103 protein-coding genes, 1 tRNA gene and 1 other RNA gene (2 of these 105 running past the window's edge) are annotated in these 113,357 nt (G+C 71.9%); 27 read left to right on the top strand and 78 right to left on the bottom strand.

The window, feature by feature from the left end:
* A protein-coding gene (locus ABZU53_RS01320) for a DUF3427 domain-containing protein (protein ID WP_355063136.1) crosses the window boundary here: on the top strand, positions 1-2,411 show its 3' portion. The gene continues 673 nt to the left of window position 1, outside the view; only the last 2,411 of its 3,084 coding nucleotides appear in the window; its start codon lies off the left edge, out of view; the stop codon is at positions 2,409-2,411.
* 218 nt (positions 2,412-2,629) lie between these two features.
* On the opposite strand, the gene ABZU53_RS01315 is transcribed toward ABZU53_RS01320, so the two are convergent.
* Positions 2,630-3,898, bottom strand: a complete 1,269-nt coding sequence (locus ABZU53_RS01315) for a cellulose binding domain-containing protein (RefSeq protein WP_355063134.1) — start codon at positions 3,896-3,898, stop codon at positions 2,630-2,632.
* A complete protein-coding gene (locus tag ABZU53_RS01310; protein WP_355063132.1) occupies positions 3,895-5,007 on the bottom strand; it encodes a ricin-type beta-trefoil lectin domain protein in 1,113 nt (370 codons plus the stop codon). The genes ABZU53_RS01315 and ABZU53_RS01310 overlap by 4 nt, the downstream gene beginning before the upstream one ends.
* Positions 5,008-5,294: 287 nt before the next feature.
* Here ABZU53_RS01310 and ABZU53_RS01305 point away from each other — a divergent pair, with 287 nt between their 5' ends.
* Positions 5,295-5,732 (top strand): VOC family protein, encoded by a 438-nt coding sequence (locus ABZU53_RS01305; RefSeq protein ID WP_355063130.1) that lies wholly within the window; start codon positions 5,295-5,297, stop codon positions 5,730-5,732.
* Between the two features lie 243 nt (positions 5,733-5,975).
* On the opposite strand, the gene ABZU53_RS01300 is transcribed toward ABZU53_RS01305, so the two are convergent.
* The 4 genes from ABZU53_RS01300 to ABZU53_RS01285 all read right to left on the bottom strand — a co-directional run bounded on the left by ABZU53_RS01300 (position 5,976) and on the right by ABZU53_RS01285 (position 10,385).
* Complete coding sequence (locus ABZU53_RS01300) at positions 5,976-7,217, bottom strand: hypothetical protein (RefSeq protein ID WP_355063128.1); 1,242 nt, start codon at positions 7,215-7,217, stop codon at positions 5,976-5,978.
* Between the two features lie 153 nt (positions 7,218-7,370).
* Entirely contained in the window at positions 7,371-8,501 is a 1,131-nt protein-coding gene (locus ABZU53_RS01295) for an epoxide hydrolase family protein (RefSeq protein ID WP_355063126.1), read from the bottom strand.
* Between the two features lie 143 nt (positions 8,502-8,644).
* Positions 8,645-9,190 carry a hypothetical protein gene (locus ABZU53_RS01290; RefSeq protein WP_355063125.1) on the bottom strand — a complete coding sequence of 182 codons (546 nt, stop codon included), beginning with the start codon at positions 9,188-9,190 and terminating at the stop codon, positions 8,645-8,647.
* Between the two features lie 46 nt (positions 9,191-9,236).
* Positions 9,237-10,385 (bottom strand): hypothetical protein, encoded by a 1,149-nt coding sequence (locus tag ABZU53_RS01285; protein WP_354855891.1) that lies wholly within the window; start codon positions 10,383-10,385, stop codon positions 9,237-9,239.
* A 244-nt stretch (positions 10,386-10,629) separates the two neighbouring features.
* On the opposite strand from ABZU53_RS01285, the gene ABZU53_RS01280 reads away from it, so the two are divergent.
* Together ABZU53_RS01280 and ABZU53_RS01275 are read left to right on the top strand one after the other, a co-directional pair.
* Positions 10,630-12,183, top strand: a complete 1,554-nt coding sequence (locus ABZU53_RS01280; RefSeq protein ID WP_355063123.1) for a gluconokinase — start codon at positions 10,630-10,632, stop codon at positions 12,181-12,183.
* Between the two features lie 85 nt (positions 12,184-12,268).
* Positions 12,269-13,846, top strand: coding sequence for an SLC13 family permease (locus ABZU53_RS01275; RefSeq protein ID WP_355063229.1), 1,578 nt, complete (start codon positions 12,269-12,271; stop codon positions 13,844-13,846).
* A gap of 14 nt (positions 13,847-13,860) precedes the next feature.
* On the opposite strand, the gene ABZU53_RS01270 is transcribed toward ABZU53_RS01275, so the two are convergent.
* Positions 13,861-14,145, bottom strand: coding sequence for an antibiotic biosynthesis monooxygenase (locus ABZU53_RS01270; protein ID WP_354855893.1), 285 nt, complete (start codon positions 14,143-14,145; stop codon positions 13,861-13,863).
* A gap of 156 nt (positions 14,146-14,301) precedes the next feature.
* Between ABZU53_RS01270 and ABZU53_RS01265 the strand changes: the two genes are divergently transcribed.
* Entirely contained in the window at positions 14,302-15,723 is a 1,422-nt protein-coding gene (locus tag ABZU53_RS01265) for a serine hydrolase (RefSeq protein ID WP_355063121.1), read from the top strand.
* Between the two features lie 7 nt (positions 15,724-15,730).
* Here the strand turns inward: ABZU53_RS01265 and ABZU53_RS01260 are convergent, their stop codons facing one another.
* From ABZU53_RS01260 to ABZU53_RS01240, 5 genes are all read right to left on the bottom strand, one after another.
* Positions 15,731-16,531 (bottom strand): hypothetical protein, encoded by an 801-nt coding sequence (locus tag ABZU53_RS01260; protein WP_355063120.1) that lies wholly within the window; start codon positions 16,529-16,531, stop codon positions 15,731-15,733.
* Between the two features lie 122 nt (positions 16,532-16,653).
* Positions 16,654-17,412, bottom strand: a complete 759-nt coding sequence (locus tag ABZU53_RS01255) for a MerR family transcriptional regulator (protein WP_354863253.1) — start codon at positions 17,410-17,412, stop codon at positions 16,654-16,656.
* 50 nt (positions 17,413-17,462) lie between these two features.
* Positions 17,463-19,718 carry an EAL domain-containing protein gene (locus ABZU53_RS01250; protein WP_355063118.1) on the bottom strand — a complete coding sequence of 752 codons (2,256 nt, stop codon included), beginning with the start codon at positions 19,716-19,718 and terminating at the stop codon, positions 17,463-17,465.
* Between the two features lie 169 nt (positions 19,719-19,887).
* A complete protein-coding gene (locus ABZU53_RS01245) occupies positions 19,888-20,061 on the bottom strand; it encodes a hypothetical protein (RefSeq protein ID WP_354863255.1) in 174 nt (57 codons plus the stop codon).
* A gap of 7 nt (positions 20,062-20,068) precedes the next feature.
* Positions 20,069-20,302, bottom strand: coding sequence for a zinc-ribbon domain-containing protein (locus ABZU53_RS01240; RefSeq protein ID WP_007455911.1), 234 nt, complete (start codon positions 20,300-20,302; stop codon positions 20,069-20,071).
* Positions 20,303-20,404: 102 nt separating this feature from the next.
* Here ABZU53_RS01240 and ABZU53_RS01235 point away from each other — a divergent pair, with 102 nt between their 5' ends.
* Together ABZU53_RS01235 and ABZU53_RS01230 are read left to right on the top strand one after the other, a co-directional pair.
* Positions 20,405-20,770: a type II toxin-antitoxin system RelE/ParE family toxin gene (locus tag ABZU53_RS01235; protein WP_354863256.1), complete on the top strand. Its 366-nt coding sequence runs from the start codon at positions 20,405-20,407 to the stop codon at positions 20,768-20,770.
* Positions 20,767-21,084 (top strand): helix-turn-helix transcriptional regulator, encoded by a 318-nt coding sequence (locus tag ABZU53_RS01230; protein ID WP_354863257.1) that lies wholly within the window; start codon positions 20,767-20,769, stop codon positions 21,082-21,084. The genes ABZU53_RS01235 and ABZU53_RS01230 overlap by 4 nt, the downstream gene beginning before the upstream one ends.
* Before the next feature lie 119 nt (positions 21,085-21,203).
* Here ABZU53_RS01230 and ABZU53_RS01225 read toward each other — a convergent pair whose 3' ends face one another.
* The 4 genes from ABZU53_RS01225 to ABZU53_RS01210 form a co-directional block, all read right to left on the bottom strand.
* Positions 21,204-22,073 carry an SRPBCC family protein gene (locus ABZU53_RS01225; protein ID WP_355063116.1) on the bottom strand — a complete coding sequence of 290 codons (870 nt, stop codon included), beginning with the start codon at positions 22,071-22,073 and terminating at the stop codon, positions 21,204-21,206.
* Positions 22,066-22,623, bottom strand: a complete 558-nt coding sequence (locus ABZU53_RS01220) for a helix-turn-helix domain-containing protein (protein ID WP_354860773.1) — start codon at positions 22,621-22,623, stop codon at positions 22,066-22,068. Before ABZU53_RS01220 ends, ABZU53_RS01225 begins: the two co-directional genes overlap by 8 nt.
* 99 nt (positions 22,624-22,722) lie before the next feature.
* Positions 22,723-24,066 (bottom strand): class I SAM-dependent methyltransferase, encoded by a 1,344-nt coding sequence (locus ABZU53_RS01215; RefSeq protein ID WP_355063114.1) that lies wholly within the window; start codon positions 24,064-24,066, stop codon positions 22,723-22,725.
* Positions 24,063-25,460 (bottom strand): FAD-binding oxidoreductase, encoded by a 1,398-nt coding sequence (locus ABZU53_RS01210; protein ID WP_354860777.1) that lies wholly within the window; start codon positions 25,458-25,460, stop codon positions 24,063-24,065. The genes ABZU53_RS01215 and ABZU53_RS01210 overlap by 4 nt, the downstream gene beginning before the upstream one ends.
* A gap of 93 nt (positions 25,461-25,553) precedes the next feature.
* Here ABZU53_RS01210 and ABZU53_RS01205 point away from each other — a divergent pair, with 93 nt between their 5' ends.
* Together ABZU53_RS01205 and ABZU53_RS01200 are read left to right on the top strand one after the other, a co-directional pair.
* Positions 25,554-26,024: a YbaK/EbsC family protein gene (locus tag ABZU53_RS01205; RefSeq protein ID WP_355063112.1), complete on the top strand. Its 471-nt coding sequence runs from the start codon at positions 25,554-25,556 to the stop codon at positions 26,022-26,024.
* A gap of 76 nt (positions 26,025-26,100) precedes the next feature.
* The gene (locus ABZU53_RS01200) at positions 26,101-26,811 is read left to right on the top strand and encodes an RICIN domain-containing protein (RefSeq protein ID WP_355063110.1); all 711 of its coding nucleotides are present in this window, start codon (positions 26,101-26,103) and stop codon (positions 26,809-26,811) included.
* Position 26,812: 1 nt separating this feature from the next.
* On the opposite strand, the gene ABZU53_RS01195 is transcribed toward ABZU53_RS01200, so the two are convergent.
* The gene (locus tag ABZU53_RS01195) at positions 26,813-28,117 is read right to left on the bottom strand and encodes an MFS transporter (protein WP_355063109.1); all 1,305 of its coding nucleotides are present in this window, start codon (positions 28,115-28,117) and stop codon (positions 26,813-26,815) included.
* A 71-nt stretch (positions 28,118-28,188) separates the two neighbouring features.
* On the opposite strand from ABZU53_RS01195, the gene ABZU53_RS01190 reads away from it, so the two are divergent.
* Positions 28,189-29,202, top strand: coding sequence for a helix-turn-helix domain-containing protein (locus ABZU53_RS01190; protein WP_355063107.1), 1,014 nt, complete (start codon positions 28,189-28,191; stop codon positions 29,200-29,202).
* Between the two features lie 233 nt (positions 29,203-29,435).
* On the opposite strand, the gene ABZU53_RS01185 is transcribed toward ABZU53_RS01190, so the two are convergent.
* The 8 genes from ABZU53_RS01185 to ABZU53_RS01150 form a co-directional block, all read right to left on the bottom strand.
* Positions 29,436-29,900, bottom strand: a complete 465-nt coding sequence (locus ABZU53_RS01185; protein ID WP_354860783.1) for a hypothetical protein — start codon at positions 29,898-29,900, stop codon at positions 29,436-29,438.
* 28 nt (positions 29,901-29,928) lie between these two features.
* Positions 29,929-31,881: a VWA domain-containing protein gene (locus ABZU53_RS01180; protein ID WP_355063105.1), complete on the bottom strand. Its 1,953-nt coding sequence runs from the start codon at positions 31,879-31,881 to the stop codon at positions 29,929-29,931.
* Positions 31,882-31,883: 2 nt separating this feature from the next.
* Positions 31,884-33,335 carry a sigma 54-interacting transcriptional regulator gene (locus ABZU53_RS01175; protein ID WP_355063103.1) on the bottom strand — a complete coding sequence of 484 codons (1,452 nt, stop codon included), beginning with the start codon at positions 33,333-33,335 and terminating at the stop codon, positions 31,884-31,886.
* Positions 33,336-33,401: 66 nt separating this feature from the next.
* Positions 33,402-34,481 (bottom strand): hypothetical protein, encoded by a 1,080-nt coding sequence (locus ABZU53_RS01170; protein ID WP_355063101.1) that lies wholly within the window; start codon positions 34,479-34,481, stop codon positions 33,402-33,404.
* Between the two features lie 76 nt (positions 34,482-34,557).
* Complete coding sequence (locus tag ABZU53_RS01165; RefSeq protein ID WP_266249167.1) at positions 34,558-35,208, bottom strand: response regulator transcription factor; 651 nt, start codon at positions 35,206-35,208, stop codon at positions 34,558-34,560.
* A complete protein-coding gene (locus ABZU53_RS01160; RefSeq protein ID WP_355063099.1) occupies positions 35,205-36,449 on the bottom strand; it encodes a histidine kinase in 1,245 nt (414 codons plus the stop codon). Before ABZU53_RS01160 ends, ABZU53_RS01165 begins: the two co-directional genes overlap by 4 nt.
* A 55-nt stretch (positions 36,450-36,504) precedes the next feature.
* A complete protein-coding gene (locus ABZU53_RS01155) occupies positions 36,505-37,011 on the bottom strand; it encodes a hemerythrin domain-containing protein (protein ID WP_354860788.1) in 507 nt (168 codons plus the stop codon).
* Positions 37,008-37,988 carry an aldo/keto reductase gene (locus tag ABZU53_RS01150; protein WP_355063098.1) on the bottom strand — a complete coding sequence of 327 codons (981 nt, stop codon included), beginning with the start codon at positions 37,986-37,988 and terminating at the stop codon, positions 37,008-37,010. The genes ABZU53_RS01155 and ABZU53_RS01150 overlap by 4 nt, the downstream gene beginning before the upstream one ends.
* 70 nt (positions 37,989-38,058) lie before the next feature.
* On the opposite strand from ABZU53_RS01150, the gene mgrA reads away from it, so the two are divergent.
* The gene (gene mgrA / locus ABZU53_RS01145; protein ID WP_354860792.1) at positions 38,059-39,054 is read left to right on the top strand and encodes an L-glyceraldehyde 3-phosphate reductase; all 996 of its coding nucleotides are present in this window, start codon (positions 38,059-38,061) and stop codon (positions 39,052-39,054) included.
* A gap of 28 nt (positions 39,055-39,082) precedes the next feature.
* On the opposite strand, the gene ABZU53_RS01140 is transcribed toward mgrA, so the two are convergent.
* Entirely contained in the window at positions 39,083-39,994 is a 912-nt protein-coding gene (locus ABZU53_RS01140) for a lytic polysaccharide monooxygenase (RefSeq protein WP_355063096.1), read from the bottom strand.
* Positions 39,995-40,134: 140 nt separating this feature from the next.
* Between ABZU53_RS01140 and ABZU53_RS01135 the strand changes: the two genes are divergently transcribed.
* Positions 40,135-40,257 (top strand): 50S ribosomal protein L36, encoded by a 123-nt coding sequence (locus ABZU53_RS01135; RefSeq protein ID WP_030490864.1) that lies wholly within the window; start codon positions 40,135-40,137, stop codon positions 40,255-40,257.
* Positions 40,258-40,325: 68 nt separating this feature from the next.
* Here the strand turns inward: ABZU53_RS01135 and ABZU53_RS01130 are convergent, their stop codons facing one another.
* From ABZU53_RS01130 to ABZU53_RS01110, 5 genes are all read right to left on the bottom strand, one after another.
* Positions 40,326-43,601 carry a S8 family serine peptidase gene (locus ABZU53_RS01130; RefSeq protein WP_355063094.1) on the bottom strand — a complete coding sequence of 1,092 codons (3,276 nt, stop codon included), beginning with the start codon at positions 43,599-43,601 and terminating at the stop codon, positions 40,326-40,328.
* Positions 43,602-43,716: 115 nt separating this feature from the next.
* Complete coding sequence (locus ABZU53_RS01125; protein ID WP_355063092.1) at positions 43,717-44,370, bottom strand: hypothetical protein; 654 nt, start codon at positions 44,368-44,370, stop codon at positions 43,717-43,719.
* A gap of 8 nt (positions 44,371-44,378) precedes the next feature.
* Entirely contained in the window at positions 44,379-44,861 is a 483-nt protein-coding gene (locus ABZU53_RS01120; RefSeq protein ID WP_354860799.1) for a sigma-70 family RNA polymerase sigma factor, read from the bottom strand.
* 437 nt (positions 44,862-45,298) lie between these two features.
* Positions 45,299-45,371, bottom strand: a tRNA-Ala gene (locus ABZU53_RS01115).
* A gap of 88 nt (positions 45,372-45,459) precedes the next feature.
* Positions 45,460-46,050: a YqgE/AlgH family protein gene (locus ABZU53_RS01110; protein WP_234583082.1), complete on the bottom strand. Its 591-nt coding sequence runs from the start codon at positions 46,048-46,050 to the stop codon at positions 45,460-45,462.
* 172 nt (positions 46,051-46,222) lie between these two features.
* Between ABZU53_RS01110 and ABZU53_RS01105 the strand changes: the two genes are divergently transcribed.
* Together ABZU53_RS01105 and mdlC are read left to right on the top strand one after the other, a co-directional pair.
* The gene (locus ABZU53_RS01105; RefSeq protein ID WP_355063090.1) at positions 46,223-47,023 is read left to right on the top strand and encodes an S-methyl-5'-thioadenosine phosphorylase; all 801 of its coding nucleotides are present in this window, start codon (positions 46,223-46,225) and stop codon (positions 47,021-47,023) included.
* A gap of 142 nt (positions 47,024-47,165) precedes the next feature.
* A complete protein-coding gene (gene mdlC, locus ABZU53_RS01100) occupies positions 47,166-48,761 on the top strand; it encodes a benzoylformate decarboxylase (protein ID WP_355063088.1) in 1,596 nt (531 codons plus the stop codon).
* Positions 48,762-48,803: 42 nt separating this feature from the next.
* On the opposite strand, the gene ABZU53_RS01095 is transcribed toward mdlC, so the two are convergent.
* From ABZU53_RS01095 to pruA, 10 genes are all read right to left on the bottom strand, one after another.
* Positions 48,804-49,751: a hypothetical protein gene (locus tag ABZU53_RS01095; protein WP_355063086.1), complete on the bottom strand. Its 948-nt coding sequence runs from the start codon at positions 49,749-49,751 to the stop codon at positions 48,804-48,806.
* A gap of 44 nt (positions 49,752-49,795) precedes the next feature.
* Positions 49,796-50,284, bottom strand: a complete 489-nt coding sequence (locus ABZU53_RS01090) for a hypothetical protein (protein ID WP_355063085.1) — start codon at positions 50,282-50,284, stop codon at positions 49,796-49,798.
* A gap of 142 nt (positions 50,285-50,426) precedes the next feature.
* Positions 50,427-51,083, bottom strand: coding sequence for a hypothetical protein (locus ABZU53_RS01085; protein ID WP_355063083.1), 657 nt, complete (start codon positions 51,081-51,083; stop codon positions 50,427-50,429).
* 260 nt (positions 51,084-51,343) lie between these two features.
* Positions 51,344-51,719: a transfer-messenger RNA gene (ssrA, locus tag ABZU53_RS01080) on the bottom strand.
* 104 nt (positions 51,720-51,823) lie between these two features.
* Complete coding sequence (smpB, locus tag ABZU53_RS01075; RefSeq protein ID WP_354859076.1) at positions 51,824-52,303, bottom strand: SsrA-binding protein SmpB; 480 nt, start codon at positions 52,301-52,303, stop codon at positions 51,824-51,826.
* Between the two features lie 151 nt (positions 52,304-52,454).
* Entirely contained in the window at positions 52,455-53,330 is an 876-nt protein-coding gene (ftsX, locus tag ABZU53_RS01070) for a permease-like cell division protein FtsX (protein ID WP_354859074.1), read from the bottom strand.
* Between the two features lie 67 nt (positions 53,331-53,397).
* Entirely contained in the window at positions 53,398-54,078 is a 681-nt protein-coding gene (gene ftsE / locus ABZU53_RS01065; RefSeq protein ID WP_354859071.1) for a cell division ATP-binding protein FtsE, read from the bottom strand.
* Positions 54,079-54,196: 118 nt separating this feature from the next.
* Positions 54,197-55,318: a peptide chain release factor 2 gene (gene prfB, locus ABZU53_RS01060; protein WP_354859069.1), complete on the bottom strand. Its 1,122-nt coding sequence runs from the start codon at positions 55,316-55,318 to the stop codon at positions 54,197-54,199.
* Between the two features lie 64 nt (positions 55,319-55,382).
* A complete protein-coding gene (locus tag ABZU53_RS01055) occupies positions 55,383-55,898 on the bottom strand; it encodes a PadR family transcriptional regulator (protein ID WP_007455856.1) in 516 nt (171 codons plus the stop codon).
* Between the two features lie 176 nt (positions 55,899-56,074).
* Entirely contained in the window at positions 56,075-57,703 is a 1,629-nt protein-coding gene (gene pruA, locus ABZU53_RS01050; protein ID WP_354859066.1) for an L-glutamate gamma-semialdehyde dehydrogenase, read from the bottom strand.
* A gap of 513 nt (positions 57,704-58,216) precedes the next feature.
* Here pruA and ABZU53_RS01045 point away from each other — a divergent pair.
* The gene (locus ABZU53_RS01045) at positions 58,217-59,314 is read left to right on the top strand and encodes a hypothetical protein (protein WP_355063081.1); all 1,098 of its coding nucleotides are present in this window, start codon (positions 58,217-58,219) and stop codon (positions 59,312-59,314) included.
* A gap of 104 nt (positions 59,315-59,418) precedes the next feature.
* Here ABZU53_RS01045 and ABZU53_RS01040 read toward each other — a convergent pair whose 3' ends face one another.
* Entirely contained in the window at positions 59,419-59,928 is a 510-nt protein-coding gene (locus ABZU53_RS01040) for a hypothetical protein (RefSeq protein ID WP_355063079.1), read from the bottom strand.
* A 214-nt stretch (positions 59,929-60,142) separates the two neighbouring features.
* On the opposite strand from ABZU53_RS01040, the gene ABZU53_RS01035 reads away from it, so the two are divergent.
* Positions 60,143-60,370, top strand: a complete 228-nt coding sequence (locus tag ABZU53_RS01035) for a helix-turn-helix domain-containing protein (RefSeq protein WP_053657286.1) — start codon at positions 60,143-60,145, stop codon at positions 60,368-60,370.
* Between the two features lie 240 nt (positions 60,371-60,610).
* Complete coding sequence (locus ABZU53_RS01030; RefSeq protein ID WP_355063077.1) at positions 60,611-61,192, top strand: Rv3235 family protein; 582 nt, start codon at positions 60,611-60,613, stop codon at positions 61,190-61,192.
* A gap of 265 nt (positions 61,193-61,457) precedes the next feature.
* Here ABZU53_RS01030 and secA read toward each other — a convergent pair whose 3' ends face one another.
* Positions 61,458-64,385: a preprotein translocase subunit SecA gene (gene secA, locus ABZU53_RS01025; RefSeq protein WP_354859054.1), complete on the bottom strand. Its 2,928-nt coding sequence runs from the start codon at positions 64,383-64,385 to the stop codon at positions 61,458-61,460.
* Positions 64,386-64,553: 168 nt separating this feature from the next.
* Here secA and ABZU53_RS01020 point away from each other — a divergent pair, with 168 nt between their 5' ends.
* Together ABZU53_RS01020 and ABZU53_RS01015 are read left to right on the top strand one after the other, a co-directional pair.
* Positions 64,554-65,705, top strand: a complete 1,152-nt coding sequence (locus ABZU53_RS01020) for a GNAT family N-acetyltransferase (protein ID WP_354859052.1) — start codon at positions 64,554-64,556, stop codon at positions 65,703-65,705.
* Entirely contained in the window at positions 65,702-66,817 is a 1,116-nt protein-coding gene (locus tag ABZU53_RS01015) for a GNAT family N-acetyltransferase (protein WP_355063075.1), read from the top strand. Before ABZU53_RS01020 ends, ABZU53_RS01015 begins: the two co-directional genes overlap by 4 nt.
* A gap of 63 nt (positions 66,818-66,880) precedes the next feature.
* Here ABZU53_RS01015 and raiA read toward each other — a convergent pair whose 3' ends face one another.
* The 8 genes from raiA to efeU all read right to left on the bottom strand — a co-directional run bounded on the left by raiA (position 66,881) and on the right by efeU (position 76,546).
* A complete protein-coding gene (gene raiA / locus ABZU53_RS01010) occupies positions 66,881-67,513 on the bottom strand; it encodes a ribosome-associated translation inhibitor RaiA (protein ID WP_354859047.1) in 633 nt (210 codons plus the stop codon).
* Positions 67,514-67,758: 245 nt separating this feature from the next.
* On the bottom strand, positions 67,759-68,466 hold the full coding sequence (locus ABZU53_RS01005) for a ComF family protein (protein WP_355063073.1): 708 nt from the start codon (positions 68,464-68,466) through the stop codon (positions 67,759-67,761).
* Positions 68,467-68,470: 4 nt separating this feature from the next.
* Positions 68,471-70,288, bottom strand: a complete 1,818-nt coding sequence (locus ABZU53_RS01000) for an LpqB family beta-propeller domain-containing protein (RefSeq protein WP_354859043.1) — start codon at positions 70,286-70,288, stop codon at positions 68,471-68,473.
* Positions 70,285-72,042 (bottom strand): MtrAB system histidine kinase MtrB, encoded by a 1,758-nt coding sequence (mtrB, locus tag ABZU53_RS00995; RefSeq protein ID WP_355063071.1) that lies wholly within the window; start codon positions 72,040-72,042, stop codon positions 70,285-70,287. Before mtrB ends, ABZU53_RS01000 begins: the two co-directional genes overlap by 4 nt.
* Before the next feature lie 12 nt (positions 72,043-72,054).
* Positions 72,055-72,744 (bottom strand): MtrAB system response regulator MtrA, encoded by a 690-nt coding sequence (gene mtrA / locus ABZU53_RS00990; RefSeq protein ID WP_007455837.1) that lies wholly within the window; start codon positions 72,742-72,744, stop codon positions 72,055-72,057.
* A 334-nt stretch (positions 72,745-73,078) separates the two neighbouring features.
* Positions 73,079-74,356, bottom strand: coding sequence for an iron uptake transporter deferrochelatase/peroxidase subunit (efeB, locus tag ABZU53_RS00985; protein ID WP_355063069.1), 1,278 nt, complete (start codon positions 74,354-74,356; stop codon positions 73,079-73,081).
* Positions 74,357-74,381: 25 nt separating this feature from the next.
* On the bottom strand, positions 74,382-75,515 hold the full coding sequence (efeO, locus tag ABZU53_RS00980) for an iron uptake system protein EfeO (protein ID WP_355063067.1): 1,134 nt from the start codon (positions 75,513-75,515) through the stop codon (positions 74,382-74,384).
* A 23-nt stretch (positions 75,516-75,538) separates the two neighbouring features.
* Positions 75,539-76,546 (bottom strand): iron uptake transporter permease EfeU, encoded by a 1,008-nt coding sequence (gene efeU, locus ABZU53_RS00975; RefSeq protein WP_355063066.1) that lies wholly within the window; start codon positions 76,544-76,546, stop codon positions 75,539-75,541.
* A 168-nt stretch (positions 76,547-76,714) separates the two neighbouring features.
* Here efeU and ABZU53_RS00970 point away from each other — a divergent pair, with 168 nt between their 5' ends.
* Complete coding sequence (locus ABZU53_RS00970; RefSeq protein ID WP_354859030.1) at positions 76,715-76,873, top strand: hypothetical protein; 159 nt, start codon at positions 76,715-76,717, stop codon at positions 76,871-76,873.
* Between the two features lie 75 nt (positions 76,874-76,948).
* On the opposite strand, the gene ahcY is transcribed toward ABZU53_RS00970, so the two are convergent.
* The 14 genes from ahcY to ABZU53_RS00900 form a co-directional block, all read right to left on the bottom strand.
* Complete coding sequence (gene ahcY, locus ABZU53_RS00965) at positions 76,949-78,448, bottom strand: adenosylhomocysteinase (RefSeq protein ID WP_355063064.1); 1,500 nt, start codon at positions 78,446-78,448, stop codon at positions 76,949-76,951.
* A 264-nt stretch (positions 78,449-78,712) separates the two neighbouring features.
* Positions 78,713-79,876 carry a mannose-6-phosphate isomerase, class I gene (gene manA, locus ABZU53_RS00960; RefSeq protein ID WP_355063062.1) on the bottom strand — a complete coding sequence of 388 codons (1,164 nt, stop codon included), beginning with the start codon at positions 79,874-79,876 and terminating at the stop codon, positions 78,713-78,715.
* 4 nt (positions 79,877-79,880) lie between these two features.
* Positions 79,881-80,888, bottom strand: a complete 1,008-nt coding sequence (locus tag ABZU53_RS00955) for a cation diffusion facilitator family transporter (protein WP_354859023.1) — start codon at positions 80,886-80,888, stop codon at positions 79,881-79,883.
* Between the two features lie 58 nt (positions 80,889-80,946).
* Complete coding sequence (locus tag ABZU53_RS00950) at positions 80,947-82,143, bottom strand: SIS domain-containing protein (protein ID WP_234587712.1); 1,197 nt, start codon at positions 82,141-82,143, stop codon at positions 80,947-80,949.
* Complete coding sequence (locus ABZU53_RS00945; RefSeq protein WP_354859020.1) at positions 82,140-82,325, bottom strand: Trm112 family protein; 186 nt, start codon at positions 82,323-82,325, stop codon at positions 82,140-82,142. The genes ABZU53_RS00950 and ABZU53_RS00945 overlap by 4 nt, the downstream gene beginning before the upstream one ends.
* A gap of 61 nt (positions 82,326-82,386) precedes the next feature.
* Positions 82,387-83,772, bottom strand: a complete 1,386-nt coding sequence (locus ABZU53_RS00940) for a phosphomannomutase/phosphoglucomutase (RefSeq protein WP_355063061.1) — start codon at positions 83,770-83,772, stop codon at positions 82,387-82,389.
* Between the two features lie 69 nt (positions 83,773-83,841).
* Positions 83,842-84,900 (bottom strand): hypothetical protein, encoded by a 1,059-nt coding sequence (locus ABZU53_RS00935; RefSeq protein ID WP_355063059.1) that lies wholly within the window; start codon positions 84,898-84,900, stop codon positions 83,842-83,844.
* Between the two features lie 206 nt (positions 84,901-85,106).
* Positions 85,107-85,862 carry a deoxyribonuclease V gene (nfi, locus tag ABZU53_RS00930; protein WP_355063057.1) on the bottom strand — a complete coding sequence of 252 codons (756 nt, stop codon included), beginning with the start codon at positions 85,860-85,862 and terminating at the stop codon, positions 85,107-85,109.
* 176 nt (positions 85,863-86,038) lie between these two features.
* Positions 86,039-86,695 carry a tetratricopeptide repeat protein gene (locus ABZU53_RS00925; RefSeq protein WP_355063056.1) on the bottom strand — a complete coding sequence of 219 codons (657 nt, stop codon included), beginning with the start codon at positions 86,693-86,695 and terminating at the stop codon, positions 86,039-86,041.
* Positions 86,695-87,288, bottom strand: coding sequence for a DinB family protein (locus ABZU53_RS00920; protein WP_354854294.1), 594 nt, complete (start codon positions 87,286-87,288; stop codon positions 86,695-86,697). Before ABZU53_RS00920 ends, ABZU53_RS00925 begins: the two co-directional genes overlap by 1 nt.
* A gap of 131 nt (positions 87,289-87,419) precedes the next feature.
* Positions 87,420-87,701 carry a hypothetical protein gene (locus ABZU53_RS00915; RefSeq protein ID WP_355063054.1) on the bottom strand — a complete coding sequence of 94 codons (282 nt, stop codon included), beginning with the start codon at positions 87,699-87,701 and terminating at the stop codon, positions 87,420-87,422.
* Positions 87,673-91,731 carry a toxin glutamine deamidase domain-containing protein gene (locus ABZU53_RS00910; protein WP_355063053.1) on the bottom strand — a complete coding sequence of 1,353 codons (4,059 nt, stop codon included), beginning with the start codon at positions 91,729-91,731 and terminating at the stop codon, positions 87,673-87,675. Before ABZU53_RS00910 ends, ABZU53_RS00915 begins: the two co-directional genes overlap by 29 nt.
* Before the next feature lie 16 nt (positions 91,732-91,747).
* On the bottom strand, positions 91,748-92,080 hold the full coding sequence (locus ABZU53_RS00905; RefSeq protein WP_355063051.1) for a hypothetical protein: 333 nt from the start codon (positions 92,078-92,080) through the stop codon (positions 91,748-91,750).
* Positions 92,077-92,499 carry a YbaB/EbfC family nucleoid-associated protein gene (locus ABZU53_RS00900; protein ID WP_355063050.1) on the bottom strand — a complete coding sequence of 141 codons (423 nt, stop codon included), beginning with the start codon at positions 92,497-92,499 and terminating at the stop codon, positions 92,077-92,079. The genes ABZU53_RS00905 and ABZU53_RS00900 overlap by 4 nt, the downstream gene beginning before the upstream one ends.
* Positions 92,500-92,577: 78 nt before the next feature.
* Here ABZU53_RS00900 and ABZU53_RS00895 point away from each other — a divergent pair, with 78 nt between their 5' ends.
* Positions 92,578-93,825, top strand: a complete 1,248-nt coding sequence (locus ABZU53_RS00895; protein WP_354854284.1) for an SUKH-3 domain-containing protein — start codon at positions 92,578-92,580, stop codon at positions 93,823-93,825.
* Here ABZU53_RS00895 and ABZU53_RS00890 read toward each other — a convergent pair.
* Positions 93,822-95,261, bottom strand: coding sequence for an aldehyde dehydrogenase family protein (locus ABZU53_RS00890; RefSeq protein ID WP_355063048.1), 1,440 nt, complete (start codon positions 95,259-95,261; stop codon positions 93,822-93,824). The genes ABZU53_RS00895 and ABZU53_RS00890 overlap by 4 nt on opposite strands.
* Positions 95,262-95,404: 143 nt before the next feature.
* On the opposite strand from ABZU53_RS00890, the gene ABZU53_RS00885 reads away from it, so the two are divergent.
* Together ABZU53_RS00885 and gabT are read left to right on the top strand one after the other, a co-directional pair.
* Entirely contained in the window at positions 95,405-96,841 is a 1,437-nt protein-coding gene (locus tag ABZU53_RS00885) for a gamma-aminobutyraldehyde dehydrogenase (protein ID WP_355063047.1), read from the top strand.
* A gap of 4 nt (positions 96,842-96,845) precedes the next feature.
* A complete protein-coding gene (gene gabT / locus ABZU53_RS00880; RefSeq protein ID WP_354854278.1) occupies positions 96,846-98,117 on the top strand; it encodes a 4-aminobutyrate--2-oxoglutarate transaminase in 1,272 nt (423 codons plus the stop codon).
* A 48-nt stretch (positions 98,118-98,165) separates the two neighbouring features.
* Here the strand turns inward: gabT and ABZU53_RS00875 are convergent, their stop codons facing one another.
* Positions 98,166-98,843 (bottom strand): hypothetical protein, encoded by a 678-nt coding sequence (locus ABZU53_RS00875; protein ID WP_354854277.1) that lies wholly within the window; start codon positions 98,841-98,843, stop codon positions 98,166-98,168.
* Between the two features lie 175 nt (positions 98,844-99,018).
* On the opposite strand from ABZU53_RS00875, the gene ABZU53_RS00870 reads away from it, so the two are divergent.
* Genes ABZU53_RS00870 through ABZU53_RS00860 form a run of 3 tightly spaced genes read left to right on the top strand, consistent with a single transcriptional unit; the run spans position 99,019 to position 102,191 of the window.
* Positions 99,019-100,302 carry a GAF domain-containing protein gene (locus ABZU53_RS00870; protein WP_355063046.1) on the top strand — a complete coding sequence of 428 codons (1,284 nt, stop codon included), beginning with the start codon at positions 99,019-99,021 and terminating at the stop codon, positions 100,300-100,302.
* A gap of 39 nt (positions 100,303-100,341) precedes the next feature.
* Positions 100,342-101,847 (top strand): aldehyde dehydrogenase, encoded by a 1,506-nt coding sequence (gene adh / locus ABZU53_RS00865; RefSeq protein ID WP_355063044.1) that lies wholly within the window; start codon positions 100,342-100,344, stop codon positions 101,845-101,847.
* Entirely contained in the window at positions 101,844-102,191 is a 348-nt protein-coding gene (locus ABZU53_RS00860; protein WP_354854319.1) for a DUF779 domain-containing protein, read from the top strand. The genes adh and ABZU53_RS00860 overlap by 4 nt, the downstream gene beginning before the upstream one ends.
* A gap of 140 nt (positions 102,192-102,331) precedes the next feature.
* Here the strand turns inward: ABZU53_RS00860 and ABZU53_RS00855 are convergent, their stop codons facing one another.
* The 9 genes from ABZU53_RS00855 to ABZU53_RS00815 all read right to left on the bottom strand — a co-directional run bounded on the left by ABZU53_RS00855 (position 102,332) and on the right by ABZU53_RS00815 (position 112,177).
* Positions 102,332-103,183, bottom strand: a complete 852-nt coding sequence (locus ABZU53_RS00855; protein ID WP_355063042.1) for a DUF559 domain-containing protein — start codon at positions 103,181-103,183, stop codon at positions 102,332-102,334.
* Between the two features lie 244 nt (positions 103,184-103,427).
* Entirely contained in the window at positions 103,428-104,192 is a 765-nt protein-coding gene (locus ABZU53_RS00850; RefSeq protein WP_355063227.1) for a G5 domain-containing protein, read from the bottom strand.
* A gap of 234 nt (positions 104,193-104,426) precedes the next feature.
* Positions 104,427-105,440, bottom strand: coding sequence for an agmatinase (gene speB, locus ABZU53_RS00845; protein ID WP_355063040.1), 1,014 nt, complete (start codon positions 105,438-105,440; stop codon positions 104,427-104,429).
* Positions 105,437-106,639 carry a saccharopine dehydrogenase C-terminal domain-containing protein gene (locus ABZU53_RS00840; RefSeq protein WP_355063038.1) on the bottom strand — a complete coding sequence of 401 codons (1,203 nt, stop codon included), beginning with the start codon at positions 106,637-106,639 and terminating at the stop codon, positions 105,437-105,439. The genes speB and ABZU53_RS00840 overlap by 4 nt, the downstream gene beginning before the upstream one ends.
* Positions 106,639-108,060, bottom strand: coding sequence for an FAD-dependent oxidoreductase (locus ABZU53_RS00835; RefSeq protein ID WP_355063036.1), 1,422 nt, complete (start codon positions 108,058-108,060; stop codon positions 106,639-106,641). The genes ABZU53_RS00840 and ABZU53_RS00835 overlap by 1 nt, the downstream gene beginning before the upstream one ends.
* A 37-nt stretch (positions 108,061-108,097) precedes the next feature.
* Complete coding sequence (locus tag ABZU53_RS00830) at positions 108,098-108,934, bottom strand: ABC transporter permease (protein ID WP_355063034.1); 837 nt, start codon at positions 108,932-108,934, stop codon at positions 108,098-108,100.
* Complete coding sequence (locus ABZU53_RS00825) at positions 108,934-109,839, bottom strand: ABC transporter permease (RefSeq protein WP_354854261.1); 906 nt, start codon at positions 109,837-109,839, stop codon at positions 108,934-108,936. Before ABZU53_RS00825 ends, ABZU53_RS00830 begins: the two co-directional genes overlap by 1 nt.
* Positions 109,836-110,987, bottom strand: a complete 1,152-nt coding sequence (locus ABZU53_RS00820) for an ABC transporter ATP-binding protein (protein WP_355063032.1) — start codon at positions 110,985-110,987, stop codon at positions 109,836-109,838. Before ABZU53_RS00820 ends, ABZU53_RS00825 begins: the two co-directional genes overlap by 4 nt.
* 5 nt (positions 110,988-110,992) lie before the next feature.
* Complete coding sequence (locus ABZU53_RS00815; RefSeq protein WP_354854257.1) at positions 110,993-112,177, bottom strand: spermidine/putrescine ABC transporter substrate-binding protein; 1,185 nt, start codon at positions 112,175-112,177, stop codon at positions 110,993-110,995.
* A 216-nt stretch (positions 112,178-112,393) separates the two neighbouring features.
* On the opposite strand from ABZU53_RS00815, the gene ABZU53_RS00810 reads away from it, so the two are divergent.
* Positions 112,394-112,906, top strand: a complete 513-nt coding sequence (locus ABZU53_RS00810; protein WP_354854255.1) for an Lrp/AsnC family transcriptional regulator — start codon at positions 112,394-112,396, stop codon at positions 112,904-112,906.
* A 102-nt stretch (positions 112,907-113,008) separates the two neighbouring features.
* Here the strand turns inward: ABZU53_RS00810 and ABZU53_RS00805 are convergent, their stop codons facing one another.
* The gene (locus tag ABZU53_RS00805) at positions 113,009-113,203 is read right to left on the bottom strand and encodes a DUF397 domain-containing protein (RefSeq protein ID WP_355063030.1); all 195 of its coding nucleotides are present in this window, start codon (positions 113,201-113,203) and stop codon (positions 113,009-113,011) included.
* A protein-coding gene (locus tag ABZU53_RS00800; protein WP_355063225.1) for a Scr1 family TA system antitoxin-like transcriptional regulator crosses the window boundary here: on the bottom strand, positions 113,194-113,357 show its final stretch. It continues 580 nt past the right edge of the window; 164 of the gene's 744 nt are visible here — the last part of the coding sequence; its start codon lies off the right edge, out of view; it ends in the stop codon at positions 113,194-113,196. Before ABZU53_RS00800 ends, ABZU53_RS00805 begins: the two co-directional genes overlap by 10 nt.

Genomic DNA, 113,357 nt, shown 5'->3' with positions numbered 1-113,357 from the left:
TCCGCCGCAACAACGGCACCACCACGGCTTACGTCGGCTCGTCGAACCTGTCGAAGACCGCGCTGGTGGACGGCGTCGAGTGGAACGTCCGCATCTCGAACATCGAGCAGCCGCACGTCATCGACACGTTCACAGCGACGTTCGAGGACTACTGGAACGATCCGGCGTTCGAGGCGTACGACCCGGAACGGGACGCCGAGCGGCTGCGGCACGCACTCACCGGGGAGCGTCGCGAAGGCGCGCCGACCGAGATCTCGAACCTGGACGTGCGCCCGTACCCGTATCAGGCGGAGATCCTGGCCGACCTGGACGCCGAGCGGTTGGTGCACGGGCGCTGGCGCAACCTCGTGGTGATGGCGACGGGCACCGGCAAGACCGTCGTCGCGGCCCTCGACTACCGCCGGCTGCACCGCAGCAAGAAGGCTGACTCGCTGCTCTTCGTCGCGCACCAGGAGCAGATCCTGCGGCAGAGCCTGTCGACGTTCCGGCAGGTCATGGGGGACGGCAGTTTCGGCGAGATCCTGGTCGCGGGCGAGAGGCCGAACGGCTGGAAGCACGTCTTTGCCTCCATCCAGTCGCTGCACCGCCGCGAGGTCGACCCCGAGGCGTACGACATGGTGATCGTCGACGAGTTCCACCACGCGGAGGCGCCGACGTACGCGCGGCTGTTGGAGCGGCTGCGTCCCCGCGTACTCCTGGGTCTCACCGCGACCCCCGACCGGGCCGACGGCGCCGACGTGCGCCGGTGGTTCGACGGTCATGCGGCCGTTGAGCTGCACCTGTGGGACGCGTTGGAGCGGCAGTTGCTGGCGCCGTTCCAGTATTTCGGGCTGCACGACGACGTGGATCTGTCGCAGGTCGCGTGGAAGCGCGGGCAGGGCTACGACCCGACGGAGCTGGACGGCCTCTACACCGGCAACCACGCTCGGGCGCGGTCGGTGCTGCGCGCGGTCAGCGACAAAGTGGACGTCGGACGGATGCGGGCGCTCGGGTTCTGCGTGAGCATCGGGCACGCGGAGTTCATGGCCGCCTGGTTCACAGACCACGGCGTGCCGTCGGCGGCCGTGACCTCGCGGGCCGGCACCGACCGGGCAGGGCTGTTGCGGGACTTCAAGGCGGGCAAGCTGCGGGTGCTCTTCACCGTGGACCTGTTCAACGAGGGCGTCGACCTGCCGATGGTCGACACGATCCTGATGCTGCGGCCCACCGAGAGCGCCACGATCTTCCTACAGCAACTCGGCCGCGGCCTGCGCCTGGACGACGACAAGCCCTGCCTCACGGTGCTCGACTTCATCGGCGGGCAGCACGCCAACTTCCGCTTCGACCTGCGGTGGCGTGCCCTGACCGGGGTGAGTCGGCGGGCCATCACCGAGGCGGTCCGCGACGACTTCCCGAGCCTGCCCAGCGGCTGCCACGTCGAGCTGGACCGCGTGGCGAAGGAGGTGGTGCTCGCCAACCTGAAAAGTGCGCTGCCCACCTCGAAGGCCGGCCTGGTGGCCGAGCTGCGGCAGCTCGGGGACGTCAGCCTGGCGACGTACCTGCGCGAGACTGGCCTGGAGATCGAGGACGTGTACCGGTCGGCCAGCATCGGCGGCTGGACCGGTCTGCGCCGACTCGCCGGCATCGAGACGTCCGCGCCCGGCCCGGATGACCGGGAGTTGGGCCGGGCCATCGGCCGCATGCTGCACACCGACGACACCGACCGGCTGGAGCTGCTGACCCGGGTCGCAGCCGGTCCGCCCGCGCCAGGTCAGCAGGTGTACGCGGGAAACAGCCGACTGTTGGACATGCTGCACTTCAGCCTCTGGGGACCGAACGCACCCCTCGCCACTCGCGACGAACGGCTGGCGCGGCTGTGGAAGGAGCCGGCGCGCTGCACCGAGCTGCGGCAGGTCGCCGAGGTGCTGCGGGATCGCATCCACCGGGTCACGCCCACTGCTGCCCCGGGTGCTATGCCGCTGCGGGTGCACGCCCGGTACAGCCGCAACGAGGCGTGTGCCGCCTTCGGGATGGCCAACCCGGGCTCACTGCGCGAGGGGGTGAAGTGGCTGCCCGACGCCCAGGCCGACCTGTTCTTCGTCACCCTGGTCAAGTCGGAGGCGCACTACTCCCCCACCACCATGTACGCCGACCGGGCCATCACCGACACGCTGTTCCAGTGGGAGTCGCAGAGCACCACCTCTGCGGCCTCGGCGACAGGGCAGCGCTACACGTCGGGCGGTTCGACGGTGCACCTCTTCGTCCGGGAGACCCGGATCGCCGACCGCGACCTGGGCGCGCCGCCGTATCTCTACGCCGGCACCATGACGTACGAGTCGCACACCGGCGACCGGCCGATGCGAATTCTCTGGCGGCTCCACCACGCCCTACCCGCCGACGTCTACGCCACCGCCCGCACGATCGCCGCCTAACCCTGCCCCACAGGAGGCGTCCGTCACGTGACGCTGACCGAGGCGCGGCAATCAACCGCTGGCTCTGCTTCCAGCCGCACGACGCGGCTCAACTGTCGTCAGGCCGCCGTCGCCTCAATAGGCGATATACCTGTGAGTCATAGAGATGACTCACAGGTATATCGCTCACAACGACAGGACCGGTCGGGCGCGGCACGACACCCGCGCCGGACGGCTGTTCACGGGCTCGCGCAGGTCGGTGACACGGCGGCTGGCGTACCCGAGCCCAGGAAGCCGAAGCTCGTCGTGCCGCCCGGGGCGAGCGAGCCGTTGTAGGAGACGTTGCGGACCGTCGCGGTAGAGCCGCTGGTGCTCAGGGTGCCGTTCCAGACCTGGCTGATGCTCTGACCGCTGCTCAGGTTCCACCGGACGGTCCAGCCGTTGATGGCGGCGGTGCCCGCGGTCACGGTCACCTCGCCCTGGAAGCCGCCGGACCACGAGTTGATGGTGCGGTAGGTCGCGGCGCAGGGGGCGCCAGAGGGCGGTGGCGTGGTCGGCGCACTCGTGGTCGGAGGGGCGGACGTGGGTGGGGCGGACGTGGGCGGGCCGGACGTGGGTGGTGACGTCGGCCCGTCCGGCGGCACCAGGGGGCAGGTGGCGCTGTACCGGGAGACGCCTGTGCTGTCGGCCAGTGGGCAGAGGAACTGGGTGTAGCGGGTGTCGTTGTCCAGGAACGTCTTGAGCCAGGGGATCAGGAGTCGCATCTCGGTGGGGTTCGACCTGGTGAACGAGAGGTGGTCGTTGCCGGCCAGCTCGGCCCAGGCATGTTCCACACCGGCTGGGAGGGTGTTGTAGATGCCCTGCACGTACGAGGGCGTGACCGTGCCGTCGTTCTGTCCCGACAGGAGCATGGTGGGGACCTGGGTGGTGGACATGTTCAGGTTGTTGCCGGGGGTGCCGGGTGCGAGGCCGACCGCCGTTTTCAGGGTCGGCCGCCGGAGGGCGGCGAGGAGGGTTCCGGCCCCGCCCGCCGAGTGGCCCATGACGCCCAGCCGGTTGGGATCGACCCGGTTGCGGATCGGGCTGGTCCGGGTGAGGTAGTCCAGTGCCGCGAGCAGCTGGGTGGCGCGGGCGTCGGCGCCGTCGGTGCGGCTGTTGGTTTCGATGCCGATCACCACGAAGCCGAAGGACGCCAGCCAGGGGCCCATCCAGGCTTCCTCGTTGGCAAACAGGGCGGAGTAGCCGGGAACGATCGCTACCGCACCCCAGGTGCCCAGGCTGGTGTCGGTCGGGTAGTAGACGTACCCACCGTTGAAGCCATTGCCGGCGGGCACGGTCGCCTGTGTCGTGGCGAACGGGCCGCGGGTGGCGGCGACGCTGGCCGGGGTCGGATCCGGACCCCGCTGGTACGGGCTGTCCGCGGCGGCCGCGTCCCGTGTCGCTGTCGCCATCGCCAGGCCGAGGACCAGCGCGAGCGCGGCCGTCAGCCATCGTGTTGGCTGCTTCATCTGCGGCTCCACTGCTGGTTGGCCTGGCCGGTGCAGGTCCAGAGGACGAGCTTCGTGCCGTTGGCGGTGCCCTGGTTGTACGGGTCCAGGCAGAGGCCGGACTGCACTCCGGTGATGGTGCCGTTGGCGTTGACGTTCCACTGCTGGTTCGTCCCGCCGTGGCAGTCGTAGATGGTGACCTGGGTGCCCGGGGAGGTGCCGTAGCCGGCGGCGTCGAGGCACTTGTTGCCGTAGACGGTCAGCGCCTTGCTGGACGTGTAGGTCCACTGCTGGTTGGTGCCGCCGTGGCAGTCCCACAACTGCACCTGGGTGCCGTTGGTGGTGGAGGAGCCGGGGACGTCGACGCACCTGCCGGACCGGGTGCCCACGATCGTGGTGGTCTGTCCGCCGCCGCTGCTCGGGTTGCCGATGCTTCCGGGGACCGACTGCAACGCGCTGTACCAGCGGGCGGCCATCTTGTCGTAGCCGCCGGCCGTGGGGTGGACGCCGTCGATCAGGTCGGCGGTGGTCAGAGCGCTGTGCATGTCGACCAGGTGCACCCGCTTGCCGGCGTTCACCTTGCTCTGCACGATGCCGGGGATCGCCGCGTTGAAGGTGCGGGCGGCCGCATCCTGGCCGCTGTTGGAGAGCGGAATGAGCTGCGCCACGAAGACCTCGGCGGTGGGCACGGTGCTGGTGATGTGGTCGATCAGCGTGGAGAGCCGGTTCGGCGCGGTGCTCACGTTGTAGTTCTGCAGGATGTCGTTGGTGCCGATGTGCAGCAGGACGGTCTGCGGTCGCTGGGTGTTCAGCCAGCCGACGATGTTGGCGTCGATCTGGTCGATGCGCCAGCCGGGATGCCCCTGGTGGTCGTGGTCGCCCAGGCTGGCCGGCCCGTTGAACTGCGACCCGACGAAGTCCACGGTGTACCGACCGGCGGCGAGACGCTGCCAGAGCCCGATGCGGTACCCGCCGGGCACCTGGGTGCCCTCGGTGATGGAGTCGCCGAGCGGCATTACCCGCACCCCGCCGTTGGATTCAGCGTTGGCCGGCCCGGTGGGTGTCACCACTGAAGCGACCACGACACCGAGCGCGGCGAGCGTTACGAGCCATCGTGCCCTCGTTCGCATAGCTTTCTCCCCTGGGTTGGTCGAGCTGGCCGAGGGCATGGGCCGACCGGTGGGGCCGCCACGGGCAGCCGGCAACCGTCTGGGAGCGGGGCCGGCCGGACCGAGCAGCCGCCGGCTGCCGGGCGTTCACCCGGCGCGCGCCGATCGTCACATCGGCACGGCGTCACTGCCTCAGCACTGGGACGAGTGTGAGCGTTAACAGCGATGATTGTAGATACATTGGATTGCTCTGGTCTACCGGCAACGTCGGGGCCGGCTGCCGAAGGATCCCGCGTTAGGTTACGAAGATGGAGCAGCGGATCAGCCTGATCACCCTCGGTGTCTCGGACCTGCCACGCGCCAAGGCGTTCTACGAGCGCCTCGGCTGGCGCGGCCAGGAGGTCGAGGGGACGGTCTTCTTTCAGGCCGGCGGCCTGGCCCTCGTCCTGTGGAGCCGCGACAAGCTGGCCGCCGACGCGGACGTCCCCAACCCGGACACGGGTGGCTTCGGCGGAATCACCCTGGCCCAGAACGTCCGCTCACGCGCGGAGGTCGACGAGGTGATGGCCACCGCGAGCGAGGCCGGGGCCGAGGTGACCCAGCCGGCGCGGGAGACGTTCTACGGCGGCTACGCCGGCTACTTCGCCGACCCGGACGGTCACGTCTGGGAGATCGCCTGGAACCCCGGCTTCGCGTTGGGCCCGGACGGCACCCTCGCCCTCCCCGACTTCGGCACCGCGACCTGACCCCTGCGATCGGAGATCTTGGACAGTTTCCGTTAGCTGCTAACGGAAACTGTCCAAGATCTCGGTGCGGCGTCACCGGGCCGGGCGCCCGCGACCTCATCTGACCAGCGCCGGCCGAGACGGCGGGCGCGGACCGGCATGGGGCGGCGGTCACGGGCAGAATCGCAGGGCGGTCGCGCGAAGAACGGCACGGCGATCACGCGGAGACCGGCGCGACGGTCACGGGCGGAACGGCTTCGGGGATCACGGCTCGGGCGGCGGGCAGAGCAGCCGTTCCACCAGCGGCAACAGCGGATCCAGGCAAACGGTCAGCAGTGCGGGATCGGGCGTCGCGGTGGGTGCGGACGACGGCGACACGGTGGGTAGGTCCGTCGGCGTCGTGCCGGGCGACGGAGTGGGAGGGCCTGAAGGCGCCGGCGTCGCCTCGACAGTCGGCGACGCCGACGGGGTGACAGCGACGGCTGGCGACGCGGACGGTACGGCGGCGACAGCGGGCGACGCCGAACGGACGGCAACGGCGGCCGGCGACGTCGAAGGCACCGCGACCACGGAGGAGGCGGCAGCGGGGAGCGGTGGACCGGCCGCCGGAGGACCCACCAACTCGACCACGAACGCCGGCTTGACCACGAGGGCCGGCGGCGCTGTCAGGGCAACGGGTGTCCGCAGCGGAGCCCTCGATCCGGCATCCCGTATCGTGGCCGCCTCGGCTCGCCGCATCGGACCGGTCGGCGACGGCCCGACCGCACCGGGGCCCAGCGCCGCGAACACCACCGCCGCGACGGCGGCGACGGCGAGCGCCCGGCGGTCGGGGCGTACCGCCGTCAGCGGCGCGTCGGCCGGCCCGACCGCCGGCAGCGGCACGGGCGGGGATGCCTGGTGCGCGGCCAGCAGGGCGTCGAGCTGCGCGGTGACGGCGGCACGATCCCCGGCGGCCGAAGCAGCCGCGAGGGTGAGATAGAAGCGGACGTTCACGGCGGTGCTGGCCGGGACCAGCAGCCCGGAGAGTCGGCCGTCGTCGTGCAGCAGGGTGACGGGCACGCCGGGGTGGTGGGCGGCGCCGCGCAGGTCCGCGTACCGCCACTCGCGCCGGTGCTCGCGGCCGGCGAAGGCCACGCGGTGGCTGGTCACGACGGCCATGCCACTGTCGACGCTCCGCAGGCCCGCCGGCAGGGCCGCGTCGGGTGTCTCGGTGAAGGCGCAGCCGCCGGGCGTGGGCAGGCCGGCGACGTGCCGGGCCTCCGCCTCGACCAGCTCTGCGACGGGTACGACCCGGAAGACGAGTTCGTCGACGTCGAGGTCGACGGGGAGGCCGGTGCGTGGCTGCGTACACCCGAGGAACCCGGCGGCTTCGATCCGTAGCCGGACCAGGTGGTCCCCGCGTCGACGCCAGGCGGCGGTGGCGTCGCGGTACGCGCGCTGACGCCGCTTGTTCTCGCGCTCGGCCCAGGCGAGCCGCCAGGAGGGAGGTGCCAGCAGTGCGGTCACGGTCACACGCGGTACAACCGCTCACGTACGTGACAGGCAACGCTCGTCGAATCGATGTCTCCCGTTGCGCCCGAAAGGAGAGAATTGACGGGCGGCGACGGCTGCTCCGGCAGAGAACCGGAGCAGCCGCCGATCAGGACGGCAGCGGCAGCCCTACGAGCGCAGCGAGGTGAAGAAGTCCCTCAGCTCAGCGGCGAGCAGGTCCGGTTCCTCCAGCGGCATGAAGTGCCCGCCTCGGCCGGGTTCGCTCCAGTGCCGGATGTCGGTGCAGGCCCGCTCGGCGATCTCCCGCGGGAAGTTGGCCTGCGAGGGTTCGGTGCTCACCGTGAACGCGGCGGGCACGGTGATGTCGGGCCGTGGGGTGTTGTGGCCGAAGTCGACGTACTGCCGGAACGACGAGCCGATCGTGCCGGTCACCCAGTAGAGCGTGATGATCGTGAGCAGCGTGTCGGTGTCGAAGCTGTTCGACAGGTCGCCGCGGTTGTCGCTCCAGTCCCGGTACTTGTCGACGAGCCAGGCGGCCAGCCCGGCCGGGGAGTCGGCGAGCGCCGCCGCGAGGGTGTCCGGCCGGGTGCCCATGATGGCGCTGTAGCCGCCGTCGGTCTCGTCGTACGTGGACTCGGCGTCCAGAAACGCCCGCTCGGCCGCCGAGGGCGGTCGGTCGTCGAAGCTGGCCGGGAACGGTGGATGGATCATGTGGATGCCGGCCACCTGCTCCGGATACCGGGCACCGAGCCAGCCGGTGACCACACCGCCGATGTCGCCGCCGAAGGCGCCGTACCGCTCGTAGCCGAGCACGTCGGTCATCAACTCGTGCAGCGTCCGGGCGAGGACCGCCCGGGTCAGCGGCACGTCGGGCAGCTCCGAGTAGCCGAAGCCGGGCAGTGACGGCACCACCACGTCGAACGCGCCACCGAGAGGGCTGGTCAGCCGGTCGACCAGGGGCAGCATCTCGACGAAGCTGCTGGGCCAACCGTGGCTGAGGAGCAACGGCGGCGGCGCGGGCGTACCGGCCGGGCGGGCCGCGCGGACATGCAGGAAGTGCAGCTTCCGGCCGCCGACGAGCGCCAGATACTGGGGGTACGCGTTGAGCGCCGCCTGACGGGCACGCCAGTCGAACCCGTCGTGCCAGTAGGACACCAGGTCCCGCAGGTAGTCGGGATCGGTGCCGCCCTGCCACGGTCGGTCGCCGCTGCGGTCGGTGAAGCGGGTACGGGCCAGTCGGGCCCGCAGGTCGTCGAGGACCGCATCGGAGACGTCGATGCGGAACGGTGAAACAGACATGTGTCCTCCGATGAAGGAGGGCGCACTCCCCGACGCGAAGACGTCAGCTGAGGGGGACGGACGAGAAGGGCGCCCAGACGTGACAACTGGTGTTCACGGGGCTCACCTCCTTCTCGTCGCTGACGCGGATCACCGTACTCCAGTCAGCCCGCGCGCCGCCGATGGGGCAGGGGGCCGAGCAGTGGGCCGTCGGCCGGAAACCGCGACCGGGTACGCGGCGGGTACGCCTCGCAGTGCCCGGCCCACTGGTCGGCGGCGACGGCGAGGGCGTCCGCGGAGACGGTGAGGACCAGCGGATAGACGGCATTGGTCGGCCGGCGCATCCACGGGGGCAGCGACTCGGCGGAGAACTCGACGGTCAACTCCAGCCGACGGCGGCGGATCGCCCGGGTGCGCAGGGCCAGGTTGGGCTCGGTGAAGCGGACCATCGCCGGCGGCGGGGTCGGCCCGCCGGCCGCCGTCGCCTGACCGTGCAGCCAACTGCCCAGCGCGCGGGCCTCCTCGACCATCAGGCTCGGGTAGTGGTGCGACCAGGTCTGGCCGTCGGCGGTGCGGGCGTCCACCTCGATGAGCAGCCAGTCCTGCCATCCCGGCGCGGCCCGCTCGGGATCGTCGGGCGGGTCGATGCCAGGCTGGTAGCCGACCGGGCGGATCCGCACCCGGGCACCATCATCGGACCGGATCTCCACCCGATCATTCTGGCCGACCGAAGCGGACAATAACCCCCAAATCACGTTACTGAGTGATGGTCCGCCGGACGCCTCGATGCTCGGCGCACGCGCCCGCCCGGCCACCGGCAAGGCTGACCGAGCCGTCCCGGCACTGCACCAGATAGCCCCGGCCCGCCCAGAACTGCGGCACGCAGTCGAACCAGTCGCAGACCTCGGCGGCCGGCCGGCGGATCCGGGTTCCGGCACAGAAGTCGTACCCCAGGGGATTTTCCGGCGCGCCGCAGCGCGGCCCGGCGGTCGCGGTGGACGACGGGCGCGGCGACGACGGCCGCTTCGGCGCGGTGGTGCGCGCGGGCGGCGGGGACACCGGGCGCAGCAGCGCGGGGAGCGCGCTGGGGGTCGACGCCGGAGTGGCCGCCGCCGCGACCTCCGCGCCGCGGGTCGGGCCCGACGGGTTCGAGTCGAGAAGCGCCGCCGGCACCAGTAGGGCGATGCCCGCGGCGACCGCGATGGTCCGACGGCCACCGGGAACGAGCGAGGAGAGCCGGGCCTGCGCCGGCGTGGTCACCGCTGGCCGGAACGGTTTGAGCTGGTCGTGCTCCGCGATCAGCTCGTCGAGCTGGGCGAGCACCGCGGCGCGCTGCTCGATCGCGTCGGCGAAGGCCAGCGTCAGCTTGAACCGGAAGTCCGCCGCCGCGTCGGTGGGCAGCAACAATCCGGAGGTACGCCGCCGGTCCAGCACCTGGATCAGGGTCACCGGCGCCGCCGGGTCGTGGGCCAGGCCGGTCATCCGGCCGTACGCCCAGTCGCGCCGGCCGCGTCCGCCGAGCAGGACCAGCCGACGGCTGGTGATGACGGCCATGCCGGCATCGGTGACGCGAACGCCGTCGGGCCGGCGTGGGCGCAGCGGCGCGGCCGGCGCGGCGACCGTCAGGTCCGGCGCGGGCAGCACCGTCGTGTGTCGCACCTCGACCAGTTGCGCGGCGGGCAGGGCCCACAGCACGACCTCGTCGTCGACCAGCTCAAGGGGGAGGCCCGCGCCGGCCGCCGCGGAGCCCTGGAAGTCGGCGGCCAGGGCGCGCAGCCGCCGTAACTCGTCGTCGCGTCGCCGCCAGGCCGTCTCCGCGCCGCGGTACGTGCTGACCCGCCGCACGTTCTGCCGCTGCGCCCAGCGGTACCGCCATGTGGAACCCGTCGATTCAGTCTTTGCCACGCCGACTCCTTCGCCGCGCAGGCCACCAATCCGGGGTGCACTCGGATTAACAGTGTTGACGGTCGGCCGGGACACGCCAGGACGGGCGAACTATCCGAATGGCGGAGCAACCCGGACGATAGGGCGATACTGCTGCGTCGATTCACCTTCCGTCGTGTCGTGCGGGGCGGTCGCTGTCTCGGTAACGTCAGCCGCAGCCGGGTGGCGACGCCGCCGCACCGCCCGCACGGAGGGGGTGAGGGTCATGCCGCCAGACACCCTGCCCGGTGTGGTGGTCGGGGTCGACATCGGCACCACGAGCACCAAGACCATGGCGTACGACACCGACGGGCGGCTGCTCGCCAGCCACTCCGCCGCCTACCCCCTCGACGACCCGCACCCCGGGTACGCCGAGCAGGACCCGGAGGTGATCCTCGCCGCCGTCGTCGAGTCGATCCGGGCCGTGGTGACCGAGCTGACCGTTCCGGTCTCCGGCCTGGCCTTCTGCTCCGCCATGCACAGCCTCATCGGGCTCGACGCGGCCGGCAACCCGCTCACGCCGTCGGTGACCTGGGCCGACTCCCGGGCCACCCGCCAGGCCGAGCGGCTGCGGGCCGTGCCGTCCGGGCTGGCCCTGCACCGACGCACCGGTACGCCCATGCACCCGATGTCGCCGCTGCCCAAGCTGCTCTGGTTCGCCGAGCAGGAACCCAAGCTCTTCGAGCGCGTCGCGCACTGGGTCGGCATCAAGGAATGGGTGCTGCTGCGACTCTGCGACGCACTGGTCACCGACCACTCGATCGCCTCGGCCACCGGCCTGATGAACATCCACACCCTCGAGTGGGACACCGAGGCGCTGACCATCGCCGGCATCACCGAGGAGCAGTTGCCCCAACTGGTCGCCACCACCGCCGTCCTGCCCGGCCTCGCCCCGCGGGCCGCCACCGACCTCGGCCTGCCGCCGCGCACCCCGGTGGTGGTCGGCGCCGGTGACGGACCGCTGGCCAACCTGGGCCTGGGCGCGGTGCACCCCGGCATGGTGGCCTGCTCGATCGGCACCAGCGGCGCCATGCGGGTCATGGTCGAACGCCCCGGCGTGGACCCGCTGGGCGGGGTGTTCTGCTACGCGCTGACCGAGGATCGCTGGGCGGTCGGCGGCGCGATCAACAACGGCGGCATCGTCCTCAAGTGGGCGGGCGCGGCGCTCGCGCCGGAGTTGGGCGAGCACCCCGAGGAGGAACTGGTAGCCCTCGCGGCCCGCGCCCCGGTCGGCTCGGGCGGGCTCATCATGCTGCCGTACCTGCACAGCGAACGCGCTCCACACTGGAGCGCGCTGCCCCGCGGCGCGTACGTCGGGTTGACCCACGGGCACCGCCGCGAACACCTCGTCCGGGCCGCGATGGAGGGGGTCTGCCAACAGCTCGCTCTGGTGCTCAGCTCCGTGCGCGCCGCCGGCAACGAGGTCCGCGAGATCCGGGCCGGTGGCGGTTTCGCCCGCAGTGGCCTGTGGCGGCAGATGCTCGCCGACGTGCTCGGCATGCCGGTGAGCTTCCCGGCCGGCCGCGAGGGGTCGAGCTTCGGCGCCGCGCTGCTCGGCATGCAGGCGCTGGGCCTGATCCCCAGCATCGACGTGGCGGCCGACCTGGTCCGCATCGAGGAGGTCATCCGCCCCGACCCGGCCGCCGCCGCCACGTACGCGGCGCTGCTGCCGCTCTTCGCCGAGCTGTACGACGCGCTGGTGCCCACCTTCACGTCGATGCGTCGGCTGGCGCCCGGCCTGCCCGCCGAGCCGGCCACCCCCGCAGGACCACCGATGTAGGCCCTTCGGCCGGCCCCGCCCAGGGCCGACCCCCGTCCCGAAGGTCGTGATCGCCGTGCTTCCACCCCTCGCCCTCGCCGAACCGCTGACCTCCCTCGCCACGCCGGCCTGGCTCACCGCGCCGGCCTCGTTCGCTGCGCCGGCCGAGCCGGTCACCACCGCCGGCGACGGCCAACTCGTCGTCGCCGCGCTGCTCGGCATCGTCGCCGTGGTGCTGCTGATCGCCTGGGCCAAGGTCCACCCGTTCCTGTCGCTGATCCTCGGCGCGGCGGTGCTCGGCGTGGTCGCCAGCGTCGCGCCCGACAAGATGATCACTTCGTTCACCGGTGGCGTCGGCACCACTGTCGGCGGCGTCGGGCTGCTGATCGCGCTGGGGGCCATGATCGGCGGTCTGCTCGCCGAGTCCGGTGGCGCGGACGGCATCGTCAACCGGGTCGTCGGCCGGGTGTCCGGCCGCGCGCTGCCCTGGGCGATGGCCGGGGTGGCGGCGCTCATCGGGTTGCCGCTCTTCTTCGAGGTCGGCGTGGTGCTGCTGGTGCCGATCGTGCTGCTCGTCTCGATGCGGACCGACGTACCGCTGATGAAACTCGGCATCCCGGCGCTGGCCGGCCTCTCGGTGCTGCACGGCCTCGTGCCACCGCACCCCGGCCCGCTGGTGGCGATCTCGTCGCTCAACGCCGACCTGGGCCTGACGCTCGGGCTGGGCCTGCTGGTGGCGATCCCCACGGTGATCATCTCGGGGCCGGTCTTCGGCAACTTCATCGCCCGGTACGTGCCGGCGACCGCGCCGGCCGCACTGCTGCCCACCCGCCGCCAGCCCGCCACCCCCGCGGGCACAGCCGAAGCGACAGGCACCGCCGGAACGACGGGCACGGCCGGGGCGCCGGACCGGCGCGATGTGGACGGTGACCTGCTCACCGACGACGATCTCGTCAACCCGGGCGGCGGTCAACCGGGCGAGCCGGTGGACGACAGCGGCACGGAGACCGCCCGGCGTACCCCGGCGTTCTGGCCCGCGGTGATCACCGTGCTGCTGCCGGTGGTGCTGATGCTGCTCCGCGCGGTCGGCGAGCTGACGCTGGACGAGGGCACGGCGGGCCGCAAGACGCTCGACATCGTCGGCACGCCGATCGTGGCGCTGCTCGCCGGGGTGATCCTGGCGATGTTCACCCTCGGCTACCAGGCCGGATTCAGCCGGTCCCAGGTCTCCTCGGTGCTCGGCGGTTCGCTGCCCCCGATCGCCGGCATCCTGCTGATCGTGGCGGCCGGCGGCGGGTTCAAGCAGGTGCTGGTGGACGCCGGGGTGGGCAACCTGGTCGCCGACGCCGCCAAGGACGCGAACCTCTCGCCGCTGCTGCTGGGCTGGCTGGTCGCGGTCGGCATCCGGGTGGCCACCGGCTCGGCGACGGTCGCCACCATCACGGCGGCGGGCATCGTGGCACCGCTCGCCGCGACCCTGGACCGGCCGGGGGTGGCGCTGCTGGCACTGGCTATCGGCTGTGGGTCGCTGTTCTTCTCGCACGTCAACGACGCCGGGTTCTGGCTGGTCAAGGAGTACTTCGGCCTGACCGTCGGCCAGACCATCAAGAGCTGGTCGGTGATGGAGACGCTCATCTCGGTGGTCGGCTTCGCTGGCGTACTCCTGCTCGATCTGCTGGTGTAGCGCCCGGGGCGGGGTCAGGCCGCCTCGACGCCGGAGATCAGGTAACGGTGCACGTCGGCGTCGAGGATGGCCGCCGTCTGGGCGTCGCTCGGCCCGGCGCCGCGGAACGCCGCCAACTGCTCCGGGGACTCCCAGCGCTCGAAGACGTGGATGCGGCCCGGGTCGAGTGGATCCGCCGCGAGCAGGAAGTCGAGGCAGCCGGCCGCCGCGCGGGCCTGTTCGATGACCTGCCGGCAACCAGCGAGGTAGTCGTCGCGGGCGTCCGGCTCGACGAGCAGACTGCCGGCAATGATCAACATAGGTGCCTCCCCGGGCCGGGTATCGCTGATGCCCCTGATACCGCAGAGTCATCTTTATACCTCTGAGGTATGTCGCTCCCGGGGACATCGGCGCCCGGACGGGTGACGGCGGTCCCGTCCGCCCCATCCGCCTCCCACGCTTCTTATCGTGCAAACGTGAGAAAAAGCGACAAGAAGCACTCATCTTCCCTGTTCGCGCCGCACCCCCACGTATCCCTCGGGTGGCTGGCGGCGGCGGTCGCGCTGGTCGTCGTCGCGACGACCGGGCCGGCCACCGCCGACGGCCCCGGCCCGGACCGCCAGAGCACGCCGGGGTACGGAACCGAGCCAGCCAACGACGGACCGGCGGGGAACGACGGACCGGCCGACGGCGGACCAGCCGACGGGAACGGGCCGGTGGACGGGGGCGGGCGCAGCGACGAGCCGGGCGTGGAGCCCGCGCCGGAGCGGGCGCCGACCAGTGAGGTGTCCTGGCTGTCGTTTCCCGGCGGTGCGTTCGCGGTGGACTCGCTCGGGCACACCGTGCGATACCGGGCCTGCGACGGCGACACCGGCCGGGTCGCCGATCCGGACATGCGGGTCGCCGCCGGGGTGGCCAGCGGCGAGGTCACCGTCGAGGGCAGGAGCTTCCGCTACCGGGTGCCGCTGATCGGGCGCAGCGCGGGCACGCTCGTGGTGTCCGGGCCGCAGGCTCAGCCGGTGGAGCTGACCGGCGTGGTGGTCACCAGCCCGCAGCCACCCACCGACCCGGTCGAGGGCGCCCGGCTGTTCCCGCTCAGCGGGCAGCTCGCCCGGGTGGTCGCCGACGCCAGCCTCAACCCGTCCGGAGCCACCGTCCGGGACCTGTCCGGCCGGTACGGCGACCAGCAGGTCTCGGTCAACGGCGCGCTGCGCCCCAAGGCCGCCAGCGTCATCAAGCTGTGGATCCTGGTGGAGCTGCTGCGCCGGGTCGACTGTGGACAGGTCTCGCTCGACGACGGCGTGCTGGTCACCCCGGCGGACGTGGTCGGCGGCACCGGCCAGCTCCAGTTCGAGACGTTCCCGCAGGTGGTCACGCTGTACCGGCTCGCCCGGTACCTGATCAAGTACAGCGACAACGTCGCGGCCAACGTGCTGATCACCTACCTGGGCGGGTTCGCCCCGGTCAACGCGCTGATCGACTCGATGAACCAGCGGTCCACCATCCTGGCCCGCCGGATGCTCGACAGCGCGGCGGCCCAGCGCGGCGAGGAGAACTACACCAGCCCGGACGACGTGGTGTCGCTGCTCGGCGCGGTCTGGGACGGCGAGATCCTCACTCCGGCCTCCCGCGACCTGATGATCGGCTTCATGCGGGAGCAGACCCTGACCACCAAGATCCCGGCGGCGCTGCCACCCGGAGTTCCGGTGGCCCACAAGACCGGCGACCTGCCGGACGCCTCCCACGACGTCGGCTACTACCTGATCCCCGGCACCGAGACCGCCGTCGCGTTCCTCACCGCCGGCCCGATGGCGACCGGCGACGAGACCGTCCGCCGGATGGCCCGGACCGTCTACGACTTCCTGGTCACCCCGAGCGACGGATCGGTGGAGGAGTGAACCGGCGTCAGGCGCCGGGGATGTTCGCCGGCGGGTCCTCCCCGACCAGGTCGGCCGCCGGCGGATCGGCCGTCACCGGCAGCCCGAAATCCGAGTACGTCAGGTCGAGTTGAGCCGTCTTCTCCTGCTCGGTGGCCAGCTCGATCCGGTAACGCACCAACCGGCCCTGCTCGTCCACGCTGGCGGTGAAGGGCACCTTCGCGGCCCGGTCGCCGAGCACTCCGCCGATCCCGCCGCCCAGGACGGCGGCGCTGTCGCGCAGGTCCAGCGTGCCCGCGTACTCCCGGGTGCCTGTCTGGCGGACGGCGGCCGGCGCGGTCAGCGTGCTGGCCAGCCGGGTGTTGTCCAGGCCCTTGTTGGTGACCGGCCGACCCGGCCTGCCGACGTGCCACCAGGTCTTGCCGTCCCAGACCGGGATCCGGCGGTCCGGGGCGCTGACCCGCACGTAGACGTCCGGACCGGTGCTCAGCCGCTCGATCTTCACCTCGCCGTTGGGCACCTTGAGCGAGGTGGTCTCCGTGCCGCGTCGCGCCTTCGGGTCCCACACCAGCACCGTGGTGTCCCCCTCGGCCGTCCCGCCGCTGCCCACCGTCAACCGGTACGGCTGTTCGTCGACCTTCGCGGCGGCGGCGACCAGCACACCGGCCGGATCGGTCGGGGCCGGAGCCGCGCCGGTCGCCGCGGTCGACGTGCCGGCGGACGGGCGGCCCGCGTCCGGCTCGTCACCGGCGGCGACCAGGGCCCACACGCCGGCCGCGACCGCCACGACGAGGACAGCGCCGACGGCGACCAGCTTGGGTTTCTGCACGGTCATCTCCCCTGAGCGGGGCGCGCCCGCCGGCCGGTCGCCGATCGACGCGTACCGCGGTGCGGTCCGGCCAGAGTAGCCGGACCGCACCGACCGCCGTTTCCGGCCGGCCACCTCGTCGATCAGGCGCGGCTGATCGCGTTGGCGTGGATCGCCTCGTGCAGGTACGCGGCCAGGCCGGGGGCGATGTTCTCGTAGTACGCGGTGAACCGCTCGTCGGCCAGGTACATGTCGGCCAGCCCGGTGTGCATCTCGTACGAGCACTCGTAGAACCAGCGGCTGATGAGCTGCCGGTGCTCCTCGGCCAGGTCCATCGCCTCCGGGCCGTCCGCCGGTGCGCCCGAGGCCAGCAGCGCGACGATCCGCCGGCCCCAGTCCTCGTTCTCGGCCCTGTGCCGCAGCCAGTCGTCCTTGCGGTAGCCGGCGACCCGCCGGTTCGACTCCCGGTACGCGTCGGTGTCACCCCAGCGCCGCTCCGCCTCGGCCTCGTGCTCCTCCGGCCTGAAGTCGCCGAAGACCTCGAACCGTTCCTCCGGCGTGAGTTGGATGTTCAACTTGCTCGCCTCCATCGCGAACTCGACCGCCGCGACCATCTCCTGCAACCGCTTGATCCGTACCGTCAGCAGCTCGTGCTGTCGGCGCAGGTGCGCGGCCGGGTCGGCCGCCGGGTCGTCGATGATCGCGGTGATCTCCTCGAGTGGGAAACCCAGCTCGCGGTAGTACAGGACGATTTGCAACCGCTGCAGGTCCGCGTCGTCGTAGCGGCGGTAGCCGGTCGGCGTCCGGCCGCTCGGCGAGAGCAGGCCGATCTCGTCGTAGTGGTGCAGCGTCCGTACCGTCACGCCGGCGATCTTCGACACCTGACCCACCGTGTACGCCATGGTTCCCCTCCCTTCCGGGAACCAGACTCCCGCCTGCCGTTACGTCAGGGTCAAGCCCGATTCTGACCCACCGTGGCGGGGCTGTCCGGACGCCCGTACAGATAGCCCTGGCCGCGTGGGCAGCCGATCGCGGTGACCGCGTCGTGCTGGCGTTCGGTCTCCACGCCCTCGGCGACCACCGCCAGGTCGAACGCGCCGGCCAGCCGGGTGACCATCTCCACGGTGGCGTACGCCCGGTCGTCCGTGCCCAGCCGCGCCACGAACGACCGGTCGATCTTCAGCTCGGTGGCCGGGATGCGGTGCAGGTAGCTCAACGACGAGTAGCCCGTACCGAAGTCGTCGATGGCGATCTGGATGCCCAGCTCCCGCAGCTGGTGCAGCCGTTCCAGCACCGCGTCGGTCCCCTCGATCAACGCCGACTCGGTCAACTCCAGCGTCAACGCGCGCGGCGCCAGCCCGGCGCTGGCGGTGGCCGCCGTGACCGTGGCGATCAGGTCGGGCCGGCGCAGGTGTGCCGCGGCGATGTTCACTGCGACCGTCGCCTCCGGCGCGCGGGCCCGCCAGGTCGCCGCCGCCCGACACGCCTCGTGGATCACCCAGCGGTCGATCGGGAGGATCAGCCCGGTCTCCTCGGCCAGCGGCAGGAACTTCGCCGGCGGCAGCATCCCGAGCCGAGGGTGCCGCCAGCGCACCAACGCCTCGGCGCTGCGGACCGCGCCGCTGGACAGGTCGACGATGGGCTGGAACTCCAGGTGCAGTTGCTCCTCGTCGACGGCCCGGCGCAGGTCGGCGATCAGCTCCGCCCGGGACACGGCCGACTCGCGCAGGCCCGGGGTGCACGTCCGGTACGCGGACTTGCCGGCCGCCTTCGCCGCGTACATGGCGATGTCGGCGTCGCGCAGGAGGTCGGTGTGCGAGGCGTGCTGCGGCCCGTACTCGGCGATGCCGATGCTCGCCGACGGGTGCACGCCCACGTCCTCGTCACCGTCGGAGGGCCGCAGGGCGTCCAGCAGACGTTCGGCCAGCCGCTCCGGCGACACCGGCCCCTCCCCCTCGACCAGCACCGCGAACTCGTCCCCGCCGAGCCGGGCGATGGTGCCGTCGCCACCCACCGCCGTCCGCATCCGAGCCGCCAAGCCGGTCAGCAGGGTGTCGCCGGTGGCGTGCCCGAACCGGTCGTTGACCTGCTTGAACCCGTCGAGATCGAGCAGCAGGACGGCCACCGGCCGGCCGTCGCGCAGAGCCAGGCGCAGCAGCCTGTTGAACAGCAGCCGATTCGGTAGGCCGGTGAGCTGGTCGCCGTACGCGAGCCGACGCAGTCGCGCCACCAGGCGCAGGTTCTCGTTGGCGGCCAGCCCCTGACGCACGGCGAGAGCGGCGAGCAACGCCATCATGGACACGAAGACCAGCGGCGGGGTCTGGCCGGTGGGCCGGCGGGCCAGCAGCACCGCGATGATCGCCCCACCGACCGGCAGGTACGGCAGCGCCACCCGCCACCACGGTGGCAGCGGCGACTCCGCGGTCTCGTCGGTGCCGTCGCAGTCCGGCGGCGGCCGGTTCCCGGTGGCCAGGCCGATCAGCAGGTAACTCAGCGGCCAGCACAGGTCGATGGGGTGACCAGCGGCGTAGTCACCGCGGGCGACCAGCGAGACGTAGACGACGTCGGCGACCACCCGGATGGTGAGGCTCACCGCGAGCACGCTCATCGGCCGCCACAGTGGTCGCGTCGGCCCGGCCACCGCCACCAGGATGGTGAGCTGCATCAGGTCGAACATCGGGTAGAGCAGCCCCAGCGTGCGCGCCGGGTCGGCCAGCTCGGCGGCGGCGACCCCGCGGAACACCAGCACCCAGCCGATCGGCACCAGGGCCAGCGCGACGATCACGCCGTCCAGCAGCGTCCGGGCCCGCCCCACCCCCGTCCGGGGCCCGGACGGCGAGCTGAGCAGCGCCGCGGTGCCGGTGAGGATGCCGGCGGTGAAGACCACCCCGACCAGCGGAGTGTGCGGCAGGTCGCCGCCGACCAGCCGCTGCGCGGTCCAGATCGCCCGGCCCAGCGCGGCGAGCGCCATGGTGAGCGCGAGCAGCGTCCAGAATCGGCGCAGCGGGGCCGGGTGTCGACGGGCCACGCCGGCACAGGCGACGGTCGCCCAGCTGGCCACCAACAGCGCGCCCACGTCGCTGACCAGCGCGGCGCCGGGCAGCGCGGCGGCCAACCAGCCGGCCTCCACGACCAGGACCGCAACCGCGACGATCGGGCCGATGGGCTTGAGCTGCCCCGCGGCCTGCTTCACGTCCTGTCGCGACACGGTCGCTCCGGCTCTTCGTCGTGTGTGCACAGTCGGGCGGACCGGTCCACGGCAAACCCCGAAAGCCTAGCCAGCGCCCGGGAACGCCGCCAGGGCCGAACATCCAGGTCGATGCGGTCTGCCCGGGCCTTCGTGACGGCCTGTGTCGCGCACCGGCCGGCGGGTCAGGTCAGCGGCCGGCGGAGCGGTTCCAGGGTGAGCGGGGCAGCGCGGTGCCGGCCAGCGGGCGGCGCACGGGTCGACGCAGACGCCGGCCGGGGGTGCACGGCGGGCGGGCGGCGGTGTGCACGACGGGTCCGGTCGACGACGGTCGACCGATCAGCCAGCACAGGAAGCGGGCCATCTGCGGCTCAGCCGACCGGGAGGCGCTGGGCGTCGGACTTGGCGATCTCGTACTGCGCCCCACAGAACGTGCACTGCTGCGCGTACCGGGTGCGGATCGGGATGAGGGGGATGAAGAAGAGGGTGAATTTCGTCGACCGGCGGGTGATCACCTGCGCGGCGTGGTTACCGCAGTGGCGGCAGACCTGCTGCACGACACCGGACCGGTCGACCTTGGTACGCAGACCAAAGATGAAGAACATCGCCCGGCAGTACCCACTCCACCCCGAAAAGTCACCGAACCCGGGGCACCGATCGGTTCGACAGTCGCAGTGACAGTGTATAGCTATTGGTATACTCCTCGGGTGCCGCAGGATGAGTGGGACGTCTTCGTCGTCGACGAGGTCCGTGCCTGGATCGACAGCCTCGACGAGGCGACATTCGTCCGGGTCGTCCAGGCCATCGACGCGCTCGCCGAAGCAGGACCGGGGCTGGGCCGCCCCCTGGTCGACACGATCAGGGGGTCGTCGCTGGCGAATCTCAAGGAGTTGCGACCCGGCACCGTCCGCATCCTCTTCGTTTTCGACCCGTGGCGCGCCAGCATCCTGCTGGTCGCGGGCGACAAGGCGGGCCAGTGGCAGAGCTGGTATCAACAGGCCATCCCGCTCGCCGAACAACGCTATGAGATCTACTTGAAGGAACGCGCACAGCAGGAGGGGGGCCAGCGGTGAGTGGACATGTGCGGTGGTCGGATATTCGGTCGGAGTACGTACAGCGGGCCGGCGGCGAGGAGGCCGTTGCGGCCGGAAAGCAGGAGTTGCTCGCGCAAGTCGTCGGGCATCGCCTCGCCGAGGTACGACGCGCCCGCGGCCTCACTCAGCAGCAGGTGGCCGAGCGCATGGGGGTGACCAAGGGGCGGGTCTCCCAGATCGAGCAGGGCCGGATTTCCGGCCAGGAAGTGGTTGCCCGGTACGCCGTCGCCCTCGGCGGCCGACTCCACCAGGCCATCTACTTCGACGACGGTGATATCGCCGCCATCGCGTGAGCCGCCTGCCGACAGCACCCTCTCCCCACCCACAAGATCGTGCTCGATCCAGGATGTAATGGCCTCTGGCGTGAACGAGGCGACTACATCCCTGATCGAGCACGATCAAGGCGCGACGGTCAGCTGGCGGGCTCGGGCTCCAGGCCGGGCACCTCGGTCGAGATCCAGATCGGCTGCCAGCCCGGCACCTCGTGGAAGCGGCGCAGCTCGGCCAGGCCGGACACCGACCCGCTCCAGGCAGCGTACGGGGGGTTGGTCTCGTCGAAGCCGCTCTGCACGAAGGTGAGCGTGGTCCGGCCGTTGGACTCGGCCAGCTCCCAGTTCGTGACGCCGGTCGGTCCCCAGTCCACGGACATCCTCCGGCCCGGCTCCAGGTCGACGATCTTGGCCGCGTACCCGGTCTCGAAGCCGCCCATCGCGTACCGGCCGCCGACCCACGGCTCGATCCCGATGGGGTAGCCGAACCAGGCGCTGGCCTGCTCGGAGTCGGTAAGCGACTCCCACACCTTGTCGATGGGGGCGGCGATGACCAGCTCGCCGCGCAGGTCGGCGGAGGTGAAGTCGGTACGCGGCAGGAGCGGCCGACCCTCCAGGTGGGCGGCCAGGTTGGCGATGGACAGCGCCCAGAACGTCTGGAGCACGCCCCGGATGCTGGAACCGCTCATCGCCTCGGCGAAGTCGAAGTGGCTCTGGGTCAGCGTCAACACCGTGCTGTCCGTGCTCTCGGCGGTCAACTGGAGCTCGGTGGTGGTCTCCACCCCGTCGAGCAACCAGCCGAAGCGCAGCGTGTCGTCGTCGGCGTGCAGCAGGCGCTGGTGCGGGGCGTCACCCTCGGGCGTGTAGCGACCCCAGAACTCGTACCGCTGAGGCAGCTCGACCTCGGCGTGCTCGGCCAGCCAGAGTCGCAGCTCGGCCGGGTCGGTCAGGGCCTCGCGGACGCGCCCGACGGGCGCGGAGAGACGGGCCTGGACCTTCAACGCTTCACTCATTGTCGTTTCCTTTCGGATAGCAGGCGACGGCGAGCTTGAAGGCGTCTCCTTCACTGCCGCCGTAACGGGCGAACAGGTCCTGAAGTGCGGTTTGCAGGTCGTGCAGGAACTGCGGGCGCTGCTCCGCGGGCACCCGGATCTCCCCGGAGACCCCGATCGATGGCAGCTCGGGCGCGGCCCGGTCCAGGGCGGCGACGTCCGCCTGGACCTCCTCCATCAGGTCGAGCAGGTAGCCCAGGCTCAGCTCGTCGCGGGCCCGGCGCAGCCCGATCCGGCCGACCAGCCGCGGGGAGAGCCAGTAGGACCGGGCGGCGGCCTGGTAGATGCCTTCGGTGATGCCGCGGACCTTGCGCTCGTTGACCAGCTCGACCAGGCCGGCCGCGACGAGCTGCTTGACGTGGTAGTAGACGCGCTGCGGCGTCTGGTCGAGTCGGGCCGCGACCTCGGTGCAGGTGCGCGGTTCGGCGAGTTGCCGCAGCACCTCGACACGCTGCGGCTTGAGCAGGACTTCGGCCTGCTCGATCTGCTCCAGGTACAGGACGTCTCTCATGGCAAAATCAGTTTGTACGTACAAAATTCGTTTGTCAATCGCTTCGCGAAAAGCCGCGCCGACTTCTCGACGCGGCTTCAGGCGACGCTCAGCAGGTGGTCAGGGCAACCAGTCCGGGCGCAGCGGGTAGCCGTTCACACCGTCCGGGCCGTTGTGGGTGGCCAGCACCTGGTGCAGCTGGATGCCGTTGCGCTCGAAGGCCATCCGCGAGCCGGCCATGTAGAGGCCCCACACCCGGGCGGTCCCCGCGCCCACCTCCGAGACGCAGAAGTCCCAGTGCTCCACCAGGTTGCGACACCACGCGGCAAGCGTCAGCGCGTAGTGCTGGCGCAGGTTCTCCTCGTGGTGCACCTCCAGCCCGGCGTCGTGCACCTCGCTGATCAACCGACCCGGGCCGGCCAACTCGCCGTCCGGGAAGACGTACCGGTCGATGAACGCGCCCGAGCGGTGGGGCGCCCGGTTGTCGGCCCGCGTGATGGTGTGGTTCAGCAGCCGCCCACCCGTACGCAGCCGCGACCGCAGCGCCCCGAAGTAGGACGGGTAGTTGCGCACACCGATGTGCTCGGTCAGACCGATCGAGGAGATGGCGTCGAACTGTTCCGCCGGCGCGTCCCGGTAGTCCAGGTGCCGCACCTCGGCCAGCTCGGTCAGCCCCTCCCGCTCGATCGCCGCCTGCGCCCACTGCGCCTGCGCCTTCGACAGGGTCACCCCGAGCGCCTTCACGCCGTACTCCCGCGCGGCGTGCCGGACCATGCCACCCCAGCCGCAGCCCACGTCCAGCAGCCGCATGCCCTTCTTCAGCGCCAGCTTGCCGGCGACCAGGTCGTACTTCGCCGCCTGGGCCTGCTCCAGCGTGTCGTCCGGGGACCGGTAGACCGCGCAGGTGTACGTCATCGACGGGCCGAGCACCTTCTCGTAGAAGGCGTTCGAGACGTCGTAGTGGTGCGAGATCGCGGTGCTGTCGCGCACCCGCGAGTGCCGCAGCCCGTTCATCACCCGCTTCCAGCGCGGCAGGGCCTCCTGCGGAGGGGCCGGCGGGGGCAGCAGCCGCTCCCAGCCCAGCCCGCGCGCCAGCGCCACCCCGTCGGCCACCGACGGTGGGCGCAGCCGCAACTCGTCCTTGAGCACCCGCAGCGCCTCGTACGGGTCACCCGGATGCACCCCCTGCAACGCCAGGTCACCGCTGACGTACGCCCGGGCCATGCCCAGGTCACCGGGGGCGGTGAGCAGGTATGACAAACCCCGCTCGGAACGGATCGACAGGGTGATGCCGGCGTCGGCCGGGCCGACGGCGCTGCCGTCGTACCCGGTGATCCGCACCGGCAGCGGCCCGGCGGTGACCGCGCGGACGACGTCCGCCACGGTCGGACCGGTGCGCCGGCCCCCCGCCGGCGGGGTGGCGGGAACGCTCGCCGCCCCCTGGTCTCGATCGGTCAGGCTCATGCTCGTGCTACCGCCTTCTCGTACAGTCCCGTCAGCCGGTGGTCCGGGTCGTAGCGGTCCTTCACCGCGCGCCAGGTCTCGCCGCCATAGAGGCGATCGAAGGCGTCCCGGTCGTAGTACGCGTCGGAGTAGAGCGACTTGTGCCCGCCCGACTCCGACACCCTGCGTTCGATCGTGCGGTTGACGTCGCCGTCGGCGGCGCCGGGCGCGATCGGCACGCTCCCCCAGAAACCAATGTTGACGTAGTCCTGTCCCGCGTGGAGCGGATACAGCGGCCACGACCGCGCGGAACCGGGACCCTCCGGTTCGCGCAACCGCAACGGGCAGAGCCACACCGGGGTCATCCCCACGCTGTCCGCGAACCAGCGCAGGAAGTCGGCCGTGCGGTCCAGCGGGATCTCCACGTCCTGCACGACCCGCTCACGGGCCGGCTGGCCGCGCAGCCGGTCGATCCGGGCCGCCACCTGGTGCCGGTGCTCGAGGCGGACCAGTCGGTGGTAGACGTCGCTGCGCCGGTAACGCGCCGGCCAGAGCCTGCGCACGACCGGGTGCTGCGCGCCGAACGCCGCCGAACACCAGAACCAGTCGGTGTCCCAGCGCCACAGATAGTCGTACGCGGTCAGCACGTCCCGGGTGCGCCGGCGCAGCGACCGGTAGTAGATCTCCTGGCCGGTGTAGTCGCTGGGCGGGTCGGCCGCGTCGGTGAAGGTGCCCAGGATCAGGTACGCCTCACCGGGGCTGAACATCACGCCGTCCATCACGTCGACCGGTTCGCCGGCCCAGGACCGGGTGGCGGTCACCTCGGCGATCGCGTCGGTGAGCGCCTCCAGTTGGGTGAACCGGATGTTGCGCAACGCCACGTACCGGCCGACCGGTTGCAGCTCGATGCGCAGCCGGGTGGCGTACCCGAGGCTGCCCAGCGAGTTGGGGAACGCGGTAAACAGGTCGGCGTGCTCCCCGTCCGGCCGGGCGGTGACGATCTCGCCGGAGCCGGTGAGGATGTCCATCTCGCGTACCGACTCGTGAGGCAGGCCGTTGCGGAACGAGGTCGACTCGATCCCGAGGCCGGTCACCGCCCCGCCCAGGGTGATGGTGCGCAGTTGCGGCACCACCAGGGGCATCAGCCCGTGCGGCAGCGTCGCGTCGACCAGGTCCTCGTACGTGCACATGCCCTGCACGTCGGCGGTCCGGGCGGTCGCGTCCACCGCGAGCACCCGGTTGAGGCCACTCACGTCGAGGCCCGGGGTCCGGGGAGCGGACCGGGGGCGGAACAGGTTGGAGGTGCGTTTGGCCAGCCGGACAGGCTCGCCCGTGGGCACCGCGGCGTACGACCGCCGCAGCGTGTCCACCGCTTCATCATGGTCAATGGGGTGATCCACACGCTCAGCGCGCATGTGATCACCTTACGCCCGGACCCCGAAAACGGTGGGATGTCGACGCCTGCTGTTTCCCGTCCGACGCCAGGTTCGACGGTTACCGTGGCGGGCATGCCGTCGCCCGCGATCGCCGCCCTGGACTCCGCCGGACTGCCGTATCGGCTGGTCAGCCACGGTGCGGTCGGCAGCCTCGCGGAGGCCGCCGCGGCCCGGGGCGTGGCCGTCCCGGATGTGGTCAAGACCATCGTCGTCCGCCGGGGTGCCGACGATCACCTGTTCGTGCTCACCCCCGGCGACCGGGTCATCTCCTGGCCCAAGCTGCGCGCCCTGCTCGGTGTGCAGCGCATCTCCATGCCGGACGCGGCGGGCGCCCTGGCAGCCACCGGGTACGAGCGCGGCACGATCACCCCGTTCGGCGCGAGCACCGCGTGGCCGGTGATCGCGGACAAGCGACTGCGCGGCCGGGAGATCACCCTCGGCGCGGGCGAGCGCGGTCTCGCCGTCGCGCTCGACGCCGACGCGGCGATCACCGCCCTCGGCGCGACTGTGGCCGACGTCACCGATCCGCAGCCCACCCGCTGATCGCACCGGGCTGGCTGCGGCCGGCCGGCGTGGCTGGGCTGGCCCCGGCCCGCCGTGGTGGGTGAGGATGGCCCGTATGTCCCTGCCCGAGGAACGCCCCGATCCCGCCGGCACCGTCTACGGCGGTCGGCGGAGAGCTCGTTCCGGGCCGCTGGCCGACCCGCTGCTGCGGGTGGCGTTGGCGGTCGGGCTGGTGGGCGTACTCCTCGGGTTGGTCTTCGCCACCGGCCTCCTCGACGGCGACGACGAAGCGGTGGTGCCCGCCGCGGTCACCGCGCCGTCCAGCGTGGCCGAGCCGACCATCCCGGCGGCCGAGCCGAGCCCGACCCCCTCGGTCGAGCCGTCGCCGACCCCGTCGGCCACCCCGGCCATCCCGACCACCGGGCCTCGCGTGCTGCGGTCGCCCTCCGGGCTCTGCCTCGGGCTCGACGGTGACGGTGAGAAGGCGCAGGCCGAGTTGGCCGCCTGCACCGGCGGCCCGGAGCAGCAGTGGGTCGTCAACCCGATCGGAACGGACGCGGTGACGTTGACCAACGCCGCCCACGGGCAGTGCCTCGACGTCGAGGGCGGCAGCGGTGACGACGGGGCGACGGTGCAGCAGTTCCCCTGCCACGGTGAGGCCAACCAGCAGTGGCGGCTGAGCCCGACCGGCACCGGCCCGGTGCTGGTCGTCGCGGTGCACAGCGGCAAGTGCGCGCAGGCCGACGACGACGGCGCCGAGGCCGGGGACGAGATCCGGCAGCGGCCCTGCGACGGCCGGCCCGCCCAGCAGTGGACGCTGAGCTGACTCAGCCCCGGAAGCTCCACGCCCGGGGTGCGGTCGCGGCGACCAGGACGGCCTCCGGCACCGGCCGGCCCGGCCGTCGCCGCAGCAGCAACGACAGCCCGGCGGCACCGATCGACAAGGCGCCGGCCACGTACCAGGCCAGCGCGTAGTCGCCGAGCCGGTCCCGGACCAGCCCCGCGCCGGTCGCAGCGATGGCCGCCCCGAACTGGTGCGCGGCGAACACCCAGCCGAACACCACCGCCCCGGCGCCGCCGAAGTACTCCCGGCACAGCGCGACCGTCGGCGGCACGGTGGCCACCCAGTCCAGGCCGTAGAAGACGATGAACACCAGGATGCTCGGCTCGGCCGTGCCCGCGAACAGGCTCGGCAACACCAGCAGCGACAACCCGCGCAGGGCGTAGTAGGCGCCGAGCAGCAACCGGCTGTCCACCCGGTCGGTGAGCCAGCCGGAGGCGATCGTGCCGACGATGTCGAAGAGCCCCACCAGCGCGAGCAGCCCGGCCGCCGTGGTCTCGGCCATGCCGTGGTCGTGCGCGGCCGGCACGAAGTGCGTACCGACGAGGCCGTTGGTGGTGGCGCCGCAGATCGCGAACCCGCCGGCCAGCAGCCAGAACGGGCGGGTCCGGGCCGCGGCGGCCAGCGCGCCCAGCGCCCGGGTCGCCGCGCCGCCGGTCGGCGGCGGCGCCGCGACGACCTCGGTCGCGCCGTAGGCGGGCAGGTCGAGATCCGCCGGGTGTTCGCGCAGCAGCCACACCACCAGGGGTACGACCGCCAGGGCGGCTCCGGCCACGACGAGCGCCGCCGTGCGCCACCCGTGGTCGCGCACCAGCACGGCGATCAGCGGCAGGAAGATCAGTTGGCCGGCCGCCCCGCCCGCGGTCAGCACCCCGGTGACGAGGCCCCGTCGTCGGACGAACCAGCGCCCGGTGACGGTCGCCACGAACGCCAGCGCCATCGAGCCGGTGCCCAGGCCGACGAGGACGCCCCAGCACAGCAGCAACTGCCAGCTCGCGGTCATGAAGACCGTCAGGCCACTGCCGGCGGCGACCAGCAGCAGCGCCACCGAGACCACCCGGCGGATGCCGAACCGGTCCATCAGCGCGGCGGCGAACGGCGCGGTGAGCCCGTAGAGGAGCAGGTTGACCGAGACCGCCGCGGAGATGGTGGCGAGCGGCCACCCGAACTCCGCGTGCAACGGGTGCAGCAGCACCGACGGGGTGGCGCGGAAGCCGGCCGCGCCGACCAGAGCCACGAAGGCAACGGCGGCGACGAGCCAGGCGGGGTTCAGGCGACGGTTCTTGGTCACGCTGATCAGTCTGGGTGGCGTCCTCGACGGCGACGAGTGGCCGGAAAGCCATCAGGCGCAATAATCGGGCCATGAGCACTGGCCCGCACCGGATCGCCGTCCTCGCCCTCGACCAGGTCGTCGGCCTCGATCTGGGCACCCCGTCCCAGGTCTTCAGCACCGCCCGGGGCGCGGACGACGAATACCGCTACGACGTGCGGGTGTGCACCCCGGGTGGGCGGCCGGTCCGCAGCACCGCCGGCTTCCAGGTGCTCCCCGACCACGGGCTGGAACTGCTCGACACCGCCGACACGGTGATCGTCCCGGGCATCCACGACGGCGCCGCGCTGACCTCGGGCAGCATCGAGCCGGGGGTGGGCGAAGCGCTGCGGTCGGCGTACGACCGGGGCGCCCGGATCATGTCGATCTGCACGGGGGCGTTCGTGCTGGCCGCGGCCGGCCTGCTCGACGGACGCCGGGCCACCACCCACTGGGCGTACGCCGAGCGGTTCCGCCGCCTGTACGACCGGGTGGACCTCGACCCGGACGTGCTCTTCATCGTCGACGACCGGGTGTTCACCTCGGCCGGAGTGGCCGCCGGCATCGACCTCTGCCTGCACGTCATCCGCCTCGACCATGGCAGCGAGGTCGCCAACCGGGCGGCCCGCCGCTGCGTGATGCCGCCATGGCGCGACGGTGGGCAGGCGCAGTACATCGAGCAGCCGGTGCCGAAGGCGACCGACACCAGCACGGCGGGCGTCCGGGAGTGGGCGCGGCAGCGACTGCACGAGCCGATCGCGCTGCGCGACCTGGCCGAGCAGGCGCGGATGAGCGTGCGCACCTTCACCCGACGCTTCCGCTCGGAGACCGGCCTGAGCCCGGCCCAGTGGCTGCTGCAACAGCGCACCGACCACGCGCGACTGCTGTTGGAGACGACCGACCTCACCGTCGACCAGATCGCCCACCGCTGCGGCTTCGGCACGACGGCCGCGCTACGCCAGCAACTCCACCAACGCATCGGCGTGGCCCCGTCCACTTACCGCCGCGCCTTTCACCCCCGCCCCGAGCTGGTCGACACGTCGCCCGCGGTCCGCACCCCGGTCTGATCGCCGCCGGCCCGGGCGCGGCGTCGGCTGCCGGCCGCTGTCGCCGCCGCTCTTCACCCAAAGACGACACGACGGTCCTGCGGGAGGCATCGCTGCGAGAAGCGATATACCTGTGAGTCATAGAAATGACTCACAGGTATACCGCTCAGCAGACCGACACCCCGGGGAACGCCACCAACAGCCGACCGCGGGCCGGGCCGGGCCGGGCCGACCGAGGCCGGGGCCGAGGCGGCTCAGGTGCGGAGCAGGTGCAGTTGGGCCTGGTGTTTGGGGAGGTGGACACGGGTGTGCAGGTCCAGGGTGCGGGACCAGGGCAGCGGCTCGTCGACGATGAGGTCGAAGCCCTCGCGTAGGTGCGTCTCGACCGGGGTCTCCGCTGCCAGGCCGAGCTGATCGACGAGCCCGCACAGCCGGTCGCTGGTGCCGTGCAGCAGCGCGGTCAGGCCACGCAGACCACCCTGCTCCGCGGCGAGCGCGTCGAGCTGCGGACGGTGGATGTCCTCTTCCATCTCGTAGTAGGCGAACGGCGACCCGGCCAGCAACGCCTCGGTGGCCTGGATCATCAGCTCGTCGTTGGCGACCAGATGCGCGACGATCTGCTCGGCGCTGAGCTGCCCCTCCGGAGCCGGACCGAACCCGCCAGCGTCCACCTCTGCGAACAGGGCGCCGTAAGCCCGCCGCAATCCCCCGCTCTCCATCCCCCCAGTCAACCCGCCCCACCGGGAGTTAGCGGCGGGATTGGCGGGAGCGGAGGTAGTCGCTGACCACGTACTCGCCCAGGTCGTCGGTGTCCGGGGTGAACATGCGGCCCCGGCTGCGCCGGGCCACCGCGTCGACGAAGCGGCGCAGACCCGGGTCGTCGCCGAGCATGAACAGGTTGAGGGTGGCGCCGTAACGGCTGAGCTTGTCCACCTCGCGGACGGTCGCCTCGATCGTCTCCGGCAGCGGCGGCCAGTGGAACAGCGCCTCACCGTCGTCCGGGTCCAGGTGGGCGGTCGGCTCCCCGTCGGTGACCACCAGGACCACCGGCTCGGCGTCCGGATGGCGTCGCAGGTGCCGAGCGGCCAGCCGCAGCGCGTGCTGAAGGTTCGTGCCCTGCTCCATGTCCGGCTCCACCGCCGCCAGCTCCTGCTGGGTGAGGGTCATCGCCTCCCGGCCGAAGCCCACGATCTGCAGGGCGTCCTGTGGGAAACGGGTCTCCATCAGGTGCGCCAACGCCAGCGCCGTCTGCTTCATCGGCCCCCAACGACCCTGCGAGATCATCGAGTACGACAGGTCGACGCAGAGCACCACTGCCGCAGACGCCCGCTTCTCGGTCTCCACCACCTCGAAGTCGTCCACCGCGAGCTGAAGCGGAACCGTCGGACCAGCCCGGCGGACCGCCCGCGTCAGCGTGCGGACCACGTCCAACGGCTGCTCGTCGCCGTACTCCCAGGGGCGGGACGCGCCGCTGACCTCGCCGGCGGCGCCCGCCGAGCGCAGGTCGTGCTGGCCGCGCGGCCCGGCGGTCAGCTCGGCGAAGACCCGCCGCAGCGCGGTCCCACCGAGGCGGCGGAGCGCCTTCGGACTCAGCGTGAGCCCGTCCGCGTCCCGGCTCACCCAGCCCTGCCGGCGCAGCTCCCGCTCCAGCTCACGCAACCGGCGGACGTCGTCGGCGGCGTCGCGGCCCAGCGTCCGGGCCACCGCGTCGACGTCCACGTCGTCCAGCGTGGCCCCGGGGTGTTCCTGGTCGAGCTGGTCCAGCAGGTCGTCCAGCTCGCCGATCTCACCCAGTGCCCCGGCCGCGTCGGCGTAGTCCAGCGGCTGCTCGCCCCGGACCCGCTCGCCACGCCCCCACCGCAGATCCGGTCGCAGCGCCCGCAGGTTCGCGTCGAGCGCGGACAGCTCCCCGGCGAGACGGTCGCCGAGTGACTGCTGCATCAGACCGGCCAGCTCGGCGCGCTGCCGCTCGGAGAGCGAGTTCATCAGCCGCTCACCGGCCGCCGAGCGACGGGCCAGCACGTCGATCAGCTCGTCGACCGTCTCCGGCCGCTCCGGGAAGAAGTCACCGTGCCGGCGCATGAACTCGGCGAACGCGTCGGTGGTGTCCTCCGCGCGGCCGTGCCGGGCCAGCAGGGCGTTCAGGTCCCGCATCATCTCGGCGAGCCGCTGCTGCGCCGCCGGGTCGGCGGACGCGCGCACCGCGTCGCGCAGCCCGGCGAACCGCTGACCGAGTACGTCGTCGCGGAGCTGGTCGAGGATCTGCTGGTACGAGCGGCGGGCGGCCTCGCTGGCCCACTGGTAGCCGGACAACTCCTCGACCGCCCGGGCGGTGGAGCGGGGCAGGTTGTCCAGCACCGACTCGGCGAACCGCGCGCCGTCGTCGTCGCGGCCCCGCAGCTCGTCGCGCTCGGCGGCGAGGGCCTGGTCGAGCAGCGCCTGGGCTCGGGTCACCGCGCCGTCGAGATCGCCACGGCGCAGCGCCTCGCGGCGCAGCCGTCGCGCTCGGGCGGCCAGGTCGTCGAGCCCGCCACGCCCCTGCGGGCCACGGCGCAGCAGGTCGCGCAGCGCCTCCCGCAGGCTGCCGCCGGCCAGCACCTCGGCGCCGACCGCGTCCACCGCCTCGCGCACGTCGTACGGGGGTGCGAGTGGGTCGGGCCCGCCGTTCCACTGCCCGTACCGGAACCGGTTGCCGGCCATGGTCAGCCCCGGCCGCCGTAGACGGTGCGACCCGAGTCGGTCACGTCCTTGCCGAGCCGACGGGTCAGGTGCAGCCCCTCCAGCACGAACTCGACGGCGGCGGCGGCCTCCTCCGGGGTGGGCGCGTCGCCCAGACCGAGCCGGTCCAGCACCTTGGCCAGGCCGGGCACGGTGCCCACCTGGCGCAGCAGCTCGGTGGAGCCGACCAGCTCGCCGGTCTCGATCGCCGTCCCGTCCTCGACCAGGGCGGTGAACCCGGACAGGTCCAGGCCGGCCAGGTGGGCGCGGAACGTCTCGGCGGTGGCGGTCCGCAGCAGGTGGGCGAGGATCTCGATCTCCCGCCCCTCCTCGCCGCTCTCGAACTCCACCTTGCCGCGCAGCGTGCTGGTCACCGACACCGCGTCGCCGACCCGCGCCACCGCGGCCTCGGGCCGACCGTCCGGGTTGCCGGAGGCGGCGAGCAGGCCGGCGCGACGCAGCGCGGCACCGGCGACCGTCTCGGCGGCGGCGATCGCGAACCGGGCGGAGACGCCCGAGCGCGGGTCCACCGACGGGGACTCCCGCACCGCGCGGGCGAACCGGGCCAGCACCTCCAGCACGTGCTCCGGGACGGTGGCCACCAGGTCGGCCTCCTGGCGGATCAGCGCCAGCTCCAACTCCAGGTCGACCGGGTAGTGGGTACGGATCTCGGCGCCGAACCGGTCCTTGAGCGGGGTGATGATCCGGCCCCGGTTGGTGTAGTCCTCCGGGTTGGCGCTGGCCACCAGGAGCAGGTCCAGCGGCAGCCGCAGCTGGTAGCCGCGGACCTGGATGTCCCGCTCCTCCAGCACGTTGAGCAGCGCCACCTGGATCCGCTCGGCCAGGTCGGGCAGCTCGTTGACGGCGAAGATGCCCCGGTTGGTACGCGGCACCAACCCGAAGTGGATGGTCTCCGGATCACCGAGGGTGCGTCCCTGGGCGATCCGGATCGGGTCGACGTCACCGATCAGGTCGCCGACGCTGGTGTCGGGGGTGGCGAGTTTCTCGCCGTAGCGCATCGAGCGGTGCAGCCAGCCGATCGGCAACTCGTCGCCGGCCTCGGCGACCTGGGCGACCGACGCGGGGGTGAGCGGGTGCATCGGGTGCTCGTTGAGCACCGAGCCGGGAATCACGGGGGTCCACTCGTCGAGCAGCCCGCCCAGCGCGCGGATCAGTCGGGTCTTGCCCTGGCCGCGCTCACCGAGCAGCACCATGTCGTGCCCGGCGAGCAGAGCCCGCTCGACCTCGGGCAGGACGCTGTCGTCGTAGCCGACGATGCCGGGGAAACGGGTCTCGCCGGAGCGCATCCGGGAGAGAAGGTTGTCGCGGAGTTCCTTCTTGACGGTGCGGTACTGGTGACCGGCCGCGCGCAGCGCGCCGAGCGTGCCGGGCAGGTCGGCCGGTGGAACCGGGATTACCGGGGTAGGCGCAGTCACCCGAGTAACGCTAGCTCACATTCGCGGGGGCACCCCGGGCATCGAGGGGCACCCCCGCTGCCACCGTCAGCCCCGGCCGCAGCGCCCGCAGGCCCCCCGGCGGCGCAGGTGGTACGCGTAGGTCGCCGCGGCGAGCGCCACGCCCCACAGCGGCCAGAGCAGCATCGGCGCCCCGGTCAGGCTGACGCCGCCGCCGGTGAGTTCCCAGAACCTGGGGTTGCTGAGCAGCCCCAGGCTGGCCGCGGTCACCGCGATGGCGACCAGGGTGGCCGGCACCACGGCCAGCAGCACCGGCACCCGGCGACCGGCGAGCCCGACCATCCAGCGCGGGAACCGCTCGCCCCAGCGCTGCACCAGCCCGAGGGTGAGGATCGCACCGACGGTGGCGAACGCGCCCAGCCCGAACCCGGCCCAGACCAGCCCGCTGTCCTGCATCTCGGTCAGGAACTCGCGGGAGATGCCGAGCGGGATGCCGGCCGCCCAGGCGAACCGGGTCGACGCGTACGTCAGGGGAATCGCCGCCGCGATGCCGGCGGCCCACCGACCCCAGCGCGCGGCGGCGGCCGGGGTGGTCCACCCCCGGTCGGTGTCGTCCCGCCCGCAGCCGACGCAGGCCCCGGCGGTGCGGCGCTGCCAGACGAGCACCGTCCCGGCCAGCAGCAGCCCGCCGGCCAGCGCGGCGAACCGGCCGAACAGCGCCCAGTTGATGACGTCGGAGTACTCGACCGGCGGCCAGCCGAAGGGCGCACCGACGATCAGGATCGGCAGGTAGCCGAGGACGATCAGCACCCGCGCGTCCGGGACGACCACGGCGAGTCCGAACGCCACCGCCCAGCCGTAGCCGGCCAGCAGCGCCCGCAGCGGACCGGGCGGGCGGACCGCCGGGCGGCTCATGGCCAGGGCGGCCACCGCGGCGGTGAGCAGGACGCCGGCGAAGAGCGGGGTGGCCAGGTCCACCGGCACCAGGCGCAGCAGGTTGACGTCGCCGCCGTGCGTGTCGTTCGCGCCGAACGGATAGCCGGCGCCGGTGAGTGTGCCAACCAGGGCGAGTACGCCCCACAGGCCGAGCCAACTGGCGGCCAGTGGGGCGAGCCGGTCCGGCCAGCGGGAGTCGGAACGGGGTCGGGATGCAGTGATCGTCGCCATGCTCCCAGCCTCGACCGACAGCCGGTCGAATCCCTCCCGGCCGGCGGTGAACCCGCTCCCCCGGGTGGGGGACCGATCAGCCGGACGGGGTGACGAAGCCGGACTCGTAGGCGGCGATCACGGCCTGCGTGCGGTCCCGGACACCCAGCTTGGCCAGCACGTTGCCGACGTGCGTCTTGACCGTCTCCACCCCGACCACCAGGTGCGCGGCGATCTCCGGGTTGGACCGGCCGGTGGTCATCAACCGCAGCACCTCGGCCTCCCGCTCGGTGAGCCGGGCGGCACGCAGTCGGTCGCCACCCGCCGGCCCGTACGCCCCGACAAGCTGGCGGATCGCGGCCGGGAAGAGCAGCGACTCGCCCGCCGCGACGACCCGGACCGCCTCGACCACCTCCGCCGGCCGGGCCCGTTTGAGCAGGAAGCCGGAGGCGCCGGCGCGCAGCGCCTCGTAGACGTACTCGTCGTTGGCGAACGTGGTGACCACCAGCACCCGGGGCGGGTCGGCGGAGGTGGCCAGCAGGTGCCGGGTGGCCTGAATGCCGTCGATGCCGGGCATCCGCACGTCCATCAGCACCACGTCCGGGCGGTGCCGGGCGACCAGGGGCGGCACCTCGGCGCCGTCGGCGGCCTCGGCGAGCACCCGCAGATCGGGTTGGGCGTCGATGATGGCCCGCAGCCCGACCCGGATCAACTCGTCGTCGTCGACGATCAGCACACCGGTGGTCATCGCGCGTCCTCGTAGGGCAGGCGGGCCCGGATCAGCCAGCGGTCGCCGTCCGGCCCCACGGTGAGTCGGCCGCCGAGCAGCAGCACCCGTTCCCGCATGCCGTCCAGGCCCCGGCCGGACCGCCCCGTGTCGGCCCGGTCGGGGCGGCTCATCGTGTTGACCAGTTCCAGCTCCAGCGCGTCCGGCCGCAGGTCCAGGCGCAGTGTCACCGGCCCGTGGCCGTAGCGGGCGGCGTTGGTCAGTCCCTCCTGGACGATCCGGTAGCCCTCCCGGGAGACGATCGCGGGCAGTCGTGCCGGGTCGCCGACGCGCTGCGCGTGCACGGTCAGCCCGGCCGCTCGGGTGTCGGCGACCAGCCGGTCCAGGTCGGCGAGGGTACGTTGCGGCGCCGCCGAGGGGCGGTCGCCGCCGGTCTCGCGGAGCAGCCCGAGCACGTGGTCCAGCTCGTCCATCGCGGTCCGCCCGGCCTCCTCGATGGCGGTGAGCGCCCGCCGGACGAACTCCGGATCGCTGTCGAGCACCTCGCGGGCCGCGCCGGCCTGGAGGGTGGCCACGGTCAGCGCGTGACCGACCGAGTCGTGCAGTTCCCGGGCCAGCCGGTTGCGTTCGGCCAGTCGGGTGGCCCGCGCCTCCAGCGCGGCGATCCGCTCGGCCTGCGCGGGGCCGAGCAGCACCGGCGCCATCGAGACGGCGAGCGCGCCGAGCCCGGCGACGGCGTAGCCGAGGCCGACCAGCAGGGCCACCCCGGTCAGCGTCAGCCAGCCGCTGTCCCGTCCGTCCAGCGGCCCGAACCGCTCCTGGCTGGTCAGCTCGGCGCCGACACCGAACTGCTGGGCGATGAACGCCAGCGCCATCGGCAGGGCGCTGAACAGCGCGATCATCACCAGGGCGCCGACGATGAGGTGCGTGGCGATCCAGAGCGCGCTGCGCAGGCGGCTCTCCCGGTCGCCGCGCCGCCCCGGCGCGGGGTCGGGCAGGTCGACGCCGAGCAGCGCCCGTACGGCGGCGATCTCCAGGGCCCGGCTGCCGTCCAGCAGCAACGGCACCACGGCGATCAGCACCGCGATCACCAGCAGGACGTAGACCAGCGGGCGGGGAATCTCCGAGTCGGTGAGCATCTGCGCGAAGGTCACCGCGAGGACCCCGTACGGCAGCGCCAGCACACCACCGAGCAGCAGGAACACGCCGCGTCGCCAGGTGCTGCCGGCCACCAGCGGGGCCAGTGCCGCGCGGAAGGTCATGCGGTCATTCTGCTGCCGTCACCCCGAGGTGCGACTCCCCCGCACCGGGGAGATCTCAGCGGTGGTCGGCGACGTACCCCTGGGGGTCCTTGTCGCGGAACCGCAGGTCGCGGCCGTTCTTGTGCTCGCCGTAGAACATCAGCCAACGCTGGCCCAGCTCGGCGCGCAGTTCGAAGCTGGCGTGCCGGCGGAAGTCGGGCAGCGCCTCGTCCTCCTCCTCGGCGAGGTGTTCGCTGTTCTCCCGGCGGGCCGTGCCGACGGCCTCCCACCAGGGCTTCGAGCCGACCGGGTGCAGCTTGGACTCGGCGATGGCGTCCCGGATCTTGTTGTGGTCGCCGATCGCGTCGGCGGTCTCGTCCTCGCCGTCGTCACCGTGCTTGACCAGGTGCGGGTAGAGGATCGCCTCCTCCGCCTCGGCGTGGATGTCCAGGTGCAGGGCGAGTGCCTCCCAGATGGCCAGCAGCTCCTGCTCGTCGCGGGCGTCGTCGAGGCGGGCGAAGCCGCGCCGGAAGGAGGCGTGGTCGTCCAGGATCAGTGCGGTGATGTCGTCCACTGTGCTCATTTCTCCGTCGGGCCGGCGATCCGGTTACGCAGCATCCGGGGCAGCGCGGCGAGCCCGGTGACCGGGCGGAACCGCTTGGCGGCCTCGGCCAGGGCCGCGTACTCGTCGTCGGTGAGGTCGAGGTCGGCCGCCGCGGCGTTGCGTTCCATCTGCTCCACGCCTGACGCGCCGGGAATGGCAAGCACGTTCGGGTGACGCAGGAGGTACGCCAGCGCGATCTGGCTGGGGGTGGCGTCGTGTGCCTCGGCGACCTGGCGCAGCGTGTCGATCAGGACGGCGCCCCGCTCCAGGTTCTCCGGCAGGAAGTACGGGTTGGCGCGGCGGACCGCGCCGGTCGGCGGGTTCTTCGCGTCGTACCGGCCGGACAGGAAGCCCTGCGCCAGCGGGCTGTACGCGATGACGACCCGGCCGGTCTGCCGCGCGTACGGCAGCAGGTCCTGCTCGGGCGCGCGGTCCAGCATGCTGTAGCGGACCTGGTTGCTGAGCACCCGCCGGCCGAGTGCGGCCTCGGCGACCTGCCAGCGGCGCAGCCCGTAGTTGCTCACCCCCACCTCACCGACCAGCCCGACGTCCTGCAGGGCCCGCATGCCGCGCATGGTGGTGTGGTCGGCGACCAGCGGGTTGGGCTGGTGCACCTGGTAGAGGTCGATGCTGGTGACGCCGAGGCGGGCCGCCGAGGCGACCGCCCGCTGCTGCACCACCGCGGCCACCGGCAGCACGGGGAAGATCTTGCTGGCGACCACGACTGTGGGCCGGTCGTCGCCGAGCGCCGCGCCGAGGATCCGCTCACTGCGCCCGAACCCGTAGATCTCCGCGGTGTCGAAGACGGTCACGCCCAGCTCGACGGCCCGCCGGACGATCTGCGCGGCCCGCTGCTCGAAGTCGGGGCCGTAGCCCCACTCGCGGGAGCCGAACTGCCAGGTGCCGAGGCCGATCTTGGAGAGCGGTTTCGGGGTGTCGAGGGCGATGAACCGCATGGCCTCGAAACTACCCGGTTGTCCCGGTTTTCACGCCCGATCCCCGGCACCACCGGCCGGAGCTACGCTCATGATCGTGACCTACCTCGCCGCGGATGACCGCTACGACACCATGACCTACCGGCGCAGCGGACGCAGTGGCCTGCGGCTGCCCGTCGTCTCTCTCGGGCTCTGGCACAACTTCGGCCCGGACCGCCCGTTCGACCGCCAGCGCGACATCGTGCGACGCGCCTTCGACCTGGGCGTCACCCACTTCGACCTGGCCAACAACTACGGCCCGCCGCCCGGTTCGGCCGAGGAGAACTTCGGCCGGCTGCTCGCCACGGACCTCAAGCCGTACCGGGACGAGCTGGTCATCTCCAGCAAGGCCGGCTACCTGATGTGGCCCGGCCCGTACGGCGAGTGGGGCTCGCGCAAGAACCTGATCTCGTCGCTGGATCAGTCGCTGGGCCGGATGGGCCTGGACTACGTCGACATCTTCTACTCGCACCGCTTCGACCCGGACACCCCCCTCGAAGAGACGATGGGTGCGTTGGACGCGATCGTCCGCTCCGGCAAGGCGCTCTACGTGGGCGTCTCGAACTACAACTCGGAGCAGACCGCGCGGGCCGCCGCGATCCTGCGCGAGCTGGGCACGCCGCTGCTGATCAACCAGCCGTCGTACTCGATGCTCAACCGCTGGACCGAGGCCGACCGCCTGCTCGACACCCTGGAGCAGGTCGGGGCCGGCTGCATCGCGTACAGCCCCCTCGCTCAGGGTCTGCTGACCGACCGCTACCTGGGCGGCATCCCGGCCGACTCGCGGGTGCGCACCAGCGTCTTCCTCAACGAGAGCGACCTCAGCGACGAGAAGATGGCCACCATCCGAGGGCTCGGCACGGTCGCCGAGCGGCGCGGCCAGTCCCTCGCGCAGCTCGCGCTGGCCTGGGCGCTGCGCGACCCACGGATGACCAGCCTCATCATCGGTGCGAGCAGCGTCGAGCAGTTGGAGACCAACATCGCCGCCGTGAACAACCTCGACTTCACCGCCGAGGAGCTGGCCGAGATCGACCGGCTGTTGAGCTGAGCGCCGTCGGGTCGAGCGGCGGGCCGGATCACCAGATCCGGCGCCGCCCGGCCCGGTGGTTGCGGACCTCGCACTGCCGTCCCACCGGTGCCGCCGCGCCGCGTCGTCGCCGGCCCACGCCGACCAGCGCCAGGACCAGCACGACGGCGGCACCGGCCAGCACCGGCCACCGCCCGCCGAGGTCGGTCACCGACGCCACCGGCACGCCCGGGTCGGCCGCCGCCGCCACCGCCGCCGGGTCGGTGGCGGCCGGCTGGCTGGCGGCGGTACGCGGAGCAGCCGACGCCGCCTTCGTCGCACTCTTCGTCGCGTCGCTTCGCGCCGTGCGGAACACGACATCCGAGCAGGAGTAGTAGGTGTCCGGGGTGTTCGAGTTCTGCCAGATCGTGTAGATCAGGTGCCGGCCGCTGCGGTCCGCCGGCAGCCGGCCCGCCAGCTGGTACGCCCCGCCCCGCACCGGCGGGTCGGTCCGGGTCAGAAACGGACGCGACTCCAAATCCGACCAGGTCAGCGGCTTGCGGGGGTCGTAGTCGGGCTTGGTGACGTAGAGCCGGAAGGTGCCCCGGTGCTCGATCGTCGTCCGGTATCGGAAGGTGAACGTCGCGCCCGTGGTCAACTCGGTGCTCGGCCAGTCGGTGCGGGGCAGGTCCAGCCCCCGGTACGCGGACAACCCACCGCTGCACAGCTCGCCGTCCGGGATCCGTTCCCGGTCCCGACCGTTGATGGCCGCGACGCGTACGTTGTCCCATTCCCGTACCGCCGCGCCCGCCGCCACCGCCGCCCGACAGGCCGCACTGGCGGCGTGCCGGCCCTCGGGCCCACAGGCCGCCGCCCGGCTGATCGGGTCGGTAGGGGCGCCGTGCGCCCAGGCGGGCGCCGCGCCCAGCGGTGCGGCCGCCACCGCGACCAGCACAGCGGCGAGCACTCGACGCACGCTCATGGCTTGACCTCCCGCGCAGTGGTACGGACGCGGGACGCCAAAGGTTCGACCGCCCGGGGCCCGGGAATCGCCCGGTGGGCCTCGGCGTTTCGATAGGCGGTACGGATTTCAGGCCAGACCCCCAGGCCGAGGAGGCAGACATGAAGGTACGTAGCTCGTTGCGTGCGCTGAAGCAGAAGCCGGGTTCGGTGGTGGTCCGTCGTCGCGGCCGGGTGGTCGTGGTGAACCGCGCGAACCCGCAGTGGAAGAGCCGTCAGGGCTGATAACAGACTTATCGGATATATCCGCCGGGGCGGATGCGGCACGATGCCCGCATCCGCCCCGGCGCTGCTTACTTGACGGCGTACGCGCGGATCACGGTCACCGTGGCGGTGTTTCCCGTGCGGTCGGTGGCGTTCACGCGCAGGGAGAGGTAGCCGGCTGCCGGGTTGGTGACCCGCAGCGTCCGTCGGTCGGCGCTGACCGAGGCGGACCGCCAGGTCTTCCCGTCGTCGACCGAGAACTGCGCGGTGAGCGTGCGGTTGGCGGTGGCCGCCGAGCCGGCCAGCGGCGTCACGGTGACCGGCACGGTGAAGGTGCCGGCCGGCGCGGCGTTGTTGCTGTCCAAGGACGGGCTGAACCGTACCGTGGACAGCGGCAGCCGCGTGTCGCCGTTCGCCGAGGAGAACGTCCACAGCCCGCTGACCGCGGTGCTCAGCCGGTGCGGCGCGGGGCTGGTGGCCGACATCTCCAGCCGGTAGTCGCGTCGCTCCGCCGGCACCGCGAACTCGCCGTCGAGGGATGTGGTTTCGCCGATCAAGGCACCACCGGCGTACAGGGCGGTCCGGGCGCTGTCCGTCAGGTATCGCTGGCCCCAGTGTCCGGCGCCCTCGCCGAACAACGGGATGCTGGCCTCGATCGTGTCGCCCTTGCGGAAGACGGTGTCAAGGTCGCCGTCGGCGACACCGGGATCCAGGGGCGCGAAGACGGCCCTGTTCCAGTCCTGCTGGTAGACCCGACCGGCCGTGAACGCCTGCGCCGGTCCGGCCGTCTGCGTGACCCGCTCCGGCCCGTACTCCGGGTCGGTCTGCACCTGCTGCTCGAAGGTGGTGCTCCACTGCACGCCGCCCTGCGTGCCGAGATATTCGGTGCGCTCGAACGGCAGCGAGAACGGCAGGCCGACGGTGCCGCCACTGACCGTGCCGACGACCGGCCAGTTGTACTTCGCGCCGGTGGCGCCGTCGGCCTCGCGGGCATAGTGAGCCTTCACCGTGGCCAGTTCGGCCGCGGTGACCTGCTTGTCGAAACCGGTGTAAAAGACCCCCTGGCGGGTGTACGAGGTTTCGTACGTGTAAGGGCTGTCGAGGAACCCTTCGGCGTCGTTCTTCCACCGGGCGAAGACGCTGGAAATCGAACTCTGGAACCCGGTCACCGCGGTCGCGGGGCCGATCTGGCCGACGTGCAGGTCGCCGGGCACCACGGATTCCGTCGTGAAGCCGGCATTCCGGCCCGTCCAGTACGCGTCGACCTTGGCCGTGGCCTGCCGGGCGTCCGCGCGAGGAACTCTAATGGTGACCGGACCGGCCTGGCGGGCGTCCAGCGTCACGGTCCTCGTGGCGTCGGCCACGAAGCTGGTCTGCACCAGCATGGTGGTGTCCGTCTCGCCGTAGACATTGCCGATCAGGCCGTACCTGCCCTTGGGCAGCCGCACCGTCTGCGCCTCCTCGCCGTCAAAGAGCTGGTACGACTGAGGGGTGTCCAGCCCGATGAGGAGGTCCCAGTAGTTGAGGTTCAGCAGCCCGTCCCGGCCGAAGTGGCGGAACGTGACGTCGTAGCTCTCCACCTCGCGCTCGACCGCCGTCGGGGTCTCGACCCGGACGTCGCCGGGGGCGGTGGCCACGACCCGGGCGCTCCGGATCCCGTCCGGACCCTCGCCGCGGGTGTCGGACGTGACGGTCGTCGTCGCGGTCCCGCCGGCCGGCACGGTCAGGCTGGTCGCGGCGACCGTGAAGGTGTCCGCGTCGCCGTCGACGGCCACGGTCAGGGTGACCGGCGTGGTTCCGCCGTTGCGGTAGGTGAGGGTCTTCGTGACCGGCGTGTCGTCGGTGTGCGGCCACTCCTGCTCGCCGAAGCTGACACTGCCCTCGTCCACCGAGATCGTCTGACGCACCGCCCGGGCAACGTCGAGCCGCCCGGCGCCCTGGGCGAACACGTCGATCCCCTCGCCCGGTTGCGCGGCGCCCATCAGCAGCGTCTTGCGCTGACGCGATGACCAGCCGGGGTGCTGCTGGGTGACGATGGCGGCCGCGCCGGCCACCATCGGTGTCGCCATCGACGTGCCCGACAGGCTCGTGTACCGGTCGGAGACCGGGGCACCCGCATGTCCGGCGGCGGCCCGCGCCGCCACGATGCCCACACCGGGTGCGGTGATGTCCGGCTTGATCGCCCCGTCACCGAGGCGCGGACCACGGCTCGAGAAGCCGGCCAGGTGATCCTGGTCGTCGACCGCGCCGACCGCCAGTCCGGAGTCAGCGGCGGCCGGCGATCCGATCGTCCGACTGCCGAGCAGGCCTTGATTGCCGGCCGAGAGGACGAACAGCGTGCCGTATGCCGCGGTGAGGTCCTCAACCGCCTGCTCCAGCGGGTCGACCTCGGGGGAGTCGGGGCCGCTCAGGCTCATGTTGACCACCGGGGCCTTCTGGGCGGCCCACTGCATCCCGGCCAGGATCGCTGACTCGTCGCAGTAGTTGCCCTCGCACACCTTGCCCACGGCGAGCTTCGCGCCCGGCGCCACACCACGGTACTTGCCGCCTGAGGCGGCGCCGCTGCCGGCGATGATCGAAGCGACGTGCGTGCCGTGGCCGTCGATGTCGTCCGCCGCGGAACCCTCGAGGAAGTTCTCGTTCGCCACGATCCTGCCGGCGAAGTCCGGGTGTCCGGCGTCGATTCCGCTGTCGAGCACCGCCACCGTCACGCCGGTGCCGTCCAGGCCCTGCTGCCAGGCCGCCGGCACGCCGACCTGCGCCACGGCGGTGTCGAGGGCGAGCGTGCGCTTACCGTCCAACCAGACCTTGTCGACGCCCGGGCTCAGGGACCGGTCAGTGGCGGCACCCCGGGTCAACGAATTCCACAGGTCGGCCTTCTTGGCGCGCGACGCACGCACCGCCAGCATCCCCAGCCCAGAAATGTCACGACTCACTCGGGCGCTCGCCTCGACTGCTGCCCGCGCGTTCGCGCTCTTCTCGTACGAGAGAAGCAGCGGCAGGTCCCGGTCGCCGGTGTAGCCGAACTCGGTAAGTGCCGTGAGGTCGAACAACCGCTTGTCCAGCCGACCCTGGCGCAGCAACGGCAGCGCGTCGACCGGGATCACGAGGCGGTGACCCTCGCTGGTCTGGTTCACGAAGCGGACTCCGGCACGACCGGGCGCGCGCTCGATGGCGGTGCCGCCCTGCGCGGAGACGACGACCCGGTCACCCGTGATCAGCGTGATGCTGACCGACTCCGACGCGCGACTCCCCTTCTGCGCGGGGGCCGGTGCCGCCTCGGCGCCGGCGGGCGTGGTGGCACCGAGTACCGCCGCGATGGTCCCGGCCAGCAGAGCGGCTGCGACGTTGCGTCTACGAATCACGAGTTCTTCACCGACAGGTCACACATGGGCTTTCCTCTCAGGACTCAAGGAGATGGTGAAACGCGAAAACGCCGGTCCGCTACGGATCGAGTCCGTAACGGACCGGCTCTCGGGCTCAGCTCGCGACGGACCGGCAGTTCATCGGGGCGTCCTTGGGCACCAGGGCCCAGGCCACCTTCGCGTAGCCCTCGCCCTTGTGCACCGGGAAGACACTGAAGTACAGGACGCTGCCCTTCGGCATCTTCGACGGCGCGATCACCCACTCCGAGTCACCGGACACGCCGTCCTCGTCGACCCCGGGGATCCGCTCGAACGTCAGGACGTCCTTGATCTGGGGCAGTTCCCTGCCCTTTGGCGTACACAGGAGATCCGGCTTGACGACGGCCGGAACGCCGGCGTCGGCCAGCGCCTTCTCCAGCGCATCGGGATCGATCACCTGCTTGGACCTCAGGCGCAGCTGCACCGAGCCGTCCGCCTGCCTGACCACCGAGAACGCCGCCGGTTCCATGGCCGGCGCCGTGGCGTCACCCGCCGAGGCCGCCGGCGCCGCGGTGCCGCCGGCCGGTGACGAGCCGGAAGGGCCGAAGCCGATCGGCAGGGCCAGCGCGATGGCGGCCAGGGCGGCGAGTCCCCCACCGGCGGCCACACCGAGCACGCCACGGTTACGCCGGCGGGCCCGGCCGCGCTTCTCGATCGCCTCGACCGGACGGTCCATCCGCACGCCGGAAAGAGTTTTTCTCATCGCGTTGAGCACCTCATCCTCGTTCATTTCGAGTCCTAACTGGTCACGGGCACGAATTGCGCCCGCAGGGTCGCTGTGGCGCGAGACAGGTGGACGGCTACGGTCCGCGGTGAGATGCCCAGTTCGTCGGCCACGGTGTTGGCGTCCAGGTCAAGCCAGACCCGCAACACGATCACTTCGCGTTGCCGTTTCGGCAGCCGACGAATGGCGCTCAGCATCGCCTGGTCGACGTCGTGAACGTCGTCATCCGGCCGGGGCAGGTCGTGGCCGTCGAAGGCGACCTCGCGCCGACGCCGCCGCCACCAGGACACCCGGACGTTGAGGGCGGTACGCACCACCCACGCCGTCGGTGCCGGATGCCGACTCACCTTCCGCCAGGATGCCCAGGCCCGCGCGAACGCCTCGGCGACCAGATCCTCCGCCAGCGCTCGATCACCCGTACTGGCCAGTACGGCACGCAGGCAGTTGTCCCGGCAGCGCTGGTAGAAGTCCGCGAAGTCCTTCCGTTCTTGCTCCACACCTGGCACACGCATGAGCACCGTGATTCATTTACCGCAGCCGGAAAAAGATTTGCACGAGGCCCGTCGACGGGGCCCGGTGGTCGCGATGGTCCGCAGGCCCCGCAACACCGATCGATGAACATGCTCAGTCCAGAGCATGATGCCATCGACCAGCTCCACCGCGCGCCGGTCAGGCGGCGTCAGGGGGCGACGGTGCGCGGAGAAGACAGGTCAGCGACCCGACGGCGTACGCGCAGGTTCGTGGCCGGCGCGGTTGGGTGTTCGGTCGCTCGCTCTCCAGCGCCGGCACCCTCGGCACGGTGACAAGGCTCGGTGTCGGCGACTGGCCGAAGGTCACCCTGGACGACGACGGGGACGGCCTGGTCACGTGGAACGCCCGGGTAAAGCCGAACGCCCTGGCAGGGAATGATCCCCGCCAGGGCGTTTCGCAAGGGTGGAGCCGAGGGGACTCGAACCCCTGACCCCCACACTGCCAGTGTGGTGCGCTACCAGCTGCGCCACGGCCCCTTGCTGTCGTCCCGGTCGCCCGGGCACTGGGAAACTATACACAGACTGGCCGGCATGGTCATCTCGCGGGGGTCCCCGCCCAGCCGGGTCAGTTGAGGGCCACGTCCGGGGGGAAGTGGGCGACGGCGGCCATCATGCCGCCCTGCCGGCGCAGCACCATCGGCCACAGGTCGTCCGGGCGGTCGACGAAGGCGTCGCCGGGCAGAGCGTCCAGCAGGAACCAGGACCCGTCGGCGATCTCCTGCTCCAACTGCCCGCTGCCCCAGCCGGAGTAGCCGGCGAAGACCCGGATCCCGCCGATGCTCTCCCGCAGCTTCTCCGGGTCGACCGAGAGATCGATCGTGCCGACCGCGCCGGAGACCTGGTGGAAGCCCTTGAGCCGGCGCAGCGGTTGCCGCATCCGGGCCAGGCAGATCGCCGAGTCGGGCTGCACCGGGCCGCCCTCGAAGAGCACCGCCGGGTGGCGGGCCAGGTCACTCCAGTCACCCAGCACCTCGGCGACCGGCACCTCGGTCGCCCGGTTCAGGACCACGCCGAGCGCGCCACCCGGCTCGTGGGCGACCAGCAGCACCACCGTACGGTCGAAGTTCGGGTCCTTGAGCGCCGGAGTCGCGACCAGCAGCCGCCCGGTCATCGACTCCATCGCTCGTCCGCCGATCGCCTGGCCCTCTCCCTGCATCTCACCTACCCGTCAACCGTGAGCCCGCACCGGGGATCCGTCATTCGCCGGACCCGCACGGTGCATCGGGATCAGCCGCGCTGTCAACGCCATGCCTGGCACCATAGCCTGCGTCCCCGGTGCTGGCTAAGGTCTGACCGGCGGGTGATCGGACAGTTGCGACGGAGGTTCCATGGCACCGACGGCGGACCTCGCGGTGATCGGCGGCTCCGGCCTGTACGCCCTCCTCGACGGCACCCCGCATGAGCTGGGCACCCCTTACGGTCCACCCTCGGACGCGGTGACCATCGCGGAGGTGGCCGGGCGGCGGGTCGCGTTCCTGCCCCGGCACGGTTCCGACCACCGGTACCCGCCGCACCGGATCCCGTACCGGGCCAACATGTGGGCGCTGCGGTCCCTCGGCGTACGCCAGGTGTTGGCGCCGTGCGCGGTCGGTGGGCTGCGTCCGGAGCTGGGGCCGGGCACGTTCGTGGTGCCGGACCAGCTCATCGACCGCACCAGCGGGCGGGTGCAGACCTACTACGACGAGGGCGCGGTGCACGTGCCGTTCGCCGACCCGTACTGCCCGCGGGGCCGTCACGCCCTGCTCGCCGCAGCGGCCGGCCGGGACGTCACGGCTGTGGACGGCGGGACGGTGGTGGTGGTCGAGGGCCCCCGGTTCTCCACCCGTGCCGAGTCCCGCTGGTTCGCGTCGATCGGCGGCACTGTCGTGAACATGACTGGCCACCCGGAGGCGGTGCTCGCCCGGGAGATGGCGCTCTGCTACTCCTCCATCGCGTTGATCACCGACCTGGACGCCGGGGTGCAGGCGGGCGAGTCGGTGACCCAGGACGAGGTGTTCCGGGTCTTCGCGGCCAACACCGAGCGCCTGCGGGACGTGCTGCTGGACGCGGTGGCCGCGCTGCCCGCCGAGCAGGACTGCGCGTGCGGCCGGGCGCTGGACAGCATCAAACTGCCCTTCGCGCTGCCCTGACCTGCGCCGCACGCGGCCCGGTGGGCGAGCCGGACCCCCGACGGCCGGGAAACGCCCGAAAGGTCCGTCACATCCCGATAGATTCGGCTGATCGGGAGGGCGGCCACGGTCGCCCCTGCGCGCGACACGGAGGCAGGTGACGATGGCAACGGTCCGGGACGCGACGTACGACGTGCTCCGCACCCTCGGCATGACCACCGTCTTCGGCAACCCCGGCTCCACCGAGGAACCGTTCCTGCGGGACTTCCCGGCCGACTTCCACTACGTCCACGCGCTGCAGGAGGCCACTGCGGTGGCGATGGCCGACGGGTACGCCCAGGCGGCCGGCAGGCCCGCGCACGTCAACCTGCACACCGCCCCGGGAATGGGCAACGGCATGGGCAACCTGGTCACCGCCTGGCACAACAAGACGCCCCTGATCGTCACCGCCGGCCAGCAGACCCGGGAGATGCTGCTGCTGGAGCCCCGGCTGACCAGCCGACGAGCGGTCGAGCTGCCCGAGCCGTACGTCAAGTGGAGCTACGAGCCGGTCCGCGCGCAGGACATTCCGGCGGCGCTGCTGCGGGCGTACGCGACCGCCGTGCAGCCGCCCGTCGGGCCGGTCTTCCTCTCCCTGCCGATGGACGACTGGGCCCGGCCGGCCGAGGCGCCTCCCGCGTCGCGCACGGTGGCGACCCGCTTCGGGCCGGATCCGCAGCGGTTGGAGACGTTCGCGCGGGTGTTGGCCGACAGCCGCGACCCGGTGCTGGTGTTCGGGCCCGGCGTGGACCGCTCCGGCGGTTGGCCGGCGGCCGTCGCCCTGGCCGAGCGGCTGGCCGCACCGGTCTGGTCGGCCCCCGCACCGGAACGGGCCGTGTTCCCGGAAGATCACCCGCAGTTCCGCGGGGTCCTGCCGTTCGCCATCGGGCCGCTGGCCGAAGCGCTGCGGGGGCACGACACCGTCCTGGTCGTCGGCGCCCCGGTGTTCCGCTACTACCCGCACGTCCCGGGCAACCACCTGCCCGAGGGCGCCCGCCTGCTGCACGTCACGGACGACCCGGACGAGGCCGCCCGAGCCCCGGTCGGGGACAGCCTGCTCGGCGACCCCGGGCTGACTCTCGCCGCGCTGCTCGACCTGGTTCCGGCCGCCAACCGACAGCCGCCGACGCCGCGGGCCGCTCCGGCGCCGCCGGAGGTCACCGTGCCGCTGAGCGCCGACGCGATGTTCGCCGCGCTGGCCGCACACTGGCCGGCCGACGGCGTGCTGGTCCAGGAGTCACCGTCGAATCTGTCCGCACTGCGCCGCCACCTGCGCATCACCCGGCCGGCGTCGTACTTCACGATGGCCAGCGGTGGGCTCGGCTACGGCCTGCCGGCCGCAGTCGGGGTGGCGCTGGCCGAGCGGGACACCGGGCGTCGCCGGCCGGTGGTGGCGGTGATCGGCGACGGCTCGTTCCACTACTCGGTGCAGGCGCTGTGGACCGCCGCGCGCCTGGCACTGCCCGTGGTGGTCCTCGTCCCGGTCAATCAGCAGTACGCGATCCTCAAGGCGTTCGCCGAGTTCAAGGACAGTCCCGGAGTGCCCGGCCTGGACCTGCCAGGGCTGGACATCACCGCCATCGCGGCCGGCTACGGCTGCGCCACCGAGGTGGTGCAGACCCCCGACCAGCTCGGTGCCGCCCTCGCCACCGGGCTGCGCGCCGAGGGACCCACGGTGCTGCCGGTACCGATCAGCACCGACGTTCCCACGATCCTCTGACCGAGCCCGCGCGGGCGGTCAGCGGCAGAGGCCCGGCGGCCGTCACCGGGCGGCGATCGTCAGCGGTGCGCCGGTGAAGACGTCCAGCACCGGCCGCGCCCCCAGCGGGGCGGCCAGGGTGACGGTGACCGGCTCCAGCTTGAGCACGTCGGTGCAGACTCCGGTGGACCGGGTGACCGCGCCGCCGACCACGACCACGTCCGGCCGTTCCGACACCACCGGGGTGATGTCGGTGTCGCAGGCACCGACGCCGAGCCGGACGGTCAACCGTGCGCCGTCCACCGCCACCATGTCCTGGGCAGCCACCAGACCCTCCGGCAGTGGCTGGGTCGGCGTGGGCGCCGGGGGGACGGGCGTGACGGCCGTCGGCGCGACGGCGAGCTGGGCCACCGGGGTGGCCAGCTCCTCCACCGTGAACAGCCAGGCCGGGACCTGCGCCTCACCTCGACTCGTGCGGACCGGCACGGCACCGAGGGTCACCCCGGTGACGGTCAGCGGAAGGCAGGCTGTCTCCGTCGTGCTGGTCGCCCAGCCGTCCGGCCCGGGCTCGACGGTGGGACCGCCGGGAGTCGGCAGCCCGGGCCGCTTCGGCCGCCCCGGGCAGGGCAGCGGGTCACCCCGGTCGAGCTGCCGGTACGCCTCGGCCGCGCTGACCAGCGGCAGGGTCAACCGCCCGTCCGGGAACCGGATCTCGGCACCGACGCGGGTGGGCGGGATGGCGACCTGGGCGCGGTACCAGCCGGACCGGAAGGCCGTCTCGGTGTCCGGCGTGAAGCGCGGGTCGCCGGTGAGCACCGTCGGCCCCTGCAGGGGGACGTAGCCGTCACGCCAGCCGGGACCGGGCCGCCACGCCGCGGCGACCGCGCTGGCCCGCTGGTCGAAGGCGCGATGCGCCGTTGTGGTGGGCGCGGCGGCGGGCTCGGCGCCGGTCGCGGCGCAGCCCACCATGGACAACAGCGGCAGTACGAGCAGCAGAACACCTCGACGCATGCCAGGTTCGACGGGACCGCCGCCGGGCGGGTTCCCGCCCCGGCTCAGGTCTCGCCGCCCAGATCCGTCTGGTACGCCTGCCAGAGCAGATTGGCACCACGCCGCCGATGCCGGGCCAGCGTCCGCAGCAGGTGCCCCGCCCGGCGGCGCAGTTCGTCGGGGCCGGCCTCGGACCGCTCGGCGACCCGCTGCACGGCCAGGATCGCGGCGACGATCGCGGTGTGCTCCCGGGTCAGCAGCCGGATCCCGTGGTCGAGGCGGGGTGAGTGGATGAGCAGCTCCCGATAGAGGCCGGCCGGCCCTTCGGTGACCCGGACGTGCTCGGCGAAGCCCTGCCCGACCGGACGCAGGCGGAGCAGCACGATCTCGCGCCAGCGCGGCTCGGTCGTGGCGACCGCGACGGCACGGGCCAGGGCGTGCAGGTCGCCGGCGAGCCCGGCGGGTCCCGGCTCACCGGGGAGTCCGGCCGGATGCGTGCGGGCGGCGGACGGCCGGGAGGTGACTGACGGCTGCTGAACTCCACCGGTGACCATGGCACCTCCCGCGCGGGTCTGCTATCCCATACCGTGATGGTGAACCCGCCCGTTCGCCCTGTCCAGAGGCGTTTCCTGCTCATCCGTCCCACTGGTAACACCGGCCCCACCGGGACGTCGGACACCGCCGTCAGCGGGCCGCTCAGGCGTCCGCCAGACGCCGCAGATCGGCGGCGACGGCGCGGGCCTCGTCACTGGGCTCCGCACCGGGTCGACCTGCCGCGAACGCGTCGGCGAGCGCGCGCAGCTCGGACGGCGGCAGGACGGGCAGACCCATCCCCCGCAGCGGGATGGTGACCCGATGCCCACTGGCCCGATCGGTGACGACGATTCCCGGCGACCGACCCGCACGAGCCGACGGGTCGGCCCCCACCTCCCCACGGGAACGGGAGTCGACGCGGGCGATGGCGAGATCGACGGTACGACTGCGGATGGCGCCCCGCACCCGCACCCGGCTGCCGTCCAGCCAGGCGGCCGTACGCAGCACCCGCAGCACCAGGTAGACGCCGAGCAGGACGAACGGCAGCCCGCACAGCCCGAGGAACGGTCCGGGCCCTTCCGAGCCGCTCGTGGACTCCCGCAACGCGGGCGGCAGCATTCCCGGCGGCAGATCGCGGGCCTCCTCGTAGGAAGCGAACCCGTCTCCCGGGCCGGTGAGGCGGCGCACCAGCCCGCCGGCGAGCAGGGGCACCAGCACGAACGCCGCACCGATCGCCGCGACGAGGACCCCCGTCACCACCGCGACCGTGCGCTGGCCGGCTGACGCGCCGACAGACAGGCGCAGCTGCTGGTTCGTCACAGCGGCAGCGTAGGCGGCGCCGACCCGCCCGCAGTGCCCGGCGTCGGTGTCGCGGGGCGGCGGGCAGCCCAGCGCGGCAGCCCAGCGCGGCGGCCCAGCGCGCGGTGATCCACTCCAGGTCGCCGATGTGGCGGTGTCCCGGACGTCTGGACACCCGCAGGTCGGCGATGTGGAGTGGATCAACCGCCTCGGCTTCCGAGGTCGCCCGGCGGATACGACGATGCGCCCCGGCCGGTGGGCCGGGGCGCATCCTTTCGAGGTGGTGGAGGTGCCGGGAATCGAACCCGGGTCCTTCGCCGGTTTGTCAGGGCTTCTCCGAGCGCAGCTCGCTGTGCCTCTACTCGGCCCCACCGCTCACGCGAGCAAGTTGGTGTGACGGGCCCAGTCGCTGATTGATCTCGCCGCACGGACCCCGCGACCGGGTCCGATTGGCCAGCCTTCTAGCTGATGCCGGCTACTGGGACGAAGGCGTTCCCAGGCCGACAGACTTAGCTACTCGCCTCAGGCGGCGAGAGCGAAGTCAGCGCGATTGTTCTTGGCGCTTATAAGTTTCCGACGACCGATTCTCGAGACGACGTCGGCTTCCTCGGCTCGCTTCCCCTGTCGCTGCGTACGAAGTCGAAACCAGTCACCCCCTCGACAGGCCGCCTTTGCGGCGGCACTGACAAGACTAACGCCTGCCGCAACGGGTTTCATCCCGAGCCCCGGGTCGGCGCGCCGACCCGGGCAAAAGGGATGAATCAGTCGCCCATTCCCTTGCCACGTCGACCGGACACCCGGGCGATCTCCCGGTCCGCGTCGCGCTTGGCGAGGTCCTGGCGCTTGTCGTACGACTTCTTGCCCTTGGCCAGGGCGATCTCGACCTTGGCCCAGCCGTCGGAGAAGTAGACCTGCAACGGGACGATGGTCAGACCACCCTCGCGGGTCTTGCCGACGAGCTTGTCGATCTCGCCCCGGTTGAGCAGCAGCTTGCGCGTACGCCGAGGCTCGTGGTTGGTCCAGGTGCCCTGGGTGTACTCCGGGATGTGCATCGCGTGCAGGTACAACTCGCCGTCGCGCTCCTGGGCGAACGCGTCGACCAGCGACGCCCGCCCGGCCCGCAGCGACTTGACCTCGGTGCCGGTCAGCGCCATGCCCGCCTCGTACGTGTCGAGGATCGCGTAGTCGTGGCGGGCCTTCTTGTTGGAGGCGACCACCTTGCGCCCCTTTTCCCGTGGCATCGGCGCCACCCCCTCTCCCGGAAACGTCCGTCGCCGGGCTCACCCCGGCCGGACAACCGATCATGCTACCCGAATGACAAGGACCCTCCCGCGCCGTTTATTCCGGCCGCGGGAGGGTCCCCGAGTGACGACGGGACGACCCGTACGCTGCCTAGACCCGCAGGTAGAAGCGCAGGGTGATCCAGGCGGTGGCGGCGCTGACGAGGCCACCGACGCCGGCCATCAGCGGGAAGATGAACAGGATGTCACCCCAGCTGATCGGCGACAGCAGGCCCTGCAACGCCTTGAGCGACCCGTCGAAGAGCAGATACTTCGCCGCGACCAGGGCCACCAGGCCGAGCAGTGAGCCGATCAGGCCGGCCACCACGGCCTCCAGCACGAACGGCGCCTGGATGAACCAGTTGGACGCGCCGACCAGCTTCATGACCGCCACCTCACGCCGCTTGCTGTACGCGGCGACCTGGATGGTGTTGGCCACCAGGAGCAGTGCGGCGATGGCCATCACGATCGCGGCGGCCAGGGCGATGTTCTGGATCGCGGTGAGGACGTCGAAGATCTTGTCCAGCAGTCGACTCTGGTCGACGATCTCGTCGACACCCTCGGTGTCCTTGTACTGGTCGTAGATGTTCTTGTACTGCTCCGGGTTGTTCAGCTTGAGCCGGAACGACTCCGGCAGCTGGTCCGGCTTGACCGCGTTCACCAGGTCCGGCGCGTCCTGGTACATCTCCTGGAACTTCTTGTACGCCTCGTCCTTGTTGACGTAGATGACGTCCTTGACCAGGGGGTCGGCCTTCAGCTTGGCGTCCAGGTCGGTGCGCTGCTGCTCGCTCACCTCCTGACTCAGGAAGATCGAGACCTCGATGTTCTTGTAGTAGAGGTCCTTCATGTCGTCAACCTGGCGGTACATGAGACCGCTGGCGCCGAGCATGGTCAGCGAGACCGCCATCGTGATGATCATCGCGATGGTCATGGTCACGTTGCGCCACAGTCCGACCAGTACCTCGGACAGGACGTATTTCACGCGCATCGGGATTTCCTCCGGGTCTCCGGCATGAGGTGTTCGTCGTCAGGCTGCGCAGGGGCGGAGCGCCGGCTCACCCGTAGACGCCGCGGGCCTGGTCACGCACGATGCGACCGCTCTCGATCTCGATGACGCGGCGGCGCATCTGGTTCACGATGTTGGAGTCGTGGGTGACCATCACGACGGTCGTGCCGGTGCGGTTGATCCGGTCCAGCAGGCGCATGATCTCGATCGAGGTGTCCGGGTCCAGGTTTCCGGTGGGCTCGTCCGCCAGCAGGATCAGCGGACGGTTCACGAACGCCCGGGCGACGGCGACCCGCTGCTGCTCACCACCGGAGAGCTCGTGCGGATAGCGGTGCTCCTTGCCACCGAGCCCGACCAGCTCCAGCACCTCCGGCACGACCCGGCGGGCAACCGCCTTGGTCTTGCCGATCACCTCAAGGGCGAACGCCACGTTCTCGTACGCGGTGCGGTTCGGCAGCAGCCGGAAGTCCTGGAAGACGCAGCCGATCGAACGCCGGAAGTGGGGTCGCTTCCAGGAGCGCATCGACGTGACGTCCTTGCTGTTGACGAGGACCCGCCCCTTGTTGGGGGTGACCTCGTGCAGCAGCATCTTGATGATTGTGGACTTGCCGGAGCCGGATGGACCGATGAAGAAGACGAACTCGCCCTTCTCGATCGAGACGGACACGTTGTCGAGCGAAGGCCGGGACGCCTTCGGGTACGTCTTCGTCACTTGCTCAAGCTGAATCACGGGTGGTGAGTCTACGCGGTGTAACAACTGAGCCAAGCCCCACGCCCCGCAGAAGCGGCGCGCGTCGTCGAATCAGGCCCTCACCTGGAGATCGACGAAGCGCTCCGCCCGCGAGTCGTCACGCACCGTCGCCGGCGAGCTGCCGCTGCTTACGCCAACGGATGCCGGCCTCGATGAAACCGTCCAACTCGCCGTCGAAGACCGCGCTCGGATTGCCGGTCTCCTGCTCGGTTCGGAGATCCTTCACCATCTGATACGGGTGCAGGACGTAGGAGCGCATCTGGTCGCCCCACGAACCGGCCGCGTTCTCCTTCAGGCCCTCCAGCTTGGCCTGCTCCTCCTGGCGCTTGCGCTCCAGCAGCCGGGCCTGGAGCACCCGCAGCGCGGAGGCCTTGTTCTGCAGCTGGGACTTCTCGTTCTGGCAGGTCACCACGATGCCGGTCGGGATGTGCGTGAGCCGGACCGCCGAGTCGGTGGTGTTGACGCTCTGCCCACCCGGCCCCGAGGAACGGTAGACGTCGACGCGTACCTCGTTCTCCGGGATGTCGATGTGGTCGGTCTGCTCGGTCACCGGCAGCACCTCCACGCCCGCGAAGCTGGTCTGCCGGCGACCCTGGTTGTCGAACGGGCTGATCCGGACCAGCCGGTGGGTGCCCGACTCGACGCTGAGCGTGCCGTACGCGTAGGGCACCTTGACCGCGAAGGTGGCCGACTTCAGGCCCGCCTCCTCGGCGTACGAGGTCTCGTAGACCTCGGTCGGGTAGCCGTGCCGCTCGGCCCAGCGCAGGTACATCCGCAGCAGCATCTCGGCGAAGTCCGCCGCGTCCACGCCGCCGGCGCCGGCCCGGATGGCGACCAGCGCCTCCCGGGAGTCGTACTCGCCCGAGAGCAGGGTGCGGACCTCCATCTCCTGGATGGATTTGGTCAGGCCGGTGATCTCCGTCTCGACCTCGGTCAGCACGCCCGGGTCGGACTCGGCCTCGGCCAACTCCAGCAGCACCCGGGCGTCGTCGAGCTGGGAGCGCAGACTGCCCAGCTTGCTGATCTCGCCGTTGACGTACGACAGCTGCGAGGTCACCTGCTGCGCCTTGGCCTGGTCGTCCCACAGATCGGGGGCGGACGCCTCCTGCTCCAGGCGGGCCTTGTCCTCGTGCAGCCGGTCCAGATTGAGGACGGCCTCGATGTTGCGCAGGGTCGCGTCGAGTTCCTTGAGCTGTTCGGCGTAATCGGCAGCGGTCACGACAGACAAGCGTACTGTGCCGGGAGCAGCACAGCTCGTTCCGTGTCGGCGAACCCGCCGGAGATCACCCGACGGGGGCGGACTTCAGCCACGACAGGGCCGCCCGGTGGTAGGCGACGGCGAACTCCAGCGCGCTGGCGTCGTACGTCTCGCCGTCCCGTTTGGCGTTCTTGACCTGTTCGCGTACCTGAGCGAGGGCCTCGGTGTGGTATTCGTTGGCCGAGGCGTACAGGCTCTTGAGCTGGCTGGACGAGTGCAGGTTGCCGAAGGCCATCCGGAGCGCGATCGGGTTGCGGATGGTGTCCCGCCCCGGGTTCTCCGCCAGCCAGCGGGAAAATGTCCGTTTCCCGCTTGCGGTGAGCGCGTACGGCTGGCTCATTCGTGGGCCCGGCTTGCCGAGCCGCACGTACCCCCGCTCGGCCAGCACCGGCAACTCGCGGTAGACCTGACTGCGGGTCATCGACCAGTAGGGCGCCAGTCGGCGCTCTGCGGCGGCCATCAACTGGCCGCCTGTCATGGGACCCTCGTGGAGCAGCCCGAGCAGGGCCGCCGCCGTGGGGTTGACTCCGGATTCCGCCATGGCCGTTACGCTGCCACTTTGCGCTGCCGGCGTCCAGGATTTGGCAGTTTGCCACCCGACAGGACTTCCTATGTGCACTGTCGGCGGCAGACTGTCCGTTGAGGACTATCGATGGATTGCGGCCCCTCGGCCGACCGCTGGCGGCGCTACGCACGCCGCCAGCGGGTCGCCGCAGGTCAGCCCATGTGGGGGTACGTGTGGTCGGTCGGCGGCACGAAGGTCTCCTTGATCGTCCGCGGCGACACCCAGCGAACCAGGTTGAGCCAGGAGCCCGCCTTGTCGTTGGTGCCGCTGGCCCGGGCACCGCCGAACGGCTGCTGCCCGACCACCGCGCCGGTCGGCTTGTCGTTGATGTAGAAGTTGCCGGCCGCGTAGCGCATGCGCTCGCCGACCGAATCGATCACCCGGCGGTCGGTGGCGAACACCGACCCCGTCAGCGCGTACGGAGCGATCGACTCGGCCTGCGTGACCACCTCGTCGAAGCGCGCGTCGTCGAACACGTGCACGCCCAGGATCGGCCCGAAGTACTCGGTGGTGAACGTCTCGTGGGCGGCGTCGGAGCACTCGAAGAGCGTCGGCCGGACGAAGTATCCGACCGAGTCGTCGGCCGTGCCGCCGGCGAGCACCCGGCAGGTGTCGTCACCGGCGATCAACTCCAGCGCCGCGGTGTGCCGGGCGAACGCCTTGTCGTCGATCACCGCGCCGCCGAAGTTGCTGAAGTCGGTGACGTCGCCGTAGGTCAGCGAGTCGGCGGTGGCGGCCAGGCGGTCCCGCAGGCCACCCTCCCAGAGCGAACGCGGCACGTACGCCCGCGAGGCCGCCGAGCACTTCTGGCCCTGGTACTCGTACGCGCCGCGGATCAGCGCGGTGTGCAGGGCGTCCACGTCGGCGCTGGTGTGCGCGACCACGAAGTCCTTGCCACCGGTCTCGCCCACCAGCCGCGGGTAGCCCCGGTAGCGGGAGATGTTGTCGCCGACGGTCCGCCACAACTGCTGGAAGACCTTGGTCGAGCCGGTGAAGTGGATGCCGGCCAGATCCGGGTCGGCGAGCACCACGTCGGAGACCTCCTCGCCCCGACCGGTGACCATGTTGATCACGCCGGGTGGCAGGCCGGCGGCCTCGAACAGCCGCATGGTGAAGTGCGCGGCGAACTGCTGGGTGGGGCCCGGCTTCCAGATCACCGTGTTGCCCAGCAGCGCCGGCGCCGACGGCAGGTTGCCGGCGATGGCCGTGAAGTTGAACGGGGTGACCGCGTAGACGAAGCCCTCCAGCGGGCGGTGGTCGAAGCGGTTCCAGACGCCCGGCGAGGACGCGGGCTGCTCCTCGAGCAGGCGGCGGGCGAAGTGCACGTTGAACCGGAGGAAGTCGATGAACTCGCAGGCGGCGTCGATCTCCGCCTGGATCGCGGTCTTCGACTGGCCGAGCATGGTGGCGGCGTTGAGGGTGTCCCGCCAGGGGCCAGCGAGCAGCTCGGCGGCGCGCAGGAAGATCGCGGCGCGCTCCTCGAACGGCAGCGCCCGCCACATCGGGGCGGCATCCTTGGCTGCCTTGATCGCGGCGCGGGCATCGTCGTGGGTGGCGTGTGCGGTCACGCCGAGCACGTGGGCGTGCTTGTGCGGCTGCACCACGTTGATCGGGTCGCCGGCCGCCATCCGCTGCTCGCCGCCGATGGTCATCGGCAGGTCGATGCGCTCGGCGGCCAGCTCGGTCAGCCGCCGCTGGAGCCGGTCCCGGTCTCCGCTGCCCGGCTCGTAGTTGCGAACCGGCTCGTTGCGCGGCTCGGGTACGGAGAACACGGCATCCATCAAGGCTCCTGGCGATCTCGACAGCGGTGGCGAAACCGGACCCGCGGGCACCGACCGGACGGCCGGACACCGGACGCCGCGCGGGAGGGCCGAGCAGCGGCGGGACCTCCCGCGATTGTTTCACGCGAAGGTGCTGGCACTGCTGCCGCCGTCACCCGATCGCGAAGGACCGACTGGGCCTGCTCCCCTTACCGCTCGCGGTGGCGGGGCTGGGGCGACCGTCCCCGGCTCCGGGCGGTCAGGCTTGATCCCTCCGCCGGGGACGCTCGCCCCAGCCCCGACGTTGGTCGCGGTCCGCGCCTCCGTCGCGGTTCCTTCGGGGGTACGCCTCGACGCGCCGACCGTCTTGCGGAGCTGCAGCCGTCCCCGGGGCAGTTTGATGCCACTCGACTTCTCCGTGATGGCTCGGCTGTGTTGGCTGGGCGTAGCCGTGGGGTGTGGCTCGTTCGGTGGGGGTCGCGGCGGTCCGCGTACCCTGAATGGTCGGTGACCTGGCGCCTCGAAGGGGAGACGATGACCAAGCAGCCCGGCCGCGTCCCAGCCGCGGAGTCGGACCAGCCGGCGGTCGACGCGGCCTCCCCCGGCGGCCGACCGGTGTTCGCGCCCGGCGCGGCCGTGCTCGCGCTGCTGGCGCTCGGCTGGCTGGCCGCCATGCTCTGGTCGACCCGGGAGGCCATCACCTCGGCGGCGGCCGGCATCACCGCGATCAGCCTCTCCGCGTTCGCCCTGCCCGGTGTGATCTCGGCCGCGCTGGTGGCCGGGGCCGCCACCGCCCTGGCCGGCGGCAACCTGCTGACCCGGCGGTACGGCGACGGGGCGACCCTGCGCTTCGTCGGTGCGATCGGCGCGGGCATGGTGGTCGGGCTGATCGCCGCGCTGGCGATCAACCTCACCTACTTCGACACCTCGACCACCAACGTGATCGCCGGGACCACGGCGGCCGCCGCGATCATCGGCGGGGCGATCGCCGGCGCGCGAACGGCCCCGGCGGTCGGCGCGGTGGTGACCGCCGCGCTGGGCGCGCTGGTCTTCGTGGTGGCGTTCAGTCGTGCCCGGGACCCGCTGTTCGACCTGTTCGGCGCGGGCGACAGCCAGCAGTCGCTTGTCGACGCGGCCAAGTGGGTGTCGCGCACCGAGTCCCTCATCGCCGGTCTGCTGGCCGGGCTGCTCGCCTTCGGCTACCTCACCTGGGCACGGCGGCGAGCCCTGCGGCGCGATCCGCAGACGCCCGCGCTGCGCTGGCCGGCCTACCTGCTCGCCGGCGCCGGGCCGGGCCTGCTCCTGCTGCTCGCCGAGGTGATCATCCGGATCGGCGGCCGGTCGCTGCTGGACCTGGCCAGCGCGCTCAGCGAGGCGGACGCGGTGGCGCAGACGTCGCTGGGCACCTCGCGGGTGGACAACGGCATCTGGATGCTCTTCGTGGGGGCGCTGACCGCGCTCATCGCGTTCGGCCGCACGCTCGGCCCGGCGCACACCGACGACGACCCGGCCGTGGCCGACGGTCCCGGCACCACGCCGCCGACAGCCAGGAACGAGACCGACACCGACGAGGACGAGGACGAGGCGGACACGACCGCTCACGACGCCGTCGATGTCGACCCGGCCCGGTGACCGCTACCGGCTCGCCTGTTCGCTGCCGGCCTGCTGAGCGCTGGCCGGCCTGCTGAGCGCTGGCCGGTCGCCTGAGCGCGGGCGGCCCGCTGTTTGCTGCTGGCTCAGTCGGTGGCGCGGAGCAGCAGGTCCAGCTCGGTCACGTCGTACCACTCCAGCTCGTGATCCTCGGCCCCGTCGACGGTGAACTGGGCGTCCGGGTCACCGGCAGCGGCCTCGGCCACCACGTCGGCCGCGGCGGCGACCTCCTCGACGGCGTCCGCGCCGTCCACGTGGATCGCCGCGACGGCCCCCACCGGCACGGTGTCGGCCAACGTCACCAAGCTGGACCCCAGCTCACCATCGCCACGGCCGAGCGCGGCGGGCGGCAGGTCGACCGAGACGACCACGCGGCGGCGGGGCGCGGCCGGATCGGCCCTGAGCAGGTGCAGCGCGTCCTGGGCAGCCCGGGTGAACGCGACGTACTCCAACTCCTCCTCGTCACCCTCGGCGTACCACTCGCGCAGCGCGGGCGTCACCGCATGCGCCCGGTCGGCGGTCAGCCCCTGCTCGCGCAGGCGGGTCAGCATGGGTACGGTCGCCGGCACGTACACCCGGACAAGCTCGTCGGTCACCGGTCGTCTCCCCGCTCGGTCCTGTGCCGGCGGCAGCCGGCACGGGCGCAGATCATGCCGCACGCCGTGACCGTCATACACCCCGCCTCCGGCCGGTGGAAGTTTCCCGCCGGTGTGTCCGGCGCTGGTTGGCCCGCCGCCGGGCCGGGGATGCTGGGCGGTGAGCCCTACCGATGGCAAACTGATGCAAACGACGTCAACCCCGGGAGTTTCCGTGGAGCCGAGGTTCCTGCTGCTCTCCGACGTGGCCGCCGAGCTGAACGTGTCGGACTCGCAGGTCTACCACATGGTCCGCAGCGGGGAACTGCCGGCGATCAAGATCGGCGGACGCGGTCAGTGGCGGGTCGAGCGCGCCCGGCTGGAGGAGTACATCGCGCAGAAGTACGCCGAAACCGCCGACTGGGTACGCGGTAACCCCCTCGTCGACCGCGATCCGGAGTAGGTCCGGGCAGCGCCGCCCGACAGGCGTGCCACCTGCCGCTCCGACCCGCGTGATCCACTCCGTATCGCCGAAATGGGGCTGTCCGGCCCGCCGGGATACCGCGATGTCGGCGAACCCGAGTGGATCATGCCAGTGGGCGACGCGTCCGCCGCCGCAGGCATTGACCGAGGCCGTTCTGTCGCGGAGAATCGAGTCAGTCGGAGGCAAACGTAGGCAAACGCAAGATCAAAGGGAGCAGCGATGAGCGAGCGGCGACCCGGTCCCTCCCGGCCACCTGTGCGCCTGCGCCCCGTCCCGCCCATCGATCCGCCGTACCCGGACGAGACGTACTGGCCGGGGCCGACCCACGGCCAGCTCGCCCTCGACCTGTTCGCCTCGACACGACCGGATCCGGTCCGGCCGGCGGAGCGTCGCGCGACCCCACGCCGTACGCCTTCGCGGCCGGCCAGCCACCCGGGTGCGCCACTCCCACCGGCGACCGCGCCCGAGGCGACCCGGGCCGCACACCGCTTCGTCGGCACCTGCCTGGAGGTGGTCAACGGCTACCGCTCGCCGGCCCAGGTACGCCCGCTGCTCGACCCGGGCCGGGCCGTCGAACTGCTCACCGAACTCGCCCGGGCGACCGGGCGGGCCGGGCCGGCTCGCCGTCGGGCAACCCGGCCGGCTCTACGGCTGCTCCGGATGCGGGTGTGCGAGCCTCGGGAAGCCGCTGTGGAAGCGGCTGCCGTGGTGAGCGGCGCCGGTGGCCGGAGTTGGGCCATGGCGCTACGCCTGGAACACCGGCGAGGCCGCTGGCTGTGCACGGCCCTGCACGTCCTCTGACAACCCGCCGCTTGCTCTGCGTTGATCGACTCAACTTCCAGGAAGTCGCGGTATCAACCTGGCGCTGACACCCCGACTTCCAGGAAGCCGAGTTGATCTCCCGCCACCCCGCCACCCCGCCGCAGGCCACGAGCCGCGCGGCCACGGGCGACCCGGCCCCTCAGCCACGGCCACCCGGCCACGGGCGTCGGTGGCGGGATGCGGGGGTGGGGACGCCGATGGGCCCCGGCCTCCTCGGCCAGGGCCCATCGGGACGTGCGGTCGGTCAGTTGCCGCCGTTGGGGGCGCCGTGGCAGCGCTTGTACTTGCGGCCCGAGCCACACGGGCACGGCGCGTTGCGGGACGGGCCGTTGCCGGCGTCGGCCTGGTTGGGGACCGGACGTCGGGACCCGGCGGTCGGAAGCGTCGGGCCACGCAGCCCGGAGGCCGGCCGCTGCGGGGCCGACGGCGCGCTCCGCCCGGGGGCTGCCGGCGCACTCTGGACCGGCCGGCCCACACCGAGCGCCGGTGCCTGCTGCTGCTCCTGTTCGACGTTGACGGCGCCGGGGCTGGCTTCACCGTCGATGGTCGGAGCCGAATACTGCAGACCCTGCCGCTGCGGCGAGCGGTTGAGACCCTTGGCCCGGATCTCCACCGGCTTGTCGAGCAGCGTGACCTCTTCCGAGTCGGCGGCCGGCTCCGGCTCGTTGACCTGGACGTCCACGTTGTAGAGGAAGCCGACGGTCTCCTCCTTGATGCCCTCCATCATGGTGGCGAACATGTCGAAGCCCTCGCGCTGGTACTCCACCACCGGGTCGCGCTGGGCGTACGCCCGGAGGTTGATGCCCTCCTGGAGGTAGTCCATCTCGTAGAGGTGCTCGCGCCACTTGCGGTCGATCACCTGGAGCAGCACCATCCGCTCGAGCTGGCGCACTCCCTCGGTGCCGAGCTGCTCCTCGCGGCGGTCGTACGCGGCGTTCGCGTCCTCCTTGAGGCGGGCGACCAGGAAGTCGGCGTCCATGCCGGCCCGGGAACCGCCGGCCTCCTCCTCCAGCTCCTCGATCGTCACGCCGACCGGGTAGAGCTGCTTGAGGCTGGACCAGAGCTGCTCGAGGTCCCAGTCCTCGCCGTAGCCCTCGGAGGTGGCGCCCCGCACGTACGCCTCGACGGTGTCGTCGATCATGTTGCGGACCTGGTCGGAGAGGTCCTCACCGTTGAGCACCCGCAGCCGCTCGGCGTAGACGACCTGGCGCTGCTTGTTGAGCACCTCGTCGTACTTCAGAACGTTCTTGCGGATCTCGGCGTTCTGACCCTCGATCTGGGCCTGGGCGCTCTTGATCTGACGGGTGACCATCTTCGACTCGATGGGCACGTCCTCGGGGATGTTGAAGCGCTCCATCACCGCCTCGACCGCGCCGGCCCGGAAGCGTCGCATCAGCTCGTCCTGCAGGGACAGGTAGAAGCGGGACTCGCCCGGGTCGCCCTGCCGGCCGGCGCGACCGCGCAGCTGGTTGTCGATCCGCCGGGACTCGTGCCGCTCGGTGCCCAGCACGTACAGGCCACCGGCGGCGGCGACCTCGTCCGCCTCGGCGTCGCAGGCCTGCTTCCAGGTGGGCAGGACCTCCTCCATCGCCTTGGCGTAGTCCTCCTCGTTCTCCAGCGGGTCGAGACCGCGCTGGCGCAGCTCGTTCGCCGCGAGGAACTCGGGGTTGCCGCCGAGCAGGATGTCGGTGCCGCGGCCGGCCATGTTGGTGGCCACGGTGACCGCGCCCTTACGCCCGGCCTGGGCGACGATCTCGGCCTCCCGGGCGTGGAACTTGGCGTTCAGCACGTTGTGCGGGATGCCCCGGCGGCGCAGCAGCTGGGAGAGGATCTCGGAGTTTTCCACCGAGACGGTGCCGACCAGCACCGGCTGGCCCATCTGGTGCCGCTCGGCGATGTCCTCGATGACGGCGTTGAACTTGGCCTTCTCCGTCTTGTAGATGACGTCCGGCCGGTCCTCGCGAACCATCGGGCGGTGGGTCGGAATGCTCACGACGCCGACCTTGTAGACCTTGTTGAACTCGCTCGCCTCGGTCTGCGCCGTACCGGTCATCCCGGACAGCTTGTTGTAGAGGCGGAAGTAGTTCTGGAGGGTGATGGTGGCCAGGGTCTGGTTCTCCTGCTTGATCTCCACCCCCTCCTTGGCCTCGATCGCCTGGTGCATGCCCTCGTTGTAGCGACGGCCGTGCAGGATGCGCCCGGTGAACTCGTCGACGATCAGGACCTCACCGTCGCTGATGATGTAGTCCTTGTCGCGCTTGTAGAGCTCCTTGGCCTTGATGGCGTTGTTGAGGTAGCCGACCAGCGGGGTGTTCACCGACTCGTACAGGTTGTCGATGCCGAGCCGGTCCTCGACCTTGGCGACGCCGCGCTCGGTGACCGCGATGGTGCGCTTGGAGTGGTCGACCTCGTAGTCGCCCTCGCCGTCCGTGCCGGGCTGGAGCCGGGCCACGACGCCGGCGAACTCGCCGTACCAGCGGGCGGAGTGCTCGGCCGGACCGGAGATGATCAGCGGGGTGCGCGCCTCGTCGATCAGGATGGAGTCGACCTCGTCGACCACCGCGAAGTTGTGGCCGCGCTGCACCAGCTCGTCCTTCGACCAGGCCATGTTGTCGCGCAGGTAGTCGAAGCCGAACTCGTTGTTGGTGCCGTACGTGATGTCGCACTCGTAGGCGGCTTTGTGCTCGCTGGCCGGCCGGTTGGGCAGCACCACGCCGACGGTCAGCCCGAGGAACTCGTGCACGCGACCCATCCAGGCCGCGTCGCGCTGGGCGAGGTAGTCGTTGACGGTGACCACGTGCACGCCGTCGCCGGAGAGCGCGTTGAGGTAGACGGCCATGACCGAGGTCAGCGTCTTGCCCTCACCGGTCTTCATCTCGGCGATGTTGCCGAAGTGCAGCGCGGCGCCGCCCATCACCTGGACGTCGTACGGCCGCTGGCCGAGCACCCGGGCGGCCGCCTCGCGGGCCACCGCGAACGCCTCCGGCAGCAGGTCGTCGAGGGTCTCACCGTCGGCGAGCCGCTCCCGGAACTGCTCGGTCATACCGCGCAGTTCCTCGTCGGTGAGGTTGACGTAGTCGTCCTCGATCGAGCTGACGGCGGCGGCGATGGCCTTGAGCCGGCGCACCATGCGGCCCTCGCCCGCATTAAGGACCTTTTCCAGAATCGACACGGATCAACGCTCCCCTAGACAGTCTCGAACCATCGTAGGCGCTCCATCGGCGCGATGGTCACTGGTGGCGGCGGTCCACCCCGCCGAACCCGACATAATTCGCGCACGGGGTCCGCCCGGGACGTAATCCGGTTACGCCTTCGGCGAACGTTCCGGCACGATGCACGGGTGGAGCCTGTGGAGATCGTCGAGGACGGCGTGCTGCTGCGACCCTGGCGGGAGGCGGACGCCGACGGCGTACACCGCGCCTGCCAGGATCGGGACATTCAGCGTTGGACCACCGTACCGCGCCCATACCTTCGCGAACACGCCCGCGGTTTCGTCACGGAGCTGAGCGCGCAAGCCTGGGCGGACGGCACCGGGGCGCCGTTCGCGGTCTGCGACGCGGCCACCGGCGACCTGCTCGGCTCGTGCGGGCTGATCTCCATCGACCGTGCCGGCACCGGTGAGATCGGCTACTGGACGGCCCCGTGGGCGCGCGGCCGGGGCGTGACCGTCCGGGCCACCCGGGCGGTCGCCCGCTGGTCCTTCGAGAAGCTGGGGCTGCGCCGGCTGCTCTGGCAGGCCGAGGTGGGTAACCACGCCTCCCGGCTGGTCGCGCTCCGGGCCGGGTTCCGGATCGACGGCCGGCTGCGGCAGGCGAACCCGGCGCCGGACGGCGGCTCGGACGGCTGGATCGGCTCGCTGCTGCCCGGCGAGGTGCCCGAACCCGGATCGACCGGGCCGGCCGGCCCCGGCACCCTGGTCGCCCGCCGGGCCGCCGTCTTCGGCCGCCCACAGCCGACCCTGTTCGCCACCTCGGCGGCCGCTGAGCTGCGGCTGCGACCGATGGAGGAACACGATCTGGACGCCGTGGTGCAGACCTGCCGGGACCCGGAGACGATCCGGTGGACCACCGTTCCGGATCCGTACGACCGCTCCGACGCGCAGGGGTACCGGGACTACGCCCAGGACGCCTGGGCCCGGGGGGACTCCGCCTGCTTCGTGATCGCCGACCCGGACGACCGGTACGTCGGCACTCTGGACCTGCGGCTCTCCCCCGCCGACCCGCTGCTCGCGGACGTGGGCTTCATGACCGCCCCGGCCGCCCGCGGGCGGGGTCACCTGCCGGCCGCCCTGATCGCGCTGAGCGCCTGGGGTTTCACCACGCTGGGACTGGCCCGGATCGAGTGGAAGGCGAACGTGGGCAACACCGCCTCCCGGCGGGCCGCCGAGAAGGCGGGCTTCACATTCGAGGGGACCGCCCGGGGCGGGGTCCAGCACCGGGGTGAGCGGGTCGACACCTGGGTGGCCGCGCTGCTCGCCGGGGATCTGGCATGACCGGGGCACCGCCGGTCGTCGAGGCGCACGGGGTGCGGCTTCGGCCGTTTCGGGCCAGCGACATCGCGGACCTGGTCGAGGGCTGCGCGGACCCGCTCAGCCAGCGGTTCGTGTCCAGCATGCCGGCCCCGTACACCGAGGTCGACGCCCACTGGTGGGTCGAGGCCGGCGCACCGGCGGTCTGGGCCGGCGGCGGCGCCGCGTACGCCATCGCGGACCCGGCCACCGACCGGCTGCTCGGCGGGGCCGGGTTGAGCAACCCGGTGCCCGGCCGGAGTCAGGCGGAGATCGGCTACTGGCTGCGGCCTGCGGCGCGGGGGCGCGGGGTGGCCACGGCCGCGACCCGCGCGCTGAGCGAGCACGCCTTCGGCGCCGGGACGCTCCGGCTGGAGCTGCTCACCGAGCTGGAGAACGCGGCGAGCCAGCGGGTCGCGCTGGCCGCCGGCTTCCGGTACGAGGGCCTGCGTCGGTCGGCCGGGCAGCGCCGGGACGGCGGCCGGCACGATCTGCTGACCTGGGTACGCCTCGCCGACGATCCCCCCGGCCCGACCCCCCGGCTGCTGCCCGACCTGCCCGACGGGGTGCTCACCGATCAGGTGGTGGCGCTGCGTCGCCTCGCGCCGGACGACGCGGAGATGATGTACGGGCTGCACAGCCGGCCGGAGGTGGTCGCCAACCAGGCCCCGCCGGTGCCACCGACGCCCGAGGCGATCGAGCGGCGCTGCCGGCTCGCGGAGAGCGCATGGCTGACCGGAGACATCGCCCGGCTGCTGATCGTCGACGTGGCCACCGGCGAGCCGGCGGGCAGCTGCGGCCTGTCGTACACCGAGGTGACCAGTGGTGAGGCGTCGATCGGCTACGCGCTGCTCCCGCGCTGGCGGGGGCACGGCTATGCCACCCGGGCGGTCCGGCTGCTCGCCGACTGGGCGTTCGGCCTGGCCGGTATCGCCCGGCTGACCGCCGGCACCGTGCCGGAGAACACCGCCTCGCATCGCGTGCTGGAGCGGGTCGGCTTCCAGCGCGAGGCCCTGCTACGCGGTCGCCTGCCCGGCCTGGCGGGTGCTCGCCTCGACGACCTGACGTTCGCCCTGCTGCCGGCCGACCTGCGCTGACGAGACACGGGGTTGTGGCGGTCGCCCACCACAACCCGGTGCTCGGCGCGGGTCAGGCCCGGCTCAGGTGTCGAGCGAGATGATGCCGTAGTCGTAGGCGTGGCGTCGGTAGACGACGCTGGGGCGGCCGGTCTCCTTGTCCTGGAACAGGTAGAAGTCGTGGCCGACCAGCTCCATCTGGAACAGGGCGTCGTCGATCGTCATCGGCTCCGCCGGGTGCACCTTCTCCCGGGCGATGTGCCACGGCTGGTCGTGCTCCTCCTCGACCCGCTCCGCCACGGCGGTGCCGGCGCGGGCGCCAGCGCCCGGCGCGGACAGCGGGGCGGCCACCAGATCCGTGACCGGCAGGTCGGCGGTGGCGGCGGCGACGGAGATCGGCGCGTGCCGACCACGGTGTACGCGGCGGCGGTCCGCCGCACGGCGTAGCCGGGTGTCGAGCTTCGCGATGGCGGCGTCGAGCGCGCTGTAGAAATCGTTCGTGCAGGCCTCGGCCCGAATCACGGGGCCCCGGGAAATGCAGGTGATCTCCACCCGCTGGCAGTGGTCGGCCTGGCGCGGATTGCGCTCGTGAAACAGCTCGACATCGACGCGGATAATCTTATGGTCGTAGCGTTCGACCTTTGCGAGTTTCTCGGCTACGTGTACCCGGTAATGGTCCGGCACTTCGACGTTGCGGCCCTTGACCACGATGTCCACGTGACCTCCCTTGTTCGGACGTCTTCGATCCGGTGGCCCGGCCGCGCGCCGTGGGGAGACCCGCTGGCGTCGACCGGTCAGTACGGCTACGCCTCCTCTCACCGCCGGGGGCGGGATGGAACGACCTCCTACCCCTGACAGCGAAACGCTAACTCCTGTTCGCCTGGCAGTCACCCCATGTTGCCAAGACCGCCCGGGATTTTTCGCACCTCATACACCAACGGGTGAAACGGAAACACGGTCGGTTACAACTGGTGCCTTTTCTCGGTCGCGGCGAGCACCGCAGCGACGCCCGGTGGCCGCCCGCTCGCGGTCAGCATCCGGGCCGCCGCGGCCAGGGTCACGCCGGTGGTGACGATGTCGTCCAGCAGCACCACGACGGGGGCGCCGCCCGCCCGGCGACGCCCAGCCGACGCGCCGGACCGGGGTCGGAACGCCGCCTCGGCCGCTGCGGCGCGGCCCGCGCTGTCCAGCGTCACCGAGTCCGGCCGGGGCAGCGCGCGCAGCGGACGGTGCACCCGCGCCGGCCAGCCGCCCCGGCGCAGCCGGCTCGCGCAGTGCCGGGCCAACCGGTCCAGGTGGTCGCCGTAGCGGGCGCGGGCCGCCGCGGCGGTGTCGGGCACGGGCACCAACTCCAGCGGGCGGACTCCGCCGACCGCCGCGACGACCACCTCGGCCAGCAGCGCGCCCAGCGGGCGGGCCAGACCGTGCCGGCCGTGCTCCTTGTACGCCAGCAGGGCCTCACGCAGCGGGCCGGCGTACGGGCCGAGGGCGACGCAGGGCGGCAGCCCCGCCGGGGCGGGAGTGGGGCGGACCGTCCGGGGACGCAGCAGGCCCAGCGCCGTCACGCAGGCGGGGCAGAAGCCGTGCCGCAGGACCGCGTGCCGCTCCCGGCAGCCGGCACAGTCCGCGGGCAGGACCAGGTCGGCGAGGTCCGCCCAGAGCCCCCGCACGGCGTCAGTAGAGGAAGAACGGGGCAGACGGGTTGCTCGGCCGGACCCCGGCCGGCGGCGCGGGGACGTCGCGCACACTCTCCGGCTCGATCCGTTCGAACGGGCTGCTGCGGTACGCCACCTTGTTCGCCTCGTACATGTACGCCCCGGTGGGCACGCGCACGCTGCGGTTGGTGGGGTACGCCGTCAGGTGGTTGACCTTGGCGCCCACGTCGGTGCGCAGCGGGGTCTCCAGCGCCCCGTCGACGCTGATCTCGTAGATCGCCGGCTGGCCGGCCGACCCGGCCACCACCAGCCGATCCTCGCCGATCCAGTCCACCGCGGTCAGACCGGTCAGCGAGGTGACCAGGGCCCGGGGCGGGCCGACGGACATCCCGCTCCCGGCGCCGTCCAGGTTGATCGCCGCGACGTAGAGCCGGCCGCCGGCGACCAACGCGACCCGCTGACCGTCCAGCGCGGCGGCGACCGCGGTGACCTGCGGCGAGGGCAGGTTCAGCGGCACCTCCGACATGCGGGCGGCCTCGTCGAAGCGGTAGAGGCGACCGTCGGCCACCACCAGCCCCTGCGCCGGGCGCGAGTCGACGGTACGCAGCCACACCGGGCGGCTGATCGAGGCGTACTCCGTGTCGCCGCGGTTGAGCGCGGCCACCGTGTCCGCGCCGGCGCCCACCGCGAGTCGCTGCCGGTCCTTGCCGCTGGTCACCACCATCGCGGCCAGGACCCGGTTGGCGCCCCGCGCGAGGCCGGCGGACACGATGTTGCGGTTGACCTCGGCCGCCAGGGGCACGACACCGCCGGGCTCGCCGACGAAGTCGAGCGGACGGATCGCGCCCTCGTAGACGCCGAACCGCTGCGGGCCCTCCCGCACCGGGTAGAGCGGCTGGGCCAGCCGGCGCTCGTTGAGGTCCTGTACGGGCTGTGAGTTGTTACGGATCTTCAGCTCCAGCTCGCCCGGCAGGTCACCCAGCGACCAGGCGAGCTGGGTGATCACCTGGTCGACCCGGTTCTGGTCGTCGCCGGACATGTCCAGGTTGACCTCCCAGCGGTTGTTCGCGCCGGTGGCGTTGTTGATCAGCTCGGTGCCGTCGGGCAGGCCGACGACGCCCGGCCGCAGCCAGTCGGACGGGCCGCCGACCAGCCAACGCACGACCTCGTTGACCCGGCGCTCGTCCGGCACAGCGAACGGCAGATAACGCTGGTCGGGCACCAGCCGGGTGCGGTCGGAGCTCCAGAAGTAGATCGACTCGTCCTGGTAGTACTGCTGCAGGGCGACGTCACTGAGCAGCAGCACGTTCGGCGGGTCGAGGACGTACTGGCCGGCGCGCTCGTCGTTGTCGGCGCCGCCGAGCGAGGCGCTGCGCAGCCGGAACTCGTACTCGGTCTCGGTCGCCACCGGCGGCGCCAGAGTGCCGTTGGTCCGCAGCACACCGATCTGCTGCACCGAGATCTTGACCGTGGTGGTCGAGTCGCTGTTGAAGGTGAAGACCGATTCCCGCAGCCGGACCACGGTCAGCGCGACCTCGCTGCCCTTCTTGTCCTGCAGGCGGAGCCTGTGCTCCGGGGCGATGAACGCCTTCACCCGCTCGTACGCCCGGTCCGGCTCGCCGGCGGCGGCGGACAGGAAGTTACGCACGAACGCCTCGTTGTCGCTGCCGCTGGCCGTACGCGACGGGGGTTCGCTGCTTCGGCCGTTGCTCGACCCGGCCTCGGTCGCCGTGCCGGCCTTGCCGTCCACCCGCACGTCGGACGACGCCGGGATGCCGCAGCCCGCGCTGAGCAGCAGCGCCGCGCCGAGGGCGCCCAGCAGTGGTCGAGCCCTCACGAGCGCACCTCCGCCCGCTGGCCGTCCCCCGCTGGCGCGGGGCCGATCGCCAGCGCTCCACCGGTGCCCGGCCCGATGGCCAGCGGGCCGCCGTCGCGGGGGCCGCCGAACGGCAGCGCCGCGTCGGCGGGCACCAGCCGCAGCGGCGACGTGGTGAGCCGGTCACCGGCGCGGGCCGGCAGGGTGAGCCGGAACTGGGCGCCCTGCCCGGGCGCTCCCCAGGCTTCCAGCCAACCACCGTGCAGGCGGGCGTCCTCCAGGCTGATCGACAGACCCAGCCCGGTGCCGCCGGTCTGCCGGGCCCGGGACGGGTCCGCCCGCCAGAACCGGTTGAACACCAGCTTCTCCTCACCCACCTTCAGCCCCACCCCGTGGTCGCGGACCGTGATCGCCACCGCGGTGTCGTCGATGCCGAGGGTGATCAGCACCGGCCGGGCCTCGCCGTGCTCGACGGCGTTGCCGACCAGGTTGCGCAGCACCCGCTCGACCCGGCGGGGGTCGACCTCGGCGATCGCCGGCGTGCTCGGCAGGTCCAGTTCGATCTCCACGCCCACCCGCTCGGCCAGGCCGGCCAACCGGTCGACCACCCGGTGCACCACCGGCACCAGGTCGGTCGGCTCGGCGTCCAGCATGGCGAAGCCCGCGTCGAACCGGCTGATCTCCAACAGGTCGGTGAGCAGCTCCTCGAAACGGTCCAGCTCGGCCTGGAGCAGTTCGGCGCTGCGGGCCACCGCCGGGTCGAACTCGTCGCGCTCGGCGAAGATCAGGTCGGCGGCCATCCGGACCGTGGTCAACGGGGTCCGCAGCTCGTGCGACACGTCGGAGGTGAACCGGCGCTGCAACCGGGACATCTCCTCCAGGCGCAGGATCTGCCGTTGCAGGTTGGTCGCCATCTGGTTGAACGAGGCGGCCAGCAGCGCGAGGTCGTCCTCGCCGTTGACCACCATCCGCTGGTCGAGAAGGCCGGCGGAGAGCCGCTGGGCGGTACGCGCGGCGACCCGGACCGGGTTGACCACCAGCCGGGTGACCAGGGCGGCGAGCAGACCCAGCAGGACCACCAGGGCGATGCCGGTGGCGACGACTGTGGCTCGGGCGTCCGCGGCGGTGGCGTCCTGTCGGGTCAGCGGCACCAGGTAGTAGAGCTCGATCTGCCCGAAGCGGGTCGGCACCGGCGAGCCGTAGACCAGGTACTTCGTCGGCTCGCCGGTGAGCCGACCGGTCTGGATCTGGCTGGCCACCTTGCCGCTGGCGACCGCGGCTCGCAGCTCCTTGCTGAGCAGGGGCTGGACGTTGACCGCCGGCGCTGTGCGGGTCTGGATCACGGTCGGGTAGTCGGCGGCGGTGATGGCCACCACCACGCCACTGGTCTGCTGTGGGTCGCCGCCGGCCAGGTAGTTGACCGTGCCCTCGATGGTCTCCTGAAGCTGCGCCTCCTGCGGCTGACCGTAGAGGGAGACCTGCTTGGCCGCGTAGCCCGCGCCGCCCTTGACCCGCAACTGGACGTCGGTGCGGGCGTTGTCGAGCAGGATCGTCGTGATCTTGTCAGCGATCAGGTACGCGAAACCGCCCACCAGCAGGCTGGAGGCGACCAGCGTGATGGTCACCACCCGGACCTGGAGCGAGCGGCGCCAGGTCTGGTGCGCCCGGGCCACCAGCCGCGCGCCCCGGCCACTCAGCGCGCGCCACAGGTCCCGGCCGGCGTTGAGCCGGCGGGCTGCCGTGGTCTGGGGGTGCGGGGGCGGCGAGGTCGACACAGTGTGACCAGGCTATCCGGTGCCCGCCTTGTAGCCCACGCCCCGCACGGTGAGGATGATTTCCGGCCGCTCCGGATCTGGCTCGATCTTGGCGCGCAGTCGCTGCACGTGCACGTTGACCAGCCGGGTGTCGGCCGCGTGCCGATAGCCCCAGACCTGCTCCAGCAGCACCTCGCGGGTGAAGACCTGACGCGGCTTGCGGGCGAGCGCGACCAGCAGGTCGAACTCCAACGGCGTCAGCTTCACCTCCTCGTCGTTGCGGCTCACGGTGTGGGCCGGCACGTCGATGGTGATCTGGTTGCCGGGCGGGCCGATGGTCAGCATCTCCGGCGCCACGTCCTCGCCACGGCGCAACCGGGCCCGCATCCGGGCCACCAGCTCCTTGGGCTTGAACGGCTTGACCACGTAGTCGTCGGCACCGGACTCCAGGCCGAGGACGACGTCCACCGTGTCGCTCTTGGCGGTCAGCATGACGATCGGCACGCCGGATTCGGCACGGATCGACCGCGCCACGTCGATACCACTCATTCCGGGCAACATGAGGTCGAGCAGGACGATATCCGGCCGACTGTCACGAAAGGCGGCCAACGCCCGCTCGCCATCGGCCACGAACGAGGGCAGGAAACCCTCACTGCGCAGCACGATGCCGAGCATCTCGGCGAGTGCGGGGTCGTCGTCGACCACCAGTACCCGGGCTCTCATGGGATTAATATTGCATCCCCGTTCAGTTCGGTGGGACCGGCGTCAGCCGGCACGGATAGTGCCGCCGGCAAACCAGTCACCGCGACCCGCGGCGGCGGCGCCACGTGGTGCGAGGTCCAGCGCAGGGATCGGTTCCCGGGCCGGCTCCCACCATGATCCCCCCTCGGCGCCGTCCGGCGCCACCGTAGCCCCCGGCCGGCCGCGCTGTCGCCATCCGGACGACGGGTCGCCGCCGCGATCCGGTTAGGGCCTGTTTCATAAGGGCGGTCGAGCCGAGGCGGAGTCCGGGCGCCCGCCGCAGGCCGGCCAGTTCTTATGAAACAGGCCCTAGCGCTCAGCCGAAGAGCGCGCGGCCCCAGTGGTCCCCACCGTCGCGCACTCCGGGCGGGCAGGCGAACAGGCCGCTGGAGACGTGCCGCAGATATTCGTTCATCACGTCATGGCGGGCCAACTGGGTCTGGATCGGCACGAACTGCCGGCGCGGGTCCCGCTGGTAGGCGATGAAGAAGAGGCCGGCGTCGAGCCGGCCGAGACCGTCCGAGCCGTCGACGAAGTTGTAGCCCCGCCGCAGCAGGTGCGCGCCGTTGTTCCGGCTCGGGTGGGCCAGGGCGACGTGGGCGTGCTCGGCGATCAGCGGCTTGCCGTCGTCCCCGCGTGCCGCGAAGTCCGGCTCGTCGAATTCCTTGCTGCGCCCGAGCGGGGCGCCGCTGCCCTTGGTCCGACCGACGATCTCCTCCTGCTCGGCCAGGGAGGTCCGGTCCCAGGTCTCCACGAGCATCCGGATCTTGCGGGTGACCAGGTACGACCCGCCGGTCATCCAGTCCGGCCCGTCGCCCGGCTGCACCCACAGCTGGTCGCGGAGCAGGTTGGTCTCCTCGGCCTTGAGGTTGGCCGTGCCGTCCTTGAAGCCGAACAGGTTGCGGGCGGTCGCCTGGTCCCGGGACGTCGACGACGTACGGCCGAAGCCGAGCTGCGACCAGCGGACGCTGACCACCCCCATGCCGATCCGCGCCAGGTTGCGGATCGCGTGCACCGCCACCTGGGGGTCGTTGGCGCACGCCTGCACGCACAGGTCGCCACCGGAGATCGGGGCCTGCAACGCGTCACCGGGGAACCTGGGCAGCTCGGCCAGGGCGGCCGGGCGGCGGTCGGCGATGCTGAAGCGGTCCCGTCCGTCGGCGTCGCGGAACAGCGTCGGGCCGAAGCCGATGGTCAGGGTGAGCTGCGACGGCGGGAGGCCGAGCGCCTCACCGGTGTCGTCCGGCGGGGCCTCCGGCATGCCACCGACCGCGCCGAGCACCCCGGCGTCGCGGCCGGCCGTCATGCGCACGGCGGCGGCCGTCCACTCCTGGAGCATCTCGACCAGGCGGGCCCGGTCCTTGGTGATCACGTCGAAGGCGACGAAGTGCAGCCGATCCTGCGCCGGGGTGACGATGCCGGCCTGGTGCTCCCCGTGGAACGGGACCGCGCCCGCCGGGTGGTCGCTGGCCGCCGCCGGGCCACGGGAGTCGCCCACCAGCGCGCCCGCGCCGGCGGCCACCCCGGCGACTCCGGCCACCCCCGCGCCGGCGAGCGTGATGGCCCGTCGGCGCGTCAACCTGCTTGCGCTCATCGACTCGACTCTCCCTGCGTCCCGGTCACCGGGCGACGACTGCGGCGACCTTGCTGATCGGCTCGGCGAGCGCGTTGATGCCGTCGGAGAGCTCCTTGAGCTCAGCCTTGCCCAACGCGGTGTGCAGCTTCCACCCGTCGCCGTCGCGGTGCTTGCCGAGCTGCGCCTCGACGTTCGCGAACTCAGTGTCGAGCTGCTTGACCAGCTCCGGCGAGCGCTGCTCCAACGCGGGCCGGAGGGCGGACAGCGCCGCCTTGGAACCGTCCAGGTTGGCGGCGAAGTCCCACAGGTCGGTGTGCGAGTAGCGCTCCTCCTCGCCGGTGATCTTGCCGCTGGCGACCTCGTCGAGCAGCTCCTTCGCGCCGTTGGCGAGCTGGAGCGGGGAGAGCTTCTCGGCGTTGGCCTTCGCCACGACCTCCTTGACGTCGACCAGCAGCCGGTCCGCGATCGGGCCGTCCTTGCTGATGTCGCCGGACTGCCAGAGGTCCTTCTCGATCCGGTGGAAGCCGGTGAACTCCATGCCCTCCTCGATGACCTCCTCGCGGCCGTCGATCTTGGGGTCGAGGTCGCCGAAGATCTCGGCCACCGGCTCGATCCGCTCCCAGTAGGTGCGCGCGACCGGGTAGAGCGCCTTGGCCTTCGCCACGTCGCCAGCCTTCACCGCGGCGACGAACTCCTCGGTCTTCTCCAGCAACGCGCCGGTCTGGCTCTTGACGTAGCGCTGGTAGTTGTCGGTGGCCCCGGCCAGGGCGGCGTCGGCGGTCAGCGGCTGCGCCGACCCGCTGACCTTGAGCGCGCCCCGGATGCCCTTGCCGCTCATCCCCGGCTTGCAGGCCGTCTCGTACGTGCCCGCCGGCAGCTCGACGTGCAGCTCGCGGCTCAGCCCGGGGGCGATGTTCTCCACCTCGCCCATCACCCGGTCGCCGGAGGCGTACACGTAGAACTCGGTGACCTTCGCGCCCGAGTTGGTGATCTTGAAGGTGGCGGTTCCGGCGCCGAGGTCGGTCGTGCCGACCTCGCAGGCGGTGTCGGTGGCCTTGACCACGATCGCGCCGCCGGCCGCGCCCGCCTCATCCTTCTTGGAGTCGGAGCACGCGGCGACGCCGGCCGTCGCCAGCACGCCGGCAGCGGCCAGCGCGAAGAATCGGGTGGTACGCATCTGGGCTGTCTCTCCTCGTGGGGTCAGGCACGCTGCGGCGTTGCTGCCGCGTCGGCCTCGGCCTCGGTGCCGGTGTCGGCCCCGCGCTCGGTGACGGTGGTGGTGCTCGTGGCGTCCGGAGACGTCGACTCGGCCGCCGACGCGGCGACGGCGGGCGCCGAGGCCGCGGGGGGTGCCGCCGCGGAGGGCGCGGCCGGCACCGCGGTGGCCGCGGCCGGTGCGGGGGTACGCCGGGTCGGGCGCAGGAAGAGCGCCAGGACCGGCACGGCGTACGCGATCCAGGCGATCGTCTCGAGCACGGTGGGCGCGGGGGTCACGTTGAACATCCCGGCCAGCAGCGCCGCGTACCAGGTGGTCGGGTCGAGCGTGCTGGTGATGTCGAAGGCCAGGTCGTTGAGGCCGGGCAGGACACCGGATTCCTGGAAGTCGTGCACGCCGTACTTGAGGATGCCGGCGGCGACCAGGATCAACAGGGCACCGGTCCAGGTGAAGAACTTGCTGAGGTTGATCCGCAGGGCGCTCGCGTACAGCAGCACGCCGAGCACCACGGCGGTGAGGATGCCGCCGATCAGCGCGAGCAGCGGCCCGCTGTCGCCGGCCGCGCCCTGGGCGGCGGAGTAGAAGATCAGGGCGGTTTCGAGGCCCTCCCGGATCACCGCGAGGAAGGCCATCCCGGCGACGGCGAGCGACCCGACGGCCAGTGCCTCGGTGAGCTTGCCGCGCAGCTCGCCCGCGATGGTGCGGGCCGCCTTGCGCATCCAGAAAATCATCCAGGTGACGAACACCACGGCCGCGACGGAGGTGATGGCCTCGAACAGCTCGCGGTCCTCGGAGCGGGACAGCAGCGAGGTCGAGGTGTACTCGATGAGCCAGCCGAAGAGCACCGAGAGCGCCACGGCAAGGCCGACGCCCGCCCACACCTGCGGCAACCGGTCCCGGCGCTGCGACTTCACCAGGAAGGCGACCAGGATGCTGACCACCAGGGTCGCTTCCAGGCCCTCCCGCAGGCCGATCAGGTAGGTGGCGAACATTCTGGCTCCGTGTTCATTAGGCACGCCTCAGCTAACTTAGGGCAGCCATACCTTCCTCCAGTTCCGGGACCTCGTCAAGTCGTTCATGACAAGCTCACTCTCGCTGTGACCTGGTCTTCGGCGGCCGCCACGAACCGGTCACCGTCCGAGCGTGGGAGGATCCCTGCCGTGAAGGCTTTCCTGCCGTGGTTGGCGGTGCTCGCCGTGGTGCTGCTGCTCAGCGCGCTGCGCCTGCGGGCACTGGCCACCGTCGTGTCCCTGGGCTGGCTGGCCTGGTGCGCGTGGACGTGGTTCCGCCCCAGCCGCCGCGACTCCCGCTCCGGCTGACGTCCCGTCCCGCCCCGGCGGGAACGACGAACCGGGCCGGCTGCGAACAGCCGACCCGGTTCGAAGAGATGTCGATCAGTAGCGGTAGTGGTCCGGCTTGAACGGCCCCTCCTGCGAGACACCCAGGTACGCGGCCTGCTCCTTGGTGAGCTTGCTCAGCTTGGCGCCGAGCGCGCCCAGGTGCAGGCGGGCCACCTTCTCGTCCAGGTGCTTGGGCAGCACGTAGACGCCGACCGGGTACTCCTCGGTCTTGGTGAACAGCTCGATCTGCGCGATCGTCTGGTTGGCGAACGAGTTCGACATCACGAAGCTCGGGTGCCCGGTCGCGTTGCCCAGGTTCAGCAGACGCCCCTCGGACAGCACGATGATGGCGTGCCCGTCGGCGAAGCGCCACAGGTCGACCTGCGGCTTGATGTTGATCCGCTCGACGTCCGAGCGCTTGGCCAGGCCGGCCATGTCGATCTCGTTGTCGAAGTGGCCGATGTTGCCGACGATGGCCTGGTGCTTCATCCGGGCCATGTGCTCGTTGGTGATGACGTCGAAGCAGCCGGTGGCGGTGATGAAGATGTCCGCCTGCTCGACCACGTCGTCCAGGGTCGCGACCTGGTAACCGTCCATCGCGGCCTGCAGGGCGCAGATCGGGTCGACCTCGGTCACCACGACCCGGGCGCCCTGGCCGCGCAGCGACTCGGCGCAGCCCTTGCCCACGTCGCCGTAGCCCATCACGACGGCCATCTTGCCGCCGATCAGCACGTCGGTGGCCCGGTTGAGGCCGTCGATCAGGGAGTGGCGGCAGCCGTACTTGTTGTCGAACTTGCTCTTGGTCACCGAGTCGTTGACGTTGATGGCCGGGAAGAGCAGCGTGCCCGCGCGGTGCATCTCGTAGAGGCGGTGCACGCCGGTGGTGGTCTCCTCGGTGACGCCCTTGATGCCGGCGGAGATCCGGGTCCAGCGCTGGCCGTCCTCGGCGAGCGAGCGGTGCAGCAGTTCGAGGATGACCCCGTACTCCTCGGAGTCGGCGGACTCGACCGGCGGCACGACGCCGGCCTTCTCGAACTCCGCGCCCTTGTGGACCAGCAGGGTGGCGTCGCCGCCGTCGTCGAGGATCATGTTCGGGCCCTGCCCGTCCGGCCAGACGAGCACCTGCTCGGTGCACCACCAGTACTCCGGAAGGGTCTCGCCCTTCCAGGCGTACACAGGGACGCCGGCGGGGGCCTCGGGGGTGCCGTTCGGGCCGACGACGATCGCGGCGGCGGCGTGGTCCTGGGTGGAGAAGATGTTGCAGGACGCCCAGCGGACCTGCGCGCCGAGGGCGACCAGCGTCTCGATCAGGACGGCGGTCTGGATGGTCATGTGCAGCGAACCGGTGATCCGGGCGCCGGTGAGCGGCTGCGCCTCGGCGAACTCCCGCCGGATCGCCATCAGGCCGGGCATCTCGTGCTCGGCGAGCTGGATCTCCTTGCGCCCGAACTCGGCGAGCGACAGATCCGCCACCTTGAAGTCGCCCTCGGCGAGCGTGCTCGGCCGGGCCTCGGACGGCGTACCGCTGGCGGCCGCCGGGAGGGTGCTGGTCATGAAAGCTCCTGTCGAACGATGTCTGCGCCGATCCTCCACCTTACGCGCGCTGGCGACGGGCGCCGGGGGACGGGCTGTGGACAGCGCACGGGGCGGTCGGTGGTGGACAGACCCGCTGCCCACTTCCGCCCGCCCCGTGCATCCCCCCGGTTTGGTTCCCCGCACGTTGTCGGACCGTCGTCGCGATAACGCTGCGTACTCATAGAGTCACATTCAGCCAGGGGCGCGTCAAGCTATTCCGGGAAAGTCGGACTTGTGTCGGGCTCAGCGCAGCCCCGACGTCGCCACGTACGCCTCACCGTCGCCGCCGACCCGCAGCGGCTCACCGGACGCCGTGCCGATCGCCGCCTGGCCGGACGCCAGCGTCAGCGCGCCCGCCCCGTCGTCGACCGTGACCGAGCCCGCGGCGCAGAGCACCACCCGGGGGCCGGGCAGCGCCACGGTGACCTCCGGCACGGCCCCGCCGACCCGCACCCGGTGCAGCGCGAAGTCGTCCACCGGCACCGGCCAGCAGTCCACGCCCGGGGCGATCGGCTGCGCGGCACGTACCGGATCGTCGAGCACCTCGAAACGCAGCACCCGCAGCAACTCGTCGACGTCCACCCGCTTCGGGGTCAGACCCCCGCGCAGCACGTTGTCGCTCGCCGCCATGATCTCCACGCCGCAGCCGCTCAGGTACGCGTGCAGGTTGCCCGCCGGCATCCAGATCGCCTCTCCCGGCACCAGCCGCAGGTGGTGCAGCAGCAGCGCCACCAGCACGCCCGGGTCGCCCGGATAGACGGTCGCCAACCGGCGGGCCAGCTCCGCGTCCGGGCCGTCGGCCGCCGACGCCAGGGCGGCACGCAGCAGCCCGTCGCGCTCGGCGACCGGCCAGCCGAGCAGCGTCCGCACGGCCGTGCGCAGCCCCGCCGGCCCGGCCCGCAGCGCGTCGACCACCGGCCCCAACGCCGGTACGCCGAACGCGGCGAGCGCCTCGGCCGACTCGGCCGGATCCCGGAAGCCGCACAGCGCCTCGAACGGGGTGAGCGCGACCAGCAACTCCGGCTTGTGGTGCGGGTCGGAGTAGTTGCGCTCCCCCGCCGGCCGGCCCGCCTCCGCCGCGAAACCCACCCGGGCCTGCTCGGCGTCCGGGTGGGCCTGCAGGCTCAGCGGCGCGTCGGCGGCGAGGACCTTGAGCAGGAACGGCAGCCGGGTGCCGAACCGGTCGGTCACCCGCTGGCCCAGCCACTGCCCCGGCTCGTCGCGCACCAGGTCACAGAGGCTCATTCGCAGGCCGGCGCGCTCCACCCTGGCCGGGGCGCCGGGGTGGGCGCCCAGCCACAGCTCCGCCTCCGGGCCGGTGCTGGGCACCGGTCGACCCTGCAACATCGCGATGGCTGAGCGGGACCCCCAGGCGTAATCCCGGATCGGTCCGTACAGCGGTTCCACCGTCTCAGCCCCCGGGCCGCCCGACCGCCTCGCCCGACGCGTCCTCGGGCTGCGGTACGGCGGTGTCGGCGGCGGTGCCGGTGCCGGCCGCCGCGGCGGCGGCGCTGTAGATGTCCGGCTCCAGGTAGATCACCCGGGCGATCGGCACCGCGGTGCGGATTCGCGCCTCCACGGCGTTGATGCCACGGGCCACGTCGTGGGCGCTCTCGCAGGCCGGCACGCCGATCTTCGCGGCCACCATCAGCTCTTCCGGGCCCAGGTAGAGCGTCTTCATGTGGATGATCCGCTCCACCTCGGGGCCCTCGGTGATGGCCCGCTCGATGGCGGCCAGGTCCTGCTGCTCGGCGCCCTCACCGAGCAGCAGGCTCTTGGTCTCGATGGCCAGCACGATGGCGATGACCACCAGCAGGATGCCGATCATCGCGGTGCCGGCGGCGTCCCACCGGCCGTTGCCGGTGATCAGCGTCATGCCGACGCCGAAGAGCGCGAAGACCAGACCGACAAGCGCGCCGAAGTCCTCCAGGAGCACCACCGGCAGCTCCGGCGCCTTGGCCCGCCGGATGAAGCGCACCCAGGACTGGTTGCCCCGGATGTGGTTGGACTCCTTGATCGCCGTCCGGAAGGAGAACGACTCCATGGCGATCGCCGCCAGCAGCACCGCCACCGGAAGCCACTGCCACTCGGTGATGCCCTCCGCGTGCGACCACTTGTGGTACGCCTCGTAGAGGGCGAACAGGCCGCCGATGCTGAACAGCACGATCGACACGATGAACGCGTAGATGTAGCGCTCCCGGCCGTACCCGAACGGGTGTTCCGGGGTGGCCGCGCGCTTCGCCCGCTTCCCGCCGAGCAGCAGCAGACCCTGGTTACCGGAGTCGGCGACCGAGTGGACCGCCTCGGCCAGCATCGACGAGGACCCGGAGAGCAGGAACGCGATGAACTTGGTGACGGCGATGCCGACGTTGGCCAGCAGGGCGGCGACGATCGCCTTCGTCCCGCCGTTCGCGCTCACGCCGCCACTCCGCTTCGCGTCGTGGTGACGTACGTGACGCGCCGCCCCCTGCGTACGTTCACTGGTTCGACAGCTCCTTCATCTCGGTGATGGCCGGGACGGCCATCGGGTCCAATCCGTGTGCCAGAGCAAGGTAGATCGAGGCGAAGTCCGGTACGGCGATCAGGGAGGCAAGCCGCTCCAGAGCCGACCCACCCTCGGCGGTCACCACGTCGCAGCGCACACCACGGCGCTCCGCGAGGGTCTGCACCGCGTCCGCGCGGCGCTCCTCGACCGCGAGCGGCTCGTCCGTGTCGTCCTCGGCGTTGAGGCCGCCGTCGCGCAGCAGGACCAGCCGCAGCCGGGTGCCCTCGCCGTCGTCCTCCGCCGGGTCGGCGAAGATGTCCCGCTCCCCCTCGGCCAGGCCGCCGAAGACCCCGTCCAGCAGCCCGACCCGGCCCCGCCCGGCCTCGCCCAGCGCCCCGGTGACCACCGGGTAGCGGGCGTTGGCGGACAGGGTGTCACCGAAGCGGCGGGCCGCCACGGTGGCCAGCGGGGACGAGCCCCACACGATCGGGATCGAGCCGGCCAGGCCCAGCGCCAGCGACTTGGCCGGGTTGACGAACGACTCGGCGGCGGAGCGGCAGCGGTCAGCGTCCGCGTCCAGCCGGGCCGCCGTCTCCGCCAGGTCCGCCTCGTTGACCTTCACCAACCCGAGCGAACGCGCGGCGAGCAGCACCGGCACGGTGAGCGCCCAGAGACTGGCCCGGGCCGGCGCGCGGCGCGGCACCGGGATGAACGGCGCGCGGGCCCGCTCGGCCACCGACTGCAACTGCGAGTCCGGGGCGCCCACCGCGACCAGCCGGGCACCGCGACGGTGCGCGGCCTCGGCGGCGCCCAACGCCTCCGGGCTCCGACCGGACGCGCTCACCGCGATCACCACGTCGGCGGCGCCCACCCAACCGGGTACGCCCGCGCTGCGGTGCCCGATGATCGGGACCGGGCAGCGCGGCCCGGCGACCGTGGCCAGCACGTCACCGGTACGCCCGGCGGTGCCGATGCCGGCGATCACCACGGCCCGGGGACGCCCGTCGTCGGCGAGCACCGCCAGGTTCGCCTCGGCGGCCAACGCCGCGCTCTCGCGCACCTGGGCGCCGGCCGACGCGGTGTGCCGCAGCATGCCGCCCGGGTCGTGCTCGGCCAGCGCGTCCGGGTTGTCGAGCAGGGCCTCGTCGGCGTCACGACGCCCGCTGACCCCGGCCGTACCGTCGATCATGACTGCAGTCCGGGGCCGCCACGCGCCTCGTCGAGCAGCAGCACCGGCACGTCGTCGCGGACCTCGAAGATCCGGCCGCACTCCGTGCAGGTCAACGTCTGCGCCTCCGCGTCGTACGTGAGCGGGGCGTGGTGCGTGTCCGGGCAGGCAAGGATCTCGAGCAACTGCGGATCCAGGGCCATGGCGCGGCTCCTTCCACGAGTGCGGGGTCACCGGCGGCGGTGCCGACCGGCGCAGGCGATCTTATCGGCGAACGCGGCCGAGCACCTCGTCCCGCAGCGAGACCATCCGCTCGCGGGTGGGCGCCTCGACGTTGAGCCGCAGCAGCGGCTCCGTGTTGGAGGCACGCAGATTGAACCAGGCGCCGTCGGGGAAACGCAGCGTCAACCCGTCCATCTCGTCGGCCGTCGCGTCCGGGTACGCGGCACGCACCTCGGCCACCGCCGCGGCCTGGTCGGCGACCGTCGAGTTGATCTCGCCGGAGGCGATGTAGCGCTCGTACTCGCCGGCCAGCACGGACAGCGGCTGCGACTGCTCGCCCAGGGCGGCCAGGGTGTGCATCGCGGCGAGCATTCCGGTGTCGGCGAACCAGAAGTCCCGGAAGTAGTAGTGCGCGGAGTGCTCGCCGCCGAAGACCGCGTTGGTGCGGGCCATCTCCGCCTTGATGAAGGAGTGCCCGACCCGGGCAACCACCGGCTCCCCACCGTGCTCGCGGATGATCTCCGCGACCGCACTGGAGGTGATCAGACCGTGGATCACCGTGGAGCCCGGGTGCTTGGCCAGCTCACGCGCCGCGACCAGCGCGGTGATCGCCGACGGCGACACCGGCTCGCCACGCTCGTCCACCACGAAGCACCGGTCGGCGTCCCCGTCGAAGGCCAGGCCGATGTCGGCCCCGTGCTCGACCACGGCACGCTGGAGGTCGACCAGGTTCGCCGGGTCCAGCGGGTTCGCCTCGTGGTTGGGGAAGCTGCCGTCCAGCTCGAAGTAGAGCGGCACGATCTCCAACGGCAGGGCCGACAGGGCGGCGTCGCCGAGCACGGTGGGGACGGTGAAGCCACCCATCCCGTTGCCGGCGTCGACCACCACCTTCAGCGGCCGGATGCCGGAGAGGTCGACCAGCTTGCGCAGGTACGCGGCGTAGTCGGGAAGCAGGTCCCGCCGCTCGGCCGGGCGGGTCGGCTCACCCGCCGGGCGCGACGCCCCGGAGTCCAGCAGGGCCTGCGCCCGCTCCCGGATCTCCGCCAGCCCGCTGTCCTGGCCGATCGGCCGGGCGCCGGAGCGGCACATCTTGATGCCGTTGTACTGCGCCGGGTTGTGACTGGCGGTGAACATCGCGCCGGGCAGGTCGAGCGAGCCGGAGGCGAAGTAGAGCAGGTCGGTGGAGGCGAGCCCGATCTCGATCACCGAGCGGCCCTCGGCCCGCACCCCGGCGGCGAACGCGGCGGCCAGGCCGGGCGAACTGGCCCGCATGTCGTACCCGACGACAACCGCGTCGCCAGGCTCGTCACTGGCGTTGAGCAGCTGGGTGAAGGCGGCCCCGAGCGCCTCGGCGACCCGTTCGTCCCACTGGTCCGGCACCGTCCCTCGGACGTCGTACGCCTTCACGATCTGGGACAGATCAGACACTAGTTCCGCTCCTTGGCCGCAGGTTGACAACGAACCTGAGCGTATCGGAGCGTCCGTCCCCGGCCCCGGTCAGCCGGGGAGCCGAGGCATGAACACGGTGTGATCGCCGCCGTCGGGCGGCGTGGGCGGGTCACCGGGCAGCGGCCGGGCACCCGGACCAGCCGGAGCACCCGGCATCGGTTGCGTGGCGTCCGGAGTCGGCGGCACGGGTCGCGCCCCGTAGACCCCTCCGCCGGCGGGGCGGGGCGGAGGCACCTGGCCGGCGGTCGACGGCTGCTGGCCGTACACCGGGCCGGGTTGACCGGGCACGGCGGGCGACCCACCGCCGGAGCGGTAGGTGGTGCCACCGGGGTTGCCCGGCAGCGGGCCGGGCTCGTCGGACGGCGTGCGGTCCTGCCGGGAGCGGCGCACCAGCAGCACGATGAGCAGCAGGCCGACCGCCACCATCGCGATGCCGAAGAACATGATCGGCGAACCACCGCCGGACTCGGCGGCCACCGCGGTCACGCTGGGCGCGGCGGACGTCGGGCCCAGCGCGGCCGGGTTCACCACCTCGCCGGCCGCCGCGACCTCGGTGGGACTGGGGGTCGGGGTCGGCTTCTTCGACGGCGTCGGGGTGAGCGACGGGGAGAGCCGCCCGGTGACCTTCGCCGTGTCGGCGCCCTGCCCCAACTGCTGGCCGGCAGCGGTCAGAGCCACACCGGTCACGTAGAGCTGGCCGCCCGGCGCGTCGGCGGCGAACGCCACCCGGTACCGCACGGTGATGCCCTTGCCCTTGCACAGGGTCGGCTTCGCCGGTGCGGTCTGCCCGGTCTCCACGTTGCCGTCACCGCCGCCGACGGCCACCGGAACCCAGTGCCCGCCCGCGTTCACCTGGACCGCCACCTGGCTCGGCTGGAGACCCTCAAGGCGCAGACCCAGGGCGGTACGCAGCAGGACGCAGCCGCCGGAGCGCTTGCGCACCGCGACGTTCACCCCCTGGGCCGAACCCCCGGCGGCGAAGCTGCTGGCCGACCCCACACGGACCGAGTCCTCGTCGGCCAGCGCGGGTGACGCACCGAGCATCACCAGGCCGACCAGCAGACCGCAGACCGTCGCGAGCCGTGCCGCGCGTCGACGCACCGTCATGATCACCTCACCGTTCTCCCCGGGTGGGGTCCGCGGCCAGGCTACTACCGGCCTACCCCCGCCACCGGTCATAGAGCGGCCCGCATGTGTCCGGCGTTACGGTTTACGACCGGCCCGGCGGCCACCGAGCCTTGATCCACTCGGTATCGGCGATATCGGGGTGTCCCACGGCCTCGGACACCCCGATATCGCCGATGTCGAGTCGATCACGCTCGGCGATCTCCGTCGGTAGAGCCTCCGAGGGCTCCACCGCCCAATTCGTCCAGGTTGGAGTGCGTGATCCCGGCGAGGGCGTCGCGGCACAGCCGGTCGGCGGTACGGGTCGTCTCGGGCAGGCGGTAGCGCGGAGTCAACGCGAGCACCTGCGCGGTCGCGTTGTCCAGGCTCATCCGGTGCCCGACGCTCACGAAGACCGGCTTCACCCCGTCCCGGGTCCGCAGCACCCGGCCCACGACCTCACCTCCGTCGCGCAGCGCCGACCAGGCACCCCGCTCGGCGGCCGGTGGATCCCACTCGCCGACCAGCGGCGTCTTGCCCACGCCGATCGCGGGCAGGCCGGTGACCACCCCGAGGTGACAGGCGAGCCCGAACCGGCGCGGATGGGCCACGCCGTGCCCGTCACAGACCAGCAGGTCCGGGCTGGTCGTCAGCGTGTCCAGCGCGGCGAGCAGAGCCGGCAGCTCGCGGAAGGCGAACAGCCCCGGCACGTAACCGAACGAAGGCCGGCCCACACTGACCGCCGAATCCACCACCGCCAACGTCCGGGCGTCCAGCACGGTCACGGCCGCCGCGAGGAGGTCGCCGCTCTCGGCGTACGCGACGTCCAGGCCGGCCACCGTCGCGGGCGCGGCCGGACCCGGCCCGACCAGGTCGACGAGCGGCCGCAACTCCTCCTGTACGGCCACCGCCTCCGCCTCGCTGCGCGGCACGTACCCCGGGTCCGGCGTCGATCCACCAGACATCAGCGCCCACCCTTGATCCACACCGGCCCCCGGCCTTGATCCACTCGGTTTCGGCGATATCGCGGTATCCCACGTCCTCGGACACCCCCATATCGGCGATGTCGAGTCGATCACGCTCGGCGAAGCCCGTCGGCGAGGGCGTCGGTCACCTCGTCGGCTACTTGTCCTACTCGTGATCAGGCGAGTTTCAGCTCGTCGCGGGCCTCCTGCACCCACCGGGCAACACCGTGCGCACCGCTGCCGGCCGCGAGCTCGGCCGCCTCGTCGAGCAGCTCGCGGGCGGCATCCCGGTCACCGTCGGTCGCCGCCAGGTCCGCCAGACCGATCAGGTTCGCCGCGACCCCCGGCGTGAAGGACAGCTCCCGGCGCAGCCGGGTCGACTCCGCCAGCAACTCCCGCGCCGCGTCGACCCGACCGGCGGCCTGCTCACCGAAGCAGAGGTGCCGCAGCACGTACGACAGGGTCAGCTCGTCGCCCGCCTCGGTCGCCAGCTCACGCGCCCGCGCGAAGGCCGGGTCGGCGGTCGCCTGGTCCTGGCGGATCACCTGGTGGACCGTGCCCACCCAGAACAGCGACTCCCCCTCGCCACGAGCGTCACCCAGCTCGCGGTAGAGCTGCGCCGCCCGCTCGAAGAGCCGCAGCTCGGCCGCGTCCTCCGCACCGGTCTCCAGGAAGCGGGCATGCAGGAGCCGGCCCCGGGCCAGAGCCGTGTCCGCCTCCAACGCCACGAGATCCCGCTCCGCCTCGTCCAACGACGTCGCGTCGCCGCCGAAGACCGTCTGCTCATAGCGCTCCTGCGCCCGCGTCAACCGGGTGTCGAACCCTTCGGCCATCACTGACCCACCCTTCCGTCGATGCGCTCGCGCAGGAGATCGGCGTGGCCATTGTGCCGCGCATACTCCTCGATCATGTGCACCAGCAGCCGACGAAGCACGATGACGTTGCCGTCCCGCTGCCGTCCCTGCACTCCCAGATCCGCTGCCTCGGCGACGAAGCGCTCGGAGAACTCGACCTCCGTACGCCAGGTGAGGTACGCCTCGTCGACCACGGCCGGATCGGCCACCGCGCCCTCGAAGTCGCCGTCGGGATCGTCGTCCGAGCAGTACAGCTTGGGCGCGACCTGGCCGGCCATGGTCCTGCGGAACCAACCGCGCTCCACTTCGGCCAGATGTCGGATCAGCCCGAGCAGCGACATCGTCGACGGCGGCACCGCCCGCCGGGCCAACTGCTCGGCGTTCAGGCCGTCACACTTGAGTTCGAACGTGAGGCGCTGGTCACGCAGGTACTCGACGAGCACCGTCCGCTCGTCGGCGAAGTTGCCATCCGAGCGCGGGTCGTCGTCCGGATGAACGAACAGGTACGACCAACCGAAGGTCCGCGTGGGTTCGCCGTCGGAGGTCGTCGCCTCGGCGCGTGAGTCAGCCATACGACGACTCTTGTCGATAACCGTCCACCTCGGCAACCGCCGCGCGCCCACGGGCCTGTCCTGGCCAGCGGCACCGGTGGCAGGAGGGGCGATAGGGCCCTTGGACATGGGGAATGTCTCGGCCTCAGCGCTCACCGTCGCCGTCTGAACATGGCGCGGATTGAATCTTCGTCCGGCAACCTCTCGCCGCCGGTGACTGCTGCCGCCACTGCCTCAGCGGCAGCACGGCTCACATTCTTGTAGCGGTCCACGTTGCGATAGTCATCAAGGAAACGCACCACGAGTCCGGGATCGTAGGCCCACGTCCGAGCGCGATGGTCCCAGAGAACAGCTTGGCCAAGACCCGCATCCATGACGAAGAGCCCTGCCGGCGGCCCCTGCCCATCAATCCGGTAGATCACGTAGTAGCTCAACAACCTCGTGCTCCAACTCTTCGACCACCTGGGGTGCTACGGGAAAGTCGCGAAGTCCTAGTCCCAGCCCTTGCACAACCTGCGGGAGGCTCGTCCCCTGCCGACCAAGCCAGGCCTGGTACTCGCGCCAGACGTCAACGTTTTGGCTGATCCACTTTGCGAAGGTGGCGTCCTTGGCGGGGAAGCGTAGATCGAGCCCGTCCGGGAGCGAATCCGGCAGACCGCGCGCTCGATTCGCGGCGAGCATCCGCAGGAGCGCGCCAACTCGGTGTTCTGGGCCGTTCGACGAACGCCGCAGAACTTCGTACTCCTCATGGGTCGCCAGCCAGGCTTCTCGCGAGATGGGCGTGTGCAGCTGCAACTCGATCAGCATCCCGTCCGGCGACCGAAGGGTGCAGTTCAATCCGTAGAATCGATTGCCCTGCCGCCAGAAATTCTTGCAGGCTGAACGGGCCGGCACCGAGAAGCCAGCTTCGACCAGGCCGGCGAGTACCAGGTCAACGGCGTTGCTGTAGTGCTGGCCCGACGGCATCTCGAGGCAGAATCTTAATGCGTCATTGACGCTCTCCACGAAGTCAGTGGCATCGGGCGAGGCCACGCGCGCCTCGTCGAGGTACTTCCGCGCCAAGGATTCCAGCCCCTTGACACGAAACTCTCGGTCCCGGAGCCGGATCGGATCAGTGAGGTCGAGCGCGCCGGTCACGCTCCGTCCGACCTGAGCCAACGCATCCTCGACCCAGTCGGCGGCGGCCAGGGCACGGTCGCGCAGCTCCGTCAGCGCGGCCAGCTCTCCGGGCGCGAGCTGTGCGAGATCGGACGTCGGCCGACGTGAATCGCCCATGTCCGCACCGCCATCACCCGCACCCGCCACCGAGCCCGGCCCGTCGAGCAGCAGGTACATCCGGTTGATGTACGGGTCGCCATGGCCGCCGTCGTCGTACGCCGGTGGGTGGGTCGGCAGGTCGGGACGTTCACTGAACCGGCCTCGGGGCAGCCCGCCGAGTGGCATCGGCCGGCCGTCCCCGCCCAGCACGAGTGCGTCGATGCCGACCACGTCGGGGTAGAGCGGCCGGTCCCGCACGAGGCCGGTCTGCGGGTCGACGTAGAGGACCGTGCCGTTCTGGTTGAGCGCCACCCAGGCGTGCGAGCCGCCGCCCGCCCACTCGGTGATCAGGAACGCGTAGCTGCCGTGGCCGCCCAGCAGCAGTTGGTCGTGCAGGTTGGCGTACCCCCGGTCGGCGGCCTGCCGCGCCTGCGCCGGGTGAGCCCGTTGGTCGGATGGCGGTGCGAGGACGCGCTGGAAACGGCCGCCGGTCACGTCTTCCACCCGGCCCGGGCCACCCGCCTCACCGCGGATCGGGCGTCGGGTGTCGCCGTCCAGGTAGCCGTCGAAGGTGCGCGGCGCGGACACCCGCGGCCGCCCGTGCACCCAGGTCTCGAACAGCGACAGGGTGCAGTCCAGGCAGTTGATGCCCCGGGTGGCGTCGGCCTGGGGGCCGCCGTCGTTCAGGAGGCCGAACCAGCCGCCCCGGCGGGGGTCGGCGGTACGCAGGACAGCGCCGTCGAGGTCACGGGGCATCTGCCGTTCGACGTCGACCTGGTGCAGGGCGAGCGGCGGCCGGAGCCCGCCCGGCTGCCCGTACGGCCGGGAGTCGTCGATCGACGGGGGTACGTCGTCGCCGGTGAGCCGGGACGGGCCGGCGGTCTCCACCGCGCCGAGCGCGAGCGCGCCCACGTCGCTGTTGGCGTGCGCGAAAGCGCCGTCGGCGAGGTCCACGACCGCCGGCGCCCTGATGCCCGCCAGCACGTCGTCGGCCAGGTCACGCCATTGGGCGTACGCGCGTGTCTCGTCGTTCGCCGCCCGCTGCCAGCCGTCGGCCCACTGCCGGTGCCCCGCCTGGTGCAACTGTCGGGCGTAGTTCGCGTACTCGACAGCCCTGCGGTCGTGCTCCGCGGCGCGGGTCCGCAGGCGGGCGGCCTCCGCCTGCCGGCGATTGTTCTCGAACCCGGTCCGCTGCGACTCGTAGTGGCCCTGGTAGCGCCGCCGCTCGGCGGCCTCCGCCTCGGCCACCCACCGGGCGGCGTACCCGTCGCTCTCGGTCACGGACACCGACGGGTCGCCGAACGCGAGCACGTCGACGGGAACCGAGGCCCGGCCGCGAGCCCGTTGCCGGGGTACGCGGGCCGGCGCGGGCGCCTCCCGCGTCGAGAACCGCGTGGGTACGGCGTGCCGGCCCACCGCCGCACCGGTGACCGCGCCACCGCCGGGCCTGCCGGCGGCATCGGGCGTCGTACCGGCCACCGGGCCGGTGGACGTGAACGGAAACGCCGTTCCGGGGGCGACGGTCGACGCGGGACCGGCGGACGCGACCGGCGTCGCCAGCCCCACGGTGCTCGCCGCCGCCGACGGGGAAAGGCCCCCCGCCAACGGGCCGGTCGACAGCGGCACCGAAGCCGACGACGGCGGGGTCGACGGAGGCACGGAGGCCGACGGCAGGGTCGACGGGGGCACGGAAGCCGGCGACGGGCCGGTCGACGGGGGCACGGCAACCGTGCCGTTGGTGCCCGGGGCGACCGCACCCGAGGCGATCCCCGGCGACGCGCCGACCGCCGGCCCAGCCCCCGCCACCGGCCCGCCGTTCGGGTCAACGGCGCCGGCCACGGGGGCCGCGACGGCCGAGAGCAGGGGATCCGCCGCGACAGCAGGAAGCCCCGGGGCCGCGACGGCCGAGAGCGTGGGATCCGCCGCGACAGCGGAGAGCGCCGGACTCGTGCCGTGCCCAACGCCCGACGACGTCGCGTCGGGTGCCGCCGGCACCGGCGAGCCGACAACGTCCGCCCCCGCCTGCTGGGCGACATCCGCCACCGGAGACCCCGGGGAGGACGCAGCCCCAGACAGCGGCCCCGGAGCAGAAGACGCCGGCGAGAAAGACGCGGCTTCCGGGGGCGAGGCATCCAGCGGAGGCGCGGTGGGGATCGGAAGGGACGGGCCGGTGAAGGACGCTCCGGCGAGGGCGTTGGCCTGCGCGTGCAGCCGGGCCTGCAGGGCGTGGTCGGTCTGCCCGGTCGCCGACCCGGTGGCCCCGGACGCGGCGGCGCGTACCGCGTCCTCCACCGAGGTCAGGCCCTGCCCGGTGGCGATGCTGGCGGCGCTCTCGGCGAACATCTCGCCGGTCATCTCCCGACCCAGGTGCTCGCCGATGCGCGCCGCGCGGCCGGTCGCGTGACGGCCCAGGCCGGCCAGTGGCGCGACCGCTCCCCCGGCGAGCCCGCCGACCGCCGACGCGCCCAGGTCGGTCAGGTCCACGCCGTGCGCCCGGCCGGTGGAGTTCTGGTACGCCTGGGTGGCCAGGCTGATCCCGGACTCCTCGGCCGCCTCCTCCAGCCCCTCCCGGGTGGCTCGCTTGGCGAGGCCGCGCACGCCACCCTTGGCGACCTCCTTGGCGGCGCGCTCGCCGGCCTCCTTGAGCCCCCGCCGCAGCGCCTTGCTCGCCAGTTGGCCCATCAGACGCTTGAAGATCTGCTGGATCAGCAGCCGGGTGGCGGTGATGGCCGCGCCGGCCGCCGGGGATGCGGCACCCGCGGTGAGCACCGCCGCGACCGCCACCGAGAGCAGCTCGATGACGAGGATGCCCAGCTCGATCCAGACTTCGAGCTTGGCGCCCTCGATGTCGCAGCCGCACTCCTCGACCAGGCGACCCAGATCGGCGGTGACCGCGAGGAGCACCGGCAGGGGCGCGTCAGCACCCTCGGCGATCCCACGCCAGGCCGCCTCGAACGCGGCGTCGACGGCTCCGACACCGCCGTATCCGCTGCGTACCTCGGTGGCGGCCGCTGCGGCGTCGGCGTGCGGACCGGCGAGGACGCCGGCGACCGCGTACCACCGGTCGGCGACGTCCCAGACGGCCCGTTCGTTCCCCTCGGGCCACTGCACGCCGACCGCCCAGTCGAGGGCCTCGTAGATCCAGCCGGGAACGTCCCAGGGCGCGTAGTCCAGCGGGTGCGGGATCGGGCTGGGCAGCACGCTCATCCGGATCGACCCGCCGTCAGCGCTGGTCGGCGGCCCGGTCGAGCCGGGCGGCGCTGCTCTGGTCGGTCTGCGCGCTCGCGTCGACGGCGCTGACCACGTCGGCGCCCAGCTCGGTGAGCCGCTGCCCGACGCCCGCCCAGGCGCGCAGCACGGTCTGCTCGATGCCGCGGTAGCTGCGCTCGAACGCGGCGCCGATGTCGTCGCGCCCCCACGGGCGGGCGCCGCTGGCGGCCTCGATCTCGCCGCCCTCCGCTGCCCGGCTGGCCGTCACCGCCTCGCCGGACAGGGCCAGGTCGGCGCCACCGCGCCGGGCGCGGGACGCGTCGAGCCAGAGCTGGCCGTCGGTCATGCCGGCGCCTCGCCACGGCCGAGCACGGCGTCGGCGCGGCCGAGCAACGCGCCGAAATCGCCGGTACGCAGGAACTCCGCCGAGCCGGCGCCGGCCGGCATGGTCTCGGCGACCAAGGCCTGGGTGGCCTGGGTGGCGGCGGCCACGGCGGCGTGGACCGTTTCGGTGACTTTCCGGCTCAGCGCCTCCGCGTCGCGGTCCCGGTAGATCGCCGGGGCCAGGACGACCTCGACCAACTGACCCTGCGCGCCGACGGTCGCCGTGACGTGGCCGTCCGGCGAGCGCCGGGTCACCCGCAGTTGGGCGAGCCGCGCCTGCAGAGTGTCCAAACCGGACCTGAGCTGCTGATACTGGCCGTACACGTCGTCGAATCGGGCCCGTAGCTCGCGATTGGCGTCCCGGTCCACGCGTTCGCTCACCGCCGCTCCTCCCGTCACCGTCGGTAGGGAAGACCATACCGGCCGCCATCGATTCGTGTAGTCCGGTAGTTTCGATGTGTGATCGACCGTCAGCAGGCCGAGCAGCTCGCGTCCGCGTGGGCGCGCCGGGATTCGCAGCGCCTCGGCCACGAGTGCACCCCGGTGGTCGACGAGTTCGACCTCGGCTTCGTCGTCACCTCGATCGTGTCGAGCGAGGTGCGGGCGATCCCCGGCGATCTGCCGACGACCGTCATCGACAGGCGGACCGGAAAGGTCACCACCTGGCCCCGCGTGCCCACCGAGGTGGTGGCGGACCTGTACCGGCGCAGTCAGCCCAGCGGGCCGACGGCCCCCCGCACCGTCGACGCGTCGAGTCTGCTGATCCGGGAGATCCGTCGCGCGCCGATGCCGAACACGGTGGCACACCTGACCCTCGACGGTCGGATCTGGACGGCCCAGGGCACGAAGGGCGCCGTCGCGCTGAACCACCACCCACTCGTCCGCAGCTACCTGGACGAGCGGCCTCCGGGCGAGCTGGTCCGCGGCGCCGAGTGTCACGCCGAGCTGATCGTGGTCTCCGACGTGCTGCACGAGTACGACCACCGCCGGGCCGCCGAGGGCATCGAGCCGATGGGGCGGGCCGAGGCGGCAGCCCTGCTGGAGGCGGCGCGCTTCGAGATCTTCCGGATCCGCGAGCCGGGTGACCCGGCCGGTGGCGCCGCGGAGCGACCCTGCGACTCGTGCATCTCTTTCCTGGTGAGCGCCAATGTTCTGCCAGAGTCGGCGCGGGCCTACACCGAGACGTGGCTCGCACCGGCGGAGCCGGACCCGGACCCGGGCCGCTTTCCGCCCGAGGTGGCCAACGCGCTGGTGGCGGCGGGCTGGCGACCGCACATCGGTGACCAGATCATGGCCGCGGCCGGCGTGCGGGACGTCACCGCCGTGCCGGGGGCCGTCCACCAGCACGAGGTCTTTCCCGCCGCCGTGGAGGCGCTTACCGCGTTCCCCAGCCTGGTCGGCGCGCGGCGGGGCCCGGGCGCGCAGGTGTGGATCTCGCGCTTCGACATCCGCCCGCACACCATCGCGCACACCGCCGACACCCTCGCGGACTTCGGCGCGGTGCTCGGCGTGCGGCTCTTTCCGATCGGCACCGAGCAGCAGGACAGCATCCTCGCCGTCGACGAGCGCGGCCGGGTCTTCGCCCTCGACCAGGGCGGCGAGTGGTTCCTCGGCGACACCATCGACGCCGCGCTCACCACGTTGCTGCTCGGCCGCGCCCCCGCCCGGGTCGGCGACGACGGCACCTGGCCGGCGGACCCGAGCTAGAGCGCCAGCCCGGTCAGCACCATGACCCGCACCTCGGTGTAGTCGTCCATCGCGCTGCGTAGCCCCTCCCGACCGACGCCACTGCCCTTCACCCCGCCGTACGGCATCTGGTCGGCCCGGTACGACGGCACGTCGCCGACGATCACGCCGCCCACCTCCAGGACCCGCGCGGCGGAGAAGGCCACGTCCAGGCGCCGGGTGAACACGCCGGCCTGCAACCCGTACGCCGAGTCGTTGACGGCGGCGAACGCGGCCTGGTCGTCGGCGACCGGGGTGACCACCAGCACCGGCCCGAACACCTCCTCGGCGACGACCTTGGCATCGGCGGGCACACCGGTGAGCACGGTCGGGGGGTACGTCGCACCGTTTCGCACGCCGCCCACCTCGACGGTGGCGCCGGCCGCGACAGCCTCGGCCACCCACGTCTCGACCCGGCGGGCCGCCTCCTCGGACACCATCGGCCCGACGTCGGTCAGCTCCGAGGCGGGATCTCCGGTGCGCAGGGCGCGTACCGCCGCGACCAGCCGGGGCAGGAAGTCGGCGTGCAGCGCGTGGTGCACGTACACGCGTTGCACGGCGATGCACGACTGGCCGGCCTGGTAGTTGGAGAAGGTGGCGATGCGCTGCGCGGCGAAGTCCAGGTCCTCGTCCGACGTCCAGTCCGCGCAGATCACCGCTGCCGCGTTGCCGCCCAGCTCCAGCGTCACGTGCTTCTCCGGGACCTGCCGGCGGATGGCCGCGCCGACCGGCCCCGACCCGGTGAACGACACGACCGGCAGCCGGGGGTCGGCGACCAGTTCGGCGGCGCGGTCGTTGGGCAGCGGGAGCACCGAGAACATGCCGGCGGGGAGGTCGGTCTCGGCCAGCAGCTCGCCGAGCAGCAGCGCGGACAGCGGCGTGGCCGGGGCCGGCTTGACGATGATCGGCGCACCGACCGCGATGGCCGGCGCGACCTTGTGCGCGACCAGGTTGAGCGGGAAGTTGAACGGCGCGATGCCGAGCACCGGCCCTCTCGGCACCCGCCGGACCAGGGCGATCCGCCCGCTGGCGGCCGGGTCGGTGTCGAGGCGTTGCAGCTCACCGGAGAAGCGCCGGGCCTCCTCGGCGGCCCACCGGAAGGTGGACACCGCCCGCCCGACCTCGGCGCGCGCCCACTTCACCGGCTTGCCGTTCTCGGCGGTGATCAGCGTCGCGACCTCGTCGGCGCGCTCCGCGAGCCGCCGCGACACGTGGTCCAGGGCCGCCGCCCGGGCGTGCGCGGGCAGGGCCGCGGCCTGCGCGGCCACACCGGCCGCCGCCGCGACGGCGGCGTCGACCTGGTCGCGGGTGGCAAAGGTGGTACGCCCCACCGTGCGGCCGTCGTACGGATGGTGAACGGTCAGCTCGCCCTCACCGGAGGCGGGACGGGAGGCGACGAAGAAGTCTGCGGGCTCCACGCCGTGCAGCGTAGACGAGACAACCGCCGACGGAAACAGTCGCCGTATCCCTTGTCTGCCGCGAATTCAGTAGCGAAGATGGCAGGAAGATTGCGATAACCTCCGCACACCGCATCCCCGGCCCCCCTCGGAGTGATCCCGTCATGAGTGACCAGCAGCAGCTGCGCAACTTCGTCAACGGCTCCTACGTCGAACCGGCCGACGGCGGGTACGCCGATCTGGTCGACCCCTGCACCGGCGAGGTGTTCGCCCAGGCGCCGGTCTCCGGGGCCGCCGACATCGACGCGGCGATGACCGCCGCCGCCACCGCGTTCGAGAGCTGGCGGGAGGTCACCCCGGCCGAGCGGCAGAGGGCGATGCTCAGGCTCGCCGACGCCGTGGAGGCCCGCGCGGCCGAACTGGTGGACGCCGAGGTCCGCAACACCGGCAAGCCGCGCCAGCTCACCGCCGAGGAGGAGCTGCCACCGGCGGTGGACCAGTTCCGGTTCTTCGCCGGGGCAGCCCGCCTGCTGGAGGGGCGGTCCGCCGGCGAGTACCTGGCGGGGCACACCTCGTACGTGCGGCGCGAGCCGATCGGTGTCTGCGCCCAGGTGACCCCGTGGAACTACCCGCTGATGATGGCGGTGTGGAAGATCGCCCCGGCCCTCGCCGCCGGCAACACGGTGGTGCTGAAGCCGTCGGACACCACGCCGGTGTCGACGCTGCTGCTCGCCGAGATCGCCGCCGAGTTCTTCCCGCCGGGGGTGTTCAACGTGGTCTGCGGCGACCGGGACACCGGTCGTACCCTCGTGTCGCACCCGACCCCCCAGCTCGTGTCGATCACCGGCTCGACGCGCGCGGGCATGGAGGTGGCCGCCGCGGCGGCCCCCGACCTGAAGCGGACCCACCTGGAGCTGGGCGGCAAGGCCCCGGTGGTGATCTTCGACGACGCGGACGTGGCGGCGGCGGCCGAGGCCATCGCGCTGGGCGGCTACTTCAACGCCGGTCAGGACTGCACGGCGGCGACCCGCGTGCTGGCCGGGCCGGGCATTTACGACGACTTCGTGGCGGCCCTGGCCGAGCAGGCCCGCAACACGAAGACCGGCGCACCGGACGACGCGGACGTGCTCTACGGCCCGCTGAACAACGCCAACCAGCTCGCCCGGGTCAGCGGCTTCGTGGACCGGCTGCCCGACCACGCGGCGATCCAGACCGGCGGCTCCCGGCAGGGTGAGCGCGGCTACTTCTACGCGCCGACGGTGGTGTCCGGGCTGCGCCAGTCCGACGAGATCATCCAGGACGAGGTGTTCGGGCCGGTCATCACCGTGCAGCGCTTCTCCGACGAGGACGAGGCGGTGCGCTGGGCCAACGGCGTCGACTACGGCCTGTCGGCCTCGGTCTGGACGCGGGACCACGGCCGGGCGATGCGGATGACCCGGCGGCTGGACTTCGGCTGCGTCTGGGTGAACACGCACATCCCGTTCGTCTCCGAGATGCCGCACGGCGGCTTCAAGCACTCCGGGCACGGCAAGGACCTCTCGGTCTACAGCCTGGAGGACTACACCCGGATCAAGCACGTCATGCACAACATCGAGGGCTGAGGCGATGACATCCTCCGAAGAACTGCACAAGCGGCGCGGTGGTGCCGTCGCCCGGGGCGTGGGCAGTGTCATTTCGTCCTACGTGGACTCCGCGTCGGGTGGCACGCTCACCGACGTCGACGGGCGGGAGTGGATCGACTTCGCCGCCGGCATCGCCGTCACCAGCGTCGGCAACTCCGCGCCGAGGGTGGTCGAGGCGGTCCGCGCACAGGTGGAACGGTTCACCCACACCTGCTTCATGGTCGCGCCGTACGAGTCGTACGTGGCGGTGTGCGAGCAGCTCAACGCGCTGACGCCGGGCGGGTTCGAGAAGCGCTCGGCCCTGTTCAACTCCGGGGCCGAGGCGGTGGAGAACGCCGTCAAGATCGCCCGGCACGCCACCGGGCGACCGGCGGTGGTGGTGTTCGACCACGCGTACCACGGCCGGACCAACCTGACCATGGCGTTGACCGCGAAGAACATGCCGTACAAGCACCGGTTCGGGCCGTTCGCCGGGGAGATCTACCGGGTGCCGATGTCGTACCCGCTGCGCGACGGCGGCCTCTCCGGCGCCGAGGCGGCCGCGCGGGCCATCGAGATGGTCGAGAAGCAGGTCGGCGCCGAGAACGTCGCCGCGCTGCTCATCGAGCCGATCCAGGGCGAGGGCGGCTTCGTGGTGCCCGCGCCCGGTTTCCTGCCGGCGCTGCGCGCCTGGGCGACAGCGGCTGGCGTGGTGTTCGTCGCCGACGAGATCCAGACCGGCTTCTGCCGTACCGGCGACTGGTTCGCCTGCCAGCACGAGGGCGTCGAACCGGACCTGGTCACCCTGGCCAAGAGCATCGCGGGTGGCCTGCCCCTCGCGGCGGTGACCGGTCGGGCCGAGCTGATGGACGCGGTGCACGTCGGCGGGCTCGGCGGCACGTACGGCGGCAACCCGATCGCCTGCGCCGCCGCGCTGGCCACCATCGAGACCATGCACGAGCTGGACCTGGCGGGCGCGGCCCGTCGGATCGAGTCCGTGCTGGCCCCCCGGCTCCGCGCCATCGCCGAGCGGGACCCCCGCATCGCCGAGGTACGCGGGCGCGGCGCGATGCTCGCCGTGGAGCTGGTGCAGCCCGGCACCCTCGTCCCCGACCCGACCGCCACGGCGGCCATCTCGGCCGCGTGCCACGCCGCCGGCCTGCTCACCCTGACCTGCGGCACGTACGGCAACGTGCTGCGCTTCCTGCCCCCGCTGGTGATCTCCGACGAGCACCTGACCAGAGGCGCCGACATCCTCGACGCCGCGTTCGGCTGACCGAGGGAAGGGCCCCTTCCCGAGAAGGGGCCCTTCCGCACGGCAGGGTCAGCGAAGCACCTCGACGGTGTTGCGGCGGACCAGATTCTTGCCCGGCTCGCGGATCTGGTCCATCGCGGCGGTGTTGAGCAGCACGCAGCTGCCCGACGGGCCGGTCACCGTGACCGTGGTGGCCTTGTTGTTGTCCAGGTTGGTCACCCGCAGCCGGGTGCCCACCGGAAACTGCCCGCTGGTCGCCGCCGGCGCGGCATTCTCGGCGAAGAAGGTGATCGCCCCCGAGCAGGCCGAGCGGGGCGCCGGGCCGGGCGCTCCGGGAGACGCTGCGCCGGGTCGGACCGTGCCGGCGGCCGGCGGCGCGGCGGGCGGAACGGCCTCGCCGTCGAGCCGTTGCACCACGTTGCGGCGGATCACGTTCTTGCCCGGCTCCCGCACCAGCTCCATCGCGGCGGCGTTGAGCAGCACACAACTGCCCGACGGGCCGGTCACCGTCACCGTGGCCGCCCGGTTGTTGTCCAGATTGGTCACCCGCAGCCGCGTGCCCACCGGGAACCGGTCACTGGTCGCCGCCGGGGCCCCGCCCTCGGCCGAGAAGGTGACCGAGCCCGAGCAGACGGACTGCTGCGCGGGTGCGGTGTCGGCGAACCCGAACCCGGTCCCCACCGCCACTCCCGCCGCGGCGAGCACCGCCACGGTCGCCGCCAGCACGTGCTTGCGCTGCACCCTCATCGCCGTCACTCCCGTCCTCGGTGTGTTCTTCACCGCGTGGTACGGACGGGAGGGACCTACCGTTCAGCCGACACGGGCACCGATCGTCGTGGCGGCCAGTTCGACGGGTCCGCACCTGGTGTGGTTGGCGATCGAGGGTGAGCTGCGTCACGATGGGGACCGAGGAGGTCGCCCCATGGCTGACCCGTGGCTCGCCCTGGAATTCGGCGTCGATCCGGCCGAGCGGATCGCGCAGGTCGGCGCGGCCCACGAGGCGTTCCTCGCCGCCGGCGCCGCGCCGCGCCGGGTGCGGGAGGTGGTACGCCGGTCGTGGGAACGGTCCGCCCGACTCGACCCGGAGGCAACTCCGCCGGTCGACCTGACCGACGACGCGCTGGCGAGCTACCGGGCCGCGCACCCGCTGGCCCGGGTGCTGCCGCTCTTCCGGGACCTGCTCGGCGGCATCGCCCAGGACGGCGCGCACCTGATGGCGGTCTGCGACGCGTACGGGCGGCTGCTCTGGGTGGAGGGCCACCCGGGGGTGCGCCGGCACGCCGAGCGGATGAACTTCGTGCCCGGCGCCCTGTGGGACGAGAGGCACGCCGGCACCAACGCCCCCGGCACCGCACTGGCCGTCGACCACAGCGTGCAGATCTTCGCCACCGAGCACTTCATCCGGCCGGTGCAGCGCTGGACCTGCGCGGCGGCGCCGATCCACGACCCGGCCACCGGGCGACTGCTCGGCGCGGTCGACATCACCGGCGGCGACCACCTGGCCAACCCGCACAGCCTGGCGCTGGTCCGCGCCACCGCCCGGGCCGCCGAGGCGCAGCTCGCCACCGACCGACCGGTGGAGCCCGGCGTCGTCACCGTGACCGCGCTCGGCCGCGACGAGGCGGAACTGCGGGTCGACGGGCGGCGCATCCGGCTGGGCCGCCGGCACAGCGAGCTGCTGGTGCTGCTGCTGCACCATCCCGAGGGGCGCACCGGCGAACAGCTCGGCCTCGACGTGTACGGAGACGACCGGCTCCTGCCGGTCACCCTGCGCGCGGAGCTGTCCCGGTTGCGCCGGGTGCTCGGTCCCGAGCTGCTCGACTCCCGGCCGTACCGGCTGCACGGCACCGTCCGCGCCGACTTCACCACGGTCGCCGACCGGTTGGACCAGGGCGATCCGGCGGGCGCGCTCGACGCGTACTCCGGGCCGTTGCTGCCCGGCTCGGACGCGCCGGGAGTCACGCGACTGCGCCGGCTCATCGACGGCCAGCTCCGCGCGGCCGTGCTGGCCGCCGCGGACCCGGCGCTGCTCGCGGCGTGGACCGCGACGCCCGCCGGCGCCGACGACCTGACCGCGTGGCAGGCCCTGGCGCGGGCGTTACCGGTGGGCGCGGCCCGCCGGCCGCTCGCGCTCGCCCGCATCCACCAGCTCGCCACGGAGTACGACCTACCACGCGCAACGTTGCTGCAACGTCCCCGAAACTAGCCTCGCCGCCGACACCGCACCACGACGGCGGAGGTAACCATGACGCGCTACGACGCGCCCACCCACTGGCAGTCCCGTTACGACCACTTCATCGGCGGCGAGTACGTCAAGCCGCACGGCGGTGGCTACTTCGAGAACCCGACCCCGGTCACCGGGCAGACCTTCACCGAGGTGGCCCGGGGCACCGCCGCGGACGTGGAGAAGGCCCTGGACGCCGCGCACGGCGCCGCCGACGCCTGGGGGCGCACCTCGGTGGCCGAGCGGGCGCTGATCCTCAATCGCATCGCGGACCGGATGCAGGACAACCTGGAGTCGCTGGCCGTGGCCGAGAGCTGGGAGAACGGCAAGCCGGTACGCGAGACGCTGGCCGCCGACATCCCGCTCGCCATCGACCATTTCCGCTATTTTGCCGGGGCGATCCGGGCGCAGGAGGGCTCGCTGGGCGAGATCGACGACGACACCGTGGCGTACCACTTCCACGAGCCGCTCGGCGTGGTCGGGCAGATCATCCCGTGGAACTTCCCGATCCTGATGGCCACCTGGAAGCTGGCGCCCGCGCTGGCCGCCGGCAACGCCGTGGTGCTCAAGCCGGCCGAGCAGACCCCGGCCTCGATCCACTACTGGCTGTCGCTGGTGGCGGACCTGCTGCCGCCGGGCGTGCTCAACATCGTCAACGGCTTCGGCGTGGAGGCCGGCAAGCCGCTGGCGTCCTCGCCACGGGTCGCCAAGGTGGCGTTCACCGGTGAGACCACCACCGGGCGGCTGATCATGCAGTACGCCAGTGAGAACATCAAGCCGGTCACCCTGGAGCTGGGCGGCAAGAGCCCGAACATCTTCTTCGACGACGTCAGCGCGTCCCGTGATGACTTCTTCGACAAGGCGCTCGAGGGCTTCACCATGTTCGCCCTCAACCAGGGCGAGGTCTGCACCTGCCCGTCGCGGGCGCTGATCCAGCAGGGCCACTACTCGGACTTCCTCGCCGCGGCGGTGGAGCGGACCGGCCGGATCGTGCAGGGCCACCCGCTGGACACCGACACGATGGTCGGCGCGCAGGCCTCCAACGACCAGCTGGAGAAAATCCTGTCCTACCTGGACATCGGCCGCCAGGAGGGTGCGAAGGTGCTCACCGGTGGATCCCGGGCGGAGTTGGGCGGCGAGTTGTCGGGCGGGTACTACGTCCAGCCGACGATCTTCGAGGGCGACAACTCGATGCGGGTCTTTCAGGAGGAGATCTTCGGACCGGTGGTCTCGGTGACCTCCTTCGCCGACCTCGACGACGCCGTGAAGACCGCGAACGACACCCTGTACGGGCTGGGCGCGGGCGTCTGGACCCGGGACATGAACACCGCGTACCGGGCGGGGCGGGCGATCCAGGCCGGGCGGGTGTGGACCAACTGCTACCACGCGTACCCGGCGCACGCCGCGTTCGGCGGGTACAAGCAGTCCGGCATCGGCCGGGAGAACCACAAGATGATGCTGGAGCACTACCAGCAGACCAAGAACCTGCTGGTCAGCTACTCGACCCAGAAGCTCGGCTTCTTCTGATGTCCATCGTCTCCGTGACCCCCGCGGCGGCCGATCTGATCCGGTCGCTGCGGGAGCGGCACGGGCCGCTGATGTTCCACCAGTCCGGCGGCTGCTGCGACGGCAGTGCCCCGATGTGCTACCCGGCAGGCGAGTTCCGCACCGGATCGTCCGATGTCCTGCTCGCCTCGCTCGCCGTGGACGGTGTACCGGAGCCGGTCGAGTTCTGGATGTCGTCGGCCCAGTGGGAGTTGTGGAAACACACGAGGCTCACCGTCGACGTGGTCCCGGGCCGAGGCAGCGGCTTCTCCCTGGAGGCCCCCGACGGTCTCCGCTTCCTCATCCGCTCCCGCCTCGCCGCCTAGGTCACCCGCGACCGGTGCGTGTGGGCGGCCCCCGCCCCGTCGATCATGGAGTTGTGGTGGGCAGCAAGGGATGCTTTACACCTTTCGTCAGCCACCACAACTCCATGATCGGCCCTGGGGAGCGTGGGGCGGGGAGGGGGTTAGGGGTGGAGGAGGGGGATCAGGGTTTTGATGATGTGGTTGGGGCGGCGGTAGAGGTCCAGGTCCGTGAAGTGGCGGATTTTCCAGCCGTTTGCGGCTAGCCAGTTCGATCGGGAACGATCATGCCGGAGACGGTCGCGGTCCAAATGGGACGATCCGTCATACTCGACGCCGACCTTGCGGCGCCGGTAACCGAGGTCGAGGCGGTAGAGCGGCACTCCATGACCGTCCGGGACCCAGACCTGTGGCTCCGGCGGTGGCAGGCCGCCATCTATCAACACCAGGCGAAGCTGACTCTCCTGCCGGCACTCCGCCCGCGGGTCGGCGCGTGGCACGAGTTCACACGCCTGGCAGACGCCACGGAGGCGTTTGTGCCGAGCGACCTCCGCCCTGAGTTCCTCGGATCGGCAGGCACCCACGCGAAGGCACAGGTCCAGCAGCGGCATCGCGTCCATTCGGCGCAGTGACCGGGCTAGGTCGACCGCGCAACGGGCGGCCGGGGCACAGGGCACTCCGCCCAGCAGCACCGTATCGCGTACCGGCAGCACCGCCTCGTGGGCGACGACTCCCCGCATCTGCGGGACGTTCTCGCCGGCCGGCACAATGATGTGCACGTCGAAACTGCGGACGTCGCCGAAGCCGTGCAACTGTGCACCGGTATGGAAGCCGACGACGGCAGTCTCAGGCAACCGCCGAAAGATCGCCGGCAGTCGCGCGGCTGGGTCGGCCGAGGGCGTGTAGACGCTCCGCGTCAACCGGTGCAGGCGGGACAGCCCAACCAGCCTGCGCACCTGCTCCCGACTGAGGCCGGCGGCGAGTAACTCCGCGTATCGATACTGATCCTGTGCCATGCGGCAGAGACTGCCGCGCCCCGCCCCAGGCATTCCGCCCCGACCCAGGAATCTGTGGATACCCGAGCGCCCTGTGCACAACCCCCAAACAAAGCCCACCCGTGCTATGCGCATCGACCTCCACCACAGCGTCGATCAAGGAGTTGTGGTGCCGGACAGAACTCCTGAACCATCGTCTACCGGGCACCACAACTCCATGATCGACTCGGTTCAGGGCACGCGGGGCAGGGCTGACGCGGCGCGGTTAGTCGCAGCCGTAGCCGTCGTTGTCGCGGTCGAGGTCGTAGATGTCGGTGCCGATGACCTTGACCGGGCCGCGAACGTAGGCGGGGCCGTTGCCGCTGCCTGGCAGGCAGTCGACGTCGCTGGCGATCGGGACGCAGGGGCTGTAGTTCGGGTCGCACTTCGCCTGCGCGGCCTTCTTGGTGCCGACGGCGACGACCTGGGTCACCGGCTGCTTCGTCACAACGGATTTCACCAGCTTCCGGGCCGTCCGCACCCCGTCCGTGGTGGTCACCTCGTACGTCAGTGTCTTCGTACCGTTGACGCCCTTGGTTCGGACGACCCGCTTGCCCTCGGCCAGGGAGGAGTCCTTCACGGTCCGCTCGGCGTACCGGATCGTGGCCCGCTCCGTCACGGTCGTCACCTGCACCACCGGCGCGGCGCTGGACGGGCTCGGCGAGACCGACGCGGTGGAGGGTGCGGCGACCGGCGACACCTCCTGCGCGGGGGCCTCCTCGGTCGGCTCGGCGGGTGCCGCCACGATGGGCTGCTGCGGTTGCTCGGCCGCGGTGCCGGTGCGGGTGGGCTCCGGTTCGCCGGCCAGGGCGCTGACAATCGCGGTGCCGGCGCAGCAGAGCAGCAGGAACGACAGGGCCACCGAGCCGAGGATGACGGCGACGCGGCTGGCGGGACTGGCCCGGCGGAACCAGCTCTGGGCGGCGGGCAGGCGGGGCCCAGGGCCGAACGGCGGCACGTGCGGCGGGCCAGGATTCGGCGGTGGTTGCATCGTCACGTCGATGAGTGTCGTCGCAAACACTGCGTGCAATATCCACCATCGCGCTCGTGACCGGCGACGGGACGACAGGTCAGGCAACCACTTGGCCGGACCGGGCACGGCTGATCGTGCCGCGCATTCAGGCAGCAAATCCGCGAATCACCAATTATTGGCCACGATAACGACCGCTCCACAGAGGAGGTCCGGGTCCGGCGTCGACGTGTCGAGTTGCCGTCAATGCGCTGGTCAGCGGGCGTCCAGGAGGGGTTGGTGGGGGTTCCACGGTGGCCCGCCCGCGGCGTCGCGCCGGCGTCGGGCGATCGCCGACAGTGCCTCTAGGACCACGCGGTTGCCCAGGTAGGCGGTGATGTCGGCGTGGTCGTACGGCGGCGCGACCTCGACCACGTCCACCCCGACCACCGGCAGCTCGTAGCAGACCCGGCGGACCGCGTCGAGCAGTTGCCGGGAGGTCAGGCCGCCCGGTTCGGGGGTGCCGGTGCCGGGGGCCATCCCGGGATCGACGACGTCCACGTCGACGGAGAGGAAGACCCCCTCGCACTCGTCGACCGCGATCGTGAACGCCTCGGTGAGGCACGTGTCCAGCCCGCGGGCGACCAGCTCGGTCATCTCGTACGACCGCATCCGCTGCTCGGCCATCCAGGACAGGATGTCCGGGCCGGGCCAGTAGCCGCGCAGCCCGATCTGGAGGAACCGGTCGCCGCGTACCGCGCCGGACTCGATGAGGCGACGCATCGGCTGGCCGTGCCCGTGCAGCGAGCCGAACTCGATCTCGCCGGTGTCCGCGTGCGCGTCGAAGTGCACGAGCGACACCCGACCGTGCCCGTGCTGGCGGGCCACCCCGGTCGCGTCCGGCAGCGCGATGGAGTGGTCCCCGCCGAGCACGATCGGGATGGCGCCGGAGGACGACACTGCGTAGACGGCCGCCTCCAGAGCGGCAAGTGACCGTTCGATGTCGCCGGAGAACATCTCGACGTCGCCGGCGTCGTACACCCGGAGGTCGCGCAGCGCGTCGACGCGCAGCGCGAGGGACGGGCGGGAGCCGTCGTGGGCCAGGTAGCACGCCTGGCGAATCGCCGACGGCCCGAACCGGGTGCCGGGCCGGTGCGAGGTGCCGCCGTCAAAGGGTGCGCCGACGATGACGATGTCGGCGTCCGCGTACGACGACGGGTCGTCGAGTGCGCACCGGTCCACCCCGAGGAAGGTGATGTCCGGGCCGTACATGGCACCGTAGCGGCTCATCGCTCCTCCATCCCCCAGGGCGAGCCGTAGCTGGTCAGCAGGTCGAGGAACGGCACCGGGGGCAGGGCCTCCGGGCCGAGCACGCCGACGCCGGACCACGCGCCGGTGGCGAGCAGTTCCAGCGCCACCACCGGGTTCACCGCGGTCTGCCAGACGACCGCCTGGTGGCCGTACTCGCGCATCGACCACTCGTTGTCGACCACGTGGTAGAGGTACACCTCCCGGGGCTGCCCGTCCGGGCCCAGGCCACGCACCCAGGTGCCGGCGCAGGTCTTGCCGCGCATCCGGTCGCCGAGGGTGGCCGGGTCGGGCAGGCAGGCCGCGACCACGTCCCGCGGCGACACCTGCACGCCGCGCACGCTGACCGGCGTCGTCGAGTCCAGGCCGAGCTTGTGCAGCGTCTTCAGCACGTCGATGAACTCGTCGCCGAGGCCGTACTTGAAGGTGACCCGCTTCGCCTTCACCCAGCGCGGGATCAGCAGCACCTCCTCGTGCTCGACGTTGACGCACTCGACCGGGCCGATCCCCTCCGGGAAGTCGAAGACCTCCGGCTCGCTGAACGGCTCGGTGGTGTACCAGCCCCGGTCCGCCTCCCAGACCACGGGCGGGTTGAGACACTCCTCGATCGTGGTCCAGATGGAGAACGAGGGCGCGAAGTCGTAGCCGTCGACGGTCAGGTTCGCCCCGTCCCGGACGCCGATCTCGTCGATCTCGCTGAACAGCTCGTCGGCGGCGTACCGGGCGAAGATGTCGGACAGGCCGGGCTCGATGCCGATGCCGCCGAGCGCCAGCCGGCCGGCCGCCGCCCATCGGTCGGCGACGGCGAACTGGTCGTCGCCGAGCTTCACCCCGGTCTCGGCGTAGGGGCGGGACGGGTGCGGGTGGGACAGCGACATCGCCATGTCGAGGTAGTCCGCGCCGGCCGCGAACGCACCGTCGAAGATCGGCATGACGAAGCGCGGGTCGACGGCGTTGAGCACGTGGGTGATCCGGTGCTCCCGGCACAGCGCGGTGACCGCGTCGGCCGAGGAGGCGTCCACCTGGGCGGCGACGAAACGGTCGCCGTGCCCGGCCACCGCGCGGGCGGCGCGGTCCGGGTCATGGTCGGCGACCACCATCGTCTCGAAGAAGGAGCGTCGGGCGGCGATGGCTACGGCGGCGGAGCCGACGCCACCGGCGCCGACGAGCAGGACACGCATCAGGAATCAAACCCCAAACCAAGACGATCGAGAGTACGGAGCCACAGGTCGCGACGGCCCTCACGCGCATCGGCGCGGGCCATCGACCGGCGGGTGAGATTGATGCCGACCGCGCGGACGGGTTCCGGCGGGAACGGCAGGGGCTTGCGGCGGACCAGATCGAGCCGGGTCAGCGGGGTGTCCCCGCCGGCCAGCAGGTCGAGCAGCACCCGGGCCGAGAAGCGGGTGGCGCCGACGCCGAGGCCGGTGTAGCCGGCCGCGTACGCCAGTCGACCGCCGAACGCGGTCCCGTAGAACGGGCAGAACCGGGTGCAGGTGTCGATGACGCCGCCCCAGCGGTGGCTGAAGCGCACGTCGGCGAGCTGCGGGAACGTGGTGAAGAAGTGGTTGGCGAGAGCGGTGAAGGTGGCCGGGCGCTGCTCCAGCTTCGGGGCGACCCGGTTGCCGTAGTGGTAGACGGCGTCGTAGCCGCCGAAGAGGATCCGCCCGTCGCGGGTGATCCGGTAGTAGTGGAACTGGTTGCCGGTGTCGGCCAGGCCCTGGCGGTTGCGCCAGCCGATCGCGTCGCGCTGCGCCGGGCTGAGCGGCTCGGTCATCAGCACGTGGTCGTAGACGGGCACCACGTACGCGCGCAGCCGGCGCAGCAGCGGCGGAAACGCGTTGGTGGCCAGCACGACCCGGCGGGCGCGTACCGAGCCGGGCGCGTTGTCCAGCCCGCCGGCGGTCGCCGCGCGCAGGGCCGGGCCGTCGGCGCGCAGCCCGGTGACCCGGGTGTGCTCGTGCACGCGTACGCCGAGGTCGACGCAGGCGCGGCGCAGACCCCACGCCAGCTTCGCCGGGTCCACCATGGCGACCCGGTCGGCGTCGACCATGCCACCCAGGTACGTCGGCGAGTTCACCTCGGCACGCACCTCGTCGGTGTCGAGCAGCCGCACCCGGTGGCCGTACCGGCGGGCCAGCTCGGCGTCGGCGGCCAACCCGTCGAGCTGGTACGGCTCGACGGCGACGGCCAGTTCGCCGGTGCGCTCGAAGTCGCAGTCGATGTCGAACTCCGCGACGGTGGCGGCGATCGCGTCCAGGTTGGCGCGGCCGAGGCGTTCCAGCTCGCCGATCTCGCCGGGGAACCGGTCGACGCCGTTGGCCAGGCCATGGGTGAGCGAGGCGGCGCAGAACCCGCCGTTGCGCCCGGAGGCGGCCCACCCGCAGGTCCCGGCGTCGACGAGCAGCACGTCACGGTCCGGCTCGGCCCGCTTGGCCTCCAGGGCGGCCCAGAGCCCGCCGTACCCGCCGCCGATCACCAGCAGGTCGGCGGTCTGCGCGCCGGTGAGCGGCGGCAGCGGGTCGGGGCGCTCCGGGCGGTCCAGCCAGTACGGCACGGGCGCCGCGTCGGCCAGCGCCCGGCCGGTATGCGGGAGGGTCATGACGGCGGCCCGGTCGGACGGCCCGCATCCAGGGCGGTCATGACGAGCGACGCGCCTGCGGCACCGGGCCGGCCAGCAGCGCGGCGCGGCGAGCACGCCGCCCGCGCAGCGAGCTGAGCCCGACCAGCAGCAGCGCGATGGCGAACATCGCGGTGCCGATGACGTTGACCTGCGGCGGGATGCCCCGCTGGGCGGCGCCCCAGACGTACATGGGGAACGTGACTGTCGTGCCGGCGTTGAAGTTCGTGATGATGAAGTCGTCGAAGCTCAACGAGAACGCCAGCAGCGCGGCGGACACGATGCCGGGCAGCACCAGCGGCAGGGTGATCCGCCGGAAGGTCTGCCACTCGTTGGCGTAGAGGTCCATGGCGGCCTCCTCCAGCCGCCGGTCCATTCCGGCGAGCCGCGCCTTGACCGTCACCACCACGAACGACACGCAGAACATCACGTGCGCGATGACGATGGTCCAGAAACCCTGCGGCACCCCGGCCGAGACGAACAGGGCCAGCAGCGACGTGCCCATCACCAGCTCCGGGGTGGCCATCGGCAGGAAGATCAGCACGTTGATGCCGGACCGGCCGCGGAAGCGGTGCCGGACCAGCGCGAACGCCATCAGGGTGCCGAGCACTGTGGCGACCACCGTGGCGATGAAACCGATCTGCACGCTGCGGACGACCGCGTCGCACATGTCGGAGGTGGCGCAGGGCTGCCGCCAGTTGTCCAGCGTGAACTCGTTGAAGTCGTACGACAGGCGGCTCGACGGGCGGTTGAACGACAGCCCGGCCACCACCAGGATCGGCAGCGCGAGGTAGCCGAGCACCAGCAGCGCCACGATCATCACCCAGCGGTCGGCCAGCCAACGGGAGACCCGCATCAGAGCACCTCCTCCGTGCCGGCCCTGCGCAGGTAGCCGAAGACCACCGCGAGGATCGCCGCCATCAGCAGGAACGACAGCGCTGCGCCCTGCGGGTAGTCCAGCCGGACCAGGAACGCCGAGTCGATGACGTTGCCGATCATGTATTCGTTCGGGGTGCCGAGCAGTTCGGCGTTGATGTAGTCGCCGCTGGCCGGGATGAAGAACAGCAGCGTGCCGGCGACCAGGCCGGGCATGGACAACGGCAGGGTCACCCGGCGGAACGCTTGGACGCCGCTCGCGTACAGGTCGCTCGCCGCCTCCAACAGCCGGGGGTCCAGCCGCTCCAGGCTCGCGTACAGCGGCAGCACCAGAAACGGCAGGAAGTTGTACGTCAGGCCGAGCACCACAGCGAACGGCGTGGCCAGCAGCCGGCCGTCCGGCGCGAGCAGGTGCACGTCACGCAGCAGGCCGACCAGCGCGCCGTTGTCCGACAGGATCGTCTTCCAGGCCAGCGTGCGGACCAGGAAGCTGGTGAACATCGGCGCGACCACGCACACCAGCAGCAGGTTCTTCCACCGGCCGGCCTTCTGCGCGATGGCGTACGCCAGCGGGTAGCCGAGCAGCAGCGCCAGCACCAGGGCCAGCCCGGCGTAGCCGAACGAGCGCAGCAGCTGCGGCCAGTACGCCTGCACGACGTCCGGGTAGTTGCCGAACGCCCACGTCATCGCGTACCCGGTGGAGAGCGAGCCGCTGGGGTCGTAGAGGCTCGCCGCGGCGAGTTGCAGCAGCGGCACGCCGAAGAACACCAGCAGCCAGACCGCGCCGGGCAGCAGCAACAGGTACGGCAGGAGCCGGAACCGCCCGGACCGGGCGGCCGGTGGCGGCGGCAGCTGCCCCGGTTTGGTGGGGGCCAGGAGGGTCATGACGACGCGCCCACCGGCTCGTCGAGCACCGGCGTGGTCCGGTCGGTGTCGGCGGCGTCGCGGGCCAGCAGGAACGCGTGGCGCGGATCCCAGTACGCCACGGCCTCGCTGCCCACCGGCACCCGCGCCTCCGCGCCGTTGTTCGCCACGAAGACCGACAGCTCGGTGCCCCAACCGGTGCGCAGCAGGTACTGCGTGCTGACCCCCACGTAGGAGGCGTCGGTGACCACCCCGGTGACCAGTTGGTGTCCTTGGGGGACCTGGTCGGCGGAGCCGACCAGATGCAGCTTCTCCGGGCGTACCCCCAGGTGGACCGGACCCCGGTCGGCGCGCGACCGGCCGGCGGGCACCGAGAAGCGCGCGCCGTGCGCCGTCACCGCCACCTCGCCGCCGCTCGTGCCGGCGGCCTCGCCGGCGAGCAGGTTGGACTGGCCGAGGAAGTTCGCCACGAACGCGGTGGCCGGGAACTCGTAGAGGTCGGCCGGGGCGCCCTGCTGCTCGATCCGGCCGGCGTTCATCACCGCGACGGTGTCGGCCATGGTCATGGCCTCCTCCTGGTCGTGTGTGACGTGCACGAAGGTGATACCGACCTCGGTCTGGATGCGCTTCAGCTCGATCTGCATCTGCCGGCGCAGCTTGAGGTCGAGCGCGCCCAGCGGCTCGTCGAGCAGCAGCACCTGCGGCTGGTTGATCAGAGCGCGGGCCAGCGCGACCCGCTGCTGCTGGCCACCGGAGAGCTGCGCCGGGCGGCGCGGGCCGAAGCCGTCGAGCTGCACCAGCGACAGCATCCGCCGCACCTGGTCGTCGACCGAGCGGATGCCGCGCCGCCGCAGCCCGAAGGCCACGTTCTCGAAGATGGTGAGGTGCGGAAACAGCGCGTAGCTCTGGAAGACCGTGTTGACCGGCCGCTTGTACGGCCGCAGCCGGGCGATGTCGGTGTCGCCGAGCAGCACCTGGCCGCTGGTCGGCTCCTCCAGCCCGGCGATCATCCGCAGGGTGGTGGTCTTGCCGCAGCCGGACGCGCCGAGCAGCGCGAAGAACGAGCCCTGCGGGATCGTCAGGCTGAGGTCGTCGACGGCGGTGAAGATGCCGAACCGCTTGGTGAGGTCGGCCAGGCGCAGATCGCCGGCGGGTGTCTCGCGTGTCATCCCCGTCACGCCCCGATAACCTGCTGGAACTTGCCCTCGTACTCCTTCTCCTGCTTTTCGTCCAGGGCCATGAACACCTTGGACTTCGCCAGCAGCGTTTCGTCGGGGAAGATCAGCGGGTTGGCGGCCAGCTCCGGGTCGATCTTCTCCATCTCGGCCTGGGCGCCCTTGACCGGACAGATGTAGTTGACGTACGCGGCGAGCTTCGCCGCGGCCGCCGGCTCGTAGTAGTAGTTGATCAGCGCTTCGGCGTTGCCCTTGTGGGTGGCCTTGTTCGGGACCATCATGTTGTCGCTGAACAGCATCACGCCGGAGTCCGGGGCGACGAACTGCACCTTCTCGTTCTCACTGGAGAGCTGGATGACGTCCCCGGACCAGCCGATGCACGCGGCGATGTCGCCCTTGGCCAGGTCGGGTGCGTAGTCGTTGCCGGTGAACTTGCGGATCTGCCCGGAGTCGACGGCCTTCTTGAGCTTGTTGAGCGCGTCGTCGAACTGGGCGGCGGTGAAGTTCGACGGGTCGTGCCCGTTCGAGCCGAGCAGCAGGCCCATGGTGTCGCGCATCTCGCTGAGCGCCGTCACCTTGCCCTTGAGATCGGGGCGGGTCAGCAGCTCGTCGACGGTCCGCAGCTCCTTGGTGACGCTGCCGTTGTACGCCAACCCGGCCAGGCCGGACTGCCACGGGATCGAGATGCGGTTCTCGGTGTCGAACGAGCGGTTGAGCAGCGACGGCAACAGGTTCGCCTGGACGTTCGGGATCTTCGCCACGTCGAGCTTCTGGATCCAGCCGAGCCGGATCATTCGCGCGGCCATCCAGTCGGTCAGCACGATGATGTCCCGGTCGGTGCTCTGGCAGGCGGCCAGCTGGTTCTGCACCTTGCCGAAGAACTCGTTGTTGTCGTTGATGTCCTCGGTGTAGGTGACCTGGATGCCGGTCTTTGTGATGAACTCGTCCAGGCTCGGCCGCTTGGACTCGTCCTTCTCGTCGACGTCCATGTACTGCGGCCAGTTGGAGAAGGCAAGCTTCTTCTCGGTGCCGGACAGGTCTTCGCTGACGCAGCCGGCCTCGGTCTGCTGGGCGCCCTTGGTGCCGCAGCCGGCGAGGCTGCCGCCCGCAGCGAGCAGGGCGGCCGATCCGAGAGTGCCGGTGAGCAGTCCACGCCGGGAGAGGGGCCGGAGGGGAGTACGCATGACGACTCCTAGGGGTCATCGTCGGCGGGCGGGACGGGGGAGGCGCGCGCCGGCGGGAATGTCGGGAGGCTCAAGTACCAGGGACGACTGATCCTGACATGAGAGACCCTCTCTCACAAGGGATTCCGTTGCGGGGTTAGCGATGCACGACGAAATACGCCAGACTGCGCGGTGACACACGCACGACATCACGATTCGGGACATGGGGAGCGCACGATGACGAACCGGCAGCACGAAAACGGCAACGGCGGTCGACGCGTCGCCGTACGTGAAGGTGCCAGTCACGCTCTGCTGGACGACGTGGCCAAGCAGATCATCGAACAGCTCCAGGAGGATGGCCGACGGCCGTACGCGACGATCGGCAAGGCGGTCGGCCTCTCCGAGGCGGCGGTCCGCCAGCGGGTCCAGCGGCTCCTCGACTCGGGCGTCATGCAGATCGTCGCAGTGACCGATCCGCTCCAGCTCGGCTTCCCCCGCCAGGCGATGATCGGGCTGCGTACCGACGGCGACCTGGAGGCGGTGGCCGACCGGCTGGCCGAGCTGGACGAGGTCGACTACGTGGTCATCACCGCCGGGTCGTTCGACCTGCTCACCGAGGTGGTCTGCCGCAACGACGACCACCTGCTGGAGATCCTGCAACGGCTGCGCGCGGTGCCCGGCGTGCTCGCCACCGAGGCGTTCGTGTACCTCAAACTCCGCAAGCAGACCTACACCTGGGGTACGGCCTGACGGGCTTTTGATGGCGCCTGCCGGCTCTTGATCGACTCGGCTTTCAGGAAGTCGGGGTGTCCCTGCCGCTCCGATACCCCGGTTTCCGTGAACCCGAGTGGATCAGCGTGCCGTTGCCCGGACTGCGTCGACGAACGACGTCCAGGCGGTCGGCGCGAAGGTCAGGGTGCCACCGTCGCGGTCCTTGCTGTCGCGCACCAGCACCCGACCGGGCAAGTTGTCGGCCACCTCGACGCAGTCGCCACCGTTGTTGCTGCTACGGGTCGCGGTGCGCCAGCGCGCGTCGGTCATGTCCATGTCGCAGCCACTTCCCTGATCAGCTCGATCGACTGACGTTGGGGCAACGCCTCACCGGTGACGCTCTCCCACCTGCGTCCCAGGTTAGCGACGTCGAGGGGATCGGTCACGATCTGACCGCGGAGCTGGTTGTCGAGATACGCCAATTCCGTCC

The sequence above is a fragment of the Micromonospora sp. NPDC005194 genome, assembly GCF_040608335.1.
Classification (GTDB): domain Bacteria; phylum Actinomycetota; class Actinomycetes; order Mycobacteriales; family Micromonosporaceae; genus Micromonospora.
The sequence above is the reverse complement of the archived record's forward strand: the minus strand, read 5'-3'. Positions and strand labels throughout refer to the sequence as shown.

What these genes read in the sequence shown, in the direction of transcription:
- ABZU53_RS01315 (WP_355063134.1), bottom strand. Translation starts at nt 3,898, where the DNA reads ATGAAGCAGCCAACACGATGGCTGACGGCCGCGCTCGCGCTGGTCCTC.
- ABZU53_RS01310 (WP_355063132.1), bottom strand. Translation starts at nt 5,007, where the DNA reads ATGCGAACGAGGGCACGATGGCTCGTAACGCTCGCCGCGCTCGGTGTC.
- ABZU53_RS01305 (WP_355063130.1), top strand. Translation starts at nt 5,295, where the DNA reads ATGGAGCAGCGGATCAGCCTGATCACCCTCGGTGTCTCGGACCTGCCA.
- ABZU53_RS01295 (WP_355063126.1), bottom strand. Translation starts at nt 8,501, where the DNA reads ATGTCTGTTTCACCGTTCCGCATCGACGTCTCCGATGCGGTCCTCGAC.
- ABZU53_RS01280 (WP_355063123.1), top strand. Translation starts at nt 10,630, where the DNA reads ATGCCGCCAGACACCCTGCCCGGTGTGGTGGTCGGGGTCGACATCGGC.
- ABZU53_RS01270 (WP_354855893.1), bottom strand. Translation starts at nt 14,145, where the DNA reads ATGTTGATCATTGCCGGCAGTCTGCTCGTCGAGCCGGACGCCCGCGAC.
- ABZU53_RS01255 (WP_354863253.1), bottom strand. Translation starts at nt 17,412, where the DNA reads ATGGCGTACACGGTGGGTCAGGTGTCGAAGATCGCCGGCGTGACGGTA.
- ABZU53_RS01245 (WP_354863255.1), bottom strand. Translation starts at nt 20,061, where the DNA reads ATGGCCCGCTTCCTGTGCTGGCTGATCGGTCGACCGTCGTCGACCGGA.
- ABZU53_RS01240 (WP_007455911.1), bottom strand. Translation starts at nt 20,302, where the DNA reads ATGTTCTTCATCTTTGGTCTGCGTACCAAGGTCGACCGGTCCGGTGTC.
- ABZU53_RS01225 (WP_355063116.1), bottom strand. Translation starts at nt 22,073, where the DNA reads ATGAGTGAAGCGTTGAAGGTCCAGGCCCGTCTCTCCGCGCCCGTCGGG.
- ABZU53_RS01220 (WP_354860773.1), bottom strand. Translation starts at nt 22,623, where the DNA reads ATGAGAGACGTCCTGTACCTGGAGCAGATCGAGCAGGCCGAAGTCCTG.
- ABZU53_RS01215 (WP_355063114.1), bottom strand. Translation starts at nt 24,066, where the DNA reads ATGAGCCTGACCGATCGAGACCAGGGGGCGGCGAGCGTTCCCGCCACC.
- ABZU53_RS01210 (WP_354860777.1), bottom strand. Translation starts at nt 25,460, where the DNA reads ATGCGCGCTGAGCGTGTGGATCACCCCATTGACCATGATGAAGCGGTG.
- ABZU53_RS01205 (WP_355063112.1), top strand. Translation starts at nt 25,554, where the DNA reads ATGCCGTCGCCCGCGATCGCCGCCCTGGACTCCGCCGGACTGCCGTAT.
- ABZU53_RS01200 (WP_355063110.1), top strand. Translation starts at nt 26,101, where the DNA reads ATGTCCCTGCCCGAGGAACGCCCCGATCCCGCCGGCACCGTCTACGGC.
- ABZU53_RS01190 (WP_355063107.1), top strand. Translation starts at nt 28,189, where the DNA reads ATGAGCACTGGCCCGCACCGGATCGCCGTCCTCGCCCTCGACCAGGTC.
- ABZU53_RS01185 (WP_354860783.1), bottom strand. Translation starts at nt 29,900, where the DNA reads ATGGAGAGCGGGGGATTGCGGCGGGCTTACGGCGCCCTGTTCGCAGAG.
- ABZU53_RS01180 (WP_355063105.1), bottom strand. Translation starts at nt 31,881, where the DNA reads ATGGCCGGCAACCGGTTCCGGTACGGGCAGTGGAACGGCGGGCCCGAC.
- ABZU53_RS01170 (WP_355063101.1), bottom strand. Translation starts at nt 34,481, where the DNA reads ATGGCGACGATCACTGCATCCCGACCCCGTTCCGACTCCCGCTGGCCG.
- ABZU53_RS01165 (WP_266249167.1), bottom strand. Translation starts at nt 35,208, where the DNA reads ATGACCACCGGTGTGCTGATCGTCGACGACGACGAGTTGATCCGGGTC.
- ABZU53_RS01160 (WP_355063099.1), bottom strand. Translation starts at nt 36,449, where the DNA reads ATGACCTTCCGCGCGGCACTGGCCCCGCTGGTGGCCGGCAGCACCTGG.
- ABZU53_RS01155 (WP_354860788.1), bottom strand. Translation starts at nt 37,011, where the DNA reads ATGAGCACAGTGGACGACATCACCGCACTGATCCTGGACGACCACGCC.
- ABZU53_RS01150 (WP_355063098.1), bottom strand. Translation starts at nt 37,988, where the DNA reads ATGCGGTTCATCGCCCTCGACACCCCGAAACCGCTCTCCAAGATCGGC.
- mgrA (WP_354860792.1), top strand. Translation starts at nt 38,059, where the DNA reads ATGATCGTGACCTACCTCGCCGCGGATGACCGCTACGACACCATGACC.
- ABZU53_RS01140 (WP_355063096.1), bottom strand. Translation starts at nt 39,994, where the DNA reads ATGAGCGTGCGTCGAGTGCTCGCCGCTGTGCTGGTCGCGGTGGCGGCC.
- ABZU53_RS01135 (WP_030490864.1), top strand. Translation starts at nt 40,135, where the DNA reads ATGAAGGTACGTAGCTCGTTGCGTGCGCTGAAGCAGAAGCCGGGTTCG.
- ABZU53_RS01125 (WP_355063092.1), bottom strand. Translation starts at nt 44,370, where the DNA reads ATGAACGAGGATGAGGTGCTCAACGCGATGAGAAAAACTCTTTCCGGC.
- ABZU53_RS01110 (WP_234583082.1), bottom strand. Translation starts at nt 46,050, where the DNA reads ATGCAGGGAGAGGGCCAGGCGATCGGCGGACGAGCGATGGAGTCGATG.
- ABZU53_RS01105 (WP_355063090.1), top strand. Translation starts at nt 46,223, where the DNA reads ATGGCACCGACGGCGGACCTCGCGGTGATCGGCGGCTCCGGCCTGTAC.
- mdlC (WP_355063088.1), top strand. Translation starts at nt 47,166, where the DNA reads ATGGCAACGGTCCGGGACGCGACGTACGACGTGCTCCGCACCCTCGGC.
- ABZU53_RS01095 (WP_355063086.1), bottom strand. Translation starts at nt 49,751, where the DNA reads ATGCGTCGAGGTGTTCTGCTGCTCGTACTGCCGCTGTTGTCCATGGTG.
- ABZU53_RS01090 (WP_355063085.1), bottom strand. Translation starts at nt 50,284, where the DNA reads ATGGTCACCGGTGGAGTTCAGCAGCCGTCAGTCACCTCCCGGCCGTCC.
- smpB (WP_354859076.1), bottom strand. Translation starts at nt 52,303, where the DNA reads ATGCCACGGGAAAAGGGGCGCAAGGTGGTCGCCTCCAACAAGAAGGCC.
- ftsX (WP_354859074.1), bottom strand. Translation starts at nt 53,330, where the DNA reads ATGCGCGTGAAATACGTCCTGTCCGAGGTACTGGTCGGACTGTGGCGC.
- ABZU53_RS01055 (WP_007455856.1), bottom strand. Translation starts at nt 55,898, where the DNA reads ATGGCGGAATCCGGAGTCAACCCCACGGCGGCGGCCCTGCTCGGGCTG.
- pruA (WP_354859066.1), bottom strand. Translation starts at nt 57,703, where the DNA reads ATGGATGCCGTGTTCTCCGTACCCGAGCCGCGCAACGAGCCGGTTCGC.
- ABZU53_RS01045 (WP_355063081.1), top strand. Translation starts at nt 58,217, where the DNA reads ATGACCAAGCAGCCCGGCCGCGTCCCAGCCGCGGAGTCGGACCAGCCG.
- ABZU53_RS01030 (WP_355063077.1), top strand. Translation starts at nt 60,611, where the DNA reads ATGAGCGAGCGGCGACCCGGTCCCTCCCGGCCACCTGTGCGCCTGCGC.
- ABZU53_RS01015 (WP_355063075.1), top strand. Translation starts at nt 65,702, where the DNA reads ATGACCGGGGCACCGCCGGTCGTCGAGGCGCACGGGGTGCGGCTTCGG.
- mtrA (WP_007455837.1), bottom strand. Translation starts at nt 72,744, where the DNA reads ATGAGAGCCCGGGTACTGGTGGTCGACGACGACCCCGCACTCGCCGAG.
- efeB (WP_355063069.1), bottom strand. Translation starts at nt 74,356, where the DNA reads ATGAGCGCAAGCAGGTTGACGCGCCGACGGGCCATCACGCTCGCCGGC.
- efeO (WP_355063067.1), bottom strand. Translation starts at nt 75,515, where the DNA reads ATGCGTACCACCCGATTCTTCGCGCTGGCCGCTGCCGGCGTGCTGGCG.
- efeU (WP_355063066.1), bottom strand. Translation starts at nt 76,546, where the DNA reads ATGTTCGCCACCTACCTGATCGGCCTGCGGGAGGGCCTGGAAGCGACC.
- ahcY (WP_355063064.1), bottom strand. Translation starts at nt 78,448, where the DNA reads ATGACCAGCACCCTCCCGGCGGCCGCCAGCGGTACGCCGTCCGAGGCC.
- ABZU53_RS00950 (WP_234587712.1), bottom strand. Translation starts at nt 82,143, where the DNA reads ATGATCGACGGTACGGCCGGGGTCAGCGGGCGTCGTGACGCCGACGAG.
- ABZU53_RS00945 (WP_354859020.1), bottom strand. Translation starts at nt 82,325, where the DNA reads ATGGCCCTGGATCCGCAGTTGCTCGAGATCCTTGCCTGCCCGGACACG.
- ABZU53_RS00935 (WP_355063059.1), bottom strand. Translation starts at nt 84,900, where the DNA reads ATGACGGTGCGTCGACGCGCGGCACGGCTCGCGACGGTCTGCGGTCTG.
- nfi (WP_355063057.1), bottom strand. Translation starts at nt 85,862, where the DNA reads ATGTCTGGTGGATCGACGCCGGACCCGGGGTACGTGCCGCGCAGCGAG.
- ABZU53_RS00925 (WP_355063056.1), bottom strand. Translation starts at nt 86,695, where the DNA reads ATGGCCGAAGGGTTCGACACCCGGTTGACGCGGGCGCAGGAGCGCTAT.
- ABZU53_RS00920 (WP_354854294.1), bottom strand. Translation starts at nt 87,288, where the DNA reads ATGGCTGACTCACGCGCCGAGGCGACGACCTCCGACGGCGAACCCACG.
- ABZU53_RS00910 (WP_355063053.1), bottom strand. Translation starts at nt 91,731, where the DNA reads ATGAGCGTGCTGCCCAGCCCGATCCCGCACCCGCTGGACTACGCGCCC.
- ABZU53_RS00905 (WP_355063051.1), bottom strand. Translation starts at nt 92,080, where the DNA reads ATGACCGACGGCCAGCTCTGGCTCGACGCGTCCCGCGCCCGGCGCGGT.
- ABZU53_RS00885 (WP_355063047.1), top strand. Translation starts at nt 95,405, where the DNA reads ATGAGTGACCAGCAGCAGCTGCGCAACTTCGTCAACGGCTCCTACGTC.
- gabT (WP_354854278.1), top strand. Translation starts at nt 96,846, where the DNA reads ATGACATCCTCCGAAGAACTGCACAAGCGGCGCGGTGGTGCCGTCGCC.
- ABZU53_RS00875 (WP_354854277.1), bottom strand. Translation starts at nt 98,843, where the DNA reads ATGAGGGTGCAGCGCAAGCACGTGCTGGCGGCGACCGTGGCGGTGCTC.
- ABZU53_RS00870 (WP_355063046.1), top strand. Translation starts at nt 99,019, where the DNA reads ATGGCTGACCCGTGGCTCGCCCTGGAATTCGGCGTCGATCCGGCCGAG.
- adh (WP_355063044.1), top strand. Translation starts at nt 100,342, where the DNA reads ATGACGCGCTACGACGCGCCCACCCACTGGCAGTCCCGTTACGACCAC.
- ABZU53_RS00855 (WP_355063042.1), bottom strand. Translation starts at nt 103,183, where the DNA reads ATGGCACAGGATCAGTATCGATACGCGGAGTTACTCGCCGCCGGCCTC.
- ABZU53_RS00850 (WP_355063227.1), bottom strand. Translation starts at nt 104,192, where the DNA reads ATGCAACCACCGCCGAATCCTGGCCCGCCGCACGTGCCGCCGTTCGGC.
- speB (WP_355063040.1), bottom strand. Translation starts at nt 105,440, where the DNA reads ATGAGCCGCTACGGTGCCATGTACGGCCCGGACATCACCTTCCTCGGG.
- ABZU53_RS00840 (WP_355063038.1), bottom strand. Translation starts at nt 106,639, where the DNA reads ATGCGTGTCCTGCTCGTCGGCGCCGGTGGCGTCGGCTCCGCCGCCGTA.
- ABZU53_RS00835 (WP_355063036.1), bottom strand. Translation starts at nt 108,060, where the DNA reads ATGACCCTCCCGCATACCGGCCGGGCGCTGGCCGACGCGGCGCCCGTG.
- ABZU53_RS00830 (WP_355063034.1), bottom strand. Translation starts at nt 108,934, where the DNA reads ATGCGGGTCTCCCGTTGGCTGGCCGACCGCTGGGTGATGATCGTGGCG.
- ABZU53_RS00825 (WP_354854261.1), bottom strand. Translation starts at nt 109,839, where the DNA reads ATGACCCTCCTGGCCCCCACCAAACCGGGGCAGCTGCCGCCGCCACCG.
- ABZU53_RS00820 (WP_355063032.1), bottom strand. Translation starts at nt 110,987, where the DNA reads ATGACACGCGAGACACCCGCCGGCGATCTGCGCCTGGCCGACCTCACC.
- ABZU53_RS00815 (WP_354854257.1), bottom strand. Translation starts at nt 112,177, where the DNA reads ATGCGTACTCCCCTCCGGCCCCTCTCCCGGCGTGGACTGCTCACCGGC.
- ABZU53_RS00810 (WP_354854255.1), top strand. Translation starts at nt 112,394, where the DNA reads ATGACGAACCGGCAGCACGAAAACGGCAACGGCGGTCGACGCGTCGCC.
- ABZU53_RS00805 (WP_355063030.1), bottom strand. Translation starts at nt 113,203, where the DNA reads ATGGACATGACCGACGCGCGCTGGCGCACCGCGACCCGTAGCAGCAAC.